This is a genomic window from Corynebacterium sp. HMSC078A10 (assembly GCF_001811565.1).
Lineage (GTDB): Bacteria > Actinomycetota > Actinomycetes > Mycobacteriales > Mycobacteriaceae > Corynebacterium > Corynebacterium hesseae.
On sequence record NZ_KV805179.1, the window covers coordinates 57,349 to 162,618 of the forward strand.

Sequence of the window (105,270 nt, forward strand, 5' to 3'; positions counted from 1 at the left end):
AAGGGCATGTACACCCGCGACGAGCTTTTCGCTCGCCTCGTCTTCGCCATGGGCGGGCGTGCCGCGGAAGAGCTCGTGTTCGGCGCACCGACCACCGGTGCCTCCTCTGATATCGAGCACGCCACCAAGATCGCGCGTTCGATGCTGACCGAATACGGCTTCAGCCCGGACCTGGGTACCGTCAAGTACGGCCAGGAGCAGGGCGATCCCTTCAGCTACGCCGGCGGCGGTGGAACCATCGACTACTCGGATTCCGTGGCCGCCAAGATCGATGAGCAGATGGCGTACCTCTTGGACCGCGCGCACCAGCAGGCCTATGACATCCTGTCCGAGCACCGCGACTACCTGGATAAGCTCGCCGAGATGCTGCTGGAGAAGGAAACCCTGCGCCGCCCGGACCTCGAGGGCATCTTCGAGGGCATCGAGCCGCGCGAGGCCTTCGACGTCTTCCCGAACGAGGACGCCCGCTTCCCGCGTCAGGCTGGCCGCGAGCCGGTGAAGACCCCGGTGGAGCTGGCCCAGGAGCGTGGTGAGGAACTGCCGAAACGCATGACGCTTCTCGACGCCTCCCGCGCCGCCCGCGAGCGCCGCCAGGCGGAGCTTGAGTGCGCGAAGGAGAACGGCGGCGAAGCCGGTGGCACTGCATCGGCGGCGCCGGTCGAGGAGATCGGCTTCAGCTTTGGCCAGCACGCAGGTGACTATGTGGACCCGGACAAGGGCAACACCTTCTTCGGCGAATCCGAGATCACCGAACCCACTGGCCGCGAGCTGAGCGAGGACGAAGCTGTCAGCGATGCGGCGCAGGAGGAGACCGTGGCCCCAGAGCAGGCAGGGCCCAGTAGCGAGGACACCCAAGAGATTCCGCGTGTGCCGGAGTCCGCTGCACCGCAGCCAGAATCCCAGCCGCAGCCAGAACCTCAGCCGCAGCCGCGCGAACCGGAACGCCGCGGCCGCCACGCCAAGCCGGAGGATCACGCCTGGGGCGCGCCCGGCTGGGGAGACAACGAATACCGCAACAACCCGTACAAGGACGGCGAGACCAATGAGCGATAACATCCCGGCGCAGCGCGAGTTCGATCACCAGCGTGCCGAAGCCGCCGTCCGCGAACTCCTCCTCGCAGTGGGCGAGGACCCCGACCGCGAGGGCCTGCGCGAGACCCCGGCCCGCGTGGCCCGCGCCTACGCGGAGGTCTTTGCAGGCTTGCACCAGGACCCGACCGAGGTCCTCCACAAGACCTTTGCGGAGGAGCACCAGGAGCTCGTCCTCGTGCGCGATATCCCCATCTACTCCACGTGCGAGCACCACCTTGTGCCCTTCTACGGCAAGGCGCACATCGGCTACATCCCGGGCCCTGACGGCCACGTCACCGGCCTGTCTAAGCTGGCCCGCCTGGCGGATATGTACGCCAAGCGCCCGCAGGTCCAGGAACGCCTCACTAGCCAGATCGCCAACGCCCTCGTGGACGTCCTCCACGCGCAGTCCGTCATCGTGGTCATCGAGTGCGAGCACCTGTGCATGGCCATGCGCGGCATCCGCAAGCCGGGGGCTACCACGACGACCTCCGCGGTCCGCGGCGGTTTCAAGAAGAATGCGGCCTCCCGTGCGGAGGTCATGAGCCTCATTAGGAGCTAGTTTCCATGGCAGTCAGCAACCTCACCGTCCCCGGCCGCACGCTGGTCATGGGCATCGTCAACGTCACGGAAGATTCCTTCTCTGACGGCGGACGCTGGATTAATGTCGACGACGCCATCGCGCACGCCCGGCACTTGGTGGCCTCCGGCGCGGACATGATCGATGTGGGCGGCGAGTCCACCCGCCCGGGTGCGGTGCGTGTCGCGGCCGAAGAGGAAGAGCGCCGCGTCGTGCCCGTCATCAAGGCGCTGCACGAGGAGGGGATTAAGACCTCCGTGGACACGATGCGGGCCTCGGTTGCTCAAGCCGCCGCCGAAGCCGGTGTCGACATGATCAATGACGTCTCCGGCGGTGCGGCCGACCCGGAGATGTACCGCACTATGGCGGCTACCGGCCTGCCGGTGTGCCTCATGCACTGGCGCACCGTCCAATTCGGCAGCGCGGCCGGAGTGGCCGACCACGGCGGGGATGTCGTGCGCGATGTCCACGAGTCCCTGGCGAAGCTCGCCGATAACGCCCTGCAAGCCGGTGTTAGCCACGACAATATCGTCGTGGATCCGGGCCTGGGCTTTGCCAAGTCCCCGCAGGATAACTGGGCTTTGCTCAAGGCGCTGCCGGAGTTCCTGCAGGGCGAGTTCCCGCTATTGGTGGGCGCTTCCCGCAAGCGCTTCCTCGCCGCCATTCGGGAGGACCGCGGTGCCGAGTCCAGCCCACTGCTCGCGGATCCGGCCACCGTGGCTGTGACCGCCATCTCCGCACAGATGGGAGCGTGGGGCGTGCGCGTGCACGAGGTCGATGTCTCCCGCGATGCCGTGGACGTGGCCGCCGCCTGGAATGCGGGCACTGCTTACACCGGCGGCGAGCATGCCTCCGGCAGCTACGCCAACGGCGCCGATGGAGGCACTGTGGTCTCGACTTCGCTGGGGAGGGCATAAGCCCATGGCAGATCGCATCGAGCTCACCGGTCTGGAATGCTTTGGCTACCACGGCGTCTTCGAGGAAGAGAAGAAAACCGGCCAGCCCTTCATCGTGGACGTCACATGTTGGTTGGACACCGCGGGCATTGAGGATGACCTGTCCCGTACGGTGAATTACGCCGAGCTTGCCGACGTCGCCGCAGACATCGTCGAAGGCCCCTCCCGCGATCTCATCGAAACGGTGGCCGCTGAAGTCGCCGAGACCGCGATGCAGCGCTTCGATATCCTCCACGCCATCGAGGTGACGATCCACAAGCCGAAGGCACCCATCCCGCGCACCTTTGCCGACGTCGCCGTCGTAGCGCGCCGCTCCCGGAAGCGGATGGCAGGCTAATGCGCGCTGTCTTGTCCATCGGCTCCAACATGGAGGACCGCCGCGCACTCCTGCAGACCGTTTTCGATGAATTCGGCGCCGAGACCGTTGCGGCCTCTCCGGTCTATGCCACCCCGCCGTGGGGCGTGACCGACCAAGATGAATTCCTCAACGCGGTGCTCATCGTGGACGTGGACTGCACGCCGCTGGAACTTCTTCGCCGTGGCCAGAAGCTGGAAGAAGCAGCTGAGCGCGTACGCGTGCGGCACTGGGGTCCGCGCACCTTGGACGTGGACATCGTGCAGATAGACGGCGTTACCTCCGATGATCCTGAGCTCACCCTCCCGCACCCCTATGCGCACGAGCGCGCTTTCGTGCTCGTGCCGTGGTTGGCTGCGGATGAGCACGCGGAGCTCAACGGCACCCCGGTGCGCAAGCTCATCGCGGGCCTCGATGAGGACGAGGTCGCAGCGGTGAAGGAAGTGGGGTAGGCGATGAAGAGGACGTCGATCAGCGCGCTCCTCGGCGTGGCCCTCTTCGTGGCCGCAGCGGCCGCCATCCTCACCACCCGCTTTTATGGCTCAATGCTGGCCATTCCGGCAACGGTGTCGATTTCCCTGTGGGCCATGGCGCTGGTCTGCGTGCTGTTGACCCTTAAGGTGCGCGGCGCCAAGGACGATGAGCATGGCATCGGCTTGGATAACTCGCAGCTGAATCCCATGACCATCGCGCAATTCCTGCTCGTCGGTAAAGCCTCCGCGTGGACTGGCGCCATTGTGGGCGGGGCCTATGCGGGAATGGCGGTTTATGTCGTGCCGCGCGCCGGCGAGCTCGTTGCTGCGGCCGGTGACCTGGCCGGGGTGGTGACCTCGGCACTGGGTGGTGCCGCGATGTGCGTTGCCGGAGTAGTGTTGGAGCGACACTGCGAGGTGCCACCTCCATCTGATGGTGCACAAGCGGTAAGTTAGTGGGCATGACGAGTCCGAACCACGCCCCTGAGCCCCAGCACGAGTCGGCCCCGGATGATCGCTCGACGACCCAGTTTTCTGTACAGCCGGACTCACAGCCGCCAACGTCGGTGGAGTCTTCCCAGTCCGGTTCGAAGACGGACGCCGGTTCCATCGGGCTCATCGTCTTGGTCATTCTCGCGGTCATTGCCAGCCTGGTCATGTTGATTTCGGGCTCGGCGAACGCGCTGAAGATCGCCTTGCTCGCTTCCCTGTGGGCCGCGGTTCTGGGCTTCTTCCTGGTGGTGCGCTACCGCCGTCAGGCACATGAGGCCAACGAGCTTCTGGCGGTGGAGCGCGCCCATGCTGCTTCCTCACTGACCGCCTCCGGATCTTCCACAGCAGACAATAGCGAGGTTCTGGCGGAGATCCGTTCTGAACTAGAAGCCATCCGCGCCCAGATCGAGGAGATCTCGGGGCGCGAGTGGGTCTACGAACCTGCCGCCCTGTACGCGGAGGCCCGCCGTATCCAGGAGCTGGAGCGCAAGGCCGGTGGCGCGAGCGTGGATGAGCGCGGCGATGCCACCAACGTGAATTTCACTCAGAAGTCCGGTGGCGCGCCGTCTGCCGACGCCGTGGCAGGCCGCCTCGGCTCGCAGCCGACCCACCCGGTGAGCAACCCGCTGGACAACCTGTTGGCGGATAATGCCCGTGCCAACGCCCAGCAGCCGGCGGCGAAGCCAGCTCAGCAACCCACGCAGAAGCCAGCCGAGCGGCCCGCCGCGAAACCCGCCGGGAAATCCGCAGAACAGCAGGGCGCCCGCCCAGCCCCATCGCCCTTCAGCGCGCCGCAGCCTTCTCAGAACCGTCCCTCGGCGTTTCGCCCAGTGACCGAAACACAGCCTCAGCCGCAGGCGGCACAGCAGAAGCCACAGCCGAAGCCTCAACCCCAGCCGAAGACTGAGAAGCCACAGCCCCAGCCAAAGGCGCCGGAGTTCAAGACCGATAGCTTCCAGGCCGTGCAGTGGAACCAGGGTGCCGCGGGCGGGCAGCACATCAAGGAGAACTCTGCCCCGGCCCAGCCGCACCACCGCCACCGCAAGCCGGAGGCAGACACCGCACAGACCAGCACCCGTGGCCGCCGCCGCAGCGATGAGCACCGCGAGGGCGCGGTCTCCGTGGCGGAGCTCATGGCACGCCGCAAGCGTCAGCAGGTACAGCAGAACAAGGGCGACAAGAAGTAGATGAAGGCACCACGCATGCGGGTGGCGGTCTGGGGTAACTCCCGGGCCGGCCTTAACTTCGCACGGCGCCTCGAGTGGGCGGGCCATACCATCGAGAGCCTTGAGGACCCCGCGCAGTTGGACCGCTTCGATGCACTGATTATCGCTGCAACGGCGAGAGAGCTGGAGGCAGCTGTGGGAGACGTCGCCAAGCACGTGCGCCCGAGACAGATCGTCATCCATACCTCGTTGCTGGCCGGTGTGGAAGCACTCGATGACCTGGAAACGCGCGGGTGTGTGACGATTGCCGCAGCACCATTGGCTGACTCTTATGCGGTGAGCGCGCCCGATGAGGTAGCGGAAACCGTCATTGGTCTGCTGCTATCGGAGATTTCCCAGTCCGCAGAAACGGTGCCGGAGGAGCAGCGCGCCGAACGTGCCGCACGGTTGTACTACGCGGAGATGCTCGGTGCACTCAGCGTGTGGGCGGCGATAAAGGCGGGGATTATCGAAAACTTTATGGGCGGCGCCTTCGACCTCGACGCCGGGGACATCATCGATGCTTATTCTGCCGCCGTGGAGCTGGGCATGGCGCGCAACTACCGCGACGTCGCCCGCATGGTGGGCGGGCAGGAGAAGATTGAAGAACTGGAACTGTGGGCAGTAAGAAAGGAAGCGCCGTGGCAGAACAACTCCTAGTGGAGGACATTGAGCGCATCCGCATGGTTGGTAGCGCCTACCGCAAGACGGGCAAGCGTGTGGTGCTCGTGCCGCTGGGCCGCGATATCCATGCGGGGCACTTGGCCTTGGTGCAGGCGGCGCAGCGCGTGCGCGGCGGCATCGTCGTCGTGGCTGTGGACCCAGAGACGGACATCTCTGCCCTCGACGGTGTTGATGTGGTGTGGCGCTATAGCGAGCAGAGCCAGCGCACGCGGGTCCTCGCACCCGATCACGGCATGGAGGACGTGAGCGCGGAGCTGACCCGCATTGTGGCGCTGACCTGTGCGCTGGGGCCCAGCGATGTGCTCATGGGGGAGAAGGACTACGAGCTGCTCGTGGCCACCCAGCAGGCCTTTACGGACCTCCACATCACAGCGCGCGTGCAGGGCGTGCCCTCGGTGCGCATGCCGGACGGAGTGGTGATGAGCCTGCGCAACGCTGACGTCGCACCGGAGGCCCGCGAGCAAGCCAGCGCGCTGTCGGCGGCACTCACCGCCGGTGCGTACGCGGCGGAGTCCGGAGCCGAAGAGGTTGTGCGCGTGGCACGTGAAGTGTTGGCCGCAGCAAACGTGGAGTCGGAGTACGTCGAGCTGCGCGGACGCGACCTGGGTGAGGCCCCCGCAGAGGGCGATGCCCGCCTCTTTATCGCCGCTACCGTGGGTGGGGTGCGGCTCATCGATAACGCGGGCGTGCCGTTGGGCATTGGCTTCCGTAACTTAGAACAGCGCGGATAAAAGTCTGTGGCGCAGGTCTCCACCAGTTAGGTTGGAGGCATGAAGATTGGAATTCTGGGAGCCGGCGCCATCGGCGGATACTTTGGCGGAAAACTGAAAGCAGCGGGCCACGACGTCGCCTTCGTCGCTCGCGGTGAGACCTTGCGGGTGTTGGGGGAGACGGGCGTGACGCTGATCGACGCCCACGCGGAACCCACCACCACCGAGGTCATTAAGGTCCCGGCTGCCCAAACTTTTGCTGAGGTCAAAGAACTCTTGGGTGGGCTGGACGTGGCGGTTATTGCGTCGAAGGCGCTGCCGGGCAACGAGACCTTTGGCAGCGCGGAGGACCGAGAGGCCCTACAGGGGATCCCGGTGGTGACCACGCACAACTCGGTTGAGATTCCCTACCTGGCGGCCGAGGAATTCGGGGAGGAAAACATCCTTGCCGGTGTCGCCCGCGTTTACGCCACCCGCCTGGGACCGGCTCAGATCAAGCGCAACCCAGGGCCCTTGGCTTTGGCTTTTGGTCCGCTGAGTGCTGAGGCGCCGGAGTCGCTGCGCCGTACGGGCGAGGAGCTGGCGGCCGCGTTGAAAAAGTCTGGGGCCTCCAGCAAGTTCCACGACGCCGCGTTTGTCGACGTCTGGTCGAAAGCCATGTTCGTCACCCCGACAGGCACTCTAGGCACCTTGGTGGACAAACCGATTGGGTACCTCTGCCAGGAAATCCCCGGCCAGCTCGAGGCCTTCATGCGGGAAGTTGAGGCCGTCGGGCGCGCACTCGGCGTGGAGCTACCAGAGAACGTGGTGGAACAGACCATGGAGTTTGCCCGCCAGCAGCACCCGGACAGCACGTCCTCAATGCAGCGCGATATCAAGGAAGGATTGCCCAACGAATTAGACGCCCAGGTCGGAGCGATCCGACGCATGGGCGTCAAAGCTGGGGTTGCAACCCCGTTGTGGGACTTCGCACAGGAGGTGCTGGAGGCGCAGCTGCGCACCGCCTAAGAGTGCGCACTACGCAGCGTCGGTGCCTTATTCGGTACCGATCTTGCCGCCCTTCTTCCACACCACAACCACGGCCGGGCGCGGGGTGGACTTACCGCCATCAGGCCAGTGGGAGGTGGCCTTGTCGAAGGTGGCGTCATCAGACTCGCCCGGGTGCTGAACGTTGACCATGACGCGGTCATCGTCGACGATCGGGCCACAGGTCTCCGCGCCCGCCGGGACGGTGAGGAAGCACTTGAGCTCGCCGCGGGTCTCGCCCTCGGTGGTCACGGCGTAGAGGCCGTCGTTAGAGTCCAGCGCGTTGCCGTCAGTGGAGATCCACAGGTTGCCGTGGTTGTCGAAGGCCAGGTTATCCGGGCAGGAAATCGGGGAGACCTTCTCCTTGTCGAAGCCACCGAAGTAGGTGCTGGCCTCACGCGGGTCACCGCAGACTAGGAAGAGGTTCCAGGTGAACTTCTCACCGGCGTGGTCATCCTCGAGCTCCATGACGAGGCCGTTCTTGTTCTCCTTGACCGGAGCCCATTCCTTGGCGTCTTCCTTGTTCTTCTTAGCGTTCTCGCCGGTGGCGCCGCGGTACTTATTGTTGGTCAGCGCGATGTAGACCTTCTCGGTCTCCGGGTGAACCTGGACGTCTTCCGGGCGGTCCATCTTGGTGGCGCCCACCTTGTCGGCGGCCTCACGGGTAAAGACGGCGACCTCTTCGGCGGACATGCCGTCCACGTGGGACTCGAACTTGTTGTTCTCAGTATCGGAGGTCAGCAGCTTGACCCACTCGCCGCTGCCATCGAAAGCGCCGTCCTCCGGCAGGACACCAGAGCCGTCGATTTCCTTCTCCGGGGAGTTGCCCTCCATCTTGGCCACGTACAAGGTGCCGTGGTCCAGGATGGTCATGTTGTGCTCGAGATCGCCTTCCTTGTACTTCTTGGTGGAGACGAACTTGTAGACGTACTCGAAGCGGGAGTCATCGCCGGAGTAGCACACCACGGTGCCATCCTTGGTGATGTGGATGTTGCCGGCCTCGTGTTTGAAGCGGCCCACTGCGGTGTGCTTAATCGGGGTGGACTTCGGGTCCAGCGGGTTGATCTCCACGAGCCAGCCAAAGCGGTTCGGCTCGTTCGGCTCCTTGGTCACATCAAAGCGGGCATCGTACTTTTCCCACTTGCGGTCGGACGGGCCTTCCTCGATGCCGAAGCGCTTGAGGGATTCAGCAGCCTTCTTATCCTTGATGTCGCCGCCGGCGAAGTATTGGTCGAAGTTCTCTTCGCCGGAGAGCATGGTGTTCCACGGGGTCACGCCGCCGGAGCAGTTGTTGAGGGTACCCAGGACCTTCTCACCCTTCGGGTCGGCGGAGGTCTTCACCAGGTCAGTGCCCTTAGCTGGGCCCACCAGGGTGAACGGGGTGGTGGCGGTGATGCGGCGGTTGAGCGGGCCGAACTCACGCTTGAGCTCGCCGGAGCCCTTGACCTTGGACACCTCGAGGATAGTGTGGCCGTGACCGGCCCAGCCGATCTTCACCTGTTCCTCGGTGGGGTTCTCCGGATCGTAGTCCGGGAACATCATCGGCTCGGTGGTGTACTCGTGCGAGCACATGTAGATCATGCGGTTCTTGTCATCCGGGTGCTCGATGAGGCCGGCGAAGTCATTGTTGAAGCCGAACTGCTTCTCCGCCGCTTCGGCGGTCTGGTTGTTGACGTCGAATTCCGGAGCGCCCTCGATGACTGGGTCACCCCAGGCAATCAGAACGGACTGCTCATAGCCCTTCGGGATGACGACCTCATCCTTGGTATTGGCCTCAACGGCTTCAAAGTGCATGCCTTCGGCGGAGGTGAGCTCGATGTCGGAGCCCTTAACTTCGCTGGTCTTGTTGGAGGAGCCGCCCGCCGCAGACCCGTTGTCATCCGGAGCAGCGCATGCAGCCAGCGCAGAGGAACCACCAACGGCGACGACAGCCAAGCCACCGGCGCGCAGGGCGGTACGGCGGGAGAACTGGTCGCCGAAGTAAGGGTTGTCGGAGGTGTTCTCGCATTCGCCGAAACAGGCATTACCGCACTTGTAGGTGCAGGTAAGAGAAGAACGAGACGAGGTGAACATGTTAGCCAAGAGATTACGGCCGTTGAGTGCCATGAAAGTTATGCTCCAAAAATCGAAAATCGTTGGTTGCGCAAGGGGATGTCGCAACGAAGTGTCGCAACGGACGTCATGAGTTAATACGGTTGAGATGACCGCGCGGTTGATCCTGTCTAACCGCTAGATGAACACTCTGTGAACCGGGATCGCGCCAGCGTATAGGGATCGACTACCCTAGACAACCGTGAGCGAGAAGAAGAATACTGAAGTTACTGACGTCCCCGAGCAGCTGCGCATTCGCCGCGAGAAGCGTGCCCGACTGTTGGAGTCCGGCACCGAGCCCTATCCGGTGACCGTAGACCGCACGATCTCCCTGCGGGATCTTCGCCAGCAGTTCCAGGTGGTGGCCGAAGGTGAGGAGCCAGCCGCGGAAGAGGGCGTCACCTACCTCAGCGCTGGTGAGGAGACTGACGTTGAGGTGGCCATCGCCGGCCGCCTCATCTTCATGCGCAATACCGGCAAGCTGTGCTTCGCCACCCTGCAGGATGGCGACGGAACCCAGGTGCAGGCCATGCTGTCCCTTGCAGAGGTAGGGGAGGAGCGCCTCGCCGCGTGGAAGTCCGACGTTGACTTGGGTGATTTCATCTCCGTGCGCGGCCGAGTTATTGCCTCGCGCCGCGGCGAGCTCTCCGTCATGGCTAGCGAATGGACCATGGCGGCGAAGTCCTTGCGCCCGCTTCCGGTGTCCTTCGCTGACATGAATGAGGAAACCCGCGTGCGCCAGCGCTACAACGACCTCATCGTGCGCGAGGAAGCCCGCAAGAATGCCATGACCCGCGTCAAGGTCATGCGTGCACTGCGCAACTACCTGGAGGATGAGGGCTTCGTAGAGATCGAAACCCCGATGCTGCAGACCCTCCACGGCGGTGCAGCAGCCCGCCCGTTCGTAACGCACTCCAATGCTTTGGACATTGACCTGTACCTGCGCATCGCGCCGGAGCTCTTCCTTAAGCGCGCCGTCGTCGGCGGCATCGATCGCGTCTTTGAGATTAACCGCAACTTCCGCAACGAGGGCGTCGACCGCTCCCACTCCCCGGAATTCGCCATGCTGGAGACCTACGCCGCGTGGGGCGACTACAACGATTGCGCCCGTACTACCCGCGAGTCCATCCAGTCGGTGGCACGTGCGGTCTTCGGTTCCACCACCGTTACTTTGGCGGATGGCACTGAGTATGACTTCGGTGGTGAAGAGTGGCCGGAGATTGAAATGTACCCCTCACTCAACGAGGCTCTGCAACGCAAGTTCCCGGGCCAGCCGGAGGTCACCATTGACTCCACCGTCGAGGAGCTCAAGGCGCTTGCCGACGTCATCGGGCTCGACGTCCCGAAGGGCGGCGGCTGGGGCCACGGCAAACTGGTGGAAGAGATCTGGGAGGTGCTCTGCGAGGACCAGCTTGAGGGCCCGATCTTTGTGAAGAACTTCCCGGTCGAGACCTCTCCGCTGACCCGCCAGCACCGCTCCCTGCCGGGTGTGACCGAGAAGTGGGATCTCTACGTGCGCGGCTTCGAGCTGGCTACCGGATACTCGGAGCTGGTGGATCCCGTTATCCAGCGCGAGCGCTTTGAGGATCAGGCGCGCTTGGCCGCCGGCGGTGATGAGGAAGCCATGGTCTTGGACGAGGACTTCCTCGCCGCCATGGAGCAGGGAATGCCTCCGACAGCCGGCACGGGCATGGGCATCGACCGCCTGCTCATGGCCCTGACTGGCCTGGGTATCCGTGAGACCGTGCTCTTCCCGATTGTGAAGCCGGAGAAGTAGGCCCGAGGCCAGCTCGCACAGAGCTCACCCCGCGGCACATTCCGCGCGCAACGCACAAGCCACCAGCCCCACAGCTGAAGGCTTGTGCGTTGTTGTTTTGCAGCCTCCAGTTTGTCGCCGCAGCGCACATCACTCAGCGAGAAGCCTGCCTGCGTGGAAAAATACAAAATATGAAAAAGCTACTCTCTCTTCTCACGCTGCCGCTTGTAACGGCTGGCTTGGTTGCGTGTTCTTCTGATGAAGGAACCGAGGAAACCCATCGATTCGAAGTTGTGGAGTCCTCCGGTTCTCAAAGCAGTGCGCAAAGCTCTGAAAGCGCCGAAGAAAGCGATTCCACAGATCGCGAGCCGGAGTTTGGCTCTCAATCTTCCGGGCTTAAAGAACGCGATGCCGAGGACTTCCGCGCCACTGGGTTCAGGTATGAGACCACGGTTGCCTGGGGAGTAAGGAGCCCAGACGGCAGGGTGTCGTGTTCTCTGCATGAAGGTTCTAAAGGGCCGACGTGCTTAGTTGGTTTTGACAATCCTCCCATTGTGCCCGACCCCGAAAACCCGCAGTGGGAGGCGAACATAGTGATCTTCAAAGATGGCGCAGGCTTCTTCCCCAACGGCGTGGTGGATGCCGGCGACCAGGTTCCATCGCAGCAGCTGGGGGAAGGCGAGAAGGTCGAAATAGACGGTGTGGTTTTTGAAGCCCCCAGCGCAGATGAATTCACCGTTCAGGCCCAAGGGCACCAGTTCACCGTGAAAGACGGCGGCCAGTTTTCGGCGGATACCTATCCTTTTAAACCGGACTCCAATGGCTATGCGCCCGTGGGTACCGTCTGCGGCGAGGCTGACACCAATTTTGGCCGTCAGAAAGTCTTTGTGCAGACAGACGGGACGAATTGCACGACTGCAATGGACATCGTGGACAAGTACTTCAACTACGAGTGGGACATCAAAGAAATGAACTCTCGCGGAATTTTGGAGCTTGACGGCTGGAAGTGTTCCTACCGAGAACCGGAGTACATTGACATGCCGGATCCGGATGCACGCCGTCTGCACTGCGGTGATTTGTCCGGTAATGGTCGGGTCATTCTTCTCGACGCTGTACACCCAGATGTTCCGAAATACACATATAACTACTAGCGCAGCACTAATTCGTGGGACGATGATTGTTATGAAGAAGCTTCTCTCTATCCTTTCTGCCTCCCTCATGGCCTGCGCCGTGGCTTCGTGTTCTTCCACGAGCGAACCGGCGGGCGATGAGCCACAGTTTCAACAGAACTCAGCCAGCTCCACTAGCTCTGAGTCTGCCTCCAGTAGCTCTACTGAGGCCGCGGCGTCGAGCAGCGCCAAGCCCGATAAAGACAAACCCGGCGGATTGAAGGAACGCGATCCGAAGGACTTTATGGCCGGCGGTGATCGGGCGAGTATTCCGAACCCCATCCCGGCCGTCAAGAGCCCTGATGGGCGCGTCCTCTGCCTCATTCACGAAGAGACTGACGGCCCAAACTGCAAGGTGGAGTTTGCTGATCCGCCAATCTATCCGGGGCCAGTCATGCAAAGCTGGAGGTCAAACGCGGTGAGCTACCGCAGTGACCGTGGCTTCTTCCCTGTGTGGGCCATCGAGTTCTATAGGCCCACCGAGGTTGAAACGCTCAACGAGGGCGAGACCGTGAGCTTTGACGGTGGAACCTTTGAGGCGCACAGCGGCAATGAGTTCGTGGTCAAGTCGAACGGGCACCACTTCACCGTCAAGGATGATGGACAGTACTACTCCGATACCTTCCCGGCGAAACCGGACGCGGATGGCATTGCCAACACCGGTGCGGTGTGTGGTGAGAGCGGCACGCGTGGTGAAGACACCGGTTTGGTCTACGTGCAAGAGGACGGCACGAATTGCAATGACGCCATGGAATTGTTGGATGAATACGCCAACCATGATTGGCAGGCTGGCGAGGGCGGAAGCCGTGGCCACCTCGAGACTGACCTAGGACACTGTGCATACGGTGCGCCGAAACTGTGGGAGGATACCCCAGAAAACCGGCTGCTGGGCTGCAGCCTGGATAGCGGTGGCAGCGTCGTGGTCATCACGTCCCGCAACATGGAAACGATTCCTTAAAACCCCACCACCTGCCGGGGAGCGAGGAAACCTCGCTGCCCTGGCTCATGTGGCATCCCCGGCTAGCTTGCGAGTACTCTAAACTCCTTGCGCGCTGACATCGGAAGCGTTGGCGCGAGTATCCCCAGAGCAGAGAAAAGAAAGGTGTGGCTGGCCGCATGTCCGCTGAGATTCCCTCCAAGGTAGTCATCAACCTCAGCATCCTGGTGCTGGGAGCGATGGTCATGATTCTCAACGAGACCTCGCTGTCCGTCGCACTACCAGCCATCATGGCGGACTATGGCATCCCCGCCACGAGCGCACAGTGGTTGTTGACGGGATTCATGCTCACCATGGCCGTCGTCATTCCGACCACCGGTTACCTGCTGGAGAGGCTCACCACGCGCCAGATTTTCTTCGCCTCTGCCGGGTTCTTCCTGGCAGGCACCGTGGTGGCGGCCCTTGCGCCGAGCTTCGTCGCTCTGCTCCTCGGGCGCGTCCTGCAAGCAGGCGGGACTGCGTTGATGATCCCCACTCTCATGACCGTGGCCATGACTCTGGTCCCACCGCAGCGCCGCGGCACGGTGATGGGCATTATTTCTGTGGTTATTTCCGTCGCCCCGGCGCTGGGCCCCACGGTCGGCGGGGCAATCCTCAACCGCTTCACCTGGCACGTCATTTTTTGGGCCATGGTGCCGCTCATCGCTCTCATCCTGGTGGCTGGTCTCTGGCGCCTGAGTGATGTGGGTGAGAACCGCGATACCCCACTCGACGGTCCCTCCGTACTTCTTTCTGCTTGTGCATTTGGCGGTCTGATCTATGGTTTGTCTTCGATTGAAAAGATGCTGCAGGGTGGCGCCTGGGTAGACATCGCCGTCACCGTGGTGGGCGTCATCGCGCTCATCGTCTTCATCCGCCGGCAGCGGCGTCTGGCGCTCGAGGATCGTGCACTAATGGATATGCGCCCCTTCCGCGTTCGCAACTTCACGCTCGCGGTGCTCATCCTGGTATTGTCCTTCGGCCTGATGCTGGGAATGGTTACGGTCTTGCCCATCTACCTGCAGACCACCCTGGGCGTCACCGCCTTTGCCACGGGTTTGGCGGTGATGCCGGGTGGAATTCTCCAAGCATTTCTTTCCCCGATTGTGGGCCGACTCTTCGATTCCTATGGCCCGCGCCCGCTCATGATTCCGGGCTCGCTGTTTATGGTGGCCAGCCTGTGGCTCTTGGCCACCTTGGGCGAGAACTCAGCCGTGTGGATGGTTGTGGGCATGCACGTTCTCTTCTCCTTCGGCATGTGCCTGATGATGACGCCGTTGATGACAACAGCGCTGTCCTCGCTTCCGGAGAAGCTGTATTCGCACGGGTCGGCCATCATGAACACCTTCCAGCAACTGGCGGGTGCGATGGGAACGGCCTTCCTCGTTGTCTTCCTCACGCGCGGCACCCAGGCCGGTGTCGCGGCGGGGATGGGACCAGCCGCAGCGACGGCACAGGGAACGCACTGGGCTTTCCTCTTCGCTGGCGTGGCCGGCACCGCCATTGCGGTGATTGCGCCGCTGCTCAAGCGCGTGAATTAGCACAGCGGCATGTTCAGGCGAAGCTCCTCTGCATCCTCGCCCCACACGAGAACGGCGTCGGTCGAGTCCTCGGCGCCCATGTAGAACACCGGCTCGGTGTCGGAAACGTCGTAGCTGCGCACGGTGCACTGTCCGTTGGACAGTTCCTGTGCATCCTGCGTCGGGGCGGCTGCATCGCGCTTGGCGACGTCCCCGTACCGCGCCACGGAGTAGCCCACACCGTCACCAACGCAGGTGATTTTCGCGTCCTGACCATCTTCCGGTTCGCGGGCATCGCAGGTGGCACCGCTGAAGCCTTCCCCGCCGGGACGGGAGCTGATGAGTCCCGGGTGGTCGTCGACAAGCGCCTGCTCCGCCTCGGACCACGCCGGCCGCCCCAAGAAGAACCACAGTAGGCCGCCGATCAGAGCTAAGAGGAGAAGCCCCACGCCGAGCCCGGCGAAGACTTTCTTCTTCGAGGTCGACTTGCGCTTGGTGGAGCCTTTCGCGGGAGCGGGAGCTGCGACCTGCGGTTGGGGCTGCGTTCCCCACCCCTCCTGCGGGGCGGGGGAGTAAGGCTGTTCTGGCTGCCACTGCGGTGTGCCCGTTGCGGCGGTGTTCGTGCCACTGGTATTCGCACCAGCCGTGTTCGTGCTGGTCGTGCCCGCGCTACGCAGCGAATCAACGACGGCAGCAGCCGAGGGGTAGGCGGCAGCTGCGCGGAAGGAAGGGCAGGCGGCGGCGACGATGCGCGCGAGGCGGTCGATTGCTTCTTTCGCTGTTGCGTTGGGAGCTTCGTTAGTTGAGGCTGGTCCGACCGCAGCGAAGAAGGCATTCGAGCGGTTATCGGTCAGGATGATGCGACGCGGATTGAGCGCGCGGATGGCGTAGTTGGCGCGGCCCTTGTTGAGCAGAAAATCGGTGGCGTCTGCCAATGGAGCAAAGACGGCGAGGGCTTCCTCCCGGGACAGGTGGTGCGCGCCAACGCCGGAGGAGGTGAAGTTAGAAAGCTGCTCGCCCGGCAGACTGCGGCGCACAAAGAATTCCTGACCGCTGTTCATCGTGCCTGTGCCCACGATGGGTGCGATGGCGCTGTGCTGTAGCTGCCCCATAATGCCGGACTGGCGGAGTACGCCGCGGTGCTCCGGGGCGTAGATTTCCACGAGCATCTCATCGTGTGAGGGATCTTCTACGAGGAAGAGCGTGGAGTCGGCTCCTTGGTCCAAGACTGCCTTTTGGCGCAGCTGGTGCTGGGTGGTGAAAAATTCTGGGAGCATAGACACGGTGAGGGGAAATCCTTCGCGGAGAGTCGACGATGAGATTTATAGAATCCTCTTCATTCTAAGGGGATGAAGCCTCCATGGCAGGCTGGTGCGTGATGCGGGCTTTCTACTGCCTGTTCGCTACCGGCGTACAGTGCCGTTGCCTGCGGAAACGGGGATTTAGGGGAAGTGGGGAGAAAAATCGTGAATGGAGTGTCCGCCCCGCGCGTTAGAGTGGATGACACATTTAAAGCGAAAGGTAAGAGGTAATGTTCGAGAGGTTTACTGACCGTGCTCGCCGCGTCATCGTTTTGGCGCAGGAGGAAGCACGCATGCTCAACCACAATTACATCGGCACCGAGCACATCCTCCTGGGGCTTATCCATGAAGGTGAAGGTGTAGCAGCCAAGGCCTTGGAGTCCATGGGCATCTCGCTGGAGGATGTCCGCCGTGAGGTGGAAGAGATCATTGGTCAAGGTTCTCAGCCGCACACAGGCCACATCCCATTTACCCCGCGCGCCAAGAAGGTCCTCGAGCTCTCGCTGCGTGAGGGCCTCCAGATGGGGCACAAATACATTGGCACCGAGTTCCTGCTCCTCGGCCTCATCCGTGAGGGTGATGGTGTGGCTGCGCAGGTGCTGACCAAGTTGGGTGCTGACTTGCCGCGCGTTCGCCAGCAGGTTATCCAGCTGCTCTCCGGATATGAGGGCAACGAGGGCGAAGGCAACCAGTCCCAGGGCGGTGCCGGCCCGGTTGGCGCTGGTGCTGGCGCTGGCCAGGGCGGCCGTGGCGGCTCGGGCGGCTCCGGTGAGCGTTCCAACTCTCTGGTGCTGGACCAGTTCGGCCGCAACCTCACCCAGGCTGCGCGCGATGGCAAGCTGGACCCAGTGGTGGGCCGCGATTCCGAGATCGAGCGCATTATGCAGGTGCTGTCCCGCCGCACGAAGAATAACCCGGTGCTCATCGGTGAGCCCGGCGTGGGTAAAACCGCCGTGGTCGAAGGCTTGGCTCTCGATATCGTCAACGGCAAGGTCCCGGAGACCCTCAAGGATAAGCAGCTCTACTCGCTGGACCTGGGCTCCCTGGTGGCCGGTTCGCGCTACCGCGGTGACTTTGAGGAACGCCTGAAGAAGGTGCTCAAGGAGATTAACCAGCGCGGTGACATCATCCTCTTCATCGATGAGATCCACACCTTGGTCGGCGCCGGTGCCGCCGAGGGCGCTATCGACGCCGCGTCGCTGCTGAAGCCGAAGCTGGCCCGTGGCGAGCTGCAGACCATCGGTGCCACCACGCTGGATGAGTACCGCAAGCACATTGAGAAAGACGCCGCTCTCGAGCGCCGCTTCCAGCCGGTCAAGGTGGAAGAGCCTTCTCTCGATGACACCATCCTCATCCTCAAAGGCCTGCGCGATAAGTACGAGGCACACCACCGTGTCTCCTATACCGACGAGGCACTGAAGGCGGCGGCCTCCCTGTCTGACCGCTACATCAACGACCGCTTCCTGCCGGATAAGGCCGTGGACCTCCTCGATGAGGCCGGTGCCCGCATGCGTATCAAGCGCATGACCGCTCCGGAGGGCCTGCGCGAGGTCGATGACCGCATCGCTGAGGTCCGCAAGGAGAAGGAAGCTGCGATCGACGCCCAGGACTTTGAGAAGGCCGCTGGCTTGCGCGATAAGGAGCGCAAGCTGGGTGAAGAGCGCGCGGAGAAGGAAAAGCAGTGGCGTTCCGGTGACCTAGAGGAGATCGCTGAGGTCGGTGAGGAACAGATCGCAGAGGTCCTGGCTCACTGGACTGGCATTCCGGTTCTCAAGCTCACGGAGAAGGAATCCAACCGCCTCCTCAACATGGAGGAGGAGCTGCACAAGCGCATCATTGGCCAGGACGAAGCCGTCAAGGCTGTGTCCCGCGCCATTCGCCGCACCCGTGCTGGTCTGAAGGATCCGCGCCGTCCTTCCGGTTCCTTCATCTTCGCCGGCCCGTCCGGTGTGGGTAAGACGGAGTTGTCGAAGTCCTTGGCTAACTTCCTCTTCGGTTCGGATGATGACCTTATCCAGATCGATATGGGTGAGTTCCACGACCGCTTCACCGCCTCCCGTCTCTTCGGTGCTCCTCCGGGATACGTCGGCTACGAGGAAGGCGGCCAGCTGACGGAGAAGGTCCGCCGTAAGCCGTTCTCCGTGGTCCTCTTCGACGAGATCGAGAAGGCCCACAAGGAGATCTACAACACCTTGCTGCAGGTGCTGGAGGACGGCCGCCTGACCGATGGCCAGGGCCGCATCGTGGACTTCAAGAATACGGTGCTCATCTTCACCTCCAACCTGGGCACCCAGGACATCTCGAAGGCCGTGGGCTTGGGCTTCACCGGCTCCTCGGAGAATGATTCGGATGCGCAGTATGAGCGCATGAAGAACAAGGTCAACGACGAGCTGAAGAAGCACTTCCGCCCTGAGTTCCTCAACCGTATCGATGAGATTGTGGTCTTCCACCAGCTCACCCAGGAGCAGATCGTCGAGATGGTGGAGCTGCTCATCGGACGCGTCGAGAAGCAGCTTTCCGAGCGTGACATGGGCATCGAGCTCACCCAGAAGGCCAAGGATCTTCTTGCCAAGCGTGGCTTCGATCCGGTCTTGGGCGCTCGCCCGTTGCGCCGCACCATCCAGCGCGAGATTGAGGACCAGCTCTCCGAGAAGATCCTCTTCGGTGAAATTGGCGCCGGTGAGATCATCACCGTGGATGTTGAAGGCTGGGATGGTGAGTCCAAGGACAACTCTTCCGCAACCTTTACCTTCACCCCGCGTCCGCGCCCGCTGCCGGAGGACACCTTCGACAAGGAGCTCGAGGAAACCGCCGTGCGCGAGGCCGATGAGGAACTAGCCACCGAGATCGATGAGGGATCCCACGGTCCGAATTCCGATGGTCCTGACACCGTCACCCCGGATGTCCTCGATGAGTCTGGTAGCGACTCCGCCGAGGAATCCCACAACAACGATGGTGATGACGGCAATCCGCCGCCGGCTGGTGCCGGTGCTGGCCAGCCGCTCTAAGCGCTGACTTGGGCCCCGCGCTGGGCCTATAAGGATTAGCCCCGAACCGCATGCGAGTGACACTCCGTGCGGTTCGGGGCTTTCTTTGCGTGACCGGTGGGCGGGACGGCCCGGTGGGCGGCGTGCCCACAACTAGAACAGAATCAGCACACTGTCTCGTGGGATTCGTGTTCTGGGGGCTCGATTTGGATGGTGGAGTGCTCGATGCCATGTTCGCGCAGAACGTGCTGGGCGGCATCTAACAGCGGACCGGTGTCGACGGTGCCGTCGCGCACGATGTGCACGGTCGTGAGAACGTTGACTCCGTCCAGGCTCCACAGGTGCAGGTCATGGATGTCGGCAACGCCTTCGACCCGACGCAGCACGGGTTCGATCACGCTGGCGTCGAAGCCCGCCGGAACCTGCTCGAGCAGAACGCTTGCCGACAACCGCATGAGCTGCCACGCGCGTGGGAGCACCATCGCCGCGATGACTAAAGAGGCGATCACGTCCGCCGCCACAAATCCCGTGGTCAGCACCACGATGCCCGCTACGATCACCGCGACCGAGCCGAGCAAGTCCACCAGTACGTGTAAGAACGCGCCTTCCACGTTGATCGAGGACTCGCGGTGCCGGTGCAGCACCCACGCCGAGAGCGCATTGGCTACCAGGCCGATCACCGCGATGATCAGCATCGCCTTGCCCTGTACCTCGGCCGGGCTCTGCAGGCGGCGCACCGCCTCGACGACAATCCACACTGAGATTGCCAGCACCATTACTGCGTTGGCTAGCGCCGCAAGTACCTCTACTCGCCGGTAGCCGTAGGTGGCCTGGGCTGATGCTTGGCGCCGCCCAACCAACACTGCGATCACCGCAATGATGAGTCCCGCGGCGTCGGAAAGCATGTGCATCGCATCCGCCATCAGTGCCATCGAGCCCGCCAACCATCCGCCGATTAGCTCCGCGAAGAAGACAATGCCGGTAATACTGAGCGCAATCAGGAGCGCGCGCAGCGGCGTGCTGGAGTGATCATGGTCGTGGTGCTCGTGTGCCATGCACTCAGCCTATCACCACCAACGCTTATTGACAATAAAATGAAAACGTATGGCGGCGGGCAAAAGTGTGCGTTCTAGCTCTACTTGGCCACGCCGAGGTCTACCAGAGCTTTCTTTGCTACTTCAGGGTCATCACTCTTGATCATGTACTCAACGATTCCCTTATCATCCGCGAGGATCTCCTGAACAGTGAAGATGGCCTCCAATCGCTGTGCCTTGAATGTGGAACCGCGCGTTGATTCTGCCGGAATCTCAGCGGCGTCCAAGACGGGCTTGCCGTCACGAACGGCGGCGGTGGCAGCAGGATCATCGGTGAAGACTACATAACCAACCTCAGGCGCCTTCGGTAGTATCCACGGAACAGTTGGTGCCCTTCGCTTCTGGGGCAGGGGAGTTATCCGCGCCGTAGTAGCTGAACATCACTTCATAATCTGTGCACACTTCCACGAAGTCAGCAATCGGCTCGGGCGCATGGTCGGTAGGAGTGAGGCCGCTTTGAGCGTCGCCAGCAGTATCGCCACCGGTCTCGCCGGCGGTGTCACCGTTGGAAGCCCCGGAATCGGCAGGTGCTTCAGCGGCGGGCTGCGCAGGCGCGGCGGAATCCTCAGACTTGTCACCAAAGAGGGCATCTTTAGCTGCGACGTAACCAATCGCTACCACCACGATGACCGCGATTACTATCGGAAGGAGCAACAGCTGCTTCTTTACACTGAGGCCTTGCTTCGGGGCATCGGTATGGGAACCTGTCGTGCCCGCGGTGGGGTTTGACGTGGAGGCGGTGCCTGATGCATTCTTCGAAGCTGCGCCTGGGTCTAGTAGTGAGCCATGCTTGATGAAATGGCGGTAGCCATTATCCGCAACTGTCTGGCCTTCTTTGATGTGTGATGTGTCTTCCGCCCCGTTAAGGTGATCGGGCGAACCCGGGTATGCAAGTCGGCTCATTATTCAGTCCACCACCGTGAATCAATATCGGAATACAGGGAGCGCATCGACTCAACGCGCGCTTCCACGCTGTCGCGATTGAGACGGTGCTTGTTTTCTTTCCACCGCTTAAAAAGCTCCTCCGAAGACACCGCGCGCGAGGCCTCCGTTCGTGCCTCCCGGCCTGCGGTCAGGGCCCACTGGGCGGCAAACTGCACGCGACGCGCGGCCTTTTCCGTGAACCCGCTCCACACTTTGTACGTGTTGTAAAGCTGAGCCACGACGGCCCAGCCATCCTGGTAGGGCAGAACTGTGACGTTGCCCAGGTTGTCAAGTTCAAGGAACTCAAAATGAGATGGATCCTTCTTATCGGCGGTCACGAGGATCCTGCGGTTGGTGACAAACGCGGCACCATCCACCCCGCTTGCTTTCGTGGCGGCGGCTTCTAGCACAATCTCGTCGACACCAAGGCCTTCTACAACGGCTGCGGCGGCAGCGTGCACAATCTCGGAATCACCAGCACGTTTAAGCGCAGCACCGAGATCTGGCCGGTCTGTCATTGCAATTTGGGGTCCTGTCATGCACACGAGACTAACAACACATCAAAAACTGTGACTGGGTGCGCTGAATTATGGCGTAGATCACCCCCAGCATAGGGGTGATGGATGGGGCACCACGGAACCGCGCCAGAAACCTCGGTACGTTGTGTGGGTATGAGCTCAACGTTCACGCCAGCAAAGTTTGATGACACTTGGATCTACCGCCTTACAAAGTTCCCATGGCCGGAACCGGCGCCGAGCAACGATGAGGTGCGCCGACACTCTTGGGGAATGACGTACAAGAGCAATAAGGCGTTTGCGACCCCGCTAGGGGTTGAGGCCATCAACGCAAGGGCGGCCAAATACTACAAAACATCTCTCGAGCAAAACTGGGGGGTCACTGGTGCACAGGAAGCGTATCAGGTTATTGATGCTCTGCTCGAAGGTGGCCAGCACGTGGAAAATGACCTGGTTTTACCCCTCGCATACGCCGTGAAGAACGTCCCCGAGCGCGAGCTAGACGCGGAAGTGGAGGAAAAGGTCGAGTTCCTCAAAGACTTCTTTATTGCCCAAGGCGCGGATCCGCGCCTTGGAGAACATAAGTTCCGCTACCTCGTGAGGATGTTGCGCTCGGAGGGCTTTGCCAAAGCAGCGGCCCCGGCACTGCCCACCACTACGCGCGCATGGGACATAATCCGTGTTCACGCCGTTGGTGGCCCGGCAACGGAGCTGGGGTGGATCTCTCCAGAAGAGTTCCTTCAGATTTCAGACAAGGCCGTGGCGGCGCTGCAGCGCTACTTCGTGTCGTGGGCTGACGTAGCCGCAAGTTTCTGGTGGGGCCGAATGATCTGGGCGAGTGATGGTGAGCCCGACGTCACCGCTGCGATGAAGGATCAATCGCAACGGCTCACCGAGCTGCTCGCACACAGTGATTCGCCTTGGGTGCGTGTGCCCTTGCACGACATCCAGGCCGGGGAGCCATTCTCATCCTTGGGTGGTTTGCACTAAGTCTTAGGAAGCCTGGCAGTTGGTGGGCGCCGGCACATCCCGGAAACGGTCAATCAGATAGTCCACGCCGCGTGGAACCGAGCTGATGATGCCAACGGCGTGGTTGGCCCCGGAGTGGGGAAGAACGTCGACGGGGTCGGCGGCGTCAAACCGGACGGTGCCGCCGAGTGAGCAGTAGCTACCGGCCATCGCGCGAGCTTGCTCGTAGGGGATGAGGTCATCGGTGGGGGAGTTCATGACCAGCATCGGGGCGTTGAGGGCACGCTGGCCCAGTCGTTGCTCCGCAAGCATCTGGGCGGCAGCCGGTTTGCGGCGCACAAGTTCGCCGAAGGACTCGCCCGTCTTGGTCAGCTGGCTGGTGCGGGTAAAGCCCCACGTCGCAATCGAATCACCAATGCAGGCGTGGGCGGCGCTGGCAAGGAAGTGCATGCCGCGCGGGTTCATCTCGGTGACGATCTCGTTATAAAAATCAGGGCTGCGCTCCGCATAGCCGTTGATGGCATAGCCCAACACGTGAACGATGGAGGAGCCATCGACCGCGTTCATAACCTCGAAAAGATCGGCCGGTGGGGCACCGGCGTACGTGCCCTTGACGTTGAGCTCGGGCGCATAGGTAGCCGCGTACTCGGCTGCGGCCGCGGCAGCACCGCCTCCTTGGGAATAGCCGGCAAAACCCACGGGGGCATCTATCGGCGCGTTCGCGTGGCGGAGGGTGGCGCGGGCGGCGTCGAGAACCGCGTGTGCTTCCTCGATGTGGTTGACATAGGTGTGGTGACCTGGTGTGCCGAGTCCAACCAGGTCGGTCGTGACCACGCGCACGCCCTGCTGCGCGGCGTATTGGTACAGCGCGTACTCGTAGTTCATATTGAGCGTGACCTGATTGGCCGGTCCCAGCGCGACGTTGCCCACCGACTGCGTGGCATTGGACGGAGCGCACTGGTCGCCCGCGCCGCGGGTGCCGGGTGCGAAGATGATGGTGGGGCGCTCACCCGGGCCGCTCCAGGCAGCGGAAGGCTCGTAGATGACGCCGGTGACGGTGGCGGGGGAGCCGTCCATGAGCGTGGACTCATAGGAGATCTTCTCCGCAGTGACGCCGGAGACGCCTGCGAGGTGGTCAATCGGATGGGCAGAGGTCGGCGTGCCGGGTGTAGCCGATGCTGTGACGGGCAACAGCGCAGAAGCCGCCAGCGTAAGGGCCGCCGCGAGCGCGCGAGGAGAGATTAGATTCATGCCGTAAGGGTAATCGTTCTGTCGCCGGTACGCAGCGACTTCGCTGCGCTGAGACGTCGCTGCGCTAAGCTAGCGCGCATGGGCATTTATTTTCGCAAGCGCAAGAAGACCGGAAAAAACAGCTGGATCAATCTCTCCGGCTCCGGTGCCTCGATGTCGACAAAGGTCGGTCCCGTGACCTTTAACTCCCGCGGCGGCATGTGGGTCAATCTTCCCGGTGGACTGAACTTCCGGGGGCGCTGGCGCTAATGACTTCTCACCCCAGCAGCGACTATGTCCGTATGGGGTACGAGGCCGACGTCGTCCTGCGCCTAGGCATGATGCTCATGGGTGCGGGAACGTCCGGCTACCGCGTGCTGCGCGGCATGAAACGTGCCGCCCGCGCGCTCGGCTTTGATCGGCTCGACGCCAACGTTGGCGTCACACAGATCACCTGTACGTTCCACCGTGGCCGCGACTTCCGCACGGTGGTGGCGCAGCAGCATTCGCCGGCTGTCGACGCTTCCCGGATCGAAGCCCTAGAGGACCTGACCCACCACCGGCTGTACGCGGGCATTACGGCGGAAGAACTCACAAAGATGCTCGACGTCATCGAGGCCAACGTGGTCAAGCGGTGGAACCGCTGGCTCCTAGCTGCGGCGGCGTCCATTGCGTGCGCCTCTTTCGCGGTCCTGAACTTCTTTACGCCGCTGGCGATTCTGCTGGTAGCCCTCGCCGCCTTTTGTGGCCAGCTCACCCGCGCGGTTCTGCACGGCAAACACGTCCACCAGCTGGGCTGCATCGTGGCAGCCGGAACGGTGGCCAGCCTCGTGTACTTCTTCACCACCGAGGCCGTGGCCGCCGCCGGGGTGGCGGACCCGTCAGAGTTTTCCTCGGGCTACGTGGCCGCGGTGCTCTTCCTCATTCCCGGCTTCCCGCTGTTCTCCGCGCTCATTGACCTCGCGCGCTTCGACTTCGAGGCCGGGCTATCCCGCCTGACCTATGCGCTGACGGTGATCACCGCCGCCACCTTTACCGTGGCCCTAGTCAGCTGGACCACGGAGCTCACTCCGGAACCGGGCATCCCCGACTATGCGCCGGTGTGGTACCTCGCCGCCGCGGCGGCCAGCTTCTTGGGCATTTCCGGATTCGCGTTCCTCTTTAATTCCTCGCGCCGCATGGTGCTCGTGGCGGCCGCGGTGGGCACGGTGGCCAACCTCGTTCGCCTTATCCTTATCGGGGTCGGGGCCACAAGCTACGTCGGCGCGTTCGCCGGCGGTCTCATCGTGGGGCTTTTGGGCGCGGTGGCCTCCAAGCGCGCGCATCTACCGCGCATCACCACGACGGTGCCGGCGTCCGTCATCATGATCCCGGGAACCTCCATGTTCCGCACGGTTTATCACCTTAATGTTGGCAACATGGACCAGGCGTTGAACAACTTCGCCACTGCCTCGATGGCCGTGGCGGCCATTGGTTGCGGGCTCATCCTCGCCCGCCTGCTGACTGACCGCGATTGGACCTTCGGTCACCTCATCGATTTCTCGCACGTGCCTAGTGCGGCAGGTGAAACAGGCCCTGCTCGTTGATGTCCATTAGGCCATCCTCGATAAGCGAGGCCTGCGCCCGCGAGCGCTGCGCCGCGTCCGGCCACACCGCATCCAGGTCGGCCTGGGAAACTGGGTGGGGTGAGCCGCGGAGGACGTCGAGAAGCAGCCCGCGCACCTGCCGGTCCGTGCCGGTGAACTTCTGCACGCGCTTCTTTGCCCGCGCTGCCTCCTCTTCGCTGGGTTCCGGACAGCCCGCGAGCTGCCACGCGCACGAGGCCTTGATGGGGCAGGCGGCGCAGTCGGGGTTCTTGGCTGTGCACACCAGTGCACCGAGCTCCATGAGCGCGGCGGAAAAACGTGGCCCATTCTCCTCCGGAAGCAGTGCTTCCACCTGTGCCAGCTCGCGTTTTGTGGGAGGCGGCGCGAGGAAGCGGCCCTCCTCGGCACGGGCATAGACGCGGCGCACGTTGGTATCCACCACCGGGACGTTGTAGCCAAAATGGAAGCACGCTACGGCGCGCGCGGTGTACTCACCGATCCCGGGCAACGCCAAGAGCTTGTCGACGTCCCCCGGAACCGCCCCCTCACCAATCTCCTTCGCGCACTCCCACAAGCGCAGCGCGCGGCGCGGGTAGCCCAGCTTTCCCCAAGCGCGCAGTACGTCCGCTTTGGACGCCGCCGCGAGGTCGTGTGGGGTGGGCCAGCGGCGCATCCACTCCTCCCACTGTGGGGCCACGCGTGCGACGGGGGTCTGTTGGCTCATGACCTCGCTTAAGAGCACACCCCACGCTGAGGTACCCGGTCGGCGCCACGGCAGGGGGCGCTCATGGGCATCGAACCATTCCACGACAGCTTGGGTATCCATAGGCACCTCAGTGTAGGGCGCTGAGGTCTAAGCTAAGAAACATGCCTTTAGCAAAAGTTCCTCAAAATCCACAGAAAGTGTGGGAAGCCCTCCAGCAAGGTAATCAACGCCTCGTTACGGGCAACCTCATCGCCGTTAACCAGGACGCGAAGCTGCGCGCTGGCCTGACCCAGGGCCAGGATCCGCGCGTCATCGTATTGGCCTGCTCGGACTCCCGCGCGCCGATCGAGCACGTGTTCAACATTGGTTTCGGCGATGCCTTCGTCATCCGTACCGCGGGCCACATTTTGGACAGCGCGGTGATGGCCTCGCTGGATTATGCCTTAGAAAACCTCCACGCCAACCTGCTCGTTGTCATGGGACATCAGTCCTGCGGCGCAGTGGGCGCGGCCAAGGACTTCCTGGATGGTGGCGAATTGCCCACGGGCCTGCAGCGCCCGATCATCGAGCAAGTTGCCGCGGCCTCGATGGTGGCCAAGCGTGATGGCCGCGAAGAGCGCGCTGACTTCGAGCGCGAAAACACCGCGCAGGTGGTTTCCCAGATCATCTCCGATATTCCGGCTGCACGCCGGCTTCTCGACGCCGGAACGCTCGGCATCGTCGGCCTGCGCTACCTCCTTGAGGATTCCAGCGTGGAAACCGTCGTCCTGCACGGAGTTCATTAGCCCTGGGCGCTGGGCGGGCCCCAAGCGCGTAGAAGCCGCTGCTCAAGACACGCGGCTTGGGGCTGGCCCGGGTTGGGCTCGAGTCCCCTTAAACTAAGACCTGTGACTGAGCCATCCCGTACCCCGAAGCAGCTGCCGCGAGAGATCTACGTGCGTCGTCGCGTCGCCGCACTCGTGGCGATCTTGGTACTCGTGGTTGTTCTTATCTTCGCTGCTACCGCGCTCTTTGGCGGTTCGAAGGAGGACTCGGCGGCCGAGTCGCAGCAGGCAGCGGTTTCGGATACCTTGGCACCTTCGGAAAAAACAACCTCCGCAGCGGAAACGACGGAGCCCACCTCAGCCAAGGAATCCGCCGAAGCGACGGGTTCGACGGAACCGGCGAAATCCGAGGCGGGCGAGTCCGGCAAGGAAGAACCAACCTCAGAGGCGAAGCCGGATGAGCTGACCGTGGACCCGTCCAAGACGACGTGCTCCCTCCAGGACCTCAAGGTGCTGGCCAAGACCAATGAGGACAGCGTGCCGGCCGGCAAGATGCCGACCTTCTACCTGGAGGTTTTTAACCCGACGACAAAGGATTGCTCCATCGACCTCGATGAAGAGCAGCTGCGCTTTGAGGTTTACAAGATGGGCTCTAACGAGCGCGTGTGGGCCGATACTGACTGCTATGCCTCTGTAGAAACCGGCAAGCAGACCTTCAAGTCCGGTGAGACCCGCTACTTCCAAGCGGATTGGTCCCGCAAGCGCTCCGAACCGGGCAAGTGCACCGAGCGTGAGGAAGCCGAGCCGGGTGCTTACTTCCTGCATACCGTCATCGGGGAAAACTACTCCCCAGCGCTCCCGTTCAACCTGCTTTAACGGCGGCGATAGCCTCGCTCAGCGTTGCCGCTTGGCGCACCTGCATACCGCCGCCGCTTTCTATCTCCCCGGGCGGCACGATGGCGTGGCGGTAGCCCAAGCGGGCCGCTTCCGACAATCGGCGGTCTAGGTTGGGCACGCGGCGCACCTCGCCGGCGAGGCCGACTTCCCCGATAACCACGGTCTTCGGGGGTAGCGGCTGCTCGTGCAAGGAGGACCACGTGGCGAGTGCTACGGCAAGATCCGTGGCCGGTTCCTGAATCTTCATCCCTCCCACCGTGGCCACGTAAGCGTCCTTATCGTTGGTGCGCTCGCCCGCGCGGGCCTGCAGCACCGCGAGCACCATGGGGACGCGGTTGGCGTCGAGCCCCGTCACCACGCGCCGCGGGTTCTTGGCCACGGGATCGACGGTCAGCGCTTGTACCTCGGCCAAGATGGGGCGCACACCATCCATGGCGACGGTCACCGCGGAGCCATCCGGGGTGCTGCCGCGGTGGGAGAGAAAGAGGCCGGAAGGATCCGCGACCTCCCTGATTCCGGCCGCTGTCTGCTCGAAGCAGCCCATCTCATCGGTAGCGCCAAAGCGGTTCTTCAGGCCGCGAAGCAGCCGCAGTGAGGATTGGCGGTCACCTTCAAAGTTCAAGACAACGTCCACGAGGTGCTCGAGCACGCGTGGTCCGGCGACGTTGCCGTCCTTGGTCACGTGCCCGACGAGGAGGATAGGGATGCCGGTGGTTTTAGCTAGCGTGGTCAGCGCTGCGGTCACAGCCCGTGACTGCGCTACGCCGCCAGCGACGCCTTCGACCCCGGCGGCGTGCATGGTTTGGACGGAGTCCACGATAAGCAGGCTGGGCTTAAGCTGCTCTACATGGCCAAAGACGACGTCCAGGTTTGACTCGGCCGCAAGGTAGAGCGTCTCGTGCAAAGCCCCGGTGCGCTCCGCGCGGGCGCGAACCTGCCCGGCGGATTCCTCCGCGGTGGCGTACAGGGCGGTGCGGCCCAACTGTGCCCAGCGGGAGGCTACCTCCAGCAGCAGAGTGGATTTGCCGACTCCCGGCTCTCCCGCCATGAGCACGACCGAACCAGGGACGATGCCGCGGCCGAGAACGCGGTCAAGCTCCCCGATGCCGGTATTGATGGCCTTCGTCGCTGACGCGCCGACCGTCGTTATCGGCACCGCCGGGCTCGTCGGCGTCAAGCCTGTGGGGCGCCGCCCAGACACGGCGGCTTGGGCGGCGGTACTGCTTTGAGTCGCCGCGGTTTCCTGCAGCGTCCCCCACGAGCCGCACTCAGGGCAGCGGCCAAGCCACTTGGGGGAGACGAAGCCACACTCAGAACACGTGTGGACGGGACGAACCTTTTTTGCCATGTCTCACACTCTAGTAAGCCGCGTGGACATCCAGTGTGCTCGTGAAATGAAGTAGGTCTTTCTTTCACTTACCGCGCGCGCTACTCATGAAGGCGTTACAGTGTTAAGCAGGTTACTCCAATGTGTGTGCCTGTCCCTCTTCATATCTGTCCGATTCTCTAGTAAGAAGGTAATTCTCATGAAGATTCGTCGCACTCTCGTTGCCGCTGGCGCTGCTGTTGCCATCGCTTTTGCTGGTACCCCGGCTGCTTCCGCAGCGCAGGCGCCGGAGCCGCTGGCTTCCGTTCTGACCCAGATTGCTAACACCGCTGGCTACGAGGCTCAGAACATCATCCTCGTCCCGGCTGCCCTGTCCTCCTTGGGCTTCCTGTCGAACCTGCTGTCCTAGTCCAGACCTCTCACACACAAACCTCACTATTCAAGGAGACAAAATGAAGATTCGTCGCACCCTCGTTGCCCTGGCCGCTGCTACCTCTCTGGCCGTTGCAGGCACCCCGGCCGCTTCTGCTGCTACCTACCCAGAGCCGCTGAACCAGGTTATGGATCAGATGGTTAAGGTCGGTGGCCCGCAGGCGCCGAACCTTCTTCTGGTTCCGGCTGCTCTGTCCTCCCTGGGCATCGTGAACTCCATCGTTGTGCTGGCTATGACCTCTTCTCAGGCCTAAGCACCTCACTGGCGCTGTAGAAAAGGCCACCGCGTGTATCTCATGCGGTGGCCTTTGTGCATCTACGGAAGCACTAATACGAAACGCAACCGCCCCAACTGACGGAGTTGAATCCCCTGATTCGAAGATCCGGGAAAACTTTGGCAGCTGGGGCGGTTGTGCTTTGAGGAGAAGGCCTACTTGTTCTCGGCGTAGCCTTCGGTGGACTGCGGGTCGCGGTCGAAGTCACCGGACTGCAGCGGGGAGGCGGACACGGTGGCATCAACCTCAATGGTGCCGGTGTTGAAGGTGAAGGTCACCGGGCGGGAGCCGCCGAAGGCGTAGTCCTCGTTCTCCAGGGAGGTGGTCACGTAAGTGATGTTCTTATCCTTGCCGTCCTTGGGGAGGCGGTCCAGGTTCGTCTGGGAATCAGCAAAGAGGGAATGATCGCGGGGGAGCGGCTCGACGCCCTCCAGAGGAACATCCTGGCCGTCGACGCTGACAGACTCGAGGACGACGTCGTTGACCTTGTAGCCCTGGTTGACGGCGACGAACTTGAGGGAGGTCTCACCGGTGTCCGGCTCAACCTGAATGGTGACGTCACGCACGGCCACCTTTCCATCTTCGGAGCTTGCGGATGCGCCGTCGACAGCAATCACCTTTTCCGCGGTCTGAGCAACATGACCGGCCGAGCAGGACGCCAAGGCCAGCGCGGAGAGGGCGGTAACTGACATGATGGCACCGCAGCGAGCGGCGGACTTCAGGGACTGCACTGTGAGTGTCCTCCATTGAATTGCGATCACAAAGCTTATCAACGCTTTAGCCTAGTACCTCTGGGGAGAAAGCACACAGTTTCCAGCAAACCCCTTGGGTAGACCGGGGGTAGCCGAGCTTTCTATGGGGCGTCACCGTGGTGTAAAGCGGCGGGCAGGCGGTACCCGGGCGGGGGAGCGGGGCACGATGGCTGCGTGCTAGAATAGATTCCCTGTATATGCGGCCCACCGAGAGTACGCCGAGAGCACACGATGGGCACCGTCTCAAAGGCTTCACAAGGAGTGGCAATGGAATTTAAGGTCGGAGAGGTCGTCGTCTACCCCCACCACGGCGCCGCCAAGATTACGGCGATTGAAACCCGGGAGATGGGCGGCGAGGAGCTCGAATACCTCGTTCTCCAAATCAACCAGTCCGACCTCGTGGTCCGCGTGCCTTCCAAGAACGTTGAGATGGTCGGCGTGCGCGATGTTGTGGGCAAGGAAGGCCTCGAGAAGGTCTTTTCCGTTCTGCGCGAAGTAGACGTTGAGGAAGCCGGAAATTGGTCCCGCCGCTACAAGGCCAACCAGGAGCGCCTCGCCTCCGGTGACATCAACAAGGTGGCCGAGGTCGTACGCGACCTGTGGCGCCGCGACCAGGACCGCGGCCTGTCCGCTGGTGAGAAGCGCATGCTGGCCAAGGCCCGCCAGATTCTGGTCGGTGAGCTCTCCCTGGCCAAGCCGGTTGATGAGAAGAAGGCTGACACCATGATGGAGGAAATCAACGCCACCATCGAGCGTCACCGCGCCGCTGGCCTGGTGGATGACAAGTCCATTACCACCGACATTGACAATGACGTCGATCTCGATGACCTCTCCTTCGACGACGAAGACTAAGGACCAGCCCACCCCCCGCGTCATTGCTCTCGTCGCGGCCGCCGGGCAGGGCACACGCCTCGGCGCAGACGTTCCCAAGGCCTACGTGGAGCTACGCGGGCGCACCCTCTTGGAGCGCTCCGTTCGGGCGATGATCACCTCCGAATTCGTTGATGAGATCATCGTGCTGGTCAGTCCGGCCATGGAAGACTATGCCTCCAGCATCCTCGGCCGCATCGATTCTGACGTACCCATTCGCATCGTCCACGGCGGGGGTGAGCGCGCCGATTCCGTCTGGGCGGGTCTGCAGGCCATCCCGGAGGAGGACGCCGTGGTGCTCATCCACGACGCCGCCCGTGCATTGACGCCGCCGGGGATGATCGCGCGCGTCGCCAAGCGCGTGCTTGACGGTGCCACCGCAGTCATCCCGGTCCTTCCCGTGGCGGACACCATCAAAGAGGTGGAGGGGACTGTGGTGCTGTCCACCCCGGACCGTTCCCGCCTGCGCGCTGTGCAAACGCCGCAGGGCTTTAACCTGGCCGCGCTGCGCCGCGCCAACCTAGACTATTGGGCGCAGGACCCTGACTTCGTCGCCACGGATGACGCCAGCCTCATGGAATGGCACGGCGAGCGCGTGGAGACCGTGCAGGGAGATACCTTCGCGTTCAAGATCACCACCCCCATCGACCTCGTCCTGGCCAAGGCCGTGACGGATGAGGCCGAACCGACCATCTTCGAGGTGCCTAGTGACTAACCCGATTATCCCGCGCGTGGGAATCGCCACCGACGCCCACCAGATTGAGCCCGGAAAGCCCTGCTGGATCGCAGGCCTCCTCTTCGAGGACGTGGATGGCTGCGAGGGCCATTCCGATGGTGATGTGGTGAGCCACGCGCTTGTCGACGCCTTGCTCTCCGCCTCCAACCTCGGCGACCTCGGCTCCTTCGTCGGCGTGGGCCGGCCAGAGTACAACGGAGTCTCCGGTGCCCAGCTGCTGCGCGAGTGCCGCGAGCTGCTGGAGAAGGAAGGCTTCATTATCGGCAACGCCGCCGCACAGTTGGTTGGACAGAGCCCCAAGATGGGCCCGCGGCGGAAGGAAGCCGAGTCCGTGCTGAGCGAAATCCTCGGCGCCCCAGTGTCCGTCTCTGCGACGACGACGGATCACCTTGGCTTCACCGGACGCAAGGAGGGCCGCGCAGCCGTGGCCACCGCCGTGGTCTGGCGCGCTCCCAATTCCTAACGTAAAGTCATCAGAAAAGGAGGACGCTGTGGCTTTGACAATGCGAATTACCAATACCGAGGCACTTCGTGCTCGGCACGACGAACTCCTGTACGCCTTGGAAGCTGCGGTTGGTGAAAACCTTAGCTCTGAAGATTTGCGGATTCTTGCAGAGTCCGGTCGCTTTTCGAAAGCGGAGCGCGCTTTATATGACGAGCTCAGGCGCGTCGAGCTTATGCTTTACCGTTAGCTCCGTGAACAGTTGCGTGCCTCCGTCGACGTGCTGGAGGCATCTGGCAAAGGGCGTCTGACAAAAGGCATCAATCAAATGGCGTTTTCACGGCTGAAAACGCCATTTATTCGTTACAGATGGCGTTTGGACCCAAAGATGCCTTGTGACAGATGCCTTTTACGGGACGCCTTCCTGTCTTAGGTCAATTGAGTGCGGAACAATCCCATCACGCTGCTGTAAGCCGCCAGGTATCAGTGTTAAAAGTGACGTTGCTCATCCATCCGCGACCTAAATCGGGTTGAATGGACAGGCACTGCGCCCAGTCCTGCTCCGTGTGACTATCGGCCGTGGTGAAATCCTATCAAGGGGTCAATTAGACTGGGCCGGGTGAGTACTTTGCGCATTTTTGATACCGCCACCCGCAGCCAACGTGAGTTCGAGCCGGTTCGTCCCGGCCATGCGTCGATCTACCTGTGTGGTGCCACCCCGCAGTCCCAGCCGCACATTGGGCACCTGCGCTCCGGCGTTGCCTTTGACATCCTGCGTCGCTGGCTGCTTGCGCAGGGCTATGACGTGGCCTTGGTGCGCAACGTCACCGATATCGATGACAAGATCCTGACCAAGGCAGCCGAGAATAAGCGCCCTTGGTGGGAGTGGGTATCCACCTATGAGCGCGAGTTCACCAAGGCTTATAACACCCTGGGCGTTTTGCAGCCCTCCGTGGAGCCGCGCGCGACGGGCTTTGTGACGCAGATGGTGGAGTACATGCAACGGCTTATCGACGCCGGCTTCGCATATGCCGTGCCTGGCGAGGACGGTGCTGGTTCCGTCTACTTTGATGTCGCCGCGTGGAATGCCACGGAAGGCTCGGACTATGGCGCGTTGTCTGGCAACCGCGTCGAGGATATGGAGCAGGGTGAGTCCGATGCCGTGGGCAAGCGCAGCCCGCAGGACTTCGCGCTGTGGAAGGCGGTTAAGCCGGGCGAACCGTCCTGGCCCACACCGTGGGGCAAGGGCCGCCCGGGCTGGCACCTTGAGTGCTCGGCCATGTCGACTTACTACCTAGGCGGCGAGTTCGATATCCACTGCGGTGGCTTGGACCTGCAGTTCCCGCACCACGAAAATGAGATCGCACAGTCCCATGCGGCGGGGGATAAGTTCGCCAACTACTGGATGCACAACCACTGGGTCACCATGGCCGGTGAGAAGATGTCGAAGTCCTTGGGCAACGTACTCTCCATTGCCAACATGCTGGAGATCGTCCGCCCGGTGGAGCTGCGCTACTACCTGGGTTCCGCGCACTACCGTTCGGTCCTCGAATACTCTGAGGCAGCGCTGACCGAGGCCGCGGCGGGCTACCGTCGCATCGAGGATTTCGTGGGCAAGTTCGAGGGCGTCGAGAAGGGCCAGTGGACCGCGGCCTTCGAGGACGCAATGAACGATGACATTGCTGTCCCGAAGGCGCTGGCGGAAATCCACACCACGGTGCGCGCGGGCAATAAGGCGCTGGGAGAAGGCAACCGTGAGGAAGCCGAGCGCCTTGCCGGGGCGGTGCGCGCCATGGCTGCGGTTCTTGGCTTTGATCCACTCGATGAACAGTGGAAAGATAGTGGCGAAGAAAGCGGCGCTGATGCGGCCCTGGACATCCTGGTTCAGGCCGAACTTGAGCGCCGCACCACCGCCCGCGCAGAAAAGGATTGGGCTACTGCGGACGCCGTGCGCGACCGCCTTGCAGCCGCGGGTATTAGCATCACTGACACCGCCGACGGCCCCACCTGGTCCCTGGCGGATTAACGTCCTCGGCATAGGCCGAGGACAACATAAGGAGTAAGAACTATGGCACGTACCCATGGCCGCGGCGGCGCAGGTATCCGCAAGACGAATAAGAAGGGCGCTACGAAGGGCTCTGGCGGTCAGCGCCGCAAGGGCCTAGCCGGCAAGGGGCCCACGCCGAAGGCGGAGGACCGCGTCTACCACGCCAAGCACAAGGCGAAGCTGGAGCGCGAACGCCGCAACTCGGGCCGCCACCACAAGGAGACCGCGGAGATGGTCGTCGGCCGCAACCCGGTCATCGAGTGCCTCCACGCTAAGGTTCCGGCAACGTCGCTCTACATTGTGCAGGGAACGCGCAACGACGCCCGCCTGTCTGAGGCCGTAGCCATGTGCAATACCCGCAACATCCCGATTCTTGAGGTCCAGCGCCACGAGATGGACCGCATGACCGGCAACGGCATGCACCAGGGCATTGGTCTGCAGATCCCGCCGTACAAGTATGCCGACGTCCATGACCTGATGGATCGCGCACGCGATGCCCAGGAACCGGGCATGTTCGTCATCCTCGATAACATCACCGACCCCCGCAACCTCGGCGCGGTCATCCGCTCCGTTGCCGCTTTTGGCGGCCATGGCGTCATCATTCCGGAGCGTCGCTCGGCCTCCGTTACCGCGGTGGCTTGGCGTACCTCGGCAGGCACTGCCGCGCGCCTGCCAGTAGCTCGCGTGACCAACGTGACCCGCACGGTTCAGGAGTTCCAGAAGGCTGGCTACCAGGTCGTCGGCCTCGATGCGGGAGGCGAGCACACGCTCGACACCTACAACGGCGGCACTGACCCCGTCGTCATCGTCATCGGCTCTGAGGGCAAGGGCATCTCGCGCCTCGTCCGCGAGAACTGCGATGCCATCATGTCCATCCCCATGACCGACTGGGTTGAATCCCTCAACGCCTCCGTGGCGGCAGGTGCGGTCCTTTCGGAGTTCGCCCGCCAGCGCCGCGCGGCCCAGAAGTAGGCTCACGCTTTCGCCGCCATGTTCCTCACGAGTGTGCGTCCCGCCCCGGAGCTTATTGGGGAGGGACTGCCCGGCGTGCCGGAACACATGCGCCGCCTGGGCGTGCTCATCGCAGCGCTGCCCGGCGGCGCCTTGCGTTTGCCTACGCCCGTGACCGTCGTCGTGGGGGATAACGGCGCCGGAAAATCCACGCTGCTCGAGGCCATCGCCGTGGGGCTTGGCGTCAATCCCGAGGGCGGCTCGCGCCACGCCCGGTTTGCCACCGGCGACGAGGACTATCCCGAGTGGCTCATCTGCTCGCGGGCGCACAACCCGCGCGACGTGTACTTCTTGCGCGGCGAGACCTTCCTCAACTTGAGCGAGTATCACCACCAGATCCACAGCCCGGAGAATCCCGATCCGCTCAGTGACTTGCCGTTTCTCAGCCACGGCCAGGGTCTGCTCGCCCTCGTCGAGAGACGCTTCCATTCTGACGGAATGATCATTCTCGACGAGCCGGAAGACGGCTTGTCCTATCCCCGGCAGGTCGAGGTTGTCACGCAGCTCGAGCGCCTCGCCGCCCAGGGCGCGCAGGTCATCCTCGCGACGCACTCGCCAGTCTTCCTCAGCATGCAAGGCGCGACCGTCTACGCGTTCGGCGACAAGGGGATTGCGCCCGTCGCTCCCGAAGCGACGGAAGCTGTCCACGCCGCGCGCGAGTTCCTTGCCGATCCATTGGGGACCGCCGCGTTTCTTATTGGGGAGGGCGAATGAGAGACTTCTATGTCGACGCCTATGCCGCGCTGGACGGCGGCCACGGACCTGAGTGGGTGTCCTCCGTTCCTGGTTTCGTGGCGCTGCGACGCCAAGGACTGGACCTGCGTGCGCCGGTGACCGTGCTGACCGGGGACAACGGGGTAGGAAAGTCGACGCTCGCCGAGGGCATTGCCTTCGAGTACGGCTTTCCTGAGCGCGGTGGGATATGGGGTGTGCAGCGCTCCGCCGGTCCCATCAATCCCCTCCGGAGGTGGGCGAGCCTGCGGCTAGGCACCGCGCCCAAGGACGGCTACTTCCTGCGAGCGGAGGCGCACTACAACGTTGGTTCGACCGCGATGTCGCATGGCGAGTCCGTCATGGACGTCGTGCAGCGTTCCTTTGATGGGCGCGGGCTCTACATCCTCGACGAGCCGGAATCTGGGCTTTCGCTCGTGCGGCAGATGACGCTCATGGCGGAAATCCATCGCGCCGCGGAGGCGGGTGCGCAGTTCATCGTGGTGACGCACTCACCGATTGTGGCAGCCATCCCCGGTGCGCGGATTGTTGAAATTACAGAAGATGGGTTCTTCCTTGAGCTGCGCGACGTGACACAGACGCTGGCGTTTCAGTCCCTCGCCGAAGTGATGCGGCGGGTTTAAAGGCCGAAGAACTCCTCCACGAGCTCGGCAGCGATGAAGGAATCCGTGTTTTTACCCAGGCGTGGGTCCAGCTCGTTGCCCGACGGGATGACGTGGCCCATGCCCTCGACGCTCACGAGCTCGACCGGCGCGCCGGTGGCGTCTGCCGGCTCCCAGCGGTCGACAACGGTGTCGGGGAAAAGGTGGGTGCGCTCTGGGCCGGCGGCATGGTTGAGCTCCGCGAAGCGTGCGGCGTTCTCCTGCGCGCCGGTGACGGCACCGCGGGTGCGCTTCGGGTCAATGCCCGCCGTTCCGCCCGTATAGGGCGCGAGCCGGTCGCCCGTGCCGTGGACGAACATGACCGGGGTGGGTTGGTACGCCGAGTCCGGATTGGTGGGCGCATGGTTGGCGCCGGCGCCGAGAGTGGAGGCGAAGATGCAGGCGGCATCGGCAAGCCCGGGGGCGTCGAAGAGCAAGCGGATAACCATCTGCCCGCCGTTGGAGAAGCCGCAGAGGAACACGCGGCTAATCTCCTGCTCCGCGCGCAGCTCGTCGAGGATGGCGCGCGTGAAGGCGACGTCATCGATGCCCAGCTCGCGCGCGGCGACGGGCAGGGTGGCGCGGGCATCGTTAAAGTGCTGTTCCACGCCGGTGGGGTAGACCGCAAGCATGCCGTGGCGGGTGGCGAGGTCATCGAACGTGCCGTTAGTGAAGCGGCGGATGACGTTCGCGGATTGCAGGGAGCCGTGGAAGAACAGGAGGAGGTCTCTCTGGCGCTCGACGTCATCATTCGGGCGGTACACGAGGTACGTGCGGGTGCGGTCTTGTAATTCGAGGCTACGGCGTTCCAAAGTCACGCATCTAGCCTAATCCTGATGCGCGCAGTGCTCATCGTGCGTCGAGGTGTGGTGTGTCTCGGCGTCGGCGCGATCGGTGGCGGCGCGGAAGTGTTCCTGGGAGGCGCGGCGGGCGGCGACGTCGTCGCGGACGGCCTTGCGGCTGCGAGCCCAGCCGATGCCGCGGCAGACCAGGTAAATAACAAAAGAGATGCTCGTGACGAAGACCGAGACGGGCAGGCCCGGCGCCAGGGAGAGGACCAGGCCGCCCACGGCGGAGACCTCCGCGAAGATGGTGGACCACACCACCGCGCGCAGCGGGGAGGAGGTAATCTGTACCGCCGCTGCGCCCGGGGTGATGAGCAGAGCCATGACGAGCAGGGAACCGACGATCTGCACGGACTGCGCGGCCGTCAGGCCTACGAGGATGGCGAAGCAGACCGCTAGGGACTTCACCGGCACGCCGGCGGCTTGGGCCATGACGGGATCCGCAGAAGCGAAGAGCAGCGGGCGCCAGAACAACGCCACCACGGCGACGATGATGGCGGTCGTGGCGGCGAGCAGCCACACCGAAGCGGAGGAGACGCCAACGATCTGTCCTGTTAGGAGCGTCATCGCGGTTTTGGCGTTGCCGGGGTAGAGGTGCAGGAACAAAACCGAGAGTCCCAGGCCGAAACTCATGACCACGCCGATAGCGCTGTCTTGTTGGCCTTTCAGTCCCAGCACCGCCAGGATGATGGCGGCGACGATGGCGCCGGCAATCGCGCCGAAGCCGATATTGAGGCCGAACAGCAGGGCGGCGGCCGCGCCCATGAGCGCGAGCTCAGAGGTGGCGTGCACGGAGAAGGACATTTGGCGCAGGACGATGAGTGAGGTCATCACTCCGGAGAGGATTCCCAGCAGCGCGCAGGCGATGAGCGAGGATTGCACGAAATCAACGCCCAGCAGGTACTGGGTATCTTCGATGAATCTAGACAACGATGAGCCTCCCATCGACGTTGAGAACGGTCACGGAGGAGCCATAGAGTTCCGAGAGCACCTCGGAGCGCATGACCTCATCGACCGTGCCGAACATGTGGCCATTGGGTGCAAGGTAGAGCACCTTATCCACCACGCCCAGCACCGGGTTGATGCCGTGGGTAACGAAGAGCACGGAGGTGCCGCGCTCGTGGCGCCAGGCGTCGAGCTTGGCGACGGTCGCCTGCTGTCGCGCCGGGTCCAAGGACAGTAGTGGCTCGTCCGCGAGGATGAGCTCCGGGTCATTGGCCAGGGCCTGGGCCTGGCGGATGAGCTGTTGCTGCCCGCCGGAGAGCTGGCCCACGCGGCGGTTGGCAATTCCGGTGGCGCCGACCTCGGCGAGGAGTTCATCGACGCGTCCCCGGGCAGGGCGCCGGTTGCGCAGCGTGCCGTGGGCGAGGGACAGCGACACCAGATCCCGGGCGCGTAGCGGCAGGTCCTGCGGGAACATTCTTTGCTGTGGGATAAAGCCCACGCGGCACGTGACGTCGACGCTGCCCGCAGTGAGCTGGCGGGTACCCAGGATAGTTCCCAGCAGCGTGGACTTGCCCACGCCATTGGGGCCTAAAACGGCGATGAACTCGCCGCGGTCTACGGCGAGGTTCATGTCAGACCACAGTGGTTCTACTGCGGCATTCTTAAAGGAAATGAGCACTTATGCGGCCTCGAGTGCGTTGACGACTTCTTCATAGTAGTCAAGGAAGTTGGTCTTCTCCGGCGGGGTTTCACCGATTTCGACGACCGGGATGTTCTTGTCCTCGGCGGCGGTGCGAATGCGCTTGGTCATGTCGGTTTCGGTCTGCGGGTTGAAGATGAGCAGGTCGATCTTGTCCTGCTTGATGTCCTCGAGGAAGTGCGCCAGGTCGGCGGCGGTGGGCTCGCCTTCAGCAACGGTGGCCTTGCGGAAGCCCTCCGGGGTGGCGTCGGTGCTGTCGGTGTATTTGAAGATGTAGTCCGCGATGGGCTCGGTCTGCGCGTAGTTGTGCTGAGGCAGCTTCTCGATGCGTGCCTTCAGGCCCTCCACGCGCTCGACCAGAGGATCGGCGGTGGCCTTGGCCTCCGGGTTGGCCTCGTTGACGAGATTGGCTACGTCGGTCGCCACCTTCTCGATGGCCGCGGCGTCGTACCACACGTGCTCGTTGCCATCGATGTTGGTGATTTGCTCGGGGTGCTCGGCGGCGATCTTCTTGGCCTCGTCCATGGTCACGGTTTCGCCTTCGTGAGCGTGGTCATGGTCGTGCGCATGGTCGTGTTCCTCGCCATGCTCATGCTCTCCATGATCATGATCGCCATGGTCATGCTCGGTCAGCGGCAGGGCGTGGATGATCTCGTCCTGGTTCTTGACCGCCTGGTAGAGCCATGCGTCGTAGCCGCCGCCACCGGCGATGATGACGTCGGCGTCGTTAGCGCGCGCGATGTCGGCCGCGGTGGGCTCGAAGTGATGGGGGTCCACGCCATTGCCACTCACGATGGGACGGACGTCGATGTTGACGTCGGTCTGTGCAGTATCGACGACGGCCTGGGCAACGTCGGCCCAGATGGAGGTCGAGGCCACGACGTGGATGGTCTCCTTGTCGGAGCCGGCATCCGAGCCGCCGGCGGCGTTGTCATCACCGGAGGAGCAGGCACTCAGCGCTGCGGCACCCAAGGTGGCGGCGAAGAGGAGGGCGGTGGGACGTCGGAAAGCGCGGCGTGAGAGGGAAGTGGTCATGTCCCTATTTCTACGCTTTAGTGAAAATTGTTGTCAAATGATAATAAGTTGAAAACGGGTAGTCTTACCGTCATGTCCAAACGCAGTACGACGCTGGCCTCCCTGGCCGCCGAACTCGGGGTTTCGCCCACCACGGTGTCCAACGCGTATAACCGCCCGGACCAGCTGGCGCCTGCCACCCGCGAGCGCATCCTCGCTGCCGCGGCCGAGCGCGGCTACACCGGCCCGGATCCCACCGCGCGCAGCCTGCGCACGCGCCGCCAGGGGTCGCTGGGGGTCCTGCTCACCGAGCACCTGTCCTATGCCTTCGAGGACATGGCTTCTGTGGACTTCCTCGCCGGAATGGCGGAGGCTTCAGCGGGGGCGAGCACGACCCTTACCTTGATCCCCGCCGGCCCGGATACCGTGGGCGCCCCCAACGATGCCCAAGCGGCACAGCTGGTGGGCTCGGCGGCGGTTGATGGCTTTGTGATCTATTCCGTGGCGGCGGGCGATGCTTATCTGGAGGCCGTGCGCCGCCGCGGCCTGCCGGTGGTGGTCTGTGACCAGCCCACGGATTCGGGCCTGCCCTTCGTGGGCATCGACGACCGCGCCGCGATCGCCCCGGCGGCGCAGGCGCTTGTCGACGCCTCCCATACCCGCATCGGCATCCTCACCATCCGCCTGCACCGCGAGCGCCTCGACGGCGAAGTGACGGCTGAACAGCTCGCCGCGGCGGACATGCACGTCCAGCGCTCGCGCGTGCTGGGGGCGCTGGACGTCTTCGCGCAGGCGGGCCTCGATCCTTCAGATATCCCCGTGGTGACGCGCCACATCAACGACCCGCGCACCGCCTATGCGGCAGCCGAAGAGTTGCTGAGCGCCCACCCCGAACTCACCGCGGTGCTGTGCACGACGGACTCGATGGCGCTCGGCGTGATAGCTTATGCCCGCGATCATGGAATCGCTGTTCCGGAGCAGCTTTCCGTCACCGGATTCGACGGCATCGCGCCGGCCCTAGCACTGGGACTGAGCACCGTCGTACAGCCGAATAAGGAGAAGGGGGCGGCGGCCGGGCGCATGTTGGCGGGCCTCATTGAGGGCGACGGTGGTGCGCCGCGCACGTTGCTTTCGACGTCTTTCCACCCCGGGCGCACAGTGGCCCCGGCCGGGGCTTAAGAGCTGTGCTGCGCGCGGGCGGACGCGAGTTCTTCGAGGAACTCCGTCACCGCCGCGATATCTGGTAGGCGAAGCGCTGCCTGCGTTGCGCCCTCGCCGACCTTGACGCCAAGGTCCGGTGGCTGGTTGAGCACGGCGAAGCCGTCTTCGTCGGTGGTGTCATCCCCTAAAAAGACCACCGCTGTGGCGCCGACGCGCTGGCGAAGCTTCTCAATCCACGTGCCTTTCGTGGCCTGCGTTGCGGAGAACTCAACGACGCATTTGCCTTTTGTCTTGGGGAAGCCATCGGCGCTTAACGCTGCCCCTTCCGCATAGGCCGCGGCCGCGGCGTCCGGGTCTTGCAGCTCTAGTGCGCGCAGGTGCAGCACGCGCTGGAAGGGTTTAACCTCCAGCTCCGCGCCGGGGTGGCGGGCGATGATCTCCTTGAGCTCTTTTTCCTTCTTAGCCAGATGGGCTTCCATCTCTGGGCTTAAGGAGGATTCTTCCCACGAGGATTCGGCTCCATGGGAACCGCCAAAGAGCACCGGTTCGCGCAGCGGGCATACCCGCTTCAGACCCTCGAGGTGGCGCCCAGAGAGCACTGCGGCGGTGGTGTGCGGCAGTTGCGCTAGGGCGGCCAAGGCATCGAGTGAGCGCTGCTCTGGGCGCACGTCATAAGCGTTGCGGGCGAAGCCAGCTAGGGTGCCATCAAAGTCGGACACAACCGCGAGGTGTTCGGCGGAGGCGAGAGCATCAATCATGTTTCCCACCCTAGCGCTGAAAATTTCGGCGCTAGAGCGAGGACATGCGGATGATCGGTGAATCCACCTTATCGGTGTGCAGCGTCAACACCAGCTGGTTGTTGGGGTTAAGCGCAAAGTCGAATTCATGGCCTTCGGCGATGAGGTTGCGCATCAGCGAATCGGCCCATCTGACCGAGCCCTCGCAGTCTTCACCGTTCGGTGGGCTCTCGTAGGTGGCTTTTTCTACCCTCATCACGTCACCCTCCCAGATCGTGGAGGCCTTGTCCCCTTTGTGGAAGGAGACCTCGGCGGTGAAGGGGACGCAGCCGGTCGAGCCCACGGCAGTGTGCTCACCGAAACTCATGTGCGGAACCTGCGCGGTGTCGGCGGGGAGGGAAGATGGCGCGTCGGGGGAGGTATAGAGGTTGATGACCTGCCAATCCTTGCCCACGATGCGATCATCGCCGCGCGGTGTGGGCTCCTCGTCCGCGGAGCCGCACCCGGTTAGTCCACTTGCGAGCAGCGCCGAGGCGAGCACAGCAGTGAGCGCTGCGGCGGGGCGGCGTCGCATCATGCTTCCTCCTGATCCAACGCGCCGAGGAAGGACTGCGACCACAAAGCAATATCATGTTGGCGCACCTGCTCGTTCATGGCAGTCATGCGCTCGCGCATGGTCTCAGGCGATTCCTCCAGCGCCTTGACCGCGGAGAGCAGGGCGCGCTTGATGGATTCGATGTCGAAGGGGTTGCACAGGTTAGCTTGAGTAAGCTCTGCCGCCGCACCTGCGAACTCGGAGAGTACGAGCGCGCCGGAGCCATCGCCGTGGGAGGCCACGTATTCCTTGGCTACGAGGTTCATTCCATCCTTGAAGGGCGTGACCAGCATGATGTCCGCGAGCCTGTAGTAGCGGCGCAGGACCTCCTTCGGAACGGAGCTGTGCTGATAGTGCACCACCGGCGCACCGAGGCGCCCGAAGCGCCCATTGATGCGGCCTACGGCTTCCTCCACCTTCGAGCGCGTGGCGCGGTAGTGGTCGATGCGCTCGCGCGAGGGCGTGGCCAGCTGCACGAAGGTTACCTCGTCTGGGTCCAGTGCCCCGGTTTCGAGGAGCTCCTCGAAGGCGGTAAGCCGCTGCAGGATGCCCTTTGTGTAGTCGAGGCGGTCGACTCCCAAAATGACGTGCGTGGGGTTACCCAACTCAGCGCGCAGCTTGGCGATGTCCCCCGCATCACCGCCTTCAGCGAACTCACCCGCCGCAATGGAGATGGGGAAGGCGCCGATTCCGACGGAATGCCCACTACTGGTCACGATGCGCGCGGTGACCGCGCGGGTGCTCACTTCACCTTCGACCTTCAGGCCCTGGGCGCGGGCGAGCTCTAGGAAATTGCGGGCGTTGGATTCGAGGTGGAAGCCGATCAAGTTAGCGTCGAGAAGCCCCCGCACCAACTCCTCACGCCACGGCAGCTGGCGGAAGAGATCCGGGGAGGGGAAGGGGATGTGGAGGAAGAAGCCGATGGTGAGATCGGGGCGCAGCTGGCGCAGGATGCCGGGCACGAGCTGCAGCTGATAGTCCTGCACCCATACCGTGGCATTCTCCGCGGCGACAGCCGCTACCTCGTTGGCAAAACGTAGGTTGACCTCGCGGTAAGCGTCCCACCAATCGCGGTTGTAGACGGGGGTGACGATGAGGTCGTGGTAGAGCGGCCACAGGGTGGCATTGGAAAAGCCCTCGTAGAAGGCTTCATAATCCTCTTGAGTGAGGCGTACCGGGTGAAGCAGGACGCCGTTGTCGGTGGTGAAAGGCTCAGGTGCCTCGTCGGCCACGCCCGGCCACCCCACCCAGCAGCCCTGGTGTTCTTCCAAGACGGGGGAAAGCGCGGTGACGAGACCGCCGGGTGAGGCCTTCCATTCACGGGTGCCGTCGGCGGAGGTCTCGAGGTCCACCGGCAGGCGGTTGGCCACGACTACGAAGCTATTGCTGCGCCCGGACATAGCTAGGCCTTCTTCGCGGACTTTTTAGACGCCTTCTTCGTCGACTTCTTAGTGCTCTTCTTAGTCGCCTTCTTTGAGGCTTTCTTCGTAGCCTTCTTGGTCGCCTTCTTGCTGGACTTCTTGGAGGCCTTCTTCGTTGACTTCTTGCTGGACTTCTTCGGAGCAGCATCGGCTTGCTCGGCCAAGACCTTGCGGTGCACCAAGCCTTCCGGTTCGACGCCCAGCATCGACATAAGAGTCACGCCGTCAAGGAAATCCTCCGCATAGGTGGCAACGACGCGGCGCGCGGAGCGGGCGGTCTCTTCCTCTACTGCATGAGTCTGGTCAGCCGCTGGCTGAGTATCTGTGACCTTTGGTGGCACGGAGTCCTCCTGGGATGAAGTGTGAAAGCTTTCAGACCGGCTATTCTACGCTATTGCGACGCCGATGGGGTGCTCGGGTCATCTTTGCCGGGCACCGTGTAGGTGGGGCGCTGCGCTGGAAACTCCGTGGTGACGGGCCACATGTCCGTGACGGCATCACCCTGCTGGAAGCGCGCCTGCTGCGCGGGCGTCGGTGGCTTGGGGCCATACTGTGGCGGCGGGGCCGGCAGGTTGTGGCGTGGTGCGAAGGGGGACATGGGGACGCGGGGGATGCGTGCTCGCTGTGCCAAACGGGTGGCCCGTGAAAAGGAAAACGTTCCCAGGCGCTTGAAGGCGGTATAAGGCCGGAAGTACTGCGGGCGGCGCAGGCGGCGGGCGACGCGCTCACCGAAGACCACGCCGGCGGCGAGCGCGCCGGAAATGGCAAGCGCACTGGCCAGGTTGGTCAGGCCGGTGATGAGCTGTTCGTTGAGCATGGCGTACATGCCGCGGTACAAGGTCAGGCCCGGAAGCATGGGGGTATAGCCCACGATCATGGTGATGAGCGGTGGCATCATGTAGCGGCGGGAAAGGAGACCGCCCGCGAGGCCTACCGCCACGGCCGAGAATCCGGAGGCGACGACAGCTCCAACGCCGAAAAAGACGACGAGGAAGTAGTAGAAAACCATACCGGCGGCCGCCGTGAGCCCGGAGATGGTGACCTCCGACCACGAAGCCCCCAAGGCCAACGCGAAGGCGGCGGAGCCGATTCCGCCGCACAGCACCAGAAGCGGGATCTGGTGATAGACGGGTGGCGCGAGCGTCGCCAGCGGCGGCAGGCTAAAGCCCACCCATGAGGCAACCTGGATACCCAGGCCCACGCCGGCGATGATGGCACCGGTGGACATGAGCGCCTCGAAGAACTTGGCGGAGGAGGTTACGGGGGCGCGCGTGATGCCGTCCACCAGGCACTGCACCAAGGTCAGTCCCGCCACCAGCACGATGATGCCCGAACCGATGATCTGGGAGGGCAGAATGTGGATACCGAAACCCGCGAAGACGTTGTAGAGAATGGCCGCGGGGACAACGGCAAGCAGGCCACCGACGAGGTTCTGATAGAAGGGCGGCAAGCGGTAGCCGGCCAGGAACATGTTCGTGCCCATGATGAGCGCCGAAATGAGGAACGTGATGAGGCCGACGAGGAGATCACCACCGAGCATGACGGCGATAAACCCACCCATCGCGCCCCAGGCGCTGACGATGGTGGTCGTGGAATAAGGGTTCTTCATCGCGTCGATATCATCCAGGACCTTCTCCGCCATGGCCGGCGGCGTGGCACCGGAGTGGATGGAGCGGATGAGGCGGTCGACCGCGGACAGCTTGGTGAAGTCCACGGCGATGCTCGGCGCCACGCGGAAGACGTGGAGGTTTCGCCGGTCCGGGCCCGTGCCGATAGCCGTGTGGATAGTGATCGTGTTCATCAGGATGGACACGTGACAGTAGTGCAGACCATAAGAGGACGCGACGAGGTGAATCTGCGCCTGGACGTCAGTATTGGCGGAGCCAGCCGCAATCAGGATTTCCCCGACGCGCGCGGCGATCTCCATGACGCCCGTGACTTGGGCCGGGTCGGTGAGATCGACCGGGGCAAGAGGGGAGGGCGGTGGTGCGGCCTTCGCGGCGTCAATGGTGGCGACGGGGGCCGAACGGTACAGCAGGCGCTGGCGCAAGGAAGAAAGAACAGACACGGAAAAGAAAGACCTCATCAACACTTCTGGGTTCGGTAAGTCAGCACTTTAGTAACTGCCGCCGATTTATGCACCTGCCAGTGCTTTTCGGGGTCCTCGCACCCGCTTTTTCGCAGCGCAAGCACCCTGGCTTTCCTTCCACGGGGTGGTCTCAGGTACGATTCCCTCTAGCGGATTAGCCGCGGTGCTGGAGTGGCGCAATTGGTAGCGCAACGCACTTGTAATGCGTAGGTTGCGAGTTCAAGTCTCGTCTCCAGCTCAAAAGGGCCTTTTTAAAGGCCCATTTTTTGTTAGTCGGTGAGGTGGCCTAGGGCGACGTCGATAAGCGTCCGGCGTCGCTGCGGTGACAGGGGGCGTTCGGTGAGGTGATCATGGACCCACAGGCCGTTCGCTATCACCATCGCGAGCGCCACGGATTCATCCTCCGTAGCGGGATCGGGGAGCCAACGCTCGTCGACATCCCTCCACACCTTCTGAAAATCCGGATGGGACTGCGCGTGGATGGACATCAGCAGCTCAATGAGCGGATCATTCTTGCCCATTGATTCCAACGCGGCACGGTAGCGCTGGCGCGGGCTTAATTCCTCGGCCGTCTTGCGGTCTGAGAGTGCGATAAGCTCCTCCTCCCAGCGCTCCGCGCACAACGAATGGCAGTCTATGAGCAGCTGGTGCCGGGAGGGGAAGTGGTAGATGAGCCCAGACTTGCTCATGCCCGTGGCCGTGGCCAAGGAATCATAAGTGAGCGCGTGGACGCCGTCTTTCTCAATGATGGTGAGCGCCATGTCGAGCGCTTCGACCTTCTTACTGATGCGAGGCATCGGCACCTCCCGACGTGGGGTTGGTGCGGAAGCACCAGCCGGTGACCGCGGCGAAGACGAGCATGACTACGCCGAGTCCTGCGGCGGTGGCCAGGTAGGCGTCGGTATAGGCGGGGCCGGCAACCTCCGCGAGCGCCGAGTTGTGGAGCGCTTCCATGCCTAGGTCTTGGACGTCTTCGGGCAGACCGCTCTTGTACACCATGGGGAGTACGGAACCGGTGATCGCAATCGAGAGCAGCGTGCCGAATTCATAAGAGACCTCCTCCACACCGGCGGCCATGCCGGAGCGCGAGGCGGGGGCGGCGCCGATGATGGCGGTGGAGGAGACTGACATGACAAGTCCCGCGCCGATACCGGTGATGAATAGGCCCGCCAGGTATGCGGGGAAGATGTCGTGCGTGCCGCCCCACACCACGCAGCCGATGCCCGCCGCCATGAAGAGGAAGCCGCCGGCGATGATCGGCAAGAAACCCCAACGGTGGAGGTTGGCACCACCCAACGCGGACATTGGGAGTGCGGCCAGCGCGATGAGGGAAATGATGAGCCCGGCATGAAGTGGGGAATACAGGTCCACCAGCTGGAGCTTCTGCGTTGTGGTCATCTCTAGTCCCGCCATGCCAAACATGGCGCCCGCCGCAGCCAAGACGCCGCCGCTAAAGATGGGGGAGCGGAAAATATCGAAGGTGAGGAGTGGTTCCTTCAGCTTGTGCTGGCGGCGGGTGAAGAGGATGGCGCCGATGAGGCAGGCGGCTAGCGCGCCGCCGATGAGCATGGCGTTGAGGTGGGCGCTGGCCACCGACTTGATGACGAGTATCAGCGAGGCCAGCGTGATGAGCGCATACAGCGAGGAGAGGAAATCCCAGTGCTTCGCCGGGTTCGCCATATTCGGCGGGGCGAGGAAGGCCGTGAGGATGAGCGCGATGATGACGATGGGCACGTTGACCAAGAAGACCGAGCCCCACCAAAAATGCTCCAGCAAGAAGCCACCCACCGTGGGGCCGGCCGCCGCACCCACGACGGCGATGGAGCCCCAAATGCCGATGGCTGTATTGCGCTCAATCTCATCCTCAAAGGTCAACCGGATGAGAGCGAGGGTTGCGGGCATCATGATGGAGGCCCCGAGGCCCAAAAAGGCGCGAGCCGCGGCTAATTCCCATGCGCCGGGCGCTAGCGCTGCGGCCAGTGATGCGATGCCGAAGATCCACAGGCCGATGACGAACATGCGGCGGTGCCCGATTTTATCGCCCAACGTGCCGGTTCCCAGCAGGAGGCCGGCCAGCATGAGCGCGTAGGCGTTGATGATCCACAGCTGCTGCAGCGAGGTGGCGTGGAGCTGATCGGAGAGCACCGGTAGCGCGGTGTAGAGGATTGAGTTGTCTAAGCCGATCATGAGCAGGCCCAGGGAAATGACGCCAAAAAAGGTCCACCGGCGCGTAGCGGAGGCGCGGAGGGATTCGGCGGAGGCTTTCACGTGGAGGTCTGACATGGTTCGAAACTATAGCGAACGGTCGTTACAGTTTCAAAGCTTAGAAGGTCGAGTTGTTGTCGCAGTCACAAAGTTTCTAGGACGTGAGAAGTCAGCTTTATGGTGGCGAAACGCGCCTTAAAGGGGGAACACTGGGGGCCGTTAACGGCAAAAGTTAGAGAGGTAAATCATGGCACGCAATTACGCCACACAATTAGTAGAAACCTTGGAGGCCCAGGGTGTGAAGCGCATCTACGGCCTCGTCGGCGATTCCCTCAACCCCATCGTGGACGCAGTGCGGAAGTCCTCCATCGAATGGGTTCACGTTCGCAACGAGGAGGCCGCAGCGTTTGCCGCGGAGGCCGATTCCCTCACCACCGGCAACCTTGCCGTGTGCGCCGCATCCTGCGGCCCGGGAAATACGCACCTTATTCAGGGACTTTATGACGCCCACCGCAACGGCGCCAAGGTCCTCGCCCTGGCCAGCCACATTCCTTCCCGCCAGATCGGCTCGAAGTTCTTCCAAGAGACCCACCCGGAGGCCATCTTCCAAGAGTGCTCGAGCTACTGCGAGATGGTGAACTCCGCTGACCAAGGTGCCGTGGTCTTGCACCACGCCATCCAGAGCACCATGGCGGGCAAGGGAGTGTCCGTCCTCGTTATCCCGGGCGATGTGTCCACGCAGGAGGCCGAGGATGATACCTTCACCTCCTCTGTTATCTCCGCCGGCTGCCCGGTCGTCTTCCCGGATCCTGCCGAGGCCGCCGCATTGACCCAGGCCATCAACGAGGCCAAGACCGTCGCGCTCTTCGTGGGCGCCGGCGTGAAGAATGCCCGCGAGCAGGTCCTCGCGCTCGCCGAAAAGATCAAGGCCCCCATCGGCCACGCCCTGGGTGGCAAGATGTACATCCAGTACGACAACCCCTTCGACGTCGGCATGTCCGGCCTGCTCGGCTATGGTGCAGCCCACGAGGCCACCCACGAAGCAGACCTGCTCATCCTGCTGGGCACGGACTTCCCCTACAACGACTTCCTGCCGGATGCCAACGTGGCGCAGGTTGACATCGACGGCTCCCACATCGGCCGCCGCACCCGCATCAAGTACCCGGTGACCGGTGATGTCGCCGCCACCATCGAGAACATCCTGCCGCACGTGGAGGAGAAGAAGGACCGCTCCTTCCTGGACAAGATGCTCAAGAAGCACTACGACAAGCTGAATCACGTTGTCGAGGCCTATACCTCCGGCGTGGAGAAGCACACCCCGATCCACCCGGAGTACATTGCCGATCTCATCGATCAGCAGGCTGATGAGGACGCCATCTTCACCGTCGATACCGGCATGTGCAATGTCTGGGGCGCGCGCTACATCACCCCGAATGGTAAGCGTGAGCAGATTGGTTCCTTCCGCCACGGCACCATGGCCAATGCTCTGCCGATGGCCCTCGGCGCGCAGGCGGCGAACCCGGGCCGCCAGGTCATTACCTTCTCCGGCGATGGCGGTCTGTCCATGCTCATGGGCGAGCTGCTCACGGTGAAGCTACACAACCTGCCGGTGAAGATGTTTGTGTTCAATAACTCTTCCCTCGGCATGGTCAAGCTGGAGATGCTGGTCCAGGGCCTCCCGGAGCACGAGACTGACCACGAGCATGTGAACTACGCCAAGATTGCGGAGGGCGCGGGCATCAAGCACTTCCGCATCGAGGACCCGAAGGAAGCTCCGCGCCTCATCAAGGAGGCCTTGGCCTACGACGGGCCTGCGCTTATCGACGTCGTCACCGACCCCAACGCCCTCTCCCTGCCACCCACACTGACCTTTGAGCAGCTGCTCGGCTTCTCCAAGGCGGCAACCCGCACCGTCTTCGGCGGCGGCGTGGGTCAGATGCTCACCATGGCGAAGTCCAATCTGCGCAACATCCCGCGCCCGCAGGACTTTTAATGTGCCGGCGTTAAGCGCCACACATTAAAAGGGGGCTACGTCGAAGGAGCTCACACCTTGGCGGGGTCTTTGACCGGGATGAGCACGAGGGCTCCTACGAGCAGGACCAGCCCAATGGCGAGCACGCCTCCCCGGTCGCCTTGGCCCAACAGTGAGACGAAGACACCGAACAGGAAAGGCGTCAACCACGCCACGGCCCGCCCGGTCGTGGCGTAGAGGCCGAACATCTCGCCTTCGCGCCCTGGCGGGGCAACGCGCGCCAAGAAACCGCGGGCGGAAGCCTGGGCTGGTCCCACACATAGGCACAAGATGAGTCCGCAGATCCAGAAGGCCGTCGGCCCCTGCGCCACGAACATGATGCCGGCCATGAGCGTCAAGATAGCCAGGCAGGTGAGGATGATGGCTTTGGGGCCCACGTGGTCGTCGATCAGCCCGCCCGCCACCGCGCCGAGCGCGGCCGCAACGTTGGCGGCAACGCCGAAGATGAGCACGTCACCGGGAGACAATCCATAGACGGACACCCCCAGCACCGCCCCGAAGCTGAACACGGCCGAGAGCCCATCGCGGAAAATGGCCGAAGCGAAGAGGAAAGCAAAGGCATTGCGGTCCTCCCGCCACAGCGTCACCACCGTGCGCCACAGCTCGCGGTAAGACGCCGCCACACCACCCGTCGATTCACCCGACGGCGCAATCTCCGGCACACGCAGCAACACAGGAATGGCAGACAACCCAAACCACGCTGCTGAAAGCAACGCTACGAGCCGGATATTCCAGCCGCCCTCCGTGTTTAGCCCTAGTGCGCCGCCCTCGCCGGAGACGAATCCGAAATAGCAGATGAGCAGCAGCGCGATGCCGCCGAAATAGCCCGCCGACCATCCCAAGCCGGATACCCGGCCCACCTTGTCCTCGGAGGCCACTTGATTGAGCTGGGCAAAGTAATTGACTTCGGCGAATTGGATGGTCACCGAACCTACCGCCAGGCCGATAAGCCCGAGCCAGAAATACGCGGGCGCATCATTGCGGATGAAGAATAAGCTAGCCATGACCAAGAACGTCAGCAGGGACCAGAAACCCAGCGCGCGCCGCCGCGTGCCCAGCCGGTCAGAGCGCTGGCCCATCACGGGGGTGACCGCAAAAATCACCAGCCCCGCCACCGTCATGGACCACGACAACCATTGTGCCGGTGTGAACTGCGAATCAATCTGCTGGCCCACCGAGTCGGTGAGGTAGACCGAGAAAATAAACGTCACGAGAACCGCGTTGAAAGCTGCCGAACCCCAATCCCACAGGGCCCAAGCAGCCACGGTGAGGCGGTCAGTGCGTGTCGAGGCGTGAGTCATGCTTCATTATCGTAGGCAAAACATGTGCTGAGTGGCAGGAGTTGCACTTAACGCGACGTCAACTTCTAAGCTTCGTGTCATGAGCACGGACTACAGCGACTACAGCATTGGTGAGGTGGCCGCCCTCCTCAAGGTCACCACCCGAACGTTGCGGCACTGGGATGAGATTGGGCTGCTGAGCCCGCAGTGGCGCACTGTGGGAGACCACCGTCTCTACACAGAAGACGACCTGCAGCGCGGTATGGACATTGTGATCTATCGCAGCGTGGGCATTGAGCTGAAGGACATCGCTGAGCTGTTGCAGGCGCCCGCCGCGTCCGCCGTGGATCGTCTCCGTGCTCAGCAGGCTGCCTTGCTGAAGCGGCGCGCCGATGTCGACGCGATGCTGCAGGCAGTGAACCGACTAATCAAGGAGACCGAAATGGATCAGAACCTTAGCGCGAGCCAAAAAATGCGCAACCTGGGTGATGCATGGCCCACGTTGCAGGAAGAAGCCCACGAGAAGTGGGGAGACAGCACAGAGTGGGCGGCCAGTGCGGCCGTCTCAGAATCGATGGGGAAGAAAGACTGGGAGGAATTCTCCGTGGAGCATGAACACGTTGCGGCCGAGCTAGAGGAGGCCGCGAAAGCGGGACTTGAGGCAGGCAGCGAGGAGGCGAAGGAGATCGTCGACAAGCACCGTGCTCTCATCGCCCGGTGGTACCCGGTGTCGAGGTCCAAGCAAGTGCTCCTGGCGCGCATGTATTGCGAGGATCCGCGCTTCGATGAGACTTACCGTGGCAACGCCGACTACCTGCGCCAGCTGATCGAGGCTCAAGCCCAGGCAGAAGGGCTAGATCTGGATAATCTCGTGTGGGACTAATTTGTTCACAGCGCACGTCCAGACTCCGCTCAGTACCCTGGGAAGGCGTAGTGCAATACTTCTCACTTTGAATGAGAAACCCCCACGCCACCTAGTCATAGGAACAGCGGAGAAAGGACCAAAGCGGGACCATGGATGATTCAAAGGACGTCAAGGTACTTGTCGTCGATGACGAGCCCAATATCGTCGAACTACTTACCGTCTCCCTGAAGTTTCAGGGCTTCGATGTACACAGCGCCAACTCCGGCAACGAGGCTCTGCGCATCGCGCGTGAGATCAATCCCGACGCCTACATTATGGACGTCATGATGCCGGGCATGGACGGTTTTGAGCTGCTGGGCAAGCTGCGCGCAGAAGGCCTCGACGGCCCCGTCCTCTACCTCACCGCCAAGGACAGCGTGGATCAGCGCATCCATGGCTTGACCATTGGTGCGGATGATTACGTCACCAAACCCTTCAGCCTGGAGGAAGTCATCACCCGACTGCGCGTGATCCTGCGCCGCGGCAATGCGGTGGATGATCAGGATGGCAGCGCCACCATGACCTATGCCGACCTCACTCTCAACGATGACACCCATGAGGTCACCAAGGCCGGGGAGATCGTGGAGCTTTCGCCCACCGAGTTCAACCTGCTGCGCTACCTCATGCAAAACCGCGAGGTGGTGCTGTCCAAGTCCAAGATTTTGGACAACGTCTGGCACTACGATTTCGGCGGCGATGGCAACGTGGTCGAGTCCTACATTTCCTACCTGCGCCGCAAGATTGATACCGGCGATACACCGCTGATCCACACCGTCCGCGGCGTTGGTTATGTGCTGCGTACGCCGCGCACGTAGGCTCATCCACTATGAGCGAATCCCCCGCGAACACTCAGGGCTCGGATTCTGGATCCTCTTCGGTGCGGAATAGCGCCCTGCGCCGGCGCATGCAACGCCCTAAAGCGCTGCCCCTGCGCACGTGGCTGCTCGTCCTCATGGTTCTGGTTTCGGGCCTGGGCCTTGCGATGTCCTCCCTGGCGGTGTCGTCGATCATGCGCAATGTGCTCTACACCCGCGTGGACACTGAGCTCAATGACGCGATTGGCTCCTGGGCCAGCAACCTCGACGCGGCCTTTTATACCCCGCAGGACGGAAGCCGCCGACCCCCGACGGACTATGTAGCACTGGCGTATTATCCCGATGGTTCCGTGGTGACCACGCGGCCGATGGCGGGGTTGCCGGATGCCCGCTCGGTGGTCGTCGGCGGCGAGCCCACGAGTGTCCGCTCGGTTCAAGGCGAAACCGAATGGCGGGCCGTGGCGAAGCTCAAATCGGATGGTTCCGTGGTCGTCGTGGCCAAAGACATGACGACGGAGAATTCTATCCTTAAAGGCCTGGCCATAGTCCAGGTTATTATCGCGGCGTTGGTCATGCTCATCATCGCGTTGGTGGGCATGTGGCTCATCCACAGAGCCTTGCGTCCACTGCGCGTGGTGGAGAAAACGGCCTCTCAGATCGCGGCGGGCAACCTGGATAAACGCGTTCCGGAGTGGCCGCTGCACACCGAGGTGGGGCAGCTCGCCGCAGCGCTCAACGTCATGTTGACGCAATTGCAAAACTCCGTGCTCCATGCGCAGGAGAAGGAGCAACAGATGCGCCGCTTTGTCGGCGATGCCTCCCACGAGCTTCGCACCCCATTGACCAGCCTGCGCGGCTATACGGAGCTGTACCGTTCGGGGGCAACCCAAGACCCGGAGTTTGTCTTCAGCAAGATCGATGCTGAGTCGAAGCGCATGTCGCTGTTGGTGGAGGATCTGCTGGCCCTGACGCGCGCAGAGGGCTCGCGCCTCGACATGCGCGAGGTGGACATGCTGGAGCTCGTGCTCTCTGTGGGCTCTTCGGCGCGCGCGGCTTTTTCTGGCCGCACCATCAACGTCAACAACGAAGCCTCCGGGATTCCAATGGTCAACGGAGACCCGGACCGCTTGCACCAGGTATTGCTTAACCTGGTGTCCAACGGCATCCGCCACGGCGGTGATGAGGCGTCGGTGACGCTGACGTTGCGGGACGACGAGGAGCACGTGCTTATCGACGTTGCCGATGACGGCAAGGGCATCTCCCCCGAAGATGCAGCCCACATCTTTGAGCGCTTTTACCGTGCTGATAGCTCACGAACCCGCGATACGGGTGGCTCGGGCTTGGGCTTGGCCATCGTGAAGTCTCTCGTGGAGCAGCACGGCGGTTCGATTTCCGTGGATTCGGAGCTGGGCAGCGGCTCGGTGTTTACCGTCCAGCTGCCCAAGGCGGCAGCTAGTTCCTAGCTGCCGAAAGGTAGCAGTCAGCTCTTAGCTGTCGCGGCGGCCGTCCTCATCCGTGCCGAGGTGCTGGCGGATACGCGCGGCGGCCTCGTCCATGGCAGCGGGGTCGGTGGCGTCGGCAGCGAAGGCCTTGGCAAAGTCGTAGTCTTCCATCTTCTCGGTGGGGAAGAGGTGGATGTGGGTGTGGGGAACGTCGAAGCCGGCGATGATGTAGCCGGTACGTGGGGTGTCGAAGGCCGTCTTGATGGCGCCACCGATTTCCAGAGCGATGGCGTTGAGGTGTGCCCAGGTTTCAGGATCGAGGTCAGTCCACTTATCTACTTCCTCGACCGGCACCACCAAGGTGTGGCCGTAGCGCAGCGGCTCGATGGACAAAAATGCCACGCATTTCTCGTCGCGGTAGACAAAGCGAGCAGGCAGCTCGCCTTCGATGATCTTTGTAAATACTGAAGACATGGCCCCTAGGCTACCGCCAGTTAAGATAGACGGCATGCGCATTCTCGTTATCGGTTCGGGCGGCCGCGAACACGCCCTGCTCACTGGCCTGAAAGCTGACCCCACTGTTACCGATCTGCACATCGCACCGGGCTCCCCGGCCCATGCGAAGCAGGCCACCGTCCACCCGGAGTATTCCCAGGTGGATGATCCTGCGCGCATGGTCGAACTAGCTGTGGACATCGCCGCTGACCTCGTCGTCATCGGGCCGGAGGTGCCGCTGGTGAAAGGCGTGGCGGATGCCCTGCGTGAGCGCGGCATTGCGGTCTTCGGGCCGTCGGCAAGCGCGGCGCAAATCGAGGGGTCCAAGGCCTTTGCCAAGGACGTCATGGCGGCCGCCGGCGTGCGCACCGCCCGCGCGGAGCAGCTCGCCCCCGGTACCAACGATGCGGACATCGAGGCCGCGCTCGACCGCTTCGGCCCGCACTTCGTGGTCAAGGACGATGGCCTAGCCGGCGGCAAGGGCGTGGTGGTGACCGAATCCCGCGACGCGGCCCGCGCGCACGTAGACGCCGTCCATGCAGCCGGCAACCCGGTGCTGCTCGAGTCCTTCCTCGACGGCCCCGAGGTTTCCCTGTTCTGCCTCGTGGATGGTGAGACCGTCGTGCCGCTGTTGCCGGCGCAGGACCACAAGCGCGCCTATGACAACGATGAAGGCCCCAACACCGGCGGCATGGGCGCTTATACGCCGCTGCCGTGGCTGCCTGCCGACGGTACCCAGCGCATCGTCGACGAAGTCTGCGTCCCCGTGGCCAAGGAAATGGTCAAGCGCGGCACGCCGTACACCGGGCTGCTGTATGCAGGACTGGCCTGGGGCAAGGAAGGCCCGGCCGTCGTCGAATTCAACTGCCGCTTCGGTGACCCGGAAACGCAGGCGGTGCTCGCTCTGCTGAAGTCCCCGCTGGGAGAGGTCCTGAACGCCACGGCGACCGGGCGGTTGGCATCACTTGCGCCGCTGGAGTGGGAGGAAGGCTACGCCGTTACCGTGGTGCTGGCTGCCGAGGGTTACCCGGCTTCCCCGCGCAAGGGTGATCCGATTACCTCGCAGGATCTTGATGATCCCACCCGCGTCCTCCACGCTGGCACCACCACGGGGGAGGGCGGATACGTATCCAACGGTGGTCGTGTTCTCAATGTCCTCGGCCGCGGTGCCACCTTGGCCGACGCCCGCGCCGCCGCCTACGAGGTGCTCGACGGCATCAAGCTGGAGGGCAGCTTCTTCCGCAAGGACATTGCATTGCCAGCGGAAAAGGACCAGATCAGCATCTAATCCGCTGATAATGCCTCCTTTGGAGCAAGGCGTGGAATAATGAGCGACGTGGCTGAAAAGAAGAACATTTCCAACGTCCTGTCCGCTCGATACGCCTCCCCAGAGATGGCTGAAATCTGGTCCCCAGAACACAAGATTATTCTGGAGCGCCAGCTGTGGATCGCGGTGATGAAGGCGCAGAAGGATCTCGGCGTCGATATTCCCGCCCAGGCCATCGCCGCCTATGAGGCGCAGGTAGAGAACGTGGACCTTGCCTCGATTGCCCAGCGTGAGCGCGTTACGCGCCACGACGTCAAGGCGCGCATCGAGGAATTCAACGCCCTGGCCGGCTGCGAGCACATTCACAAGGGAATGACCTCGCGCGACCTGACGGAAAACGTCGAGCAGCTGCAGATTCTGCGTTCCTTGGAGCTGGTGCGCAATAAGGCCATCGCTGTGGTCTCGCGCATCGGTGAGCACGCCGCGCAGTACCAGACGCTGGTGATGGCAGGCCGCTCCCACAACGTCGCTGCGCAGGCGACGACCTTGGGCAAGCGCTTCGCCTCGGCTGCCGACGAGCTCCTGCTCGGCATCGAGCGCGTGGAGTCTCTGCTGAGCCGCTACCCGCTGCGCGGCATCAAGGGCCCGATGGGCACCTCGCAGGACATGCTCGACCTCATGGGAGGCTCCGAGGACAAGCTTGCCGCGCTGGAGACGCGCATTGCGGATCACCTGGGCTTCTCCCGCGTATTCAACTCGGTGGGCCAGGTTTACCCGCGCTCCCTCGACTTCGACGCTGTGTCTGCGCTCGTTGAGCTGGGCGCCGCGCCCTCTTCGCTGGCCACGACCATCCGCCTGATGGCTGGCAACGAGACCGTGACTGAAGGTTTCAAGGAAGGCCAGGTCGGCTCCTCCGCGATGCCGCACAAGATGAACGCCCGCTCCTGCGAGCGCGTGTGCGGTTTCCAGGTCATTCTGCGCGGCTACCTCACCATGGTGGCGGATCTGTCCGGCCAGCAGTGGAACGAGGGCGACGTGTTCTGCTCGGTGGTCCGCCGCGTGGCACTGCCGGATGCCTTCTTCGCCATTGACGGCATGTTTGAAACCTTCCTCACCGTGCTCGCGGAATTCGGTGCCTTCCCGGCGATGATCGACCGCGAACTGGAGCGCTACCTGCCCTTCCTCGCCACCACCCGCATCCTCATGGCGGCGGTGCGCGCGGGCGTGGGCCGCGAGACCGCGCACGAGGTCATCAAGGAAAACGCCGTCGCCGTGGCACTCAACATGCGTGAGAATGGTGGGGAGCAGGATCTGATCGAGCGCCTAGCTGCCGACGAGCGCCTGCCGCTCGATGCCGCCGCCCTCGAGGCCGCGCTGTCGGACAAGCACGCTTTCATCGGCGCTGCCGAATCGCAGGTGAGCCAGATTCTGGGCCGCATCAAGGCGATTGCTGATCAGCACCCGCAGGCCGCCGCCTACACCCCGGGTGAAATCCTCTAGTTTCACCCTTGGCGGTACGTTTCGATCAATTAAGGCCCCAGATCCTCAATTTTCTGGCCCTTATTTGATCGAAACGACTTCCCATTGGCGGCCGGGCTCACCCGGCACTAGCTCTTAGGCCATTCCAGGGATGCGCAGCACCGGCAGCTCGAAGCCGCCGAGGGATTTGCCGTTGGTAGCAAGGTAGCCGCCGATCATCAGAGCGGTGAGCACCGCCATGATGCCGAGAACCGTAGCACCCGTGGACGAGGTTTGCTGCTGCGTCGTCTTGCCCGGAATGGGTAGCTCTGGCACCGGTTGGATGCCCTCCTGCGCACCGCGGCTGCGCAGCTCTTCCACGCACTCGGCAAAGGACTGCACCTGCGCTGCGTTGAAGGCATCGACGGCCTCCTTTTCCTGCGCCTGGTTTTCTGCCAGAGCGGCGCGCAGCTTGGGGCTGAAATCGCTACCCGTCGACAACAACGGTGCCGGTCCCTTCTCAGTCCGGGACTTCGCCGCATTGATCGAGTATTCGGCATCCCCTGGCAACAGCACCGATTCATCCTCCACCAGGTCCTCCGGGGCGGACGCGCCGACCATGATGATGACCATATCCGCGCCCGTGTAGCCGGCCTTGCCCAGCGCGGCCACCGTCGCCGCGTAGCCCGGCGCCTTGCTGATATCGCGCGAGGTGTACGCGGAGAAGTCCAGCTTCGGGAACTGCGCTTGAATCTTCTCCGAGGTCGTGCGGATGGTGTTGATGTAGCCCGCCCGGACATCGCGGGCTAGTGCGCGATCCGTGGAGGACGCCGACATCGTGCACAGCCACTGTCCGTGGGCGGACTCGCGCACGGAGATGTCGGCTGCGTGCGCAGCGGGCACAGACAGGGCGGCGCCCACCAGCGCAGCGGAGGTCAAAAGGGAGGTCAGGCGAGAGTGCACGGGCTTAGCTCCTCGGGATTGGGATGTATCTTGAAGCAGTCTAGACGGGTCTAGAATGTATGTCATGCGTCCAGAACTTTCTTCCTATGCCCACATCGCCTCCGGCAAGGTGCGCGATATCTACGAAATCGATGACAAAACCCTGCTCATGGTGGTCTCCGACCGTATTTCCGCCTATGACCACGCCCTCGAGCCGGCCATCCCCGACAAGGGCCGCGTGCTCACGGCGACGTCGAAGTTCTTCTTCGACGCCATCGACTTCCCCAACCACCTGGCCGGACCGCTCGATGATGAGCGCATCCCCGAGGAAGTCCTCGGTCGCTCAATGGTCGTGCAGAAGCTCGACATGCTGCCCTTCGAGTGCGTCGCCCGCGGCTACCTCACCGGCTCCGGGCTCAAGGAGTACAAGGCATCCGGCAGCGTGTGCGGAGTCGAGCTGCCCGAGGGTCTGACCGAGGCTTCCCGCCTGCCCGAGCCCATCTTCACCCCAGCCACCAAGGCGGAGCAGGGCGAGCACGATGAGAACGTCTCCTTCGATGTCGTCGTGGACAAGCTCGGCCGCGAACGAGCCGAAGAGCTGCGCGATGCCACCCTGCGCATCTATGCCAAGGCCGCCGCGTTGGCGGAGGAGAAGGGCATTATTTTGGCGGATACGAAGTTCGAGTTTGGCGTCGATAAGCACGGCACCTTGGTCTTGGCCGATGAAGTCCTCACACCGGACTCCTCGCGCTACTGGCCGGCCGATACCTATGAGGAAGGCAAAGTCCAGCCTTCCTTTGATAAGCAGTACGTTCGCGATTGGCTCACCAATTCCGGCTGGGACAAGGAGTCCACGCCGCCGCGCTTGCCGGACGACGTTGTCCAGGCCACCCGCGCGCGTTATGTTGAGGCCTTTGAGCGCCTGTCCGGAACCACCTTTTAAGGAGGCTGAATGAACGCACCGATTGCTGCCAAGCGCCCCATCACGCGAGAGTTTCACGGCCGCAGCTTCGTTGATGACTACGAGTGGCTGCGTGAGAAAGACGCCCCGGAGACCCGCGAATACCTCGAGGCCGAAAACGCCTATACCCAAGAGCGCACCGCACACCTGGACACCTTGACGGAGAACATCTTTACCGAGGTCAAGTCCCGCATCAAGCAGACGGACATGTCCGTGCCCCAGCGTCGCGGCAAGTACTGGTACTACGGCCGTACCGAGGAGGGCAAGGAGTACGGCTATAGCTGCCGCATCCCGGTGTCGGAAGGCTCCGATCCGTGGACCCCGCCGACCATCCCGGAGACGGGGGCACCGGAAGGGGAGCAGGTGCTTCTCGACGTCAACGCGCTCGCCGAAGGCCACGACTTCTTCGCTCTGGGTGCGTCCACGGTGAGCGATTCTGGTGACCTGCTGGCCTATTCGGTGGACGTGGCCGGTGATGAGCGCTTTGAGCTCTTCATCAAGGACCTGCGCACGGGCGAGCTGTTGGAGGACCGCCTGGAAGGTATCTTCTACGGTGCGACGTGGGTGGGGGAGGAGTTCATCTTCTACACCACCGTGGATGATGCGTGGCGCCCGGATACGGTGTGGCGCCATCGCGTGGGAACCCCGCAGTCGGAGGACGTCGTGGTCATGCGCGAGGAAGACTCGCGTTTCGGCATTGGCCCGGGTACGACCCGCAGCGAGAAGTACATCGTGATCGTGTCGAGTTCGAAGATGACGAGTGAAGCCTGGGTGCTCGAGCAGGACAACCCGGAGGGTGAGTTCCGCTGTTTGTGGGCGCGTGAGTCCGGAGTGGACTACGACGTCGACCACGCGGTCGTGGACGGTACCGACTATTGGGTGGTCACGCACAACGCGACCGGCCCGAACTTTGAGTTGGGCTATTGCCCGGTCAGTGAGGAACTTCCCTCTTTGCGTGAGCTCACCGTGCTCATGCCTCACGATAATGAGGTTCGCTTGCAGGGCGTTGATTGCTACCGCGACCACATCGTTGTGGCCTACCGCCGGGGCGGCATCGGCCGGGCTGCGATTATGGATGTGCGGGAAGGCTGGGCGCGCCTCAGCGAGCTCAACTTCAACGAAGAGCTCTATACCGTCGGTGTGGCCGGCAACCCGGAGTGGGATGCGCCGGTGCTGCGCGTGAGCTACACATCCTTTATCCAGCCCGCACAGCTCTTTGATTACCGCGTGGCCACCGGTGAGTACACGCTGCTCAAGGAACAGGAAGTACCAGGCGGCTATGACAAAGACGAATACGTGGCCTACCGCGTCTGGTCTGAAGCACCCGATGGGACGAAGGTGCCGGTGTCCATCGTGCACCGCGCGGACCTGGACCGCACGCAGCCGAACCCGACGTTGCTTTATGGCTACGGGTCTTATGAGGCGAATATGGACCCGTACTTCTCGGTCTTCCGTTTGTCTCTCATGGACCGCGGCATGATCTTTGCCATGGCGCACGTTCGCGGTGGCGGCGAGATGGGCCGCAACTGGTACGACGACGGCAAGATGCTGGCCAAGAAAAACACGTTTACGGACTTCATTGCGGTGGCGGATGACCTCATCGCGCGCCGAGTGACCACGCCTTCACAACTTGTTGCTGAAGGTGGCTCGGCCGGTGGCCTGCTCATGGGCGCGGTGGCAAACATGGCGCCGGATAGGTTTAAGGCCATCGAGGCGAACGTGCCCTTCGTCGACCCGCTGACGTCCATTCTCATGCCGGAGCTACCACTCACGGTGGTGGAGTGGGAGGAATGGGGCGACCCGTACCACGATCCGGAGGTCTACGACTACATGGCCTCCTATGCGCCATACGAAAACATCGCTCCGCAGAAATACCCGAATATTCTGGCGTTGACCTCGCTCAATGACACCCGCGTGCTGTATGTTGAGCCGGCGAAGTGGGTGGCCAAGCTGCGTGACGTTGCCACCGGCGGCGAATTCCTCCTCAAGACGGAGATGGCCGCCGGCCACGGTGGTGTGTCCGGACGCTATGCCCAGTGGCGGCAGGCGGCTTTCGAGTACGCGTGGTTGATCAACCAGGCCACGGGTGTCGAGGCCTAGGGACCACTTACGGCGTGTGGCTCATTAGGCACCCAGCGGCCTAGGCCGCCCATGTGGGGGAGCTCCGAATCTCTCAGCGCGCGCCGGGGCGGTGGCTGTGCGATAATTTTCCTTATGCATGGCCACCTTCTGGTTTCGATTTCCAGTATTTTTAATGACACCCGAAGCCAAGCCTCCGATCTGCTCAAGCAGTTCGATAAAGCTGACGTTCCTGTCTCTTTGCTGGTGGCGCCGCACATCGACGGCAATTGGCACCTAGCTAAAGACGCGGCGACGCAATCCTGGCTTCGCGAGCAGGCCGAATCGGGCCGCGTGCTTATTCTCAATGGCTTTGACCAAGCGGTCCAGGGCCGCCGTGCGGAGTTCGCCAACCTGGATGCGCACGAGGCACGTTTGCGCCTCAAGGGCGCGACGCGACAGATGGCCAAGATCGGCTTTGAGCCGACCATCTTTGCACCGCCGCGCTGGCGAATGTCGGAGGGAACACTAGAAGTCCTTCCCGAGTTTGATTTCGACTTTGCCGCCTCCACCCGTGGCATCCACGACCTTCGCACAGGCGAGCTCCACCAAGCCCGCAATCTGTCCTTTGGTGAGGGCTTCGGTTCGGCAAAGTGGTGGCGCCGCAACATTATTCGCGCAGCAGAGCGCTCTGCACAGCGCGGCAACACCGTGCGCCTGTCAATCTCTGGCCGCAACCTCGATGACCGTAAGGTAGTTGCTGATTTCCTTAAGGCCGCCGAGCGCGCCATGGCAGCAGGTGCCCGCCCCGCTGACTATTCCGTTTTCACGCACGCCGAATAGCCCACCAACCTCTTTTTCTTTTCTAGCGCGTACTCGATACAACATGGGGAAGTTGGAGACTCCACGACTCGGTGGTGTTGCGTCAACTTCTACTTGGAAAAGCTAGTTCTTGTGGCTAACTTCAAACAGATCATCGCGATGTGCATTGAAGGTGATGGGGTCTTTACAGGTTTACAGCCAACTGCCCGTGTAAACACATGCAGATAAGCGTTTGGCGCTCTTGGGGCAGAGGTTTAAAAGCGTTCATTTGTTTGAAAATGATGTTTTGCTGCTGTCATTAAATGCGCCAGCTTCTCATACGGGCGCGTACGAAAGTACGGTTCCCTCTCGAATTAGGTGTGGTTCATTGAAAAGCGTGTGCCCCCGGGAGGTTTCCCTGGGGGCACGTGCGTGTTTCTCTTAGCTCTTTAGAACCAAGAAAGTTAGGGCCAATCTACTTAACAACAATCTTTACCATTACCGGCTCGTCATTCACGGTTACTTCCTGACTACCCTCGAGCGCTCGCGCGGAGGAAAGACTGGAAAGCCCTGAACAAGATGCGTTGATGGTATGCGAACCAGGTTCCAACGCGTAGAAGTACACGCCTTTGGCATTAGTCGTGTGTACCTTTTCCTGCGAAAGGCCAAGAAGCTTACATTCGCCTGCCGGGTTACCACTGGAGGTTACAACGCGAATCGTTGATTCTCCTGCATTAGGCTTGGACTGCCCATCGTTGGGGAGGCCTTGGCCGACACTGATTGCAACAACTAGGGAAATAATGCCCAGAACGGTACCAATGAGTCCGAGAAGGTTACTTGGGTTATTAATGAGAGCTTGAACCTGAGCTGGAACCGGGATCTGTGGTTGCATTGTTTTGGATCTCCTTAATGTCATTGAAGGTATTTAGCATGCTTGGGCTTATACGTAGGGCACTGTTTTCAGGGCAGCCGAGATCGCTGATGCCATGCGTGTGAATGCCGATGGCAGCGTTGTCTGTGGCATAGACCGGAGAACCGCTTTGTCCGCCTGTGGTGTCTAAGCTATAGCAAAGTCGAGTTTGGGTTCCTGGATGAAGGATTCCGAAGAGAGAACTTCATGAGTGTCCTTTGCAGGAGAGAGATGATTTGTGGGGTGAGCTGGGGTAAGTCCCTTTCACCTTGTAGTGAATTATGAGGCATCGAAAAGGAGCCTGCAACCGTCAGGCGGTTTGATGTTGCCTTGTGCTCCCCCCCAAAAAAAGGGGAGGGGTGGCCTCTTGTTTCATCGGGTCCGGCTGGTCTCTATTCAGATTCGGTTGGGGCGCAGGCCGCGCCGATGATGCCAAGCGCAGCCAGCAGGCCGAGGCCACCGACGGCGTACTGAGCTTCGCGCGGGATGTTGCGGGTCATCGACTCAATCTGCTTCCGGACAGGCTCGAAGCCCGGGATGTTGAACTGCGTGTTGGCAAACCCAAGGAAGGCAACCGGAATGGCGAGGGCTGCGGGGATGGTGAGGCCGAGGGCAGTCGGCAGGCAGTGCTCGCCGGCAGAAGAACCGGAGCTGTGAGTTGGCTTGGTGTCAACCTTGTCGTCATCGTCGGTCTGATCCGGCTCCTCCGACGGAGCCGGCTCCTCAGACGGGTCCGGCTCGTCGGTCGTGGTGCAGTCCTTGAGCTGGTTATCGGTGCGCTTCACCGTCGCAAGGTTAAAGCCCACCTTGACCGGGTCGTGGTCGGAGGAGCGGTAGGGGTTATCGGCCTCGAAGACATCGCCGCCGGTGTAGTTGCGGCGGGAGTATTCCATGGCGATGGGCTCGTCAGAGTTGATGTTCCAGGTCTGCGCGGCCTGCGCATCGACGTGCTCGTTGGCCAGGATGTGGTCCAGGGAGCCGAGGCGGCCGGAGAACTGGTAGGAGGCCACGTTCTGCCAGTCCTCTTGCGCATTGAGCTCTTCCACCGGGATGGTGTAGCCCGCATTGCGGAAGACGGAGATGGCATCTTCCTTGGAGTAGGTGTTCAAATCACCCATGACAAAGGTGGCCTTCTTCTGCCACTGCGGTTGCTTGGCCAGCCCGTCGAGGACGGCCTGGGCGTGGGCGTTGCGCACGTTGGGGTTGTTGCCTTGGCCGTCGCCGGTATCGGCATCACCGTTCGCTACCGATCCCTTGGATTTGAAATGGTTGGTCACCACCACGAAGGAATCGGGACCTTCAACAGCGCACCTATCGGAAACAGGCTGGAACTCCGCGGCGAGCGGGGTGCGGGCGGTGCCCTTGAAGCGGGCGTCCTCAAGCAAGGTGGCCTCACCCACCGGCTTAACGCGGTCCTTCTTGTAGATGATCGCGGTGCGGATGACGTCCGTATCGGCTGACGCGTTCGCCGGGGCCTTGACGTAATCCCACTTCTCAGAACCCGCGCGGGAATTGAGCTCACCCACGAGGTACTTCACGGCGTCATCGTAGGAGCCACCCACGGTATTCGCGGCATTCTCGATCTCAGACAGGCCAATGACATCGGCATCAAGGCCCTCCAGCGCGGTGAGGATCTTGCCCTTCTGGTCATTGAACGCGGACTCGGACCACGCACCGCGGAAGGTCCCGCTATCGGAGCCCACGCCGTTGCCAAAGCGGTCCTTGTACGCCTTTGCGCCGTTGTCTTCGCCCAAGTTGATGAAGAAATTCAGCACGTTAAACGCCGCCACGGTGTAATCGCCAGCCACCTGCGGGGCCTCTGGACGGGCCGGGTCCCACGTAATCGGCAGGTCCGCGGCGGCAGAGTCACCGGTAATCATCGCGGTGGGTTGGAAGCGCCACTGCTCGTGACCGTAGCCCAGGATGACGCCGGAGTCCGCGAACTCTACCTGGTTGGTGGTGCGGATGGTCTTGACCTCCGAGCCGTTCTGCATGATGTAGGGCAGCTTCGTCGAGGCGCCATCACGGGAGAAGTCGCGGGTGGAGCCGTCGTCCAAAATGACGTACTTCGCCGCGTTAGCAGCCTCCATGTCCTTTTGCTCTTGGGTGCCCGGGGAGACGATGTCGGTGGGCTGACGCAGAGCTTCCGTGCCCGGAGCCAAGCCCAGCTCGCCGTAGCGGTTGAGACCGTAATTGTCGGTCACGGTGTGCACGCCCGGCTTGAGCAGCATGGACTCGAGCTTCTCCCGCTCCTCATCACCTTCCGGCAGGGCATCGATGGCCAGCGGGGTGACGGCGGGGAGGGCGTCGGAAAGCACAGAGCCATTGCTCAACGCGATTTGAGTCTGCCCAAAGTACTCATCAACGGTGCCGGTGACCTCGACGGACTCCCCAATTTCTGGGTAGAAGCCGGTGCCACCGGTGTAGACGAAGACTGCCTCAGATGCCTCGGTCGGCGCGGTCTGGCCCGTGCCCGGGGTCTGGATGGTGAAGCCGTTGAGGGATTTCTCGCCCTGCCATACCGCGGTCACCACACCCTGGGTAGAGACGTTCTGGCCCTTGAGCGGGGACTGTGCGCCGGTGCCCTGGAACTCCGGGATGGTGACCGTGGAACCCGGCTCGGCCGGGGATGGGTCCGGTTGCGGGGTGGTGCCGCCGGCAGACTTCGGCGTCGGTGCTGCAGTGCTGAAGTCGGCGGCATTGTCGTCGGTGTCGGTGCCCTCGGCGTCCCGCTGCGCAGAGGTGGAGTTGTTCAGGGCTTGGGCGGGGGAGCCCTCGCTAATCGACGCCTCCCCATACCCCACGAGGTCCACCTCGGCACCGGAGGCGTCGTAAAGCTTGACCGAGCCTTTGGAGCCGGACAGGTTCAGGTTCCCCTCTACATCAGGGGAAGGAAGCGGCTCCCCGGTGTCGCCGCCACCTTCCTGGATGAGGAAGTAGCCCCCAGCCGGGAGGGAGCCGGACAGCTCGTGTTTTCCGCCTGAGTTGCCAGAAGCGGATAGGTACTCCACGGACCAGCCAGTGAGGTCGAGGTCAGCGGAGGTGGGGTTATAAAGCTCGATGAAATCCTTAGTAAACGCCGCCCCCTTGTTGCCGCCGCCACCGTAGACCTCAGAGATAACGGCGTTGGAGCCGTCCGCCGCCGCACCGGCCTGAGGTGCGACGATGCAGGTAGAGACAAGAGCAGCGATGGCGAGTGAGCCAATGCCTTTGAGATACATGAGAGGTTCCTTGGATAGGTGAGAACAGGACAATGCATCTCGTTCTACCCGGGTTTCGCACCGAGTGATACCGGAGCGCACTAGGTGAGCTGGGGGTTAAGGTGGGATTCCCCAAGAATTCTTCAGCCGTTTGGTTTGAATTCATCACCCCCAAAGATTCCGAATCTTTCTTGCCGGCGGGATAGACTGGCGGGGCACCTATACTCACGCACAGTAAGGCAAAAATTTTCATGGCTCGTGTAGTTGTCAATGTCATGCCCAAGGCCGAGATTTTGGACCCGCAAGGTCAGGCCGTTGTTCGCGCGCTGGGCCGCCTGGGGGTTGCTGGTGTCAGCGACGTGCGCCAGGGCAAGCGCTTTGAAATTGAAGTCGATGATTCGGTCAGCGCCGAGGAGTTGGAGAAGGTGGCTTCCACCCTGCTGGCCAACACCGTGATCGAGGACTACGAGGTCATCCAGTAATGAAGATCGGCGTTATTACCTTCCCCGGCACGCTTGACGACGTCGACGCGGCCCGCGCCGCCCGCACCGCCGGCGCCGAAGTCGTGTCCCTGTGGCATGCGGACGAGGACCTGCGCGGCGTCGATGCCGTCGTGGTTCCCGGCGGTTTTTCTTATGGCGATTACCTGCGTTCCGGCGCGATTTCGGCGCTCGCCCCGGTAATGCGCGCGGTCGTCGATGCCGCTAACAAGGGCATGCCGGTGCTCGGCATCTGCAACGGCTTCCAGATTCTGACGGAAGCTGGCCTGTTGCCCGGCGCCCTGACCCGTAACCAGGGCCTGCATTTCCACTGCGTGGATACCTACCTCGAGGTGGAGAACGCACAGACCTCCTGGACCAGCGAGTTTGAGCAGGGGCAGCGCATCCTCATCCCGGCGAAGCACGGCGAAGGCCGTTTCCAGGCGGATGCGGAGACCGTGGAGCGCTTGGAGGGCGAGGGCCGCGTGGTCTTCCGCTATACCGATAACTTCAACGGCTCCATCAATGGCATTGCCGGCATCACCAACGAGGCCGGCAACGTAGTGGGGCTGATGCCGCACCCGGAGCATGCCATCGATCTTCTCACCGGCCCGTCCACCGACGGTCTGGGTTTGTTTGTGTCCGCCCTCAAGGTCGTCGCTTAACCCGCGCCGACGGTTAAAGGAGAAACAATGACCGTACACAACGACACCGTCGAGCAGGCATCCGCGCAGCCTGAACTGGACCAGCCCTACCGCGAATTGGGCCTGAAGGATGACGAATACGCGCACATCCGCGAGATCCTGGGTCGCCGCCCGACCGATGCCGAGCTGACCATGTACTCGGTGATGTGGTCGGAGCACTGTTCTTATAAGTCCTCCAAGGCGCACCTGCGCTACTTTGGCGAGACCATGACGGAAGAGATGGGCTCCAAGATCCTCGCTGGCATCGGTGAGAACGCCGGCGTGGTGGACATCGGAGACGGCAACGCCGTGACCTTCCGCGTGGAAAGCCACAACCACCCCTCCTACGTGGAGCCGCACCAGGGCGCCGCGACGGGCGTGGGCGGCATCGTCCGCGACATCATGGCCATGGGCGCGCGCCCGATTGCCGTGATGGATCAGCTGCGCTTCGGCCCGGCGGATGCGCCCGACACCAAGCGCGTTCTGCCCGGTGTCGTCGACGGCATTTCGCACTACGGCAACTGCTTGGGCTTGCCCAACATTGGCGGCGAAACCGTTTTTGATGAATCTTATGCTGGTAACCCGTTGGTCAACGCGCTATGCGTGGGCACGCTGAAGGTCGAGGACCTCAAGCTGGCCTTCGCCTCCGGCACCGGAAACAAGGTGATACTTTTCGGCTCGCGCACCGGCCTCGACGGCATCGGTGGCGTGTCCGTGCTGGCGTCTGACACCTTCGAGGATGGCGCGGAGCGCAAGCTGCCGGCTGTCCAAGTGGGTGACCCGTTCGCGGAGAAGGTTCTCATCGAGTGCTGCCTGGAGCTGTACAAGTCCGGCATCGTGGTGGGCATCCAGGATTTGGGCGGTGCGGGCTTGGCCTGCGCCACCTCCGAGCTGGCTGCGTCCGGCGACGGCGGCATGGAGATCAACCTGGACAACGTCCCGCTGCGTGCGAAGAACATGACCGCAGCAGAGATCCTCGCTTCCGAGTCCCAGGAGCGCATGTGCGCCGTGGTGACCCCGGAGAACGTGGAGAAGTTCAAGGAGATCTGCGCGCACTGGGACGTCACCTGCGCCGAGATCGGTGAGGTCACCACCGGCAAGCACCTCATCATTCGCCACCAGGGCGAGGTCGTCGTCGATGCCCCGGCACACACCATCGCCAACGAGGGCCCGGTGTACGACCGCCCGTACGCACGCCCGGAGTGGCAGGATGCGCTGCAGGAATTCGAGGGCGTCGAGAAGCAGGACATCACTGTGGCGCTCAAGAAGCTCGTGGCCTCCCCGGCACTGTGTTCACGTGATTTCATCACTGAGCAGTATGACCGCTACGTGCGCGGCAACACCGTGCAGTCCCACCACGCGAACGCTGGTGTTCTTCGCATTGATGAGGAGACCGGCCGCGGTATCGCGGTGTCGGCTGACGCGTCTGGCCGCTACACCAAGCTGGACCCGAACATGGGCGCACGCCTGGCTCTGGCGGAGGCCTACCGCAACGTCGCCGTCACCGGCGCCCGCCCGGTCGCCATCACCAACTGCCTCAACTATGGCTCCCCGGAAAACCCGGACGTCATGTGGCAGTTCCGCGAGTCCGTGCACGGGCTTGCCGACGGCGCCGTGGAACTCGGCATCCCCGTCTCCGGTGGCAACGTCTCCTTCTACAACCAGACCGGCGAGGAGCCGATCTTGCCGACGCCTGTCGTGGGTGTCCTGGGCGTCATCGACGACGTCCATAAGTCCATCGGCAACGAGCTCGGCCTTGTGGAGGAGCCGGAGGTTCTCGTGCTCCTGGGTGAGACCAAGGATGAGTTCGGCGGTTCCATCTGGCAGCAGGTGAGCGCTCACGAGCAGGGCCATGAGGCGAAGAACGGGCTCAACGGTTTGCCGCCGCAGGTCGACCTGGCTAATGAGCAGCGCCTCGCTGACTTCTTCGTGGGCAACGAAGGCCTGACCGCCGCTCACGATATCTCCGAAGGCGGCCTCGCCGTCACCGCGTTCGAGATGGCCAAGCGCAGCGGCGTGGGCCTGAACCTGGATCTGTCCAAGGTCCACGAGTCCGCCTTCGTGGCCGCCTTCTCCGAGTCCGCCTCCCGCGTGCTCGTGGCAACGACCGCTGACCGCGTCGACATGCTGCTGCACCGCGCTGAGGAGTGCGGCGTTCCGGCCGTCGTCATCGGCCAGACCACCGACAACGGTGAGCTGGAGCTGGGCGGCGAGTCCGTTGCTGTTTCCGAGTTGCGCGAAGCTTGGGCGGCGACCCTGCCGGACCTCTTCGGTCACGCGGTGGGTGCCAACTCCGTCGTGGAGTAAGCGACACCTACAGCACTGCAACCGGGCAGGGTTCTCGCCAAGGCGAGGCCCTGCCCGGTACCTTTTTATCCCTTTATATCTTTTATATCTTCGTCATTTGACGAGCTCAGAGGTAGTCATTAATCCACCAAGACTGGCCGAAGCGAAGATTGTGAGCATGCCGCGAGCCGTGAGGTGACGGCTTTCTAGGAACCAACTAATTAAGCACCGATGGTGCGGGCGATGGTCTGGTCCCAGCTCAGCTTCATCGTTCTAGGGAAGTTGCTGTCAACTGGCTCGCAGGACTCACCATATTCACTTGGGTCCGTAGCTCCCAAGGTACGAGAAGAGCCTAAAGCGTTTCTTCGTCCCAATTGCTGTGAATACCGATACTGGCTTTTTCGACAAGTGGATTGGTGAGGAAGTGCTCGTCAAGTAAAGCCACTATTTTGTTGGGCCAGGTTGATCCGGGAGAGACGGTCCTCAGTAAATGCGCCATGATAATCAAAGCACCAAATAGCCTTTCACTTTGATTCTCTGGCAGGAGGTATAGGTTCCCATTGTTACGGATCGCTTCAGTAGGAGCCGGAGCAAAAGAACGATTCCAGAGCCTACCGTGGTGCGCGCAGGTATTCCGAATAACAGTTAGCTGCTCGAGCCAACTCGCCAGCGGATGTTTCTTCTTAAGCCTTTGCTTCTGATTCCTGTTCAAACTGGAGAAGTTGATCTTTATTTCCAGCGCTTCCGAAATCGATCGTTGATCGTTGGATCCTAAGCCTGCATAGAGCTTTGAAATGTCCGAAAAATCGAGCACTTCAGCCATAACCCACATGGGATACTGTCCACCGTATTGTTCAATGTAGTGTTTCACGGCGTCGTTCTTCTTCGCCCTCGCGAGTCGTCCATACGCTGTACTCAGCCACGACACGTGGTCAAAGTTTGGCCGAAAGTCGTCTGAGCGGAGGTAGAAAGTAGGATCATTGGGGTGTCGAGCACACAGCAGTTCGACGAGCTTGGTTCGCATCGCTACTTCGATTCGCTCCATTCCGTCATGGATTAAGGTACGGAGTTTCCTATCGGCTTCATATAAGGAGATGACGTGTGCAAAGTCGGTACCATCGACGAAGTGACTAGAACGACTAGTTCCGTCTTCATTGAATTGTCTGGCTGGATACCAATAGGCAGAAAGCCGGTAGTAGCTAACGTGTGAAAACCATTGTTTAGCTAAAGCTCTGTCGATTTTCATGCCACGGCTCCGCAGTCGAATAATATGCTCGTCAATGGTCGTTGCTGGCTTGAGCGATGAAGACATGGGAAGCCAATCTGGAGAGGGGACGAGTTGTTGTGGGGATCGGATCGGCGGAACGGTGCAAATAGAGATCCAGCCCACTCCGAGTTTCCGAAGAGAAACCGGGCGGGCTGAACTATTAACCAAAATTTTACCGTAGGACCTTGAAATGCGTCAATCCCACTTTTCAGGTAGACGCGCCCGAAGTGAGGCGGCCACCTGTTACTACTTAAGCGCCGATGGTGCGGGCGATGGTCTGGTCCCAGCTCAGCTTCATCTGGTGGGAGAAGAGGTTGAAGGTGTGCGAGCCCTGGGGGCTGAAGTAACGGTTCACTCGCACCCCGGCACTGCGGGCGTTGCGGGTGAATTCCTCTGAGCACTGGTTAGCAACCGTCTCTACCGCGCGGGGTCCGAGCCATTGGCCGGGGTTATTGGTCCCATCGATGGGACCCGGGGTGCCGGAGGCCGAGCCCACGAAGACCTCGACGTCGCGCAGGCGCCCAGGGTTGGCGTTGGGGTCGTGCTCGAACCACTGCGGGGAGCCCGGCAGGCCCCACGCATTGAAGGAGGAACCGCCGCCATAGGCGATCATCGCGGTGGAGGTGGGGAAGCCAATCGCACCGGAGCGCACCGGGCAGCCGGAGTAGGAGGCCGCTGCTTTGTAACGCTGTGGGGCGTGGCCGGCGATGTCGAGTGCGGCGCCGCCCGTGGAAGAAATGCCGCCGATGGCATCGCGGCCGGTGCCGTGGAATTCGGCGTCGATCAGCGGGGGCAACTCAGCGGTCATATAGGTGTTCCACTTGTTGACTCCCAGGATGGGATCCTCGGCATTCCAATCGGTGTAGAGGGAATAGGCGCCGCCGAGCGGCATAACGACGTTGACGTTCTTGCCCACGGCCCAATTACGGATATCAGAGTGGGTCATCCAGTTCATGCCCGCCTGGCCGCCCTCTACACCGGGCAACAGGTAGAAGGATGGGCGCGGCTTATCGCCCTCGGGGAGTAGGACGTTATTAGAAATCACCGCACGATTGGCCGGGGACCACACGTCTACCACCCAGTGGTTGCCACCCATGTGGCGCTTTGAGGTAATGAAGGCCTTGTCACCGAGCCAGGGCTGCGGGTTGGTCACGCGCGAGGAAACCTCGCCGATGGTGCTGGACTGTGCGGAAGCGGAGCCGGCGCCTGCCGACGCCGCCCCCAGCGCCACCATGGCAGCTGCGAACAGCGCCGCGGTGCGGCGAGAGCGTGAGACAAAGGAAAGCATAATGTGGGTAGTTTACGTGGCCAGCGCCCTCGAACTGCAAATATTGGAAGAAAAACTGGTGAAAACTGTTGCTCCACCCTTGTCTGCCACAATGCTCGTCCGTATAGTTACGGGTACGTAAGTTTTGGGAGTGAATGCGTTATACGCATGACCCGCATCTCAGGCAAGGCAAGGCCCCCACTATGAACGCACCCAGTGCTCAGAAATCGTCCCCGCAAGAATTTCCAGTTGAAGAAGGCTCTGTGCAGGAAAACAGCACGATAGAGCAGCTCATCCAGCGCACGTACTGGATGGCGGACCGCGGCCCGCGCCCATTAACGCGCGGCTGGGGGCACTTCTTTGCGGCCATTGCCTCCCTGATCGCATCGACGGTTCTGATTACCTTTGCGTGGATGACGCTGCCGTGGTGGCAGGGGCTCGCGGTGACGGTCTACGGCGTCGGCGTGGTGGGCCTCTTTACGGTCTCGGCGTTGTACCACCGCTGGCCGTGGGTATCCATGCGCGCGGTGCAATGGTGGCGGCGCGCTGATCATGCGACGATTTCGGTGTTTATCGCGGCGACCTACACGCCCTTGTGCGCCATCGTGCTGGAGCCAACGCAGGCATTATGGATGCTGACCTCGGCGTGGGTGGGCGCCATCATGGGCGTCATCTTGAATCTGGTGTGGATTAATCACCCGCGCTGGCTGGACGTGGTGGTCTACCTCGTGCTGGGCTGGCTCATCCTGCCGCTATTGCCGAACCTGTGGCAGTCCGCGGGTCCGGCCGTCGTGTGGCTTCTCTTTGCCGGCGGCGTGGTCTATTCAGTAGGTGCGTTGATGTACGGCTTCAAGTGGCCGGGGCGCAACGCGCGTTGGTATGGCTACCACGAACACTTCCACACCGCGACGATTGCCGCGGCGGTGGTGCACATGGTAGCCATCTGGATGGTTGTTGCGGGCTAACCGCATACGGGGGCTAGCTTTATGGGCGCTATGGAAGGTGCCTATTCGGAGTTGGTGAGGTCCTCCGCGAGGGGGAATTCGACGACTAGGCCTTGGCACAGCACGCGTGCGTTAGGGTTGCCATCCCACGTGGGGTTGAAACCAACAGCGCGCAGCGCTTCGACAAGTAGCTCGCCAACGGCCACAGGTGTGCTGAGCTCGGCATCGGTTTTCATCGTGCCGAAACCAAAGAAGAGGTCTCCGGTGTGAATCAACCTGTCGACGTCCTGTATGTGGCAATAAACATATCCTGCGGCACCGTCTTCTTCCGCCTTTTCGGCGCCGCATTCAGCGCCGTCGGAGGCGTCCCAGCCCTCGTCGAAGCTGAAGGCTAGGTTGCGCTGTTGCAGCTCATCGCGGAGGGCGTCGAGGCGCTGTGCGTCTGCGGACTTCTCTGTGACCTTCTGTGCGTACTTAGCGGCAACTTCGTCAATGATGGAATCGAAATCTTCCGGGAAGGGATCCGTGCGCACTGTCGTCCACTCGGAAGGATCGTCGAGAAGCTCAATAAAGTCGTTGTGAATGTCCTGGCGTGAATGGCCGTGGCACAGATGCAGCGAGATGTCGTTGCGAAGGGTTCCGGAGACCAAGATGTCTTCGGAAGGCGGGAAGGAACTGGAGAACATGGAGTGTGGTGTGGTCATGCCTGTGGATGGTAGATGCGTGATGCTGACAGTCGTTGAAAGCAGGGAGGGCACCCCGCCGGATGGCGGAGGTGCCCTCGAGATGCGTGGCGTGACTAGACGTGGAGCGGATCCACGCCGGCCTCGGTGAGCATCGGGATGTTGTGGACCTCGGGCGGAACGCCGAAGGCATCCACGAGAACGACGGACCACGGTGCGAGCGAATCGACGAGGTCGTTAATGGCAGCGCGGGCGGCCTTCATGCGGCCTGCCGGAATCAGGTTGTGCTCCTGGTACCAGCCCGCGTGCTGAACCAAGGTGTCGAAGACGAAGAGGTGGCGCAGCTGCTCGAAGACCTGGCGTGCCAGCGAACCTTCCTCAAGGCGCTCTTCTGCCTCAATCATGGCCTGGACCAACAAGGTATCCACGCGGGCCCAGCCGGCGGCGATGAGGTGATCCTGGCATTGGTCCACGATGGCAGCGGCCTGCACCTTATCGGCCTTGCGGGCCGGCTGGATGCGGCGCACGAGGGAGAAGAGGATGGACTGGGCGCGGTCGTCGATCAGCTTGGCCTGGTAGGTGGCGTCGAAAAGCGAGGCTTCTGAAGGATTCACGCGGTCCACCAGGCCTTGCAAGCGAGTAGTGAATCCGTAGCGACGGCGAACCACATCGGTGGCGGTGGTGGCCGCGTACTTCACGGTGTCCCATGGGCTCATATCATTCATCGCGCGACCGTAAGCGGTGAGCAGGTTCTTGCCCACCATCTGAATGAGCACAGTGTTATCGCCCTCGAAGGTGGCGAAGACATCAGAATCGGCGCGGTAGGTGGTCAGGCGGTTTTCGGACATGTAGCCGGCGCCACCGCAGGCCTCGCGGCACTCTTGGATGGTGCGGGTGGCGTGCTGGGTCTGTGCGGATTTGATGGCAGCTGCCAGGGATTCCATCTCGCGGGAGGCAAACTTCTGCTCTTCGGTCGGCTCCGTCACAGACCAGGTGCCAGCCTCGTGCTGATCGTTTTGCTCCTGGTAGCGCTCCAGAATCTGGTTGTAGAGCAGGTGCAGCGCGTACGTGCGGGCAAGTGGAATGAGCAGGCGGCGGCGGTGCTGGCGGTGCTCAATGAGGCGCTTCTCAGCGCCGGTCGCGCCCTCGAACTGACGGCGGCGGTTGGCGTAGCGAATCGCAATGTCTAGGGAAGCCTCGGTGGCGGCGCCCGCTGCGCCGGATACGCCGATGCGGCCGCGGATGAGAGTGCCCAGCATGGTGAAGAAGCGAGCGTTCTTGGACTCGATGGGGGAGGAGTACTTGCCCTTCTCGTCCACATCGGCGAAGCGGTTGAGCAGGTTTTCGCGCGGCACGCGGACGTTGTCGAAGCGCAGGGTGCCATTATCGACGCCTACCAAACCACCCTTGTGGCCATGATCGCCCAAGGTCACGCCTGGCAGCTCGTTGCCTTCCTCGTCGCGGATAGGGACGATGATGGCGTGGACGCCGTGGGAGCGGCCGTCGCTATCCGGGGTGATGAGCTGGGTGAAGACGACTGCGGCGCGGCCATCCTTGGCGGCGTTACCGATGTAGTTCTTCACCGCGGAATCGGAAGGGGTGTTGATGATGAACTCATCGGTTTCCGGGTCGAAGGTGGCGGTGGTCTCGAGAGATTGCACATCGGAGCCGTGTCCGCGCTCAGTCATGGCGAAGCAGCCCGGCAACTCCAGGCTGGCGGCCTTCTTAACCCACTCGAGGTGGCGCTCGGTGCCTAGCTGATCCAGCGCACCGCCCCACAGGCCCCACTGCACACCGGACTTAATCGCTAGCGAACCGTCGACCCATGCCAAGCCTTCGAGGGTGAAGGTGGAGAGATTTGGCTTGCCGGCACCGCCGTGCGCGCGGCGCAGGCCGTGGTTGAATCCGCCGAAGTCACGAACCTTGGAGAGGTTCTCAAAGGTGTGTTGGCGCTGCTCCGCCATGGGCAGATCCGGGTTCGGGAAGAGCGAAGGATCGTTGAGGAAGGTGCGCAGCTCCTGGCGGAAGGCGGCGTGTGGGCCGTCGAGAAGCGCGGCAAGTTCGGTGGCAACAGCAGGCTTCGGGGTGGTGGGCAGGCGGTGTGGGCTGCGGGCCTCGGCCTTGGGAGCGTCGGTGGTGGCCTGGTTGTTGAGCTCCGGGGAGATGGACTTTTTGTCAGCGGAAGACTTGGTCAGTGGCATGAGTGGTCCTTTCTGGGAGGCTTTTCTTAACGTTCGACGATGGCTGCGACGCCTTGGCCGCCGGCGGCGCAGATGGAAATGAGGGCCCGTCCGCCGCCGTTTTCTTCGAGAATCTTGGCGGTGGTGGCGAGGATTCGGGTGCCGGTGGCGGCGAAGGGGTGGCCGGCGGCCAGGGAGGAGCCCTTGACGTTGAGCTTGGCGCGGTCAATGGGGCCTAGCGCGGACTGCAAACCGAGGCGCTCGCGGCAGTAGGTCTCGTCCTCCCATGCGGACAGGGTGGCCAAGACCTGGGAGGCGAAGGCCTCGTGGATCTCGTAGAAATCGAAATCTTGCAGGCTTAGGTTGTTGCGCTCGAGCAGGCGCGGGACCGCGTAGGTGGGGGCCATGAGCAGGCCGTCGGGACCGTGGACAAAGTCGACGGCCGCGGTCTCTGAGTCCACGAGGAAGGCACGGGGCTCGATGTTGTGCTCGGCCGCCCATTCCTCGGAGCTGAGGAGGGCGACGGAGGCGCCGTCGGTCAGCGGCGTGGAATTGCCTGCGGTCATCGTGGCCTGCGTGCCGTGTTGCTCGGCATCGCGCTTGCCAAAGACCGGCTTGAGCTTGGCCAAGGACTCCAAGGAGGAATCCGGGCGCAGGTTGGTATCGCGGTTGACGCCGAGGAAGCCCGTGGTGAGGTCTTCAAAGAAGCCCTCCTCCCAAGCCTTGTGGAGGTTCTGGTGGGAGGCGAGTGCCAACTCATCCTGGGTCTCGCGGCCGATGCTCAGTTCGCGGGCGGTGATGGCGGCGTGCTCACCCATGGAGAGTCCGGTGCGCGGCTCACCGTTCTGTGGCTGTTCCGGGGCCAGCTGCGAGGGGCGGATAGAGCCTATGAGCTGGGCGCGCTGAGCGGCCGTCTTGGCGCGGGTGAGGTTGAGCAGCGTGCGGCGCAGCGTGTCATTAACGGCCAGCGGGGCATCCGAGGTGGTGTCCGTTCCGCCCGCGATGCCGGCGGAGATGCGCCCTTGGGCGATGGCATCGCCGACGTGGATAGCTGCCGCAAGAGAAGTGCAGCAGGCCTGTTGTACATCGATGGCGGGGGTTGTGGAGTCGAGGGCGGAGCCTAGAACGACCTCGCGGGTGAGGTTGAAATCGCGGGAGTGCTTGAGTACAGCGCCGGCGGCGACGAGGCCGAGGCGTTCGTCGTGAAGCCCGTAACGTGCGACGAGTCCATCCAGCGCACTGGTGAGCATGTCTTGGTTGGACGCGTGGGCGTACTGCTTATTGGAACGAGCAAAGGGGATGCGGTTGCCACCCAGGATGGCTACGCGGTGCGGGGGGTTGGTCATTAAAAGCTCCTTCGCGAGTGGTCTCGTGCGAATCATCCCAGCGGGAGGGGGTAGCAACCCGGCTGTTCGTTTCGCGTCACAACTAAAGTGATATTGTTAGTTCTATCACTCAATTAACTAACCTTGCAACCAGCTCAACAAAGCTCGCAAGGTTGTGAAGAATCGAGAAAGGAACATGCCAGCCTATGCCGAACGTCACAATTGCTGAGAAGCTCATCAACTCACCGCTCGCCGCCAAAGCAGGAGTACCCCAAGGCCACCCCCTGCGCCGCCACAAGGCTGGGGAACCAGCGCTCGATGGCCCCATCGTCATTGGCGGCCAGGGGCGCATCGCTGAGTTTCTGAGTTCCCAGCTAGCCGTGGACTACCAGGTCATCAATGCTTCCGCGGAGGCGAAGCGCGCCGCCCTCGTCTTCGACGCCACCGGCCTGGAGACCCCAGAACAGCTGCGTGAGCTCTATGACTTCTTCAACCCACAGATGCGCAACCTTCTGCCGTGCGCGCGCTTGGTGGTCATCGGCACCACCCCGGAAGCTGCGGACACCATTGACGCCCGCATCGCCGCCCGCGCACTCGAAGGGTTCACCCGTTCCCTGGCCAAGGAAATGCGCAAGGGCGGCACCGTGAACTTGGTCTGGGCAGACCCTGCTGCCACCGCAGAGGTGGAGTCCACGCTCCGCTTCTTCCTGTCTGGGAAGTCGGCCTTCGTGGACGGGCAGGTTGTGCGCGTCAGTGCCCAGGGACACGATTCTCCGGCAACCAATGGCGAAGCGCAGAACTGGGAGCAGCCGCTCGACGGGCGGCTGGCGGTGGTGACCGGTGCTGCCCGCGGCATCGGCGCCACCATTGCTGAGGTGCTGGCGCGCGATGGTGCCAGCGTCATCTGCATCGACGTTCCGCAGGCCAGCGAGCATTTGGCCAAGACCGCGAACAAGGTCAAGGGCACCGCGCTGCCCCTCGACGTCACCGACCCCCAGGCCGCAGACAAGATTGCCCAGCACGCGCAGGAGCGCCACGGCCGAGCCATTGACGTCATCGTCCACAACGCCGGAATTACCCGTGACAAGCTGCTGGCCAACATGAATGAAGGCCAGTGGGACTCTGTTCTTGCCGTTAACCTCTTGGCGCCGGTTCGCATTACCGAAAGCCTCTTGGAATCCGGTTCCCTCGCCCCGGGTGCCGCAGTGATTGGTGTGTCCTCCATGGCTGGCATCTCCGGCAACCGCGGCCAAACCAACTACGCCACAACCAAGGCCGGCATCATTGGCCTCGTTGATTCCTTGCGCTCAGTGTTGGCGGAGAACGGCTCCACCATCAACGCCGTGGCGCCGGGCTTTATTGAAACCGCCATGACCGCGGCGATGCCGACCGGGCCGCGCGAGATCGGCCGCCGCCTGAACTCACTGCAACAGGGCGGCTTGCCTGTCGACGTCGCGGAGACCGTCGCCTTCTTCGCCTCGCCGGCCTCCGCGGCGGTGAGCGGCAACACCGTCCGCGTCTGCGGTCAGAACCTCATGGGAGCCTAAATGAACGTCACCACACTCAACGAGATTCCGGACCTTCCTGCTCTGTACCGCAGCCTCATGCTGGGTGCGGTCCCCATCCCCGGGCTGGGGGCGGGCAAGCGGAAGGTTGAGGACCCGCAGACCGCGTACCGCGTCGACAGTGTAGGCGTCGACACCGAGCACCTGGCTCGCTACTGCCAGGCCACGGGCCTGCGCCTGAGTAACGAGCTGCCTGCTACCTATCTCTACGCGCTGGCCTTCCCGCTTGCCATCAAGGCCATGGCGGCACCGGACTTTCCTTTCCCAGCCGTGGGCGTGGTGCATCTGTCCAACCGCATCGAGCAGAAACGCCCGCTGCGCGTCGACGAGCGCTGTGACATCGCGGTGCATGCGGAAAACCTGCGCCCCCACCGCAAAGGGTTGGTCATCGATATGGTGACCACTTACAGCGTTGGCGGCGAGGAGATCTGGCGCCAGACGTCAGTCTTCCTCGGCCAGGGGGCCAAGTTCACCAAGGACACCCCGCGCCAAGTGAGAACACGTCCGGAGGCCGAGCGCTTCCTCGACTTCCCCGGCGATGAGGCGGGAACGCCTACGGCAACGCTGCGATTTAGCCCCGAAAGCACCCGCGTCTATGCCGCGGCATCGGGCGATAAGAACCCCATTCACGTGTCCACGGTGGGTGCCAAACTCTTCGGATTCCCCGCGCCCATCGCGCACGGCATGTACACGCACGCTCGCATGCTGTCGGTGCTCGACGGCACCCTCCCCGGTGCTGTGCGCATCAGCGCGGACTTCTACAAGCCCGTCATCCTTCCGGCGACCACGGGGGTTTACGTAGCGCCCGGCGGTACCACGGACAGCGGTAGTGAAGCCCGCACCGTCACCTTGCGCAAGGCCAAGGACCCAAGCTCCCTCCACGTGGCGTGCCGGGTTGAGCCTCTAAAGTAGGCGCGGCCCAGTGGATGAGCCTCGGGCTCATCCTTTTGTTAATCCACGTGCTGGTGCTTTGGTGCCACCACCAGTGGCTTCGGGGAGTACTTGCCGCGCAGTCCGCGAAGGATGCCGGCGTGCTCCCAGAGGCGCTTGTCTTCCTCGGTGCGGGGAGTGAATTGGCGGGCAGCTAGCGGCTGCCAGTCAGCATCCATTGCCATGTAGGAGACGGTGGCGTGGATGGCGGTTTCCAGTTTTTCGCGGCCGCCGCGCGGGTTGCCCGAGCGCACGTGGACGGACATCTGCATCGAGCGGGTATCCGTGCGCATCATGCGGGCATCCACCTCGATGAGATCACCAATATGGATTGGCCGGTAGAAGCGGATGCCTCCGGCATAGACCGCGACGGTGTGCTCGCCGGACCACTCCATGGTGCAGGCAGCGCCCGCCTCATCAATCCATTCCATGGCGGTGCCGCCGTGGACGTTGCCGCCCCAGTTGACGTCGGTGGGCTTGGCCAAGAAGCGGTTGACCATGCGGGGAGCGTCGGACGGGCCGTCATAAGTCTGCTTTTCCATCTCCGCTTCGATGGCTTTGCGCAGCTCGATGCGGGATTCCGCGGCCTCCCATACGCGCTGGTGCTCAGTGGAATCCGGAACGAGCGGCGGAACGGCCATCGACTTTCCGGTCTCGGTGTCCTTGGCCACGAAGATGACGAGGCAGTCGCAGGCGCGCGTGAAGATGCCATCGCGCGGGTCGGCGGAGAGCACCTCGTTGACGATGTGCATGGAGGACCGCCCCGTCATCGCGATGCGCGAGCGTACCTCCACCAAGTGGCCCGAAGGAATTGGGCGCGTGAAGTGGATGTGGCCCACGTAGGCCGTCACGCAGTAGGTACCGGACCATTGAACCGCGCACGCATAGGCGGCCTTATCGATCCATTCCAAAACGCGACCGCCGCCAATGCCTTGGGCGCCGGCGATGGTGAGATCTGTCGGGGCGGCCATAAACCGCAGCGTGATGGAGGGGGACTTCCCGGTCGGGACAGGCTTCTTTTCTTCCGAGGAGCTTGGTGGCATGGTTGGTGACATGGATAACAAAGTATCAGGGAGTGTGCATAGCGTATGAAAAAAGCCGTTGATGCCGCCACCACCCGTGCTGCCGTCGAAGCGGTGGCGGAGTGGATCCGTGACCCTGAGAGGACCGAAAAACCAGGTCGCTCTGCTCTGGCAAAGGCCACCCGCACTACGGCCCGCCTAGTGGAGGCGGACGCGCCGGGACATTCCGTGGAGTTGCGGGTCCCCCCATTCGTGGCAGTCCAGTGCATCGCTGGTCCCCGGCATACCCGGGGTACCCCTCCGAATGTGGTGGAGATGGATCCCCTGACATGGTTGCAGCTGGCCACGGGAGTCATTGGCTGGGAGCAGGCGCTTAACGCTGGCCGCGTAGACGCCTCCGGATCCCGCTCCCACGACATCGCAGCCTGTTTGCCCGTGATTCCGTTAGTTTTCACAGGCCCAAACAGCTAGGATTGGCGCCGTGGTAGCTGAACACGTCCAGAGCATGACTAAGCCCTTGTCGACGGATCCCAGCCTGGATCCGGAACCCCGCGAAGAATGCGGAGTCTTCGGTGTTTGGGCACCAGGAGAAGAGGTTTCGAAGCTAACCTACTTCGGGCTTTTCGCCCTCCAACACCGCGGACAGGAAGCCGCCGGTATCGCGGTGGGCGATGATGATCGCATCGTCGTCTTTAAGGATATGGGCCTTGTCTCCAATGTCTTCGATGAATCCATCCTGAGCTCGCTGCATGGAAACGTGGCCGTCGGCCATACGCGTTATTCCACTGCAGGCGGCAAGGAATGGTCGAATGTGCAGCCGATGTTCGGGACGTCGCCCAGCGGTGTTGACATCGCGCTCGGCCACAACGGAAACCTAGTAAATTACCTGGAACTGCGCGCAGAGGCCGTGCGGCGTGGGCTGATCAAGCCGCAGGAAGAGTCCGTCTCGGATTCCATGTGCTTGTCCATCTTGTTGGCGGACGGCGTCAACGAGGACAACACCGTCTTTGATTCGGCCCTGCAATTGTTGCCCACGGTGAAGGGTGCATACTGCCTGACCTTTACGGACGGGCACACTCTCTATGCCGCACGCGATCCGCATGGCGTGCGCCCGCTTGCCCTCGGCCGCCTCACTACCGGCTGGGTGGTAGCCAGTGAGACCTGTGCGCTCGACATCGTCGGCGCGCAGTTTATCCGGGAGATCGAACCAGGCGAGCTCGTTGCCATCGATGAGACCGGAATCCGCTCCGAGCGCTTCGCCGAGACCAAGCGCCATGGTTGCGTCTTCGAATACGTCTACCTAGCGCGGCCGGATACGAATATCAAGGGCCGTTCTGTCAACGCCACGCGCGTGGAAATTGGGCGTCGTCTAGCGCGCCAGTACCCGGCACCCGATGCGGACATGGTGATCCCCGTTCCGGAGTCCGGCAACCCGGCTGCCGTCGGTTATGCCCGCGAATCCGGGTTGACCTTCGCGCACGGCTTGGTGAAGAACTCTTATGTGGGCCGCACCTTCATCCAGCCCACGCAGTCCCAGCGCCAGATGGGTATTCGCCTCAAGCTCAACCCGCTGCGGGAGGTCATTGAAGGCAAGTCCATCGTCGTGGTGGATGATTCAATCGTGCGTGGTAACACGCAGCGCGCGCTGATCCGGATGTTGCGGGAAGCCGGTGCTGCCGAAGTCCACGTGCGCATCGCCTCCCCGCCGGTGAAGTGGCCGTGCTTCTACGGCATCGACTTCGCCTCCCCAGGCGAGCTCATTGCCAACGCCAACCCTTCCGATGATCCGGAAGAGGTAGCACAGACCATTTGCACCGCGATTGGCGCGGATTCGCTGGGATTTGTCTCCACCGATGAGATGGTGGCGGCTACTCAACAGCCGCGCAACGAACTGTGCTGCGCATGTTTCGACGGTAAGTACCCACTCGGACTGCCTGCCGGAAACCCCAATGCTGAGGCCGTGCGCACCCTGCAGGGCTCGACGACAACTAACGAATAAGGACTAAGTCACTCATGAGCGAGAACACGTATGCTGCCGCCGGCGTCAACATTGAGGAAGGCGACCGCGCAGTAGAGCTAATCACCCCCCACGCCAAGCGCGCCACCCGCCCCGAGGTTATCGGCGGGCTCGGCGGATTCGCCGGCCTATTCAAGTTGGGGGAGTACAAAGAACCGGTCCTTGCGGCTGGCTCTGATGGAGTAGGCACCAAGCTGGCTGTGGCCCAGGCCATGGACAAGCACGACACCATCGGCATCGACCTCGTTGCCATGTGCGTGGATGATCTTGTCGTGTGCGGCGCTGAGCCGCTCTTCCTGCAGGACTACATCGCCGTGGGCGAGGTAGTGCCGGAAAAGGTAGCGGAGATTGTTAAGGGCATTGCTGAGGGCTGCGTCCAGGCTGGTGCAGCGCTCCTCGGCGGCGAGACCGCCGAGCACCCAGGGGTGATGGGCAAGGATGAATACGATGTCTCCGCTACTGCGGTTGGCGTTGTAGAGGCTGATGAGCTGCTCGGCCCGGACAAGGTGCGCGAAGGCGACGTTCTCATCGCCATGAAGTCCTCCGGCCTGCACTCCAACGGCTACTCCTTGGCGCGCTACGTGCTCCTGGAGCAGGCGGGTCTGCCGCTCGACGGCTACATGGAAGACTTAGGTCGCACCCTCGGCGAGGAACTTCTGGAGCCTACCCGCATCTACGCCAAGGACTGCCTGGCGCTGACATCGGAGTGCGCGGTGTCTACCTTCTGCCACGTCACCGGAGGCGGCCTTGCCGGAAACCTAGAGCGCGTCATCCCGGAGGGCCTGAGCGCTGAGGTGAGCCGCTCGACGTGGACTCCGGGCCAGATCTTCAAGACCATTTCTTCGGTGGGCAAGGTTGCCCTCGAGGAGATGGAGAAGACCTTCAACATGGGCGTTGGCATGATCGCCGTCGTTGCGCCGGAGGACCGCGAGCGAGCATTGGCTATGATGACCGCCCGCCACGTGGAGGCGTGGGAACTGGGCACCGTTCGTGCTGCCGAAGAGGGCGAGCCGCGCGTTGTCATGACCGGCGAGCACCCAGGGTTCTAAGTCCTGAGAAAAGGAACAAGGCCGGAGGCGCTTCCCCTTAATCAGAGGGGGACGGCTCCGGCCTTTCGCTTAGGTGATGTACAGGGTGGGACAGTGACTCGCGCGCCTAGCGCGCGTCGGAATCATCCTCATCCCACTCATCCGAGTCCCAGCGATCTGCGTAGTCCTCGTAATCCGCGTACTCCGAGTATGGGTCTTCGTCCTCGTTGTGGGAACGCTTGGAGTTCTGTGAGGCGAGCTCACGCTGGAGCGAATCCAGATCCATCTCGGGCGAATTGTACTTCAGCTGGCGTGCAACTTTGGTCTGCTTTGCCTTTGCGCGTCCGCGTCCCATGTGCATGACCCCCTTGAGGTGTGTAGGGCGGTCCAGGGATTCTTGGCCGCCCCATCGTCTTAGTCAGATATGTGTATGTTCCTGTAAGACACCATAGCCTGTGTGAAGAAAAAATTCCGAACTACCCCCCAGTGGTGCGTGGAAAAGTGCGCTAGCCCGCGGCCAACGGGCAGTGTGCATTTCGCCACTATTTTCCGCGCAGCCGGTCCACAGCGGCGCGTCCGGCCTTGGGGCCCTCGTCGGCGGGGATGGAGTCCGGCTCGACCGATGCCGCCACTGGACCAATGCTCAGATCCCCGTGGTTGAGGGCGCTGCGTTTCACTAGACCAAGCGCGATGGGGCCGTAATCGCAATCCTCGACCACGGTGCCGAGCTTGCCGACGCGCCGTCCCCCAAGTGAAATATCCGCTCCGCTTACGGGGAGCTCCGGAGCGGAGCCATCGAGGTACAGCATGACCAATAAGCGCGGAGAGCGCCCGAGGTTCTCTACGCGCGCGACCGTCTCCTGCCCGCGATAGCAGCCCTTCTCCAAGTGGACGAACGCGGGGTTATCATCGCTGCGTCGGATCCACTGGGGAACCTCGTGGGCGATGGTTTTCGCATCGAGGTCAGCGGCCAATTCTGGTTCGCGTGCGCGCACTCGTTCAGCGGTATAGGCCATGAGCCCCGCTAAACTTCCGCCCTGCTTTTCCAACTCTGCGACTGCTGTCTCCAGCTCACCCCGCGGCACGAGGAAATCCTGGCGCGGGCAGCCCGGCCAGTGCACGCAGCGCTCCATCACGGCGCTGGAAGGCTTCTGTAGCGGCTTACCCAGCACGGTGATGATCGCCGCGTCCGCTTCCTCCACGGTGACCTGGGACCAGAAAATCATGGCGGTGAGGAAGTCCCGCAAAGATTCGAACTGGGCCGGTGGCACATCGAGGTAGAAGGTTTCTCCGTCGAAGGACAGGTCGATGTGGTGTAGGACGTGGCCCTGCATGTCTAGATCAAGGGCGCCGGCAGAGAATCCGGCGTCCACGTCATCGAGCTTCTGGCTCAGGAGGTTGTGCAGGAAAGCCCGGGCATCGGGCCCGGAAACGGCAATGACCCGGCGTTGGGAACGGTCGATGATGGCGGAACCTGTCTCCACCGCGCGCTGCTCCACGAGGGGGTTGCCGTAATGCCAGGGGATACCGGAGACGTCGACAAGCGTGGTGCCCTGGAACTCAGCGGCCCCGGGCCGGGAAAGAAGTGGCGAAGTATAACTCACGCCCTCCGATGGTAGGGCATAATCGGGTCTATGAGCCTTCAGCGTAGGAAAGAGCCGGTCATCTACGTCGTGGAACCGTTTGGGGGGTCGGTGCGGCGTCATATGCCGAACCTACCGTTGGTCTATTGGGACGATGCTGCGGTCACACGCGGTGACGGTATCTTCGAGTCCCTCCTCGTGCGTGACGGTAAGGCGGCCAACTTTCATCGCCACGCGGAGCGCTTCCGGCATTCCGCGAGTGCTCTCGATCTTCCGGAGCCGCCCATCCACAAGTGGAAAGAAGCCACCGAGCTGGCCATCGCGGACTATTGTGGTCCCGCCGCCGGGGAAGGCGAGGACGGTTTAGCGCGAGAGGCCAAGTGCACGTGGACCTATACCCGCGGGCGGGCCTCGACTGGGGTGCCCACGGCATGGGTGGTGGTTCAGGAGATTCCGGATGACGTTGTGGCGCAGCGTGATACCGGCGTCAAGGTGATGAGCACGCCGCGTCTGTGGCAGGTGGCGGAAGAGCTGCCGGCGAAGACGCTGAATTATGCGGCCACGATGGCCACGCTGCGCCTGGCCCGCGAGCGTGGATTTGATGATGTGATCTTTACCGATCCCGATACGGGGCTGGTCTTGGAAGGGGCCACCTCCACCGTGGTGGCGGTCAAGGGTACAAAGCTGCGCACCCCGGCGGGCAAGGGAATACTGCCTGGCACCACGCAAGCTGCGCTCTTTGAGTATGCCTCTGAACAGGGATATCGCTGCAAGGCGAAGGAGCTGAATCTGCGCTACCTCGAGGAGGCTGACTCAGTGTGGCTCGTCTCCTCGGTGCGCACTGCGGTGCGTGTGACGCGCCTGAATGAAAAGAAGCTCAAGGCGCCGGCGAACGCGGAGAAGATACGCGCGCTGATCGACGCCGCCCTGGCACGCTAACTTCGCCGCACTGCTAGTTAGCCAGCCACACGGGTGAGCTCGGCGGACATGTAAGGGCGCATTTCGCCGTCGACAAGCCGCTCATCCACCCAGCCGAGGTTGTTGTTCGGCATGAGGCCATACATGCGCTTGCCGGGGCCGAGGTTGGCGGGGCCGGTTTCGGTGACCATCGTGGACGCAGACTCGAGCTGCCAGGCGCGCTCGTTAAACAGTGAACCATAGAAGATCTCGTTGATGCCGTTGGACGAGGTATAGGTCATCTCAATCTCGTCCTTGAGTGAGATGCGCCAGAACCCAGACTCGCGGACATCGGGGCCAACCGGGTTGCCCTCGGAATCAATCTTCCAGGTGCGGGACGTATAGGTCAGGTAATTCTCACCGTCGTGGGCGATGATGAGCTGCTGGCCAAAGGCGTACTGTTCACCGTCGGTGCTGTGGGCTTGGCCTTCCCCTTGCCATACACCGACGAGGGGGAGAAGCCCGAGCAGACCATCGTGCAGCGACGGGCCCTGACGCAAGTTCGCCGTCTCATCCGGCAGGGGATTATCTGCTACATCAACGGTGGGAATGTTGCGGGAGGCTGCATCCTTCCATGCCTCCGCTGCCTGGTTGACGGCCGCGTTGCCGTCTACCTTGGTGTTCTCCGGGTGGGTGTTTTCCGTGTTTTTCTCGCTATTTGTCTGTTCGCTCATGCTGCCCCAGCGTAGTCGTGGCAGCGCCGCGGAAACCACTAGGCTCCAGTAGTCTAGGGAGCCATGCGCGCTTTGCTGATTTCAAACCCTAATTCTACGAGCCAGAATGCGGCTCTCTTCCGAGAGGTTTTGCCCGTCATTCGGGAGGTGGATGGGTTGCAGCTGCTCGCTCGCTTCACGCACTACCCGGGCCACGCGGAAGACATGGTGCGAGGTATGACCCGGGAGGACTTTGACGTCATCCTGGTCTTCGGCGGCGATGGCACGGTCAATGAGATCGTCAATGGGTTGCTCGGCCCGGCGAATTCCGCACAGCGCCCTAGCCCCCAGGAGATCCCGGCGTTAGCGGTGATCCCTACTGGTTCAGCAAACGTCTTCGTCCGCGCCCTTGGTTTCCCCAATACCCCTGTCGAGGCGGCGCACGTGCTGGCCCGGATGCTGGAGCGAAATACCCGCCGCACCGTGTCGTTGGGTATGTGGAATGACCGGTGGTTTGCGGTCAATGCTGGTTTCGGGCTGGATGCAGACGTGCTGGCTCGCGTGGACCGTGCACGGGAGATGGGCTTTTCAGCCACCCCGCTGCGCTACCTGGCGGTGGCCTTTCAGGCCTATCAGCGCGCCCGCATCCGCCCACCGCGCATTAATGTGCGTGCGCGCTCGAGCTCGGGCGAAACCTTCGCGGCCGATGACGTTCCCGTCATGTTCACCTCCAACACCAACCCGTGGACCTTCCTGGGGCCGCTGCCGGTGGTGACCAATCCGCGCAATTCCTTCGATCAGGGGCTTGGCCTTTTTGGTGTGTCGGACCTCGGCGGGATTGATGGTCTCGTGGGCGTTCTCCACCTGTTCGGCGTGGATCACCGTCACTGGTTGAATAAGGTCACGGATGCCCGCACGCTGCATTTTGAGGATGCCGTTGAGGTGGACTTGGTCTGCCCTAAGCCGCACCGCTTCCAAGCGGACGGGGAGTCGGAAGGCACCTTTACGGAGGTGCACTTGGAGTCGGAAGCAGACGCGCTGGAAGTCTTTGCTCCCATCGACCCGGCACCGCCTATTCACCGCAGCTTCCGCCGAGTCCTGCGAGATCTCATCCGTATTAAGTAGCCGACGGTAGTAAAAAGCCTACGGTGCGGGTACCGCTGGCGCACCGTCGGCTTAGTTCTGCCTGTTTTGGCGCCAGCTCGGCGGCGTCGTCGGCGCGCTACCTACTTCGTTGGCGGTGTCTTGCGCTTTTTGCGCGGCATCCTCGACGGCCTTTTCCTCCGAACCATCGATCTCCAGCGGGGAGAGCTGTGCTGTTTTCAGCGTAATATTGCGTCGCTGTACCTCGAAGGTGATGGAGCCGCCGTGTAGTTTCACGGAGGTGGCTTGAGAAGGCAACGGGAGTTGGCGTGTGTCCAAGACCAGGCCGAAGGCCTTTTTCAAGCGTTCGTCATCAGTCCCGTAGACACTCATGCGAAATTCTGGGCCGACGAGGCGCAGCGTCACCGTCGCGGTGGACTTGGTGGTATCCCCCGGCAGCGTGCCGGTGAGCTCAGCTTCGGCGGAGGGCCCGCCGGTGGGGGACATATTATCGGGGTTGGCAATGGAGAGGTCAGTAATACCCAGCATGCGGCCCAAGGCCACTCCGTCGAGGCTGATACTGCGCGTATAGGTGGATACCGGTGAGCCTTCCAGTTCGCCGCTGAAGAGTTGCTCGGGGTCAATTGTGATGTCGCGCAGCGTTGTGGAGGCATTGACCATGCCGAGTTTCGGAACTTCCACGTCGGAGGAGTTGACCTCCAGGTATGGAATCTCTTTGGTTAGCGCGGCAAGGGAGAAGGGGACGCCGCCGATGTAGACATTCGGGGTGTTTTCCAACTGGGAGCTGGCTTTTGCTTTCTGGGCCACGGTGTGTTCCGCGTGCATCGCCACCGCTGAATCCGCCAGCCATGCTGTCAGGGCCACACCCGCAACGGCGGCAAGGCGTACGGCAGTGCGGTTGAGGTAGATGACAGTCACCCCTCTATTACTACCGCACGTAGGGTGGGAAGCATGAATATTGAGACCAAGACTCTGCCACAGAACCCAGATGTGGCCCAGCGCGTGGAGGAGCTGGCCACTGCTGCTGAAGCTCACGACGGCTTTGCGCCCCTCTCCGAGCAGTTTCTTTTAGGGCTCAGGGATGAACGCCTTGGGCACCATCATCTTCTCGCAATTGAAGATGGTGCGGTAGCTGGCGTGGCTGCCCTCGATGGGCAGACTGTAGAGCTCTTTGTTGGCGTGGAACACCGTGGGCGAGGGGTAGGGCAGGCGCTTGTCGACGCCCTCCCAACCTCCCCCCAAATCTGGGCCCATGGCAATCTTCTCGCTGCGCAAGCGCTGGCGAAGCGCAACGAGATGGACGTCGTCAGGCGCCTGCTTGTCATGGCGATTGAGGGGCAGGACTTGCGCGCGGCCGAGGAAGCGCCGGCAACGGTTGATGGCCTAGAGATTCAGACCTACACCGAGTCAGTGGAGCGCTTCGGGCGCGAGCACGTCGAGGCGGAATGGGTACGCACGAACAATGAAGCCTTCTCGTGGCACCCGGAACAAGGAGGCTGGGATCTGGAGCGCTTGCACCGCGGGATGGAAGCGGAGTGGTTCGATCCTGCCGACGTGCTTTTCCTGTGGGATTCTTCGAATGACTCCCACGACCGTCCCATAATGGCCGGCTTTCACTGGCTGAAATGGCATGCGGAGGACACCCCAGCCTTCGGTGAGGTATATGTTGTGGGATTGGGGGAGGACTATCGCGGGCGCGGGCTCGGTGGACCGCTGCTGAGCGCTGGGCTGCAGCGCATGGTGGCTAAAGGCGCGGACAAGGTCATCTTGTATGTCGAGGCTGATAATGCTCCGGCGGTAAAGGCCTACGAGCGTTTGGGCTTTGGCATCGCTGAGGAACACTGCGTCTGGGCGAAAAGTGACTAGCCTCACCGGCTTTTGGTACAAGTTCACCGATTGTTCATCTCTTGATCCCTGTGGGGTTAACCCGCCCTGTATAGCTTTACAACCCGTGAGCTAATCGCGCTCGTCTCAAGAAGATTGCTCAAAGAAGAGCAGAGGGCGATTTGCTCGGACAATCATTCTCTTGTATCCGCACCGGAAAGGTTTCCCGTGATCCGCAACTTCAAGCGCACCGCCGCTATCTTCGGCATCGTCGCCGCCACCTCCACCGCTCTCGTTGCCTGCTCTGAGTCCAACGAATCTGGCTCCGCTGAAGGCGGCTCCGATGGGGCAGAGGTTTCCGGCGACCTATCTGGTGAGGGCGCATCCTCCCAGAAGTCCGCTATGTCCGTCTTTGAGAAGGCATTCCTGGAGGCATACCCGGATGCTAACTTCTCCTACACTTCTTCCGGCTCCGGCGCTGGTGTGAAGGCTTTCAACGGCGGCACCGTTGACTTCGCCGGTTCTGACTCCGCTCTGAAGGAAGATAAGGGCGAGGTTGAGGCCGCCAAGGAGCGTTGCGGTGGCAACGACGCATGGCACCTGCCGACGACCATTGGCCCTGTCGCCATCGCCTACAACTTGGGTGACACCGAGGTCAACCTCTCCACCGAAACCCTCGCCAAGATCTTCAAGGGCGAGATCACCAAGTGGAACGATGACGCCATCAAGGCTGAGAACGAGGGCACCGACCTTCCGGACAAGAACATCACCGTTATCTTCCGCTCTGACGAGTCCGGTACCTCCGATAACTTCCAGAAGTTCCTGAAGTCCGCTACCGGTAACTGGGACAGCGAAGGCAAGCAGTTCCCGGATGCTGTTGGTGAGGGTGCTAACGGTTCCTCCGGTGTGGCTGACCAGGTTGCCTCCATCGAGGGCGCTATCACCTACGTTGAGGCTGGCTACGCTCACCAGAAGGAAGCCGATGGCGTCAAGATTGCCAAGATTGACTTCGGCAACGGTCCGGTTGAGCTCAGCTCTGAGTCCGTCGGTGTGGCTCTCGACCACCTCGCTTTCAAGGAGACCAACTCCGAGCACGACATGGTCGTTGACTCCGACAAGCTCTTTGCTTCCAAGGATGAGGGCGCTTACCCGCTCATCCTGACCACCTACAACATCGTCTGCTCCGCTGGCTACGACGAGGAGACCTCCGCTCTGGTGAAGGCCTTCTTCAACACCGTCCTGGACAATCAGTCCGAGGAACTGGAGAAGGCAGGCTTCATCCCGGTTTCCGGTGACCACCTGGAGCGCCTGAAGGCAGCCGTCGAGGCTATCCAGTAAGAGCGCGTTACTACGCGGGTTTCTTTGAACCCCCGTAGTGTCCGTTTGAACACACACTTCCGCCCCCAACCCGCCCTTCACGAGCGCTTTGGGGGCGGCAGCATGTCCCGTATTTTCATTGTTTCCGTTGAAAAGGATTCCCTAGTCTCATGGCAGACAACAATCTCACCACAGCGTCGTCCGTGAAGGAGGATGCCGTTTCAGCGACTCGCCCTAGCGCGCATGCGTCCGAGGCGGACGCCACCTCTACGCCCGCCGTCAAGTCCGGTGTGAAGCGCCCTGGTGATCGCATTTTTGAATTCCTGTCCACTGCGTCCGCAACGCTGATTACGGTGATGATCGCTGCCATCGCGGCCTTCCTGATCTGGCGTGCGGTTCCTTCTCTGTCCGTCAATGAGGGTGGCATTCTGGGCTTCTTCACCTACGGTGACCGTTGGGAGACCAACGACACCGATGCTATGAAGTTCGGTATCCCGACCATGTTCGGCCACACCGTCTTGATTTCCATCGTGGCTCTCATCATCGCGATGCCGGTCGCGCTCGGTATTGCCATCTTCCTGTCCAACTACGCGCCGGCCAAGCTGGTCAAGCCGTTGGGATTCTTGGTAGACATGCTCGCCGCCGTGCCATCCATCGTGTACGGCCTGTGGGGCTGGCAGGTGCTCGGCCCTGCACTGTCCGGCTTCTACACCTGGCTGCACTCTTGGGCTGGTGGCTTCTTCCTCTTCACGGTGTACGACAACTCCCCGAACTTTGCGACGGGCCGCAACGTCCTCACCGGTGGCATTGTTCTGGCGGTGATGATCCTGCCGATCATCGCTGCCACCGCCCGCGAGGTCTTTGTGCAGACCCCTCCCGGTCAGATCGAGTCCGCCTTGGCCCTCGGCGCCACCCGCTGGGAAGTTATCCGCATGACGGTTCTCCCCTTCGGTATGTCCGGCTACATCGCCGGCTCCATGCTGGGTCTGGGCCGTGCGCTGGGTGAGACCATGGCGCTGTACATGGTTGTCTCCCCGCTGGTGGACTTCCGCTTTTCGCTGTTCGACGGCGGTACCACCTTCGCAACGGCCATCGCCTTGGCGGCTGCTGAGTTCGGTAATGAGATGCGTGCCGGTGCGTATATCGCCGCAGGCCTCATGCTGTTCCTTCTGACCTTCTTGGTCAACGCTATTGCCCGCTCCATCGTGAAGAGCAAGTAAGGAGGGCTCAGAGATGACTACAACTTCCAACTCTGTCCCGGCATCTTCCGGCCCGACCTTCCTGGATATCTCCTCGAGCCGAAAGACCACCAATACTGTTGCCACCGTTCTCGTGTGGGCAACGATGATCATCGCCATGATTCCGCTGCTGTGGGTTCTCTTTGAGCTCATTTCTCGCGGTTCGGGCGCTATCCTGAACCCCGAATGGTGGACCCACTCCCAACGCGGAATCCTTGATACCGAGGCCGGCGGCGGTGCGCTCCACGCTATTATCGGTACCTTTGTGCAGACCGTCATCGCGACCGTCATTTCCGTTCCGATCGGCATCTTCACCGCGATTTACCTGGTGGAGTACTCTCGCGGTGGAACGCTGAGCCGCCTTACTACTTTCATGGTGGACATCCTCTCCGGTGTGCCTTCCATTGTTGCGGCCCTGTTCATCTTCGCCATGTGGATTACTCTGTTCGGCTTCAAGCGTTCCGGTATGGCGGTGGCGTTATCGCTTGTGCTCCTGATGATTCCGATTGTGGTCCGCAATACCGAAGAGATGCTCCGCGTGGTCCCGATGGATCTGCGTGAGGCTTCCTATGCTCTCGGTGTGCCGAAGTGGAAAACCATCGCGCGCATCGTTCTGCCGACCGCGCTGTCCGGCATCGTCACCGGCATCATGCTGGCCGTGGCCCGCATCATGGGTGAGTCCGCGCCGGTGCTGGTGTTGGTGGGCTCCACCTCCTCCATCAACTGGGACGCACTCAAGGGTGCGCAGTCCTCGTTGCCGTTGATGATGCTGGATATGTACAAGTCCGGCGCTGATCCGGCCGTCCTAGACAAGCTGTGGGGTGCCGCCCTGACGTTGGTTCTCCTCATCGCGATTCTCAACATTGGCGCGCGCATCGTTTCGGCGAAGTTCTCCGTCAAGAAGTAACCGTACTCACTTTCTACCTACCCCATAGGAGCACTACTCATGTCCAAGCTTGAGCTCAACGACGTGAACATCTACTACGGTGACTTCCACGCCGTACAGAACGTCAACATGCAGATCCCGGCGAAGGCCGTGACTGCCTTCATCGGCCCTTCCGGCTGTGGTAAGTCCACAGTCCTGCGCACCCTCAACCGCATGCACGAGGTCATCCCTGGTGCTTATGTCAAGGGTGAGATTCTCCTGGACGGCCAGAACATCTACGGGCCGAAGGTCGATCCGGTGTCCGTTCGCAATACCATCGGCATGGTCTTCCAGAAGGCCAACCCGTTCCCGACGATGTCCATTGAGGATAACGTTGTTGCCGGCCTGAAGCTGTCCGGCGAGAAGAACAAGAAGAAGCTGAAGGAAGTCGCCGAGAAGTCCTTGCGCGGCGCCAACCTTTGGGATGAGGTTAAGGACCGCCTGGACAAGCCGGGCGGCGGCCTGTCCGGCGGACAGCAGCAGCGTCTGTGCATTGCTCGCGCGATTGCCGTGGAGCCGGAAGTCCTGCTCATGGACGAGCCCTGCTCGGCGCTCGACCCGATTTCCACCTTGGCCGTGGAGGACCTGATCCATGAGCTGAAGGAAAACTTCACCATCGTTATCGTTACCCACAACATGCAGCAGGCAGCCCGCGTGTCGGACAAGACCGGCTTCTTCTCCCTGGAAGCCACCGGCCGTCCTGGCCACCTGGTGGAGTTCGATGACACCACGAAGATCTTCGAAAACCCCGCCAAGAAGGATACTGAGGATTACATCTCTGGCCGCTTCGGCTAAACACTGACAGCGCCGAAAGCCGGCACCTCTTCTAAAGGTCTAGAAGAGGTGCCGGCTTTGTGCATGCACTGTGCGCTAGGTGTGGCGAGCGGTAGGGGCTAGCGGTGAAACTGGCGCTCCAGCTCCGCCATGCGGGCCTCCAGCTCTGCCTCTCGTTGCTCCTGATCACGCTTGCGCATGTAGCGGTCGGGGTCCAAGCCCGTTGCCAGGTAAATGATGCGGCCGGCAGCTGCTGCGCAATGATCGGCGAAACGCTCGTAGTAGCGCGAAAGCTGCGAGGTTTCCACGGCCTGGCGCACCGTTCCTTTCCACTCGCGCTGCGTCAACATACGAAGCAGGTGTTGGTTGATGTCATCGACGGCGTCGTCGTCCTCGGTCAAACGGAGCGCCAGCTCCGGATCGCGGGTGATGAGGATGTCTTTGAGGCCTAAGGACATGTCGAGAACGAGGCGGGCGTATTCCTCGAAATAGCCCATAATGTCTGGCGGAACAACTGATTCAGGGTGGCGGCGGCGGGCGCTGGTGGCAATGTGCTGAGACAAGCGGCCCATGCGGTAAAAATCTTCCACAATATAGATGGAAGCGATGACCTGGCGCAGATCCTTGGCCATCGGGTTCTCCAAGGCCAGAAGGGACACCGCACGGTCTTCGCAGCGCGAGCGGACTTCATCCAACTCATCGCGCAACGACAAGGCCTCTTCGGCTGGTTGCAGGGAGGATTCGATTAATGCCTGAGAGGCAAGAGTCATCAGCTTATGAACCGCAGTGCTCATGATGATGAGGTCATGGGCAAAGTTGTCCAACTGTTCACGGTAGGCAGCGCGCATGTCACGTACTTTAGCTGAACAATTGGTCTAGTGCCTGTCGAGCGACACAAAAGGGGTTTTCGTGGCTAGCCGCCGGAATGCATAATCTCCGCGCCTTCCGGAACGGTTGCGTCCTCCGGATCGTCGAGCCAGCCCTCGGGAAGGACTACCTTGGCGGGCGAACCCTGGCGGCCGCGGGCGCCATCGGCATCGTCGGCAAGCGCAGGCGAATCCGCCCACGGCTCGAGCAGCTCCCGGAGATCGTCGAGGGAGTTCACGCGGGACAGGCCAGCACGGACCTGACCTCCCACGGGAAAACCGCGCAGGTACCAGCCGATGTGCTTGCGGATATCGCGGCTGGCCTGGTCCTCGCCCTCGTGCTGCGCCAGCAGTTCTGCGTGGCGAATCATGATCTGCGTGACCTCACCCAACGTGGGCTCGGCCGGCACCGGCTCGCCGCGGAGGTGGGCGGAGAGCTCCGCAAAGAGCCAAGGACGGCCCAGACAACCTCGCCCCACGACGACGCCGTCGCAGCCCGTTTGTTCCATCATGGCGTGGGCATCCGTGGCTTTGAAAATATCGCCGTTTCCCAAGACAGGAACACCGGTATGGGCCAAGTGCTCCTTAAGGCGCGCAATTTCATTCCAGTCCGCATGGCCCGAGTAGCGTTGCGCGGCGGTACGTCCGTGGAGCGCGACTGCCGACGCCCCTTCTTCCACCGCAATGCGGCCGGCGTCGAGGTGCGTGTGGTGCTCATCGTCGATGCCCACGCGCATTTTCACGGTGACCGGGATATCGGTGCCCTCTGTGGCCTTGACCGCTGCGGCGACGATGTTGCCAAAGAGGCGGCGCTTATAGGGGAGTGCGGAGCCTCCGCCGCGGCGCGTGACCTTGGGAACCGGGCAGCCAAAGTTCATATCGATGTGGTCAGCCAGATTCTCATCCACGATCATCTTCGCAGCCTTGTAGGTGTACTCCGGATCGACGGTGTACAGCTGCAACGAGCGCGGATTCTCCTGTGGATCGAAAGTGGTCATGTGCAGCGTCTTGGGATTTCGCTCTACCAAGGCGCGGGCGGTAACCATTTCGCAGACATAAAGGCCGGAGACGGTGCCGGTCTTCGCTATCTCTTGCTCGCGACACAGCACGCGAAAGGCCACGTTGGTCACGCCCGCCATGGGGGCGAGGACAACGGGGGAGTTGAGCTGGATTTTTCCGATAGCAAGAGTCACGCCGCCAATTGTGCGCGGAAAGAGCCTGGGGTGGCAAATTCTCACGAGGAAAGTGAGGGGTGCACACAGTTTGGGGCAGAGTGCGGTAAATCCTCCCCCGATTCGCTAGTGTGGTGCATGTAACTAACAGGAAAGGACCGTAACGTAGGTCGTTTCTGCACATAAAAGGAGGACTAATGTCTGAGAGAATTGCATACGCACCGTTTGAGAAGCTCGTGATGAGCGCTGACGAGGCCGCAAAGTTCGTCAACCACGGTGACCGTGTGGGAATCTCCGGCTTTACCGGCGCTGGCTACCCTAAGGCGCTGCCGACCGCCATCGCGGAGAAGGCGAAGGCAGCTCATGAGGCCGGCGAGGAGTTCAAGATCGATGTTTTCTCCGGTGCCTCTACCGCTCCGGACTGTGATGGTGTGTTGGCTGAGGCAGACGCCATCCGCTTCCGCTCTCCGTATAACTCTGATCCGGTTTTGCGCGGCCGCTTCAACGACGGCTCCGCCCTGTATCAGGACATCCACCTCTCGCACTCTGGCCAGCAGGTGGAAGAGGGCTTCTACGGTGACTTCCAGGTAGCCATTATTGAGGCCGTTCGTATTGACGAGAACGGAAATATCGTTCCGTCCTCCGCTGTGGGCAACAACCTCGAATACATCGATGCCGCCGACAAGATCATCATTGAGATCAACGAGTGGCAGTCCCTCAACCTCGAGGGCATGCATGATATCTACAAGATCGAGAAGCTGCCGAACCGCCAGCCAATCCCGATTACCAAGCCGGCTGACCGCGTCGGTACCACCTACATCGAGATTCCGGAGGAGAAGGTCGTGGCTGTGGTCAAGACCAATGCCCCGGACCGCAACGCTCCGTTCAAGGCCCCGGATGAGGTTTCTGAGAAGATTGCTGCGAACTTCATCGAGTTCCTCGAGGGTGAGGTTGCTGCCGGCCGCCTAGAGTATGACAAGTTCATCATGCAGTCCGGTGTGGGCAACGTCCCGAACGCCGTGATGGCAGGCCTGTTGGACTCTAAGTTCGAAAACATTCAGGCCTATACCGAGGTTATCCAGGACGGCATGTTGGATCTTATCGACGCCGGCAAGATGACCGTCGCCTCTGCGACCTCCTTCGCCCTGTCCCCGGAGTACGCAGACAAGATGAACGCTGAGGCTGATCGCTACGCCAAGCACATCATCCTGCGCCCGCAGCAGGTATCCAACCACCCGGAGGTTATTCGCCGTGTGGGCCTGATTTCTTCCAACGGCATGATTGAGGGCGATATCTACGGCAACATCAACTCCACCAACGTCTCCGGCTCCCGCATCATGAACGGTACCGGCGGCTCGGGTGACTTCACCCGTAACGCCTACATCTCCACCTTCGTCTCCCCGTCGGTGGCCAAGGGCGGCGCTATCTCCGCCATCGTGCCTTTCGTTTCTCACACCGACCACACCGAGCACGACACCATGGTCATCATCACCGAGTATGGCGTTGCGGACCTGCGCGGTTTGGCCCCGAAGGAGCGCGTGGAGAAGGTTATCGCCGTGGCTCACCCGGATTACCGCCCGATGTTGGAGGAGTACTTCGAGCGCGCCAAGGCTAACAAGTTCCAGCACACCCCGCACGACCTGAAGACGGCCTTCGACTTCCAGGTGAACTTCATGGAGAAGGGTGACATGCGCGGCTAAGTCTTAGACCCGTAAGGTTGTGGCCCTTACCGCTGAAGGTGAGGGCCATTTCCTTTTCTTTGGTGCCACCGGCTAGGATAGGTGAGCGTTGGGCCTTTAGCTCAGTTGGTAGAGCTACGGACTTTTAATCCGCAGGTCGTGGGTTCGATCCCCACAGGGCCCACAAAAAGAGCCGCCTTCGGGCGGCTCTTTTTTGTTTTTGGGGCCCAAGCACAGGGCTGGGTTCAGGGCTAGCTCTTAACGAGCTTCCTGATGGCCCGCATGGCCTCCTCGAGCTTCTCTGTGGCTACTTGCCCGTCTTCGGCGGCTGCTCCCGCCACACAGTGTTCTATGTGGTCCTCCAAGAGCGCTAGGGAAACGTTCTCGAGCGCTGAAGTAACCGCTGAGATCTGCGTGATGATGTCGATGCAATATTGGTCCTCCGCGATCATGCGGTGGATGCCTCGGGTTTGGCCTTCGATGCGCTTGAGGCGAGCCAAGTACTTTGCTTTCTGCTCATCATCGGAGTTGTAGCCGTGCACACCCGGCTCGTGACAGGAACAGGTATCCCGCTGGTCAGCCATGGTTTTCTGCCTTTCTGCCAGGACGATTTGGTTAAGTGAGGATGTCTCCAGTATATTTTTACAAAGTTGCCTCAAGGCAACGGGCCCCCATCGTCTAGCGGCCTAGGACACCGCCCTTTCACGGCGGCGGCACGGGTTCGAATCCCGTTGGGGGTACCAACACTTTTGTGTTGGTGCACAAGAAAATACTTATGGCCCTGTGGCGCAGTTGGTTAGCGCGCCGCCCTGTCACGGCGGAGGTCGCGGGTTCAAGTCCCGTCAGGGTCGCCATATTTCAGCCTCGGAGCATTGTTTATAGAACATATGCCTCGGGGCTTGTGTCGTTTTATGGTGGTGTGTGGAGGCTCCTGCAACGTCGCAAATGGCGCATAGATCTGTATAGGTCTAGGCGCTGTGGTGACAGTGTGTATTGAGGGGCTGCATCACCGTGAAAACGGTGAATGACATGCTGATTTGGTGTGCTTATCTAGCTTTGTGTAGAGTACTTATTCGTGCCCAGCGCACAACAGATAATTGAAAATGGCCCTGTGGCGCAGTTGGTTAGCGCGCCGCCCTGTCACGGCGGAGGTCGCGGGTTCAAGTCCCGTCAGGGTCGCCGAAGTCCTCGTGGCTTCTGGCCAGATAGCTCAGTCGGTAGAGCACACGCCTGAAAAGTGTGGGGTCGCCAGTTCGATCCTGGCTCTGGCCACAAGACAGCCCCTTCCATTGGAAGGGGCTTTTTTGTTGCTCTTTTTGGTTTAATGGGCGGCATGACTACTTCAGTTGCGCACCAAACCGATCAATCCCGTTTCGTCATCACCGTTGATGGGGAAGAAGCAGGCTTCGCCGAATACAGTGATTCCGCTACCACACGCGAATTCACGCACACGGAAATCTTCGAGTCATTTCAGGGCCAAGGACTGTCCAAGCCGCTAATTAAAGCGGCACTGGATGATGACTCAACGGCCGGCCGCCAAGTCATTCCAACGTGCAGCGCCGTGGCGCGCTTCATTGAGAAGAATCCCGATTACCAGCGGCTGACTGCCCGTGAAGGCAACCTTTAAGGGCACGGTCTATTAGATGTAGTAGTCCGGGTCCACCAGCTTGATGCGCTCATCCTTCTTGCGCGGGCGGTTGGTGGCCGGGATACCGATGGCAATGTGCTCCGGTGGCACGTCCTTTGTCACCACGGCGTTGGCACCCACAGCGGAGCCGTGGCCGACGGTAATCGGGCCGAGCACTTTAGCGCCCGCGCCAATGGTGACGTTGTCCTCAATTGTTGGGTGGCGCTTAGTCTGTGTCAGCACCTGACCACCGAGCGTGACGCCGTGGTAAAGCATGACGCCATCGCCAATTTCGGCGGTTTCACCGATGACGATCCCCATGCCGTGGTCAATGAAGAAGCGCCGGCCAATGGTAGCGCCGGGGTGAATCTCGATTCCGGTGAAGAAGCGGTTAAGCTGCGCCAAAATACGGGCTGGCCCACGCCATCCACGTTTCCACATGCGGTGGGCGATTCGGTGCGCCCAAATGGCGTGAAGGCCGGAGTAGACCACGGCATTTTCGACGTCGCCGCGCGCGGCCGGATCATGCTCGCGCGCGTTTGCGAGGTCTTCACGAATCATCTTCAAGATGTGCATGCGAACCATCCTATCTAGAAAGAAAAAGCGCCCCCTAGCACAGAGGGCGCTTTTATTCGGAGGGCTCACCACGGCGCCGTGCTTGGCGACGTCCCGTGGAAAGCCACGTTAGCGTTTTCCTTAGGCCTCGCGAATGTCCTCGAAGAGGATGGTGGAGACATAGCGCTCACCGAAGTCCGGGGCGACGACGACGATGGTCTTTCCCTTGAACTCTTCGCGCGCAGCCAGCTTGAGTGCCGCAGAGACGTTGGCACCGGAGGAAATGCCGACGAGCAGTCCTTCTTCGGTGGCCAGCTTGCGGGCAGTGGAAACGGATTCCTCGGTGGTTGCGGTGAGCACCTCGTTGAGGATCTCGCGGTCCAGAACCTCTGGGACAAAGTTGGCGCCGATGCCCTGGATCTTGTGGGGGCCAGCGTGTCCCTCGGAGAGGACGGGGGAGTCAGCGGGCTCAACGGCGACCAGATAGGTGTCGGGGTTCTGGGAACGCAGGTAGCGGCCCACACCGGTGACGGTGCCGCCGGTGCCGACGCCAGCGACGAAAGCGTCAACCTTGCCCTCAGCGTCGTCCCAGATCTCGCGGCCCGTGGTTGCCTCGTGAATCTTCGGGTTTGCCTCGTTGGCGAACTGGGAGGCCAGGATGGCGTTGGGGGTCTCAGCGATAATTTCGTTGGCCTTCTCGACAGCACCCTTCATGCCGGCAGCGCCCGGGGTGAGGACGATTTCAGCGCCATAGGCGCGCAGCAGTACCTTGCGCTCGTTGGACATGGTCTCCGGCATGGTGAGGATGACCTTGTAACCCTGGGCGGCACCGACGAGTGCCAAGCCGATGCCGGTGTTGCCGGAGGTGGCCTCAACGATGGTGCCGCCTGGCTTTAGCTCGCCGGATTCTACGGCGGTGTCGACGATCGCCTTGGCAATGCGATCCTTGACGGAATTAGCGGGGTTGAAAGACTCAACCTTCACCAGTACCTCGGCGCCGAGGCCTTCGGTCAGGCGGTTGAGGCGGACAAGCGGGGTACCGCCGATGGTGTCGAGAATATTGTTGTATACAGCCACGATGTGGACTCCTTGAAAATAAGTTCTGATGTACAGCAGAAACTCTACACCGTCGCAATAGACTAAGTGGTATATAGATTCTGAACAGATCATTCGGGCATGGCATGTGGGATTTGAGGCGTCTCATGAGGGCGAGGCGTGATTTAGAATTACCCCCGTCGGCCGGTTATACTTCGCAAATAGTGTTCGCCTACCCCCGTTTCAGGCGGGAAATGTGGGTGCACCTGCTGGTTACCCCCGAGTAAGAGAGAGTCTCATGGAGCCGCACCGACTCAAGGATGACGACGAAGCCGTACGCGCAGCGCTCTCGTCACTAAAGACCGCAACGGGAATCCCCGTCACGATGTACGGGACCTTGCTGCCGGACAATCGCCTGCAGATTACCCAGTGGGTAGGGCTGCGGACCCCGGCCTTGCAGAATTTGGTGATTGACGCGAACGTGGGCGTCGGCGGGCGCGTTGTCAGCACTCGCCGCGCGGTTGGTGTGTCCGACTACACTCGTGCCACCACAATTAGCCATGAGAATGATCGCCATATCCAGGATGAGGGGCTGCATTCGATCGTGGCGGTGCCGGTCACCGTTCAGCGTGAAATCCGCGGTGTCCTCTATGTTGGCGTCCATTCGCCGGTGCGCTTGGGCGACAAGGTAATCGAGGAAGTCACCATGACCGCTCGGTGCCTCGAGCAGGATCTGGCCGTTAATTCCGCGTTGCGTCGTGCCGACGGAGGCAAGGGCGGCGCTGCTCGCGGTCACGTGATGAACGGGGCTGAGTGGGAGCAGGTGCGCTCAACGCACTCCAAGCTCCGCATGTTGGCTAACCGAGTCAACGATGAAGACCTCCGTAAGGAACTAGAGGCTCTTTGCGACCAGATGGTCTCCCCGGTGCGCGTTAAGCAGTCCACCAAGCTTTCTGCTCGCGAGTTGGATGTTCTTTCCTGCGTGGCGTTGGGGCATACCAATGTCGAGGCGGCCGAGGAAATGGGTATTGGCGCCGAAACGGTGAAGTCCTATTTGCGCTCTGTCATGCGCAAACTGGGTGCACATACTCGCTATGAGGCGGTTAATGCGGCCCGTCGTATAGGCGCGTTGCCCTGATCGTAGGTAAGTTGGGTGGGCGTGAAAGACCAATTTATTGTCTCCGGTGGGGCGCGCCTGCAGGGCACCGTCAAGGTGGACGGTGCCAAGAACAGTGTGCTGAAGCTGATGGCTGCGGCACTGTTGGCGGAGGGCACCACCACGCTGACCAACTGTCCTAAAATCCTTGATGTTCCACTGATGCGAAAGGTCCTTGAAGGCCTTGGCTGTTCAGTGGAAATCGATGGCCACACCGTGCAGATCACCACGCCGGCCACGTTGCATTCCAATGCAGACTTCGATGCGGTGCGCCAATTCCGCGCGTCGGTGTGTGTATTGGGGCCGCTGACGGCGCGTTGTGGTCACGCAAAGGTAGCTTTGCCAGGTGGCGACGCCATTGGTTCCCGCCCATTGGACATGCACCAATCTGGGCTAGAGAAGATGGGCGCTAGCACGCGCATCGAACACGGCGCCGTTGTGGCGGAGGCGGATCAACTCCATGGCGCGAACATCAAGCTCGATTTTCCCTCGGTAGGCGCCACCGAAAATATTCTCACTGCTGCAGTCCTTGCGGATGGCGAAACTCAACTCCACAATGCGGCCCGCGAACCGGAAATTGTGGACCTGTGCACGATGCTCAAGGAAATGGGCGCCGACATCTCCGGGGAGGGGACATCCACCATCACCATTCGGGGAGTGGACAAGCTGCAACCGACGGAGCACGAGGTTATCGGTGACCGTATTGTTGCGGGTACGTGGGCATATGCTGCCGTAATGACTCGCGGGGATATCACGGTGGGCGGTATTGCTCCCAAGCACCTGCACCTGCCGTTGGAGAAGCTTAAGTCCGCCGGTGCGGATATCGAGGACTATGTCAATGGTTTCCGCGTGCGCATGGACCGGCGTCCAACTGCTGTGGACTACCAAACGCTGCCGTACCCCGGCTTCCCCACGGATCTTCAGCCGATTGCCATCGGGCTCTCCGCGGTCGCGGAAGGTACATCCATCATCACGGAAAATGTCTTTGAGTCGCGTTTCCGGTTCGTCGATGAGATGCTCCGCCTTGGCGCTGATGCCCAGGTGGATGGACACCACGTAGTTATCCGCGGTCAAGAGCGCCTGTCCTCGACGCATGTCTGGAGCTCCGATATCCGCGCAGGTGCCGGATTGGTCCTCTCCGCTTTGTGTGCGGATGAGACGACCACCGTGCACGATGTCTTTCACATCGACCGCGGCTATCCCAACTTTGTAGAGAACCTGCAGGCCTTGGGCGCCACCATTGAGCGCACTCAAGAGGAGGAGCTCTACTAAGGAACATTGCTTGGCGACGTCCCTATGTGGCGCACCTTTTTGGTGTGTCACCTGGGGATTTGTTGTTTGTTGGGGGTGTGCGTATATTTATCCAGGTCGCCGCGAGGTAGCCGGGAGGTTAACTGGTGGTAGATGTTCGGGCAATGTTTGTTCGGCGGGTTTGACTTTGGTTGAGCTTGTTGGGTAAGGTTGTTCGGGCCGCTGCAGAGAGGTTAACGTTTGGTTAATTTTGTTTGTGGTGTGCGAACGATGTTTGAGAACTCAATAGTGTGCCAATG

General features: G+C 62.0%; 100 protein-coding genes and 6 tRNA genes (1 of these 106 only partly in view). 65 read left to right on the plus strand and 41 right to left on the minus strand.

What is annotated here, in order from left to right; all coding sequences use genetic code 11:
- The 10 genes in view from ftsH to HMPREF2808_RS00505 are tightly spaced (at most 39 nt apart) and all read left to right on the plus strand, a layout consistent with a single transcriptional unit that may run on beyond the window.
- Positions 1–1,053, plus strand: the 3' end of a protein-coding gene (ftsH, locus tag HMPREF2808_RS00460) for an ATP-dependent zinc metalloprotease FtsH (RefSeq protein WP_070622976.1). It extends 1,404 nt beyond the left edge of the window; only the last 1,053 of its 2,457 coding nucleotides appear in the window; the start codon falls outside the window, past its left edge; the stop codon is at positions 1,051–1,053.
- Entirely contained in the window at positions 1,043–1,633 is a 591-nt protein-coding gene (gene folE / locus HMPREF2808_RS00465) for a GTP cyclohydrolase I FolE (RefSeq protein WP_070622979.1), read from the plus strand. The genes ftsH and folE overlap by 11 nt, the downstream gene beginning before the upstream one ends.
- A 5-nt stretch (positions 1,634–1,638) precedes the next feature.
- Positions 1,639–2,568: a dihydropteroate synthase gene (folP, locus tag HMPREF2808_RS00470; protein ID WP_070622982.1), complete on the plus strand. Its 930-nt coding sequence runs from the start codon at positions 1,639–1,641 to the stop codon at positions 2,566–2,568.
- Positions 2,569–2,572: 4 nt separating this feature from the next.
- Positions 2,573–2,944 (plus strand): dihydroneopterin aldolase, encoded by a 372-nt coding sequence (gene folB / locus HMPREF2808_RS00475; protein ID WP_070622990.1) that lies wholly within the window; start codon positions 2,573–2,575, stop codon positions 2,942–2,944.
- Entirely contained in the window at positions 2,944–3,414 is a 471-nt protein-coding gene (folK, locus tag HMPREF2808_RS00480) for a 2-amino-4-hydroxy-6-hydroxymethyldihydropteridine diphosphokinase (protein ID WP_070622993.1), read from the plus strand. The genes folB and folK overlap by 1 nt, the downstream gene beginning before the upstream one ends.
- 3 nt (positions 3,415–3,417) lie before the next feature.
- Positions 3,418–3,891: a DUF3180 domain-containing protein gene (locus tag HMPREF2808_RS00485; protein WP_070622998.1), complete on the plus strand. Its 474-nt coding sequence runs from the start codon at positions 3,418–3,420 to the stop codon at positions 3,889–3,891.
- A gap of 5 nt (positions 3,892–3,896) precedes the next feature.
- Positions 3,897–5,114 (plus strand): DUF6779 domain-containing protein, encoded by a 1,218-nt coding sequence (locus HMPREF2808_RS00490; RefSeq protein WP_070623141.1) that lies wholly within the window; start codon positions 3,897–3,899, stop codon positions 5,112–5,114.
- On the plus strand, positions 5,115–5,792 hold the full coding sequence (locus HMPREF2808_RS00495; RefSeq protein ID WP_083306406.1) for a Rossmann-fold NAD(P)-binding domain-containing protein: 678 nt from the start codon (positions 5,115–5,117) through the stop codon (positions 5,790–5,792). It begins immediately after the preceding gene.
- Positions 5,774–6,547 (plus strand): pantoate--beta-alanine ligase, encoded by a 774-nt coding sequence (locus HMPREF2808_RS00500; protein ID WP_338025102.1) that lies wholly within the window; start codon positions 5,774–5,776, stop codon positions 6,545–6,547. The genes HMPREF2808_RS00495 and HMPREF2808_RS00500 overlap by 19 nt, the downstream gene beginning before the upstream one ends.
- 39 nt (positions 6,548–6,586) lie before the next feature.
- The gene (locus HMPREF2808_RS00505; RefSeq protein WP_070623001.1) at positions 6,587–7,534 is read left to right on the plus strand and encodes a 2-dehydropantoate 2-reductase; all 948 of its coding nucleotides are present in this window, start codon (positions 6,587–6,589) and stop codon (positions 7,532–7,534) included.
- Between the two features lie 27 nt (positions 7,535–7,561).
- On the opposite strand, the gene HMPREF2808_RS00510 is transcribed toward HMPREF2808_RS00505, so the two are convergent.
- On the minus strand, positions 7,562–9,658 hold the full coding sequence (locus HMPREF2808_RS00510; protein WP_070564108.1) for a PhoX family protein: 2,097 nt from the start codon (positions 9,656–9,658) through the stop codon (positions 7,562–7,564).
- A 187-nt stretch (positions 9,659–9,845) separates the two neighbouring features.
- Here HMPREF2808_RS00510 and lysS point away from each other — a divergent pair, with 187 nt between their 5' ends.
- From lysS to HMPREF2808_RS00530, 4 genes are all read left to right on the plus strand, one after another.
- Positions 9,846–11,420, plus strand: coding sequence for a lysine--tRNA ligase (gene lysS / locus HMPREF2808_RS00515; RefSeq protein WP_070562346.1), 1,575 nt, complete (start codon positions 9,846–9,848; stop codon positions 11,418–11,420).
- 89 nt (positions 11,421–11,509) lie between these two features.
- Positions 11,510–12,550, plus strand: coding sequence for a hypothetical protein (locus tag HMPREF2808_RS13245; RefSeq protein ID WP_210386944.1), 1,041 nt, complete (start codon positions 11,510–11,512; stop codon positions 12,548–12,550).
- A gap of 31 nt (positions 12,551–12,581) precedes the next feature.
- Positions 12,582–13,526 (plus strand): hypothetical protein, encoded by a 945-nt coding sequence (locus HMPREF2808_RS00525; RefSeq protein ID WP_070532269.1) that lies wholly within the window; start codon positions 12,582–12,584, stop codon positions 13,524–13,526.
- Positions 13,527–13,684: 158 nt separating this feature from the next.
- Positions 13,685–15,085, plus strand: coding sequence for an MDR family MFS transporter (locus tag HMPREF2808_RS00530; RefSeq protein WP_070523012.1), 1,401 nt, complete (start codon positions 13,685–13,687; stop codon positions 15,083–15,085).
- Here HMPREF2808_RS00530 and HMPREF2808_RS00535 read toward each other — a convergent pair.
- Positions 15,082–16,341 (minus strand): serine/threonine protein kinase, encoded by a 1,260-nt coding sequence (locus HMPREF2808_RS00535; protein WP_070522755.1) that lies wholly within the window; start codon positions 16,339–16,341, stop codon positions 15,082–15,084. The two genes, HMPREF2808_RS00530 and HMPREF2808_RS00535, sit on opposite strands and share 4 nt — an antisense overlap.
- A 254-nt stretch (positions 16,342–16,595) precedes the next feature.
- Here HMPREF2808_RS00535 and HMPREF2808_RS00540 point away from each other — a divergent pair, with 254 nt between their 5' ends.
- Positions 16,596–19,373, plus strand: a complete 2,778-nt coding sequence (locus tag HMPREF2808_RS00540; RefSeq protein ID WP_070522758.1) for an ATP-dependent Clp protease ATP-binding subunit — start codon at positions 16,596–16,598, stop codon at positions 19,371–19,373.
- Between the two features lie 143 nt (positions 19,374–19,516).
- On the opposite strand, the gene HMPREF2808_RS00545 is transcribed toward HMPREF2808_RS00540, so the two are convergent.
- The 4 genes from HMPREF2808_RS00545 to HMPREF2808_RS00555 all read right to left on the minus strand — a co-directional run bounded on the left by HMPREF2808_RS00545 (position 19,517) and on the right by HMPREF2808_RS00555 (position 21,909).
- The gene (locus HMPREF2808_RS00545; RefSeq protein WP_070522760.1) at positions 19,517–20,407 is read right to left on the minus strand and encodes a cation diffusion facilitator family transporter; all 891 of its coding nucleotides are present in this window, start codon (positions 20,405–20,407) and stop codon (positions 19,517–19,519) included.
- Positions 20,408–20,487: 80 nt separating this feature from the next.
- Complete coding sequence (locus HMPREF2808_RS13650; RefSeq protein WP_246818486.1) at positions 20,488–20,673, minus strand: hypothetical protein; 186 nt, start codon at positions 20,671–20,673, stop codon at positions 20,488–20,490.
- A gap of 67 nt (positions 20,674–20,740) precedes the next feature.
- Positions 20,741–21,349: a hypothetical protein gene (locus tag HMPREF2808_RS00550; protein WP_246818487.1), complete on the minus strand. Its 609-nt coding sequence runs from the start codon at positions 21,347–21,349 to the stop codon at positions 20,741–20,743.
- Complete coding sequence (locus HMPREF2808_RS00555; protein ID WP_070564096.1) at positions 21,349–21,909, minus strand: hypothetical protein; 561 nt, start codon at positions 21,907–21,909, stop codon at positions 21,349–21,351. The genes HMPREF2808_RS00550 and HMPREF2808_RS00555 overlap by 1 nt, the downstream gene beginning before the upstream one ends.
- 249 nt (positions 21,910–22,158) lie before the next feature.
- Here HMPREF2808_RS00555 and HMPREF2808_RS00560 point away from each other — a divergent pair, with 249 nt between their 5' ends.
- The gene (locus HMPREF2808_RS00560; protein WP_246818488.1) at positions 22,159–22,875 is read left to right on the plus strand and encodes a DUF1266 domain-containing protein; all 717 of its coding nucleotides are present in this window, start codon (positions 22,159–22,161) and stop codon (positions 22,873–22,875) included.
- Between the two features lie 3 nt (positions 22,876–22,878).
- Here HMPREF2808_RS00560 and HMPREF2808_RS00565 read toward each other — a convergent pair whose 3' ends face one another.
- Positions 22,879–24,105 (minus strand): lipase family protein, encoded by a 1,227-nt coding sequence (locus HMPREF2808_RS00565; protein WP_070623010.1) that lies wholly within the window; start codon positions 24,103–24,105, stop codon positions 22,879–22,881.
- Positions 24,106–24,183: 78 nt separating this feature from the next.
- On the opposite strand from HMPREF2808_RS00565, the gene HMPREF2808_RS12855 reads away from it, so the two are divergent.
- Together HMPREF2808_RS12855 and HMPREF2808_RS00570 are read left to right on the plus strand one after the other, a co-directional pair.
- Entirely contained in the window at positions 24,184–24,354 is a 171-nt protein-coding gene (locus HMPREF2808_RS12855) for a DUF4236 domain-containing protein (protein WP_083299135.1), read from the plus strand.
- On the plus strand, positions 24,354–25,670 hold the full coding sequence (locus HMPREF2808_RS00570) for a threonine/serine exporter family protein (RefSeq protein ID WP_070532280.1): 1,317 nt from the start codon (positions 24,354–24,356) through the stop codon (positions 25,668–25,670). Before HMPREF2808_RS12855 ends, HMPREF2808_RS00570 begins: the two co-directional genes overlap by 1 nt.
- On the opposite strand, the gene HMPREF2808_RS00575 is transcribed toward HMPREF2808_RS00570, so the two are convergent.
- Positions 25,636–26,496, minus strand: coding sequence for an HhH-GPD family protein (locus HMPREF2808_RS00575; protein WP_070596947.1), 861 nt, complete (start codon positions 26,494–26,496; stop codon positions 25,636–25,638). The genes HMPREF2808_RS00570 and HMPREF2808_RS00575 overlap by 35 nt on opposite strands.
- A 41-nt stretch (positions 26,497–26,537) precedes the next feature.
- On the opposite strand from HMPREF2808_RS00575, the gene HMPREF2808_RS00580 reads away from it, so the two are divergent.
- Together HMPREF2808_RS00580 and HMPREF2808_RS00585 are read left to right on the plus strand one after the other, a co-directional pair.
- Positions 26,538–27,161, plus strand: coding sequence for a carbonic anhydrase (locus HMPREF2808_RS00580; protein WP_070522781.1), 624 nt, complete (start codon positions 26,538–26,540; stop codon positions 27,159–27,161).
- 102 nt (positions 27,162–27,263) lie between these two features.
- The gene (locus HMPREF2808_RS00585; protein ID WP_070522784.1) at positions 27,264–28,016 is read left to right on the plus strand and encodes a hypothetical protein; all 753 of its coding nucleotides are present in this window, start codon (positions 27,264–27,266) and stop codon (positions 28,014–28,016) included.
- On the opposite strand, the gene radA is transcribed toward HMPREF2808_RS00585, so the two are convergent.
- Positions 28,003–29,385 (minus strand): DNA repair protein RadA, encoded by a 1,383-nt coding sequence (gene radA / locus HMPREF2808_RS00590; protein ID WP_070623013.1) that lies wholly within the window; start codon positions 29,383–29,385, stop codon positions 28,003–28,005. The genes HMPREF2808_RS00585 and radA overlap by 14 nt on opposite strands.
- Positions 29,386–29,563: 178 nt before the next feature.
- Between radA and HMPREF2808_RS00595 the strand changes: the two genes are divergently transcribed.
- Both HMPREF2808_RS00595 and HMPREF2808_RS00600 read left to right on the plus strand, forming a co-directional pair.
- Positions 29,564–29,773: a hypothetical protein gene (locus tag HMPREF2808_RS00595; protein WP_070532290.1), complete on the plus strand. Its 210-nt coding sequence runs from the start codon at positions 29,564–29,566 to the stop codon at positions 29,771–29,773.
- Between the two features lie 43 nt (positions 29,774–29,816).
- The gene (locus HMPREF2808_RS00600) at positions 29,817–30,050 is read left to right on the plus strand and encodes a hypothetical protein (RefSeq protein WP_070564069.1); all 234 of its coding nucleotides are present in this window, start codon (positions 29,817–29,819) and stop codon (positions 30,048–30,050) included.
- Positions 30,051–30,226: 176 nt separating this feature from the next.
- On the opposite strand, the gene HMPREF2808_RS00605 is transcribed toward HMPREF2808_RS00600, so the two are convergent.
- Positions 30,227–30,802: a hypothetical protein gene (locus HMPREF2808_RS00605; RefSeq protein WP_070564066.1), complete on the minus strand. Its 576-nt coding sequence runs from the start codon at positions 30,800–30,802 to the stop codon at positions 30,227–30,229.
- Between the two features lie 288 nt (positions 30,803–31,090).
- Between HMPREF2808_RS00605 and HMPREF2808_RS00610 the strand changes: the two genes are divergently transcribed.
- From HMPREF2808_RS00610 to HMPREF2808_RS00645, 7 genes are all read left to right on the plus strand, one after another.
- A complete protein-coding gene (locus HMPREF2808_RS00610; RefSeq protein WP_070522798.1) occupies positions 31,091–31,675 on the plus strand; it encodes a CarD family transcriptional regulator in 585 nt (194 codons plus the stop codon).
- Positions 31,647–32,408 carry a 2-C-methyl-D-erythritol 4-phosphate cytidylyltransferase gene (gene ispD, locus HMPREF2808_RS00615; protein ID WP_070623016.1) on the plus strand — a complete coding sequence of 254 codons (762 nt, stop codon included), beginning with the start codon at positions 31,647–31,649 and terminating at the stop codon, positions 32,406–32,408. The genes HMPREF2808_RS00610 and ispD overlap by 29 nt, the downstream gene beginning before the upstream one ends.
- The gene (gene ispF / locus HMPREF2808_RS00620; RefSeq protein ID WP_070623019.1) at positions 32,401–32,892 is read left to right on the plus strand and encodes a 2-C-methyl-D-erythritol 2,4-cyclodiphosphate synthase; all 492 of its coding nucleotides are present in this window, start codon (positions 32,401–32,403) and stop codon (positions 32,890–32,892) included. Before ispD ends, ispF begins: the two co-directional genes overlap by 8 nt.
- Positions 32,893–33,490: 598 nt before the next feature.
- A complete protein-coding gene (gene cysS / locus HMPREF2808_RS00630) occupies positions 33,491–34,897 on the plus strand; it encodes a cysteine--tRNA ligase (RefSeq protein WP_070623025.1) in 1,407 nt (468 codons plus the stop codon).
- A gap of 42 nt (positions 34,898–34,939) precedes the next feature.
- Complete coding sequence (gene rlmB, locus HMPREF2808_RS00635; RefSeq protein ID WP_070562308.1) at positions 34,940–35,890, plus strand: 23S rRNA (guanosine(2251)-2'-O)-methyltransferase RlmB; 951 nt, start codon at positions 34,940–34,942, stop codon at positions 35,888–35,890.
- 18 nt (positions 35,891–35,908) lie between these two features.
- Positions 35,909–36,643, plus strand: coding sequence for an AAA family ATPase (locus tag HMPREF2808_RS00640; protein ID WP_010188884.1), 735 nt, complete (start codon positions 35,909–35,911; stop codon positions 36,641–36,643).
- Positions 36,640–37,284: an AAA family ATPase gene (locus HMPREF2808_RS00645; protein ID WP_070623028.1), complete on the plus strand. Its 645-nt coding sequence runs from the start codon at positions 36,640–36,642 to the stop codon at positions 37,282–37,284. Before HMPREF2808_RS00640 ends, HMPREF2808_RS00645 begins: the two co-directional genes overlap by 4 nt.
- Here the strand turns inward: HMPREF2808_RS00645 and HMPREF2808_RS00650 are convergent.
- Genes HMPREF2808_RS00650 through HMPREF2808_RS00665 form a run of 4 tightly spaced genes read right to left on the minus strand, consistent with a single transcriptional unit; the run spans position 37,281 to position 40,827 of the window.
- On the minus strand, positions 37,281–38,120 hold the full coding sequence (locus HMPREF2808_RS00650) for a CE1 family esterase (RefSeq protein WP_070522820.1): 840 nt from the start codon (positions 38,118–38,120) through the stop codon (positions 37,281–37,283). The genes HMPREF2808_RS00645 and HMPREF2808_RS00650 overlap by 4 nt on opposite strands.
- 9 nt (positions 38,121–38,129) lie before the next feature.
- Complete coding sequence (locus HMPREF2808_RS00655) at positions 38,130–39,092, minus strand: metal ABC transporter permease (protein WP_210386945.1); 963 nt, start codon at positions 39,090–39,092, stop codon at positions 38,130–38,132.
- Positions 39,070–39,771: a metal ABC transporter ATP-binding protein gene (locus HMPREF2808_RS00660; protein WP_070623034.1), complete on the minus strand. Its 702-nt coding sequence runs from the start codon at positions 39,769–39,771 to the stop codon at positions 39,070–39,072. Before HMPREF2808_RS00660 ends, HMPREF2808_RS00655 begins: the two co-directional genes overlap by 23 nt.
- Positions 39,772–40,827, minus strand: a complete 1,056-nt coding sequence (locus tag HMPREF2808_RS00665) for a metal ABC transporter solute-binding protein, Zn/Mn family (protein WP_070623037.1) — start codon at positions 40,825–40,827, stop codon at positions 39,772–39,774.
- Between the two features lie 72 nt (positions 40,828–40,899).
- Between HMPREF2808_RS00665 and HMPREF2808_RS00670 the strand changes: the two genes are divergently transcribed.
- Positions 40,900–41,985 carry a LacI family DNA-binding transcriptional regulator gene (locus HMPREF2808_RS00670; RefSeq protein ID WP_070623040.1) on the plus strand — a complete coding sequence of 362 codons (1,086 nt, stop codon included), beginning with the start codon at positions 40,900–40,902 and terminating at the stop codon, positions 41,983–41,985.
- Here HMPREF2808_RS00670 and otsB read toward each other — a convergent pair.
- From otsB to HMPREF2808_RS00695, 5 genes are read right to left on the minus strand one after another with little or no spacing between them, the layout of a single operon-like run.
- The gene (gene otsB / locus HMPREF2808_RS00675) at positions 41,982–42,725 is read right to left on the minus strand and encodes a trehalose-phosphatase (protein WP_070623045.1); all 744 of its coding nucleotides are present in this window, start codon (positions 42,723–42,725) and stop codon (positions 41,982–41,984) included. The two genes, HMPREF2808_RS00670 and otsB, sit on opposite strands and share 4 nt — an antisense overlap.
- Positions 42,726–42,756: 31 nt before the next feature.
- Entirely contained in the window at positions 42,757–43,281 is a 525-nt protein-coding gene (locus HMPREF2808_RS00680) for a hypothetical protein (protein WP_070623048.1), read from the minus strand.
- The gene (locus HMPREF2808_RS00685; RefSeq protein WP_070623051.1) at positions 43,278–44,699 is read right to left on the minus strand and encodes an alpha,alpha-trehalose-phosphate synthase (UDP-forming); all 1,422 of its coding nucleotides are present in this window, start codon (positions 44,697–44,699) and stop codon (positions 43,278–43,280) included. The genes HMPREF2808_RS00680 and HMPREF2808_RS00685 overlap by 4 nt, the downstream gene beginning before the upstream one ends.
- A gap of 2 nt (positions 44,700–44,701) precedes the next feature.
- Positions 44,702–45,061, minus strand: a complete 360-nt coding sequence (locus HMPREF2808_RS00690) for a hypothetical protein (RefSeq protein WP_070522844.1) — start codon at positions 45,059–45,061, stop codon at positions 44,702–44,704.
- Positions 45,062–45,111: 50 nt separating this feature from the next.
- The gene (locus HMPREF2808_RS00695; protein WP_070623144.1) at positions 45,112–46,788 is read right to left on the minus strand and encodes a threonine/serine exporter ThrE; all 1,677 of its coding nucleotides are present in this window, start codon (positions 46,786–46,788) and stop codon (positions 45,112–45,114) included.
- A 186-nt stretch (positions 46,789–46,974) separates the two neighbouring features.
- Here HMPREF2808_RS00695 and HMPREF2808_RS00700 point away from each other — a divergent pair.
- Positions 46,975–47,047 (plus strand) — tRNA-Thr (locus HMPREF2808_RS00700).
- Positions 47,048–47,078: 31 nt separating this feature from the next.
- On the opposite strand, the gene HMPREF2808_RS00705 is transcribed toward HMPREF2808_RS00700, so the two are convergent.
- Positions 47,079–47,606, minus strand: coding sequence for a TetR/AcrR family transcriptional regulator (locus tag HMPREF2808_RS00705; protein ID WP_070623054.1), 528 nt, complete (start codon positions 47,604–47,606; stop codon positions 47,079–47,081).
- Positions 47,590–49,092 (minus strand): MFS transporter, encoded by a 1,503-nt coding sequence (locus tag HMPREF2808_RS00710; RefSeq protein WP_070623057.1) that lies wholly within the window; start codon positions 49,090–49,092, stop codon positions 47,590–47,592. The genes HMPREF2808_RS00705 and HMPREF2808_RS00710 overlap by 17 nt, the downstream gene beginning before the upstream one ends.
- 169 nt (positions 49,093–49,261) lie before the next feature.
- Between HMPREF2808_RS00710 and HMPREF2808_RS00715 the strand changes: the two genes are divergently transcribed.
- Positions 49,262–51,007: a pyruvate dehydrogenase gene (locus HMPREF2808_RS00715; protein WP_070623060.1), complete on the plus strand. Its 1,746-nt coding sequence runs from the start codon at positions 49,262–49,264 to the stop codon at positions 51,005–51,007.
- A gap of 50 nt (positions 51,008–51,057) precedes the next feature.
- On the opposite strand, the gene HMPREF2808_RS00720 is transcribed toward HMPREF2808_RS00715, so the two are convergent.
- Positions 51,058–52,347, minus strand: coding sequence for an MFS transporter (locus HMPREF2808_RS00720; RefSeq protein WP_070532335.1), 1,290 nt, complete (start codon positions 52,345–52,347; stop codon positions 51,058–51,060).
- Between the two features lie 79 nt (positions 52,348–52,426).
- Between HMPREF2808_RS00720 and HMPREF2808_RS00725 the strand changes: the two genes are divergently transcribed.
- From HMPREF2808_RS00725 to HMPREF2808_RS00735, 3 genes are all read left to right on the plus strand, one after another.
- Positions 52,427–53,209, plus strand: a complete 783-nt coding sequence (locus HMPREF2808_RS00725) for a MerR family transcriptional regulator (RefSeq protein ID WP_070623063.1) — start codon at positions 52,427–52,429, stop codon at positions 53,207–53,209.
- Between the two features lie 131 nt (positions 53,210–53,340).
- Positions 53,341–54,045 (plus strand): response regulator transcription factor, encoded by a 705-nt coding sequence (locus HMPREF2808_RS00730; protein WP_070522860.1) that lies wholly within the window; start codon positions 53,341–53,343, stop codon positions 54,043–54,045.
- 11 nt (positions 54,046–54,056) lie between these two features.
- Positions 54,057–55,508, plus strand: a complete 1,452-nt coding sequence (locus HMPREF2808_RS00735) for a sensor histidine kinase (RefSeq protein WP_070532342.1) — start codon at positions 54,057–54,059, stop codon at positions 55,506–55,508.
- Between the two features lie 24 nt (positions 55,509–55,532).
- On the opposite strand, the gene HMPREF2808_RS00740 is transcribed toward HMPREF2808_RS00735, so the two are convergent.
- A complete protein-coding gene (locus tag HMPREF2808_RS00740) occupies positions 55,533–55,961 on the minus strand; it encodes an HIT family protein (protein ID WP_010188927.1) in 429 nt (142 codons plus the stop codon).
- A 34-nt stretch (positions 55,962–55,995) separates the two neighbouring features.
- Between HMPREF2808_RS00740 and purD the strand changes: the two genes are divergently transcribed.
- Together purD and purB are read left to right on the plus strand one after the other, a co-directional pair.
- Positions 55,996–57,270: a phosphoribosylamine--glycine ligase gene (purD, locus tag HMPREF2808_RS00745; RefSeq protein WP_070623066.1), complete on the plus strand. Its 1,275-nt coding sequence runs from the start codon at positions 55,996–55,998 to the stop codon at positions 57,268–57,270.
- Positions 57,271–57,309: 39 nt separating this feature from the next.
- Positions 57,310–58,749 (plus strand): adenylosuccinate lyase, encoded by a 1,440-nt coding sequence (gene purB / locus HMPREF2808_RS00750; RefSeq protein WP_070532348.1) that lies wholly within the window; start codon positions 57,310–57,312, stop codon positions 58,747–58,749.
- A 114-nt stretch (positions 58,750–58,863) separates the two neighbouring features.
- Here purB and HMPREF2808_RS00755 read toward each other — a convergent pair whose 3' ends face one another.
- A complete protein-coding gene (locus HMPREF2808_RS00755; RefSeq protein WP_070623069.1) occupies positions 58,864–59,670 on the minus strand; it encodes a serine/threonine protein kinase in 807 nt (268 codons plus the stop codon).
- A gap of 64 nt (positions 59,671–59,734) precedes the next feature.
- On the opposite strand from HMPREF2808_RS00755, the gene HMPREF2808_RS00760 reads away from it, so the two are divergent.
- The 3 genes from HMPREF2808_RS00760 to HMPREF2808_RS00770 all read left to right on the plus strand — a co-directional run bounded on the left by HMPREF2808_RS00760 (position 59,735) and on the right by HMPREF2808_RS00770 (position 63,511).
- The gene (locus HMPREF2808_RS00760) at positions 59,735–60,592 is read left to right on the plus strand and encodes a phosphoribosylaminoimidazolesuccinocarboxamide synthase (protein WP_070562275.1); all 858 of its coding nucleotides are present in this window, start codon (positions 59,735–59,737) and stop codon (positions 60,590–60,592) included.
- A 9-nt stretch (positions 60,593–60,601) separates the two neighbouring features.
- Positions 60,602–62,710: a S9 family peptidase gene (locus HMPREF2808_RS00765; protein ID WP_070623072.1), complete on the plus strand. Its 2,109-nt coding sequence runs from the start codon at positions 60,602–60,604 to the stop codon at positions 62,708–62,710.
- A 114-nt stretch (positions 62,711–62,824) separates the two neighbouring features.
- Entirely contained in the window at positions 62,825–63,511 is a 687-nt protein-coding gene (locus tag HMPREF2808_RS00770) for a DUF2334 domain-containing protein (protein WP_070623075.1), read from the plus strand.
- A gap of 433 nt (positions 63,512–63,944) precedes the next feature.
- Here the strand turns inward: HMPREF2808_RS00770 and HMPREF2808_RS13250 are convergent, their stop codons facing one another.
- Positions 63,945–64,361, minus strand: coding sequence for a hypothetical protein (locus HMPREF2808_RS13250; RefSeq protein WP_070522883.1), 417 nt, complete (start codon positions 64,359–64,361; stop codon positions 63,945–63,947).
- Between the two features lie 410 nt (positions 64,362–64,771).
- Positions 64,772–67,600: an ExeM/NucH family extracellular endonuclease gene (locus tag HMPREF2808_RS00775; RefSeq protein ID WP_070623078.1), complete on the minus strand. Its 2,829-nt coding sequence runs from the start codon at positions 67,598–67,600 to the stop codon at positions 64,772–64,774.
- 230 nt (positions 67,601–67,830) lie between these two features.
- On the opposite strand from HMPREF2808_RS00775, the gene purS reads away from it, so the two are divergent.
- The 3 genes from purS to purL are packed head-to-tail and all read left to right on the plus strand — an operon-like array spanning position 67,831 to position 71,048.
- On the plus strand, positions 67,831–68,061 hold the full coding sequence (gene purS / locus HMPREF2808_RS00780; RefSeq protein WP_039676532.1) for a phosphoribosylformylglycinamidine synthase subunit PurS: 231 nt from the start codon (positions 67,831–67,833) through the stop codon (positions 68,059–68,061).
- On the plus strand, positions 68,061–68,723 hold the full coding sequence (gene purQ / locus HMPREF2808_RS00785; protein ID WP_070522890.1) for a phosphoribosylformylglycinamidine synthase subunit PurQ: 663 nt from the start codon (positions 68,061–68,063) through the stop codon (positions 68,721–68,723). Before purS ends, purQ begins: the two co-directional genes overlap by 1 nt.
- A 27-nt stretch (positions 68,724–68,750) precedes the next feature.
- Positions 68,751–71,048, plus strand: a complete 2,298-nt coding sequence (purL, locus tag HMPREF2808_RS00790) for a phosphoribosylformylglycinamidine synthase subunit PurL (protein ID WP_070623081.1) — start codon at positions 68,751–68,753, stop codon at positions 71,046–71,048.
- 331 nt (positions 71,049–71,379) lie between these two features.
- On the opposite strand, the gene HMPREF2808_RS00795 is transcribed toward purL, so the two are convergent.
- A complete protein-coding gene (locus HMPREF2808_RS00795) occupies positions 71,380–72,339 on the minus strand; it encodes an Abi family protein (RefSeq protein ID WP_070623084.1) in 960 nt (319 codons plus the stop codon).
- A 205-nt stretch (positions 72,340–72,544) separates the two neighbouring features.
- Positions 72,545–73,582, minus strand: coding sequence for an alpha/beta hydrolase (locus HMPREF2808_RS00800; protein ID WP_070623087.1), 1,038 nt, complete (start codon positions 73,580–73,582; stop codon positions 72,545–72,547).
- A 290-nt stretch (positions 73,583–73,872) separates the two neighbouring features.
- On the opposite strand from HMPREF2808_RS00800, the gene HMPREF2808_RS00805 reads away from it, so the two are divergent.
- The gene (locus HMPREF2808_RS00805; protein ID WP_196189552.1) at positions 73,873–74,526 is read left to right on the plus strand and encodes a PAQR family membrane homeostasis protein TrhA; all 654 of its coding nucleotides are present in this window, start codon (positions 73,873–73,875) and stop codon (positions 74,524–74,526) included.
- Positions 74,527–74,567: 41 nt separating this feature from the next.
- On the opposite strand, the gene HMPREF2808_RS00810 is transcribed toward HMPREF2808_RS00805, so the two are convergent.
- From HMPREF2808_RS00810 to HMPREF2808_RS00820, 3 genes are all read right to left on the minus strand, one after another.
- On the minus strand, positions 74,568–75,209 hold the full coding sequence (locus tag HMPREF2808_RS00810; RefSeq protein ID WP_070623090.1) for a DUF6891 domain-containing protein: 642 nt from the start codon (positions 75,207–75,209) through the stop codon (positions 74,568–74,570).
- Between the two features lie 95 nt (positions 75,210–75,304).
- The gene (locus tag HMPREF2808_RS00815) at positions 75,305–77,389 is read right to left on the minus strand and encodes an acyl-CoA dehydrogenase family protein (RefSeq protein ID WP_070623093.1); all 2,085 of its coding nucleotides are present in this window, start codon (positions 77,387–77,389) and stop codon (positions 75,305–75,307) included.
- Between the two features lie 26 nt (positions 77,390–77,415).
- Positions 77,416–78,714, minus strand: coding sequence for an acetyl-CoA C-acetyltransferase (locus HMPREF2808_RS00820; protein WP_070623096.1), 1,299 nt, complete (start codon positions 78,712–78,714; stop codon positions 77,416–77,418).
- Between the two features lie 185 nt (positions 78,715–78,899).
- Between HMPREF2808_RS00820 and HMPREF2808_RS00825 the strand changes: the two genes are divergently transcribed.
- Positions 78,900–80,240 (plus strand): 3-oxoacyl-ACP reductase, encoded by a 1,341-nt coding sequence (locus tag HMPREF2808_RS00825; RefSeq protein ID WP_070623099.1) that lies wholly within the window; start codon positions 78,900–78,902, stop codon positions 80,238–80,240.
- Positions 80,241–81,170, plus strand: coding sequence for a MaoC/PaaZ C-terminal domain-containing protein (locus HMPREF2808_RS00830; RefSeq protein WP_070623102.1), 930 nt, complete (start codon positions 80,241–80,243; stop codon positions 81,168–81,170).
- 38 nt (positions 81,171–81,208) lie between these two features.
- On the opposite strand, the gene HMPREF2808_RS00835 is transcribed toward HMPREF2808_RS00830, so the two are convergent.
- Positions 81,209–82,243 (minus strand): acyl-CoA thioesterase, encoded by a 1,035-nt coding sequence (locus HMPREF2808_RS00835; RefSeq protein ID WP_070522918.1) that lies wholly within the window; start codon positions 82,241–82,243, stop codon positions 81,209–81,211.
- A 33-nt stretch (positions 82,244–82,276) separates the two neighbouring features.
- Between HMPREF2808_RS00835 and HMPREF2808_RS00840 the strand changes: the two genes are divergently transcribed.
- From HMPREF2808_RS00840 to purM, 3 genes are read left to right on the plus strand one after another with little or no spacing between them, the layout of a single operon-like run.
- Positions 82,277–82,681, plus strand: coding sequence for a sterol carrier family protein (locus tag HMPREF2808_RS00840; protein ID WP_070522921.1), 405 nt, complete (start codon positions 82,277–82,279; stop codon positions 82,679–82,681).
- A gap of 34 nt (positions 82,682–82,715) precedes the next feature.
- On the plus strand, positions 82,716–84,209 hold the full coding sequence (gene purF, locus HMPREF2808_RS00845) for an amidophosphoribosyltransferase (RefSeq protein ID WP_154762622.1): 1,494 nt from the start codon (positions 82,716–82,718) through the stop codon (positions 84,207–84,209).
- A 14-nt stretch (positions 84,210–84,223) separates the two neighbouring features.
- Entirely contained in the window at positions 84,224–85,276 is a 1,053-nt protein-coding gene (purM, locus tag HMPREF2808_RS00850) for a phosphoribosylformylglycinamidine cyclo-ligase (protein WP_070623108.1), read from the plus strand.
- Positions 85,277–85,382: 106 nt separating this feature from the next.
- On the opposite strand, the gene HMPREF2808_RS00855 is transcribed toward purM, so the two are convergent.
- Together HMPREF2808_RS00855 and HMPREF2808_RS00860 are read right to left on the minus strand one after the other, a co-directional pair.
- A complete protein-coding gene (locus HMPREF2808_RS00855) occupies positions 85,383–85,610 on the minus strand; it encodes a DUF3073 domain-containing protein (protein ID WP_070522931.1) in 228 nt (75 codons plus the stop codon).
- Between the two features lie 187 nt (positions 85,611–85,797).
- On the minus strand, positions 85,798–86,859 hold the full coding sequence (locus tag HMPREF2808_RS00860) for a CAF17-like 4Fe-4S cluster assembly/insertion protein YgfZ (protein ID WP_070623116.1): 1,062 nt from the start codon (positions 86,857–86,859) through the stop codon (positions 85,798–85,800).
- 30 nt (positions 86,860–86,889) lie between these two features.
- Here HMPREF2808_RS00860 and HMPREF2808_RS00865 point away from each other — a divergent pair, with 30 nt between their 5' ends.
- Positions 86,890–87,777, plus strand: a complete 888-nt coding sequence (locus HMPREF2808_RS00865) for an aminodeoxychorismate lyase (RefSeq protein ID WP_070563994.1) — start codon at positions 86,890–86,892, stop codon at positions 87,775–87,777.
- Between the two features lie 17 nt (positions 87,778–87,794).
- Here HMPREF2808_RS00865 and HMPREF2808_RS00870 read toward each other — a convergent pair whose 3' ends face one another.
- Entirely contained in the window at positions 87,795–88,469 is a 675-nt protein-coding gene (locus HMPREF2808_RS00870) for a heme-binding beta-barrel domain-containing protein (protein WP_070522940.1), read from the minus strand.
- Positions 88,470–88,532: 63 nt separating this feature from the next.
- On the opposite strand from HMPREF2808_RS00870, the gene HMPREF2808_RS00875 reads away from it, so the two are divergent.
- Positions 88,533–89,573 (plus strand): diacylglycerol/lipid kinase family protein, encoded by a 1,041-nt coding sequence (locus HMPREF2808_RS00875; RefSeq protein WP_070532383.1) that lies wholly within the window; start codon positions 88,533–88,535, stop codon positions 89,571–89,573.
- 51 nt (positions 89,574–89,624) lie between these two features.
- Here HMPREF2808_RS00875 and HMPREF2808_RS00880 read toward each other — a convergent pair whose 3' ends face one another.
- On the minus strand, positions 89,625–90,470 hold the full coding sequence (locus tag HMPREF2808_RS00880; protein WP_070623119.1) for an LmeA family phospholipid-binding protein: 846 nt from the start codon (positions 90,468–90,470) through the stop codon (positions 89,625–89,627).
- A 33-nt stretch (positions 90,471–90,503) separates the two neighbouring features.
- Here HMPREF2808_RS00880 and mshD point away from each other — a divergent pair, with 33 nt between their 5' ends.
- The 5 genes from mshD to pstB all read left to right on the plus strand — a co-directional run bounded on the left by mshD (position 90,504) and on the right by pstB (position 95,651).
- Positions 90,504–91,418 (plus strand): mycothiol synthase, encoded by a 915-nt coding sequence (gene mshD, locus HMPREF2808_RS00885; protein WP_070623122.1) that lies wholly within the window; start codon positions 90,504–90,506, stop codon positions 91,416–91,418.
- Between the two features lie 186 nt (positions 91,419–91,604).
- On the plus strand, positions 91,605–92,714 hold the full coding sequence (pstS, locus tag HMPREF2808_RS00890; RefSeq protein WP_070623126.1) for a phosphate ABC transporter substrate-binding protein PstS: 1,110 nt from the start codon (positions 91,605–91,607) through the stop codon (positions 92,712–92,714).
- Positions 92,715–92,863: 149 nt separating this feature from the next.
- Entirely contained in the window at positions 92,864–93,913 is a 1,050-nt protein-coding gene (gene pstC / locus HMPREF2808_RS00895) for a phosphate ABC transporter permease subunit PstC (protein ID WP_070563992.1), read from the plus strand.
- A 13-nt stretch (positions 93,914–93,926) separates the two neighbouring features.
- Positions 93,927–94,838, plus strand: coding sequence for a phosphate ABC transporter permease PstA (gene pstA / locus HMPREF2808_RS00900; protein WP_070623128.1), 912 nt, complete (start codon positions 93,927–93,929; stop codon positions 94,836–94,838).
- A gap of 39 nt (positions 94,839–94,877) precedes the next feature.
- On the plus strand, positions 94,878–95,651 hold the full coding sequence (gene pstB, locus HMPREF2808_RS00905) for a phosphate ABC transporter ATP-binding protein PstB (RefSeq protein WP_070532392.1): 774 nt from the start codon (positions 94,878–94,880) through the stop codon (positions 95,649–95,651).
- Positions 95,652–95,749: 98 nt separating this feature from the next.
- On the opposite strand, the gene phoU is transcribed toward pstB, so the two are convergent.
- Together phoU and dusB are read right to left on the minus strand one after the other, a co-directional pair.
- The gene (gene phoU / locus HMPREF2808_RS00910) at positions 95,750–96,478 is read right to left on the minus strand and encodes a phosphate signaling complex protein PhoU (protein ID WP_070623131.1); all 729 of its coding nucleotides are present in this window, start codon (positions 96,476–96,478) and stop codon (positions 95,750–95,752) included.
- Between the two features lie 65 nt (positions 96,479–96,543).
- Entirely contained in the window at positions 96,544–97,689 is a 1,146-nt protein-coding gene (dusB, locus tag HMPREF2808_RS00915) for a tRNA dihydrouridine synthase DusB (protein ID WP_070532398.1), read from the minus strand.
- A gap of 176 nt (positions 97,690–97,865) precedes the next feature.
- Between dusB and HMPREF2808_RS00920 the strand changes: the two genes are divergently transcribed.
- Together HMPREF2808_RS00920 and HMPREF2808_RS00925 are read left to right on the plus strand one after the other, a co-directional pair.
- The gene (locus tag HMPREF2808_RS00920; protein ID WP_070522973.1) at positions 97,866–99,368 is read left to right on the plus strand and encodes an acetyl-CoA hydrolase/transferase family protein; all 1,503 of its coding nucleotides are present in this window, start codon (positions 97,866–97,868) and stop codon (positions 99,366–99,368) included.
- A gap of 90 nt (positions 99,369–99,458) precedes the next feature.
- Positions 99,459–99,531: transfer RNA gene (locus HMPREF2808_RS00925), tRNA-Lys, on the plus strand.
- A 67-nt stretch (positions 99,532–99,598) separates the two neighbouring features.
- Here HMPREF2808_RS00925 and HMPREF2808_RS00930 read toward each other — a convergent pair.
- Complete coding sequence (locus HMPREF2808_RS00930; protein ID WP_070532400.1) at positions 99,599–99,931, minus strand: metal-sensitive transcriptional regulator; 333 nt, start codon at positions 99,929–99,931, stop codon at positions 99,599–99,601.
- Positions 99,932–100,014: 83 nt separating this feature from the next.
- On the opposite strand from HMPREF2808_RS00930, the gene HMPREF2808_RS00935 reads away from it, so the two are divergent.
- The 5 genes from HMPREF2808_RS00935 (at position 100,015) to HMPREF2808_RS00955 (ending at position 100,974) form a co-directional block, all read left to right on the plus strand.
- Positions 100,015–100,090 (plus strand) — tRNA-Glu (locus HMPREF2808_RS00935).
- 34 nt (positions 100,091–100,124) lie between these two features.
- Positions 100,125–100,201, plus strand: a tRNA-Asp gene (locus HMPREF2808_RS00940).
- Positions 100,202–100,452: 251 nt separating this feature from the next.
- A tRNA-Asp gene (locus HMPREF2808_RS00945) sits at positions 100,453–100,526 on the plus strand.
- A 20-nt stretch (positions 100,527–100,546) separates the two neighbouring features.
- A tRNA-Phe gene (locus tag HMPREF2808_RS00950) sits at positions 100,547–100,619 on the plus strand.
- Between the two features lie 52 nt (positions 100,620–100,671).
- Complete coding sequence (locus HMPREF2808_RS00955) at positions 100,672–100,974, plus strand: GNAT family N-acetyltransferase (protein ID WP_070623136.1); 303 nt, start codon at positions 100,672–100,674, stop codon at positions 100,972–100,974.
- 12 nt (positions 100,975–100,986) lie between these two features.
- Here the strand turns inward: HMPREF2808_RS00955 and epsC are convergent, their stop codons facing one another.
- Both epsC and cysK read right to left on the minus strand, forming a co-directional pair.
- On the minus strand, positions 100,987–101,550 hold the full coding sequence (gene epsC / locus HMPREF2808_RS00960) for a serine O-acetyltransferase EpsC (RefSeq protein WP_070522984.1): 564 nt from the start codon (positions 101,548–101,550) through the stop codon (positions 100,987–100,989).
- Between the two features lie 120 nt (positions 101,551–101,670).
- Positions 101,671–102,606 carry a cysteine synthase A gene (gene cysK / locus HMPREF2808_RS00965; protein ID WP_070563979.1) on the minus strand — a complete coding sequence of 312 codons (936 nt, stop codon included), beginning with the start codon at positions 102,604–102,606 and terminating at the stop codon, positions 101,671–101,673.
- A 256-nt stretch (positions 102,607–102,862) separates the two neighbouring features.
- On the opposite strand from cysK, the gene ramA reads away from it, so the two are divergent.
- Positions 102,863–103,702, plus strand: coding sequence for an acetate metabolism transcriptional regulator RamA (ramA, locus tag HMPREF2808_RS00970; protein ID WP_070522991.1), 840 nt, complete (start codon positions 102,863–102,865; stop codon positions 103,700–103,702).
- Positions 103,703–103,723: 21 nt separating this feature from the next.
- Positions 103,724–104,992, plus strand: a complete 1,269-nt coding sequence (gene murA / locus HMPREF2808_RS00975) for a UDP-N-acetylglucosamine 1-carboxyvinyltransferase (RefSeq protein WP_070523021.1) — start codon at positions 103,724–103,726, stop codon at positions 104,990–104,992.
- Positions 104,993–105,270 lie beyond the last annotated feature (278 nt).

What these genes read in the sequence shown, in the direction of transcription:
- HMPREF2808_RS00760 (WP_070562275.1), top strand. Translation starts at nt 59,735, where the DNA reads ATGCGTCCAGAACTTTCTTCCTATGCCCACATCGCCTCCGGCAAGGTG.
- purQ (WP_070522890.1), top strand. Translation starts at nt 68,061, where the DNA reads ATGAAGATCGGCGTTATTACCTTCCCCGGCACGCTTGACGACGTCGAC.
- HMPREF2808_RS00770 (WP_070623075.1), top strand. Translation starts at nt 62,825, where the DNA reads ATGCATGGCCACCTTCTGGTTTCGATTTCCAGTATTTTTAATGACACC.
- ramA (WP_070522991.1), top strand. Translation starts at nt 102,863, where the DNA reads ATGGAGCCGCACCGACTCAAGGATGACGACGAAGCCGTACGCGCAGCG.
- phoU (WP_070623131.1), bottom strand. Translation starts at nt 96,478, where the DNA reads ATGCGCGCTGCCTACCGTGAACAGTTGGACAACTTTGCCCATGACCTC.
- HMPREF2808_RS00570 (WP_070532280.1), top strand. Translation starts at nt 24,354, where the DNA reads ATGACTTCTCACCCCAGCAGCGACTATGTCCGTATGGGGTACGAGGCC.
- HMPREF2808_RS00830 (WP_070623102.1), top strand. Translation starts at nt 80,241, where the DNA reads ATGAACGTCACCACACTCAACGAGATTCCGGACCTTCCTGCTCTGTAC.
- HMPREF2808_RS00765 (WP_070623072.1), top strand. Translation starts at nt 60,602, where the DNA reads ATGAACGCACCGATTGCTGCCAAGCGCCCCATCACGCGAGAGTTTCAC.
- epsC (WP_070522984.1), bottom strand. Translation starts at nt 101,550, where the DNA reads ATGCACATCTTGAAGATGATTCGTGAAGACCTCGCAAACGCGCGCGAG.
- HMPREF2808_RS00580 (WP_070522781.1), top strand. Translation starts at nt 26,538, where the DNA reads ATGCCTTTAGCAAAAGTTCCTCAAAATCCACAGAAAGTGTGGGAAGCC.
- HMPREF2808_RS00610 (WP_070522798.1), top strand. Translation starts at nt 31,091, where the DNA reads ATGGAATTTAAGGTCGGAGAGGTCGTCGTCTACCCCCACCACGGCGCC.
- purF (WP_154762622.1), top strand. Translation starts at nt 82,716, where the DNA reads ATGACTAAGCCCTTGTCGACGGATCCCAGCCTGGATCCGGAACCCCGC.
- HMPREF2808_RS00840 (WP_070522921.1), top strand. Translation starts at nt 82,277, where the DNA reads ATGAAAAAAGCCGTTGATGCCGCCACCACCCGTGCTGCCGTCGAAGCG.
- HMPREF2808_RS00600 (WP_070564069.1), top strand. Translation starts at nt 29,817, where the DNA reads ATGAAGATTCGTCGCACCCTCGTTGCCCTGGCCGCTGCTACCTCTCTG.
- purM (WP_070623108.1), top strand. Translation starts at nt 84,224, where the DNA reads ATGAGCGAGAACACGTATGCTGCCGCCGGCGTCAACATTGAGGAAGGC.
- HMPREF2808_RS00640 (WP_010188884.1), top strand. Translation starts at nt 35,909, where the DNA reads ATGTTCCTCACGAGTGTGCGTCCCGCCCCGGAGCTTATTGGGGAGGGA.
- HMPREF2808_RS00555 (WP_070564096.1), bottom strand. Translation starts at nt 21,909, where the DNA reads ATGACAGGACCCCAAATTGCAATGACAGACCGGCCAGATCTCGGTGCT.
- HMPREF2808_RS00685 (WP_070623051.1), bottom strand. Translation starts at nt 44,699, where the DNA reads ATGTCCGGGCGCAGCAATAGCTTCGTAGTCGTGGCCAACCGCCTGCCG.
- otsB (WP_070623045.1), bottom strand. Translation starts at nt 42,725, where the DNA reads ATGATTGATGCTCTCGCCTCCGCCGAACACCTCGCGGTTGTGTCCGAC.
- rlmB (WP_070562308.1), top strand. Translation starts at nt 34,940, where the DNA reads ATGGCACGTACCCATGGCCGCGGCGGCGCAGGTATCCGCAAGACGAAT.
- HMPREF2808_RS00485 (WP_070622998.1), top strand. Translation starts at nt 3,418, where the DNA reads ATGAAGAGGACGTCGATCAGCGCGCTCCTCGGCGTGGCCCTCTTCGTG.
- pstC (WP_070563992.1), top strand. Translation starts at nt 92,864, where the DNA reads ATGGCAGACAACAATCTCACCACAGCGTCGTCCGTGAAGGAGGATGCC.
- HMPREF2808_RS00680 (WP_070623048.1), bottom strand. Translation starts at nt 43,281, where the DNA reads ATGATGCGACGCCGCCCCGCCGCAGCGCTCACTGCTGTGCTCGCCTCG.
- pstB (WP_070532392.1), top strand. Translation starts at nt 94,878, where the DNA reads ATGTCCAAGCTTGAGCTCAACGACGTGAACATCTACTACGGTGACTTC.
- purD (WP_070623066.1), top strand. Translation starts at nt 55,996, where the DNA reads ATGCGCATTCTCGTTATCGGTTCGGGCGGCCGCGAACACGCCCTGCTC.
- folP (WP_070622982.1), top strand. Translation starts at nt 1,639, where the DNA reads ATGGCAGTCAGCAACCTCACCGTCCCCGGCCGCACGCTGGTCATGGGC.
- HMPREF2808_RS00855 (WP_070522931.1), bottom strand. Translation starts at nt 85,610, where the DNA reads ATGGGACGCGGACGCGCAAAGGCAAAGCAGACCAAAGTTGCACGCCAG.
- HMPREF2808_RS00740 (WP_010188927.1), bottom strand. Translation starts at nt 55,961, where the DNA reads ATGTCTTCAGTATTTACAAAGATCATCGAAGGCGAGCTGCCTGCTCGC.
- radA (WP_070623013.1), bottom strand. Translation starts at nt 29,385, where the DNA reads ATGGCAAAAAAGGTTCGTCCCGTCCACACGTGTTCTGAGTGTGGCTTC.
- HMPREF2808_RS00795 (WP_070623084.1), bottom strand. Translation starts at nt 72,339, where the DNA reads ATGTCTTCATCGCTCAAGCCAGCAACGACCATTGACGAGCATATTATT.
- HMPREF2808_RS00665 (WP_070623037.1), bottom strand. Translation starts at nt 40,827, where the DNA reads ATGACCACTTCCCTCTCACGCCGCGCTTTCCGACGTCCCACCGCCCTC.
- HMPREF2808_RS00705 (WP_070623054.1), bottom strand. Translation starts at nt 47,606, where the DNA reads ATGCCTCGCATCAGTAAGAAGGTCGAAGCGCTCGACATGGCGCTCACC.
- purL (WP_070623081.1), top strand. Translation starts at nt 68,751, where the DNA reads ATGACCGTACACAACGACACCGTCGAGCAGGCATCCGCGCAGCCTGAA.
- HMPREF2808_RS13250 (WP_070522883.1), bottom strand. Translation starts at nt 64,361, where the DNA reads ATGCAACCACAGATCCCGGTTCCAGCTCAGGTTCAAGCTCTCATTAAT.
- HMPREF2808_RS00595 (WP_070532290.1), top strand. Translation starts at nt 29,564, where the DNA reads ATGAAGATTCGTCGCACTCTCGTTGCCGCTGGCGCTGCTGTTGCCATC.
- HMPREF2808_RS00800 (WP_070623087.1), bottom strand. Translation starts at nt 73,582, where the DNA reads ATGCTTTCCTTTGTCTCACGCTCTCGCCGCACCGCGGCGCTGTTCGCA.
- HMPREF2808_RS00775 (WP_070623078.1), bottom strand. Translation starts at nt 67,600, where the DNA reads ATGTATCTCAAAGGCATTGGCTCACTCGCCATCGCTGCTCTTGTCTCT.
- HMPREF2808_RS00565 (WP_070623010.1), bottom strand. Translation starts at nt 24,105, where the DNA reads ATGAATCTAATCTCTCCTCGCGCGCTCGCGGCGGCCCTTACGCTGGCG.
- HMPREF2808_RS00645 (WP_070623028.1), top strand. Translation starts at nt 36,640, where the DNA reads ATGAGAGACTTCTATGTCGACGCCTATGCCGCGCTGGACGGCGGCCAC.
- HMPREF2808_RS00810 (WP_070623090.1), bottom strand. Translation starts at nt 75,209, where the DNA reads ATGACCACACCACACTCCATGTTCTCCAGTTCCTTCCCGCCTTCCGAA.
- HMPREF2808_RS00735 (WP_070532342.1), top strand. Translation starts at nt 54,057, where the DNA reads ATGAGCGAATCCCCCGCGAACACTCAGGGCTCGGATTCTGGATCCTCT.
- HMPREF2808_RS12855 (WP_083299135.1), top strand. Translation starts at nt 24,184, where the DNA reads ATGGGCATTTATTTTCGCAAGCGCAAGAAGACCGGAAAAAACAGCTGG.
- HMPREF2808_RS00490 (WP_070623141.1), top strand. Translation starts at nt 3,897, where the DNA reads ATGACGAGTCCGAACCACGCCCCTGAGCCCCAGCACGAGTCGGCCCCG.
- HMPREF2808_RS00875 (WP_070532383.1), top strand. Translation starts at nt 88,533, where the DNA reads ATGCGCGCTTTGCTGATTTCAAACCCTAATTCTACGAGCCAGAATGCG.
- HMPREF2808_RS00540 (WP_070522758.1), top strand. Translation starts at nt 16,596, where the DNA reads ATGTTCGAGAGGTTTACTGACCGTGCTCGCCGCGTCATCGTTTTGGCG.
- HMPREF2808_RS00575 (WP_070596947.1), bottom strand. Translation starts at nt 26,496, where the DNA reads ATGGATACCCAAGCTGTCGTGGAATGGTTCGATGCCCATGAGCGCCCC.
- HMPREF2808_RS00655 (WP_210386945.1), bottom strand. Translation starts at nt 39,092, where the DNA reads ATGGGAGGCTCATCGTTGTCTAGATTCATCGAAGATACCCAGTACCTG.
- pstA (WP_070623128.1), top strand. Translation starts at nt 93,927, where the DNA reads ATGACTACAACTTCCAACTCTGTCCCGGCATCTTCCGGCCCGACCTTC.
- HMPREF2808_RS00720 (WP_070532335.1), bottom strand. Translation starts at nt 52,347, where the DNA reads ATGACTCACGCCTCGACACGCACTGACCGCCTCACCGTGGCTGCTTGG.
- HMPREF2808_RS00805 (WP_196189552.1), top strand. Translation starts at nt 73,873, where the DNA reads ATGGCGGACCGCGGCCCGCGCCCATTAACGCGCGGCTGGGGGCACTTC.
- HMPREF2808_RS00505 (WP_070623001.1), top strand. Translation starts at nt 6,587, where the DNA reads ATGAAGATTGGAATTCTGGGAGCCGGCGCCATCGGCGGATACTTTGGC.
- mshD (WP_070623122.1), top strand. Translation starts at nt 90,504, where the DNA reads ATGAATATTGAGACCAAGACTCTGCCACAGAACCCAGATGTGGCCCAG.
- HMPREF2808_RS00550 (WP_246818487.1), bottom strand. Translation starts at nt 21,349, where the DNA reads ATGAGCCGACTTGCATACCCGGGTTCGCCCGATCACCTTAACGGGGCG.
- HMPREF2808_RS00530 (WP_070523012.1), top strand. Translation starts at nt 13,685, where the DNA reads ATGTCCGCTGAGATTCCCTCCAAGGTAGTCATCAACCTCAGCATCCTG.
- HMPREF2808_RS00920 (WP_070522973.1), top strand. Translation starts at nt 97,866, where the DNA reads ATGTCTGAGAGAATTGCATACGCACCGTTTGAGAAGCTCGTGATGAGC.
- HMPREF2808_RS00560 (WP_246818488.1), top strand. Translation starts at nt 22,159, where the DNA reads ATGACGTACAAGAGCAATAAGGCGTTTGCGACCCCGCTAGGGGTTGAG.
- HMPREF2808_RS00955 (WP_070623136.1), top strand. Translation starts at nt 100,672, where the DNA reads ATGGGCGGCATGACTACTTCAGTTGCGCACCAAACCGATCAATCCCGT.
- HMPREF2808_RS00820 (WP_070623096.1), bottom strand. Translation starts at nt 78,714, where the DNA reads ATGACCAACCCCCCGCACCGCGTAGCCATCCTGGGTGGCAACCGCATC.
- HMPREF2808_RS00535 (WP_070522755.1), bottom strand. Translation starts at nt 16,341, where the DNA reads ATGCTCCCAGAATTTTTCACCACCCAGCACCAGCTGCGCCAAAAGGCA.
- folK (WP_070622993.1), top strand. Translation starts at nt 2,944, where the DNA reads ATGCGCGCTGTCTTGTCCATCGGCTCCAACATGGAGGACCGCCGCGCA.
- HMPREF2808_RS00545 (WP_070522760.1), bottom strand. Translation starts at nt 20,407, where the DNA reads ATGGCACACGAGCACCACGACCATGATCACTCCAGCACGCCGCTGCGC.
- HMPREF2808_RS00730 (WP_070522860.1), top strand. Translation starts at nt 53,341, where the DNA reads ATGGATGATTCAAAGGACGTCAAGGTACTTGTCGTCGATGACGAGCCC.
- HMPREF2808_RS00815 (WP_070623093.1), bottom strand. Translation starts at nt 77,389, where the DNA reads ATGCCACTGACCAAGTCTTCCGCTGACAAAAAGTCCATCTCCCCGGAG.
- HMPREF2808_RS00835 (WP_070522918.1), bottom strand. Translation starts at nt 82,243, where the DNA reads ATGTCACCAACCATGCCACCAAGCTCCTCGGAAGAAAAGAAGCCTGTC.
- HMPREF2808_RS00495 (WP_083306406.1), top strand. Translation starts at nt 5,115, where the DNA reads ATGAAGGCACCACGCATGCGGGTGGCGGTCTGGGGTAACTCCCGGGCC.
- HMPREF2808_RS00825 (WP_070623099.1), top strand. Translation starts at nt 78,900, where the DNA reads ATGCCGAACGTCACAATTGCTGAGAAGCTCATCAACTCACCGCTCGCC.
- HMPREF2808_RS00870 (WP_070522940.1), bottom strand. Translation starts at nt 88,469, where the DNA reads ATGAGCGAACAGACAAATAGCGAGAAAAACACGGAAAACACCCACCCG.
- HMPREF2808_RS00510 (WP_070564108.1), bottom strand. Translation starts at nt 9,658, where the DNA reads ATGGCACTCAACGGCCGTAATCTCTTGGCTAACATGTTCACCTCGTCT.
- ispD (WP_070623016.1), top strand. Translation starts at nt 31,647, where the DNA reads ATGACCTCTCCTTCGACGACGAAGACTAAGGACCAGCCCACCCCCCGC.
- HMPREF2808_RS00725 (WP_070623063.1), top strand. Translation starts at nt 52,427, where the DNA reads ATGAGCACGGACTACAGCGACTACAGCATTGGTGAGGTGGCCGCCCTC.
- folB (WP_070622990.1), top strand. Translation starts at nt 2,573, where the DNA reads ATGGCAGATCGCATCGAGCTCACCGGTCTGGAATGCTTTGGCTACCAC.
- purS (WP_039676532.1), top strand. Translation starts at nt 67,831, where the DNA reads ATGGCTCGTGTAGTTGTCAATGTCATGCCCAAGGCCGAGATTTTGGAC.
- folE (WP_070622979.1), top strand. Translation starts at nt 1,043, where the DNA reads ATGAGCGATAACATCCCGGCGCAGCGCGAGTTCGATCACCAGCGTGCC.
- HMPREF2808_RS00865 (WP_070563994.1), top strand. Translation starts at nt 86,890, where the DNA reads ATGAGCCTTCAGCGTAGGAAAGAGCCGGTCATCTACGTCGTGGAACCG.
- HMPREF2808_RS00525 (WP_070532269.1), top strand. Translation starts at nt 12,582, where the DNA reads ATGAAGAAGCTTCTCTCTATCCTTTCTGCCTCCCTCATGGCCTGCGCC.
- HMPREF2808_RS00670 (WP_070623040.1), top strand. Translation starts at nt 40,900, where the DNA reads ATGTCCAAACGCAGTACGACGCTGGCCTCCCTGGCCGCCGAACTCGGG.
- HMPREF2808_RS00930 (WP_070532400.1), bottom strand. Translation starts at nt 99,931, where the DNA reads ATGGCTGACCAGCGGGATACCTGTTCCTGTCACGAGCCGGGTGTGCAC.
- purB (WP_070532348.1), top strand. Translation starts at nt 57,310, where the DNA reads ATGAGCGACGTGGCTGAAAAGAAGAACATTTCCAACGTCCTGTCCGCT.
- HMPREF2808_RS00715 (WP_070623060.1), top strand. Translation starts at nt 49,262, where the DNA reads ATGGCACGCAATTACGCCACACAATTAGTAGAAACCTTGGAGGCCCAG.
- HMPREF2808_RS00710 (WP_070623057.1), bottom strand. Translation starts at nt 49,092, where the DNA reads ATGTCAGACCTCCACGTGAAAGCCTCCGCCGAATCCCTCCGCGCCTCC.